This window comes from Arthrobacter sp. H35-D1, from assembly GCF_030063185.1.
Classification (GTDB): Bacteria; Actinomycetota; Actinomycetes; order Actinomycetales; family Micrococcaceae; genus Specibacter.
The window spans coordinates 154,417-246,603 of the sequence record NZ_JASISP010000002.1; the positions used below are offsets into that span (position 1 = coordinate 154,417).

A 92,187-nucleotide genomic window follows, 5' to 3' on the forward strand; every position below is an offset into this window, starting at 1 on the left:
GGGCGGGGCACTTGTGCTTAGCCCGGCGGGGGGCGTTAGTGGGTCGAGGGGCCCCCCACGCGGTCTACTTCCTCGGCTACCCCAGGACCGGGGGCGGGCGCGGCGGGGGGGTTACGGGCGTTCCCCCCCCGCCCCCCACCCCCCCCCCCCCCCATACTGTGCGTGTGGGTTTATTGTGGTAGCCATAGAGGCCCCACTACTCCGCTTTCGATTCCTAAATCTCCGCGCGCTCCAGCATCTCGGTAACCAGCGCCGCAATGGGTGAGCGTTCGGAGCGGGTCAGCGTGACATGGCCGAACAGCGGGTGCCCCTTGAGCGTCTCAACAACCGCCACCACGCCGTCGTGCCGGCCCACCCGAAGGTTGTCGCGCTGGGCGACGTCGTGGGTCAACACAATCTTGGAGCGTTGACCGATGCGGCTCATGACCGTCAGCAGCACGTTCTTCTCCAAGGACTGCGCCTCGTCCACGATGACAAATGAATCGTGGAGGGAACGGCCCCGAATGTGCGTCAGCGGCAGGACTTCGAGCATGCCGCGGTCCATGACCTCATCCATGACGTTTTGTGAGACCACCGAACCCAGGGTGTCAAAGACCGCCTGCGCCCACGGGTTCATTTTCTCCCCCTCGGAACCGGGCAGGTAGCCCAGTTCCTGCCCACCCACGGCGTACAGGGGCCGGAACACCACCACCTTGCGGTGTTCGTTGCGTTCAAGCACCGCCTCCAGTCCCGCACACAGGGCAAGTGCGCTCTTGCCGGTGCCGGCGCGTCCGCCGAGGGAGACAATGCCCACTTCCGGATCCATGAGCAGGTCCAGGGCCAGCCGCTGCTCAGCGGAGCGACCATGCAAGCCAAAAACCTCCCTGTCCCCGCGCACCAAGCGGACCTGTTGGTCGACCCCCACCCGGCCCAGCGCCGAACCGCGATTGCTGGTGATGATCAGCGACGTGTTCACCGGCAGCACCGCAGCCTCTGGAATGGGCACCGGTTCGTGGTTGTACAGCGCCGCCACTTCCTCCTCCGTGGCCGCAATTTCACCCACCCCGGTCCAGCCGGAATCCGGCATCAGTTCGTTGCGGTACTCCTCGGCAGACAATCCCAGTGCCGATGCCTTCACGCGCAGCGGCACATCCTTCGTCACAACAGTGACGTTGTGCCCCTCGTCGGCCAGGTTCCGGGCCACTGCCAAAATGCGCGCATCGTTGTCGGAGCCGCGCATCCCCGCCGGAAGCACCTCCAGCGAAACGTGGCTGAGCTCCACCAGCAGGGACCCGCCGTCGTCCCCGAGCGGCACGGGCTTGCTCAGCCCGCCGTGCTGAAGGCGGAGATCGTCGAGAAGCCGCAACGCGGTGCGGGCGAAGTAGCCCAATTCGGGGTCGTTGCGTTTTCCTTCGAGCTCGGAAATTACCACGATCGGCAAGATCACCAGATGCTCGGCAAAACGCATGATGGCCCGAGGGTCGGCCAAGAGGACGGAGGTGTCAAGCACGTAAGTGCGCAATTTTGCTCCCGTGTGCGAGCTGTGTTCCTGCTGCCCGCGGTTGCCAACCTGTGTCATGTCGACTCCAGCCTTCCGGAGCAGTGACGCGTCCGGATTCCACATCGATGCGGCGGGCTGAGTTGCCCTCCGTACTGCCAAACTACGCGGCAATCCATCCCAGCGGCAACGCCACGCCACACCAGACAGGTGAATGTTGGGCAACTGCGGGGCGAACGCGCGGTGACCTAAATATCGACCCGGGTGGCGCCGCGCCGGACGGGCCTGGCACGGAGCCAGCTGTTGAAAAACACGGCCAGCACCAGCACCCCCACGGCGATCCACAGCGCGTTGAGATCCAGCGACAGGTACGCGAACCCGCCCATGATGGAGCCACTGGTGAGCGCCATCCACAACGCGAAGTAGCGCACCCACAGCGTCTTTTGACCGCCCGTCAGCGCATTGGCAATGTGCTGGCCCATCTTCACCAGCGTGCCGGTCATGTAGGTCAGGCCAATGCTGACCTCGCCGTCGCGCTCAAAAATGACGTTCTCGGCACCCATCGCCAGCGCCATGATGGCCGGGGCCAGCCAGCCGCCAATCCCCAGATCAAACAGCACGACGGCGGACGTCAGTGCCGCTGTCACATACAGCAAAACAGCCATGCGCTTGCGCGAGCGGACCATCCTGCGCAGGATGGCCGCGCTCACCACTCCCGCCAGGAAAGCTGCAACAAGTCCAAAGGCAAGGGCAAAGCCCGTCCAGTTGCCTTCCGCCAACGCCGTTCCGCCGCGGGTGGAGTTGCCGCTCATGAAAGAGACAAAGTAGCCGCCCAAGTGGATGAACCCCACGGCGTCCACAAATCCGGCCGCGCTGGCCAGGACGGCGGCCAGCGTCATTTCAGAGCGGTGATGGCTATGCACTTGACGAGTGGGCCTAACCGCCGAAGCGGCGGCTTCGCCCGGCGTAGTCGCGCAGGGCACGCAGGAAGTCGATCTTCCTGAACGCCGGCCACAGCGCTTCGCAAAAATAGAACTCGCTGTAGGCGCTTTGCCACATGAGGAATCCGGACAGCCGCTGCTCCCCCGAAGTGCGGATGACAAGGTCGGGGTCCGGCTGGCCCCGGGTGTAGAGGAACTTGGAAATATCGTCGACGCTGAGAGTGTTGGCAACCTCGGCCATGCTGTGCCCCGCGGAGTCTTCGGCATGCAAAAGCTCGCGCACGGCGTCGACAATTTCACGGCGGCCGCCATAGCCGATGGCCATGTTGACGTGGATGCGTTCGGTGGCCGGGACGCGGGCCGTCAGCGAGGAAAGCCGTGCAGCCAAGTAGTCGGGCAGAATTTCGGGTGCACCCATGGCGTGGACGCTGATGTTGGCATCGGCGTCGAGCACGTCAAAGGTGTTGGCGATGATGCCCATGAGCTCATCGAGTTCTTCAGCCGAGCGGCTCATGTTGTCGGTGGAGAGCATGTACAACGTGACGACCTTGACGCCCAGTTCCTGGCACCAGCCGAGGAACTCAATGATCTTGTCGGCGCCCGCTTGGTGGCCTTGGCTGCTGGGTGCGTTGAACAGCCTGGCCCACCGTCGGTTGCCGTCCACCATGACGCCAATGTGCGCCGGCACGTTGCCCAGGTCAATTTCCTTGACCAGGCGCCGTTCGTAGTAGTTGTACAACAGCTTGGGCATCCGCACAGAGTCGGTAGACAGCCGCATGAGAGTGCACCGGACCTTTGCCAATAACGGCCCTGCGGCCTGCGAATGTTGCCCTGTGAATGTTGCTAGGACTAGGTTACCCGCCCGGAGCGCGATTTCAGGTCAAGGCAAGCCGTGCAGCCTGTTGCCACACGGGAAATTCCTGTGCGGCAGGATATGCTTTCCCCATGAGCGCCCTTCTCGAAACAGCGATCAAACCAACGTGGCGCGGCTGGCTCCATGCAGGAACTGCACCCCTTGTCTTGATCACCGGGATCATTTTGGTTGCGTTGGCACCAGGCGCCTTGGCCAAGATCACATGTGCCATTTACGTCGCCACTGGCGTGCTCTTGTTTGGCACAAGTGCGCTATATCACCGTGGCACCTGGTCCCCGTCTGCCACGGCGCTGCTCAGACGCCTTGACCACAGCAACATCATGCTTGTCATCGCCGGTTCCTACACACCCCTTTCAGCCTTGCTGCTGCCGGAATCCACGGCCACTCTGCTGTTGTGGATGATTTGGATTGGTGCCGTGGCAGGGGTGCTGTTCCGCGTCTTGTGGACCCATGCACCCCGGTGGTTGTACGTCCCCATCTATGTGCTGCTGGGTACCACGGCACTGTTCTTCCTGCCAGAGTTTTGGGCGGCAGGAATTGTTCCGACACTGCTCATTTGTGCCGGCGGAGCCATGTACATTGCAGGAGCCGTCATCTACGGCATCAAAAAACCCAACTTCAGCCACCGTCACTTTGGCTTCCACGAGCTGTTCCACGCACTGACTGTGGCCGGCTTTGCCACGCACTTCATCGCCGTCGTGCTGGTGGTCTTCGCATAGTGCAGGCCGCAGGCACCGGACCACGAGCGGCCAAGCAACGCGGTTCCGGCCAACGCGGTTCCGGCCAACTGCGCTAAAGCAGCTTGGCCAGCTCCCCCACTGTGGAAACCGGCATGGCGCACACCATGCCCCTGCACACGTGGGCCAGCGTCGGGAAGTTCCCTTCCACCGACGCCGCCCCCTCGGCCGGGCCGCGACCTTCCAACAATGGCACCGGCGCCCTGCCCGTGCCGTCCCACACCGCCATCACCAGGCCGGGTGACCCGGAACGCCATGCCTGGCCGACCATGGCCGCTTTCACGCCGGGCCCGCCTCCGCCATTTCCACCGCCTCCGCCAGATCCACTGCCGCCGGTGGTACCGGCCGGTCCCACGATGGCGACTTCAAGCGGTCCGGCCGCCAGGGCCAGGGCTGCACCGAGCAAACCGCCCACCGAGCGCGGCGCTCGACGCGCCAACTCCGGCACAGACGCCAAAATATTCCCTGCAATGTCCCTGTGCCGAGTCGAGCCCGTGTACGCCGCCCAGGAAATGAATGCGCCCGCCAGCAGAGCCACCGCGCTGGTGCTTGCATTGTCAAAGGGGTCGGCGAAGCGCGAGCCTTGCAACGGTCCGGGCACACCGCCGGCGCTGTGGTTGAAGACCACCCCGTCGGCAATGAAGTCCGCTTCCATCGCCTCCACCAGCTCCCCGGCCAGCTCAAACCAGCGTCGCTGCCCAGTGGCTGCGTAAAGCGTCAAGTAGCCGTTCGCACACGCTGCATAGTCCTCCAGCAGGCCCTTGATGCCGCGGGCCCGCCCGTCGTGGGACACCCTGTGCAGCTGCCCGTCCCAGTGCACGTCCTGCAGGTATTCGCCAAGTTCGACGGCGGCCGACAGGTAGGCGGGCACACCCAGCACCATGCCTGCTTCAGCCAAGGCTCCCATGAGCATGCCGTTCCAGGACGCCACCACCTTCTCATCACGGGCCGGCATGGTCCGCAACGCCCGCATCTCCAGCAGGGCCGGCTTGATCCTTGTCCACTGCCTGTGCTCCGTGGCGGACAGTGGGCGCCCCGGGTGCAGCGGTCCGCTCGGCCCGGCTGGGCCGGCTGGGGTACTCTGCCCAAGCCCCGCGGCACCGGGAATCCCCATGGCTCGGGCCACCCCGACAGCCAAGTCCAGCGCTTGCCGGTGTTGGGCGGCCGCGGATTTTCCGGCGGCGCTTTTAGCGGCAGCTGGTTCTCCAGCAGGTGGTCCTGGTTCGCGGGCAGCCGGTTCTGGTTCGCGGGCAGGTGCTTCGCTGACGGCATTTTCTGCCGCCACGGTCTTGACGGCGGCGGCCTGGATCTCCGCCGCGCTCCACTGGTAGCTGGCACCTTCGTGGTGGACGCCAGCAATAACGGTGTCCGCATCCAACGACGATGCAAAGGCTCCACCGGGAAGCCGCAGCTCCGTCATGAGCCAGCCGATCAAGACAGCGGCTGCCTCCCTGGCATCGGAAGCACCAAGCTGCGCCACACCCTCATGCGCCACGCCGGGCTGGGCCGGAACTGGCAGATCATCCGCCTGCGCTTCTGCACGGCCCTCGACGAGCCGGATCCAGTGCACCAACGATTGCAACAACCCGGCGTTGTCGTAAAGCATTTTTTCGTAGTGCGGTTCAGACCAGTCGGCCGTTACGCTGTAGCGGGAAAATCCGCCGCCGAGCTGGTCGAAAAGTGCTGAATGCACCATGGCACCCAGCGTCCGGCCTGCCAGCGCAAAAGCTTGCTCGCTTGACGCGCCGGCCCCCGAGCCAGCCTGCCGCAGGAGGAATTCAAGCCCGGGAGCGGGCGGAAATTTTGGCGCCTGGCCGAAGCCGCCGTGGATGCGGTCCTCGGCTGCAGCCGTGGCCGCACAAGCACCGGCGGCGGCAGCGTGCCAGTCCGGCCCCCGCTCAGTGCCAAGTTCGACAGTTCCACGGTCAGCGGCTCCAAGTTCAACAGCGGAGGGCGTCTCGGTGCGCACCTGCCACAATGGCTGCGCCAAAGCTTCTGCGAGGGACGCGGCCGTCCGCTCCACTTCCTCGCGGCGCTCGATCCATGCCTCATGGACCGCTTCCAACACTTGCAAAAAGGAAGGCCTGCCCGGACCGGGTGCGGGAGGGAAGTAGGTTCCGGCATAAAAGGCCCTGCCGTCGGGAGTGAGAAAGACACTCATGGGCCAGCCGCCCTGGCCGCTGAGGGCCTGGGTCGCGGCCATGTAGGCGTCGTCCACGTCCGGGCGTTCCTCGCGGTCCACCTTGATGGCGACAAATCGCTCATTCACATAGCCGGCAATGGCCGGGTCCGCAAAGGACTCCCCTGCCATGACATGGCACCAATGGCACGCGGCATACCCCACGGACAAAAATATTGGGACATCCCGTGCCACGGCTTCGGCAAAGGCAGCATCGTCAAAGGGCTGCCAGTCGAGCGGGTTTTGGGCATGCTGGCGAAGGTAAGCGCTTGGTTCACCCGCCAGCCGGTTCATTGCTGAACTACTTCTTCTCCGGCGACGCAGCCGGGCCGTCCGCCGGGGCTTCGTCGGTGCCCGGAGCCGCTTCTGCCCCTGAGTCGGGAGTGCGCGCCGGAAGGGGCTCCCCGGCGTGGTCCGGCGCAATGGGAATTCCCATGTACTCCGCATCGGGGCCGTGCGTTCCACCGCTGCGTTGCTCATTAACCTGGGCGCGGTACCGGACGCGGCGAATGCGCTTGACCATGTCGCGGATCAGGAAAACCATAATCACCACAATGCCGAAGGTCGCCACGAAGCCCAATAATCCCGGGGTGATTTGGTCTGGTGTCAGTCCCGGGCGCAAGCCCGGCTGGGTGGGGATGGCGGGGTCGGTGGCAAGCAAAATCAGTGTGTGCACAATTCGTCTTTCGTTTCATCCCCGGCCGGCAAGGTGTCGGCGGGAAACGTTCATTGTCTATCGTAGGCCAGCGAATAGGTCATGCTCGGGCATGGCGGCGGGAACACGGGATTCAATGAGTGCATAGTCTTCCCATGGCCACACTTTCCGCTGCATTTGCGGGCTGACGGAGAAGAAGAACCCGTCCGGGTCAACTTGTGTGGCGTGGGCGCGCAAGGCGTCGTTGCGGGTTTCAAAGTAGTCGCCGCAGTCAATTTGCGTGGTGGCCGAGTGTTTGCTGGCGGGCGGGGTGTGACCCTCGGTGTCCGCCTCCAACCAGGCGGCTATGCGCTGGGCATAGGGCGAGGCCAGGCCTGCCTCCTCCAACGCGTAGTGCAGGGCCCGGAAGCGGTGCGGGTTGAACGCCAGGTCGTAGTACAGCTTGGCAGGTTCCCAGGCGGGCCCGGTGTCTGGGTACAGTTCAGGGTTTCCTGCGGCTTTGAACGCTTCAACAGCAACCTTGTGCGCCATGATGTGGTCCGGGTGCGGGTAGCCGCCGTTCTCGTCATACGCAACGATGACGTGTGGCTTGAAGCGGCGCACCAGGCGCACCAACGGGGCGGCGGCAATCTCAAGCGGGGTGAGCGCAAAGCAGTGGGCCGGGAGTGCGGGCAGCGGGGTCCCCTCGGGCAGGCCCGAATCGGCGAAGCCCAGCCATTGGTGGCGGATACCGAGAATCTTGGCAGCCCTGGCCATTTCCAACCTGCGCGCCCCCGCCATGTCCCTGCCCGAATGGGCGTCGCCCACCATGGACGGGTTTTGGATGCCGCCTCGTTCACCACCGGTGCAGGTGGCCACCATGACCTCCGCACCGGACGCCACGTAGGAGGCCATCATGGCCGCGCCCTTGCTTGCTTCGTCGTCCGGATGGGCATGAACAGCTAAAAGTCGCAACGGCTCGGTTGCGGGGATCTCATTGTTGTTCACGGAAGCTACCTTCGATTCATGGGAAATTACAGGGCAAAAAACAACGGGCAAAATGAACGCTAAACTTGTCCTAGTCCAACGCCTTCTTGAGAGGGGGCGGCCAGACCGCGGCAAACCGCGGAACAGACACAAGTGGATGCAGTGACAACTTCTGATTCTCCAGCAGCTACCAGCCTAACCAATCGCTACGGCACACCCAAGCGGCGCATGCCCCAAAGGACCCGGAAAATTCTTCTGGCCGTGGCAGCCGTGCTGTCCGTGTCGTGGGTGCTCTGGGCAACCCTTGGCGGAAACACGGGAATTTCACAAAAGTTGGTCAGCTACAACGTGATTGACGGCACCATGACCACCGTGGACTTGGCTGTGACCAAGGCCCCGGACTCCACAGCCCGGTGCGCCATCAAGGCCATGAATTCCACCTATGCCGTGGTGGGTTGGAATGTGATCACCATCGGCCCCAACAGTGTGGATGAGGGTTCCGGAAACGGTCGCACCACCACCGTCCGCGGCGAACTGCGAACCGACTCCCTGGCTGTGACCGGCGTCGTTGAAAACTGCTGGATCGTAGCCCCCGCGTAACACTGCCCGTGTCATTTCCGCGGGTTCTTGGGTTTATCCGCCTTATTGACTAAACTGATTCCTATTACCATCTGCCCCGCTTGGTCAGTCATTGAATTTTCAGCGCGTGGATTGTGTTCCTTGCAAAGGTGCACAGGCCTGAGCGCCTTAAACTTTCAGTGGGTTGGCTCCAGCGGGGCCTTTGCTTTTGTACATTCGAGGAGAACTACGTGCCTACCACTAACAGTGCGCCTTCTGCATGGCTGACGCAAGAAGCCTTTGACCGCCTGCAGATTGAACTAACCCAGCTTTCAGGCCCCGGCCGTGCTGAAATTGTCAGCAAAATTGAGCAGGCCCGCCAAGAAGGCGATTTGAAGGAAAACGGCGGCTATCACGCAGCCAAGGACGAGCAGGGCAAGATCGAGGCCCGCATTCGCCAGCTCAGTGAAATGCTGCGCAACGCCCGCGTGGGCGACGCACCGGCCGACGATGGCATTGTGGAACAGGGCATGGTGATTGTTGCCAGCATTGCCGGGGACAAAACCACCTTCCTGCTCGGCAGCCGCGAGGTTGGCGCAGGCGACTTGGAAGTTTACAGCGAGCGCTCCGCACTGGGCACAGCCATCATGGGCAAGAAGATCGGCGACAAGCTGGACTATTTGGCCCCCAACGGCCGCACCATCGACGTTGAGATCATCTCCGCCAAGCCTTACGAGAACTAGTCTGCGGGCTTTGCAGCTGCCGGCTTTCCGCCGACACAAGAACGACCACCCGGATTTCCGGGTGGTCGTTCTTGTTCTTACCGGCACTTTTTACCGGCACAGGCATAAAGCCCTAATGCACAACAATCGGCTGGAAGCCTTCGGCACGCAGTGCTGTCAGCACCAGTTCGCAGTGTTCGTGGCCCTTGGTTTCAAGGTTGACTGTGATGGAGACGTCGCCCATGGAGATGGAGCCGCCCACGCGGGTGTGGTCCACGCCTGTCACATTGGCGTCATTCTCGGCAATGATGCGTGAGATCGTGGCCAGCGCGCCGGGGCGGTCGTTGAGCATTATCCGCACTGTCAGGAACCGTCCGGCAGCGGCGAGCCCCCGCTGGATGACCTTGAGCATGAGCATTGGGTCGATATTGCCCCCGGACAAGACCACAACGGTGGTGCCCGGGTTTTCAATCTTGCCTTCCATGAGGGCTGCAACACCCACGGCACCGGCCGGCTCCACCACCATCTTTGAGCGCTCCAAAAGGAAGATCAAAGCCCGTGCCAGGGAATCTTCACTAACCGTTACCACGTCGTCAACCAGCTCGCGGATGATCGAGAACGGCAACTGTCCGGGACGGCCGACGGCGATTCCATCGGCCATGGTGGACACCTTCGTCAACGGCACCAGCGCATCGGCGGCCAGCGACGGAGGGTAGGCGGCAGCATTTTCCGCCTGCACGCCAATCACCCGAATCTCGCGGCCCAACTCCTTGGCGCGCGCCTTGACGGCCACGGACACCCCGGCCAGGAGCCCGCCGCCGCCAACACCCATGATGATCGTGTCGACGTTGGGCACCTGGTCCAGGATTTCCAGTCCGATGGTGCCCTGTCCAGAGACCACGTCGACGTTGTTGAAGGGATGGACAAACACGCAGCCCGTCTCGTTGGCGTAGCGCTCGGCTTCGGCCAACGACTCGTCCACGTTGTAACCGTGCAAAATCACTTCGGCACCGTGGCCACGGGTAGCCGCCAGCTTGGGCAGCGCCACGCCCACGGGCATGTAGATGCGTGCCTTGATGCCCAGCGCCTTGGCCGCAACGGCCACACCTTGGGCATGGTTTCCGGCGGAGGCGGCGACCACGCCGCGGGATCGTTCCTCTGGCGACAACTGTGCCATGCGCACATATGCCCCCCGCACTTTAAACGAGCCTGCACGCTGCAAGTTCTCGCACTTGAAAAACACGTCGGAGCCCGTCATGCGCCCCAAAGCACGCGAACTCTCAATCGGCGTGATTGCAATAATCTCCGTCAACAACTCCCGCGCATGTTCAATATCTGCAAGGGTCACGGGGAGATCGCTCTGTGCGTTCACGGTACTTTTCTCTTTCTCTACGGAACTGAAATAAAACTATGGGTGTGCCGGCCCCTACCGGGCAGGCGGAGCGCCTTCGGACGCGGACTCCTCATCCGGCTCGCCGCCGTCGGGAATGGCCCGCGGCAGCCCGTAAATGTCAGGCAGGGCGGGGTCGTTGCGCCAATCCCTGCCGGCTACGTAGCGGATAAACGCATTCGCCACGGCCAGCAACGGAACAGCAAACAAGGCACCGAGGATCCCGGCAACACTGGAACCTGCCGCCACGGCCAGAATCACGGCCACGGGGTGCAAGGACACTGCACGGCCCATGACGAATGGTTGCAGGAGGTGGCTCTCCAGCTGCTGCACTGCCAGCACAATACCCAGCATGATCAGCGCATTGACCCAGCCGTTGGCCACCAGCGCCAAGAGCACAGCCACGGCCCCGGTCACCAGTGCGCCCACCACGGGGATGAAGGAGCCCACGAACACCAGAACACCCAGCGGCAAGGCCAAGGGCACCTGGATGATGGCGGCGCCGGCGCCGATGCCCACGGCGTCCACGGCGGCCACCAATACCTGGATGCGCACGTAGTTGCCCAGCGAATGCCAGCTTCGCCGTCCTGCACCGTCAACAGCGGGCTGGGCGCGGCGCGGGAAGAACCGTACACAGAACTCCCAGATCCTTTCGCCTTCCAGCAGAAAGAAAATCAGAATGAACAGGGTCAGCAACAGGCCGGCCGAAAAGTGGCCAAAACTGCTGCCAACGCCCAGCGCCTTGGACAGGATCAGGGTGCTGTTGCCCTGCACGGCGTCAAGTGCCTCGTTGAGGTAATCGGTCATCTGGTCGTTGCTCAAGCTCAACGGGCCCGACTGCAGCCACTCCTGGATCTTGATCAGTCCGGTGATGGCCTGCTGGCTCAGTTCGGCAAATCCGGCAACCAGTTGGCGGCCCACGAGGAACAAGCCACCCACCACCACCACAATGAGTCCCACCTCGGCAATGGCCACGTTGATCCCGTGCGGCAGGCCCAACTTGTCCAACAGCTTCACGAAGGGCGTCAGCAGCGCCGACAAAAGCGCCGCGACCATAACGGGGATGATCAAGATGCTGATGTTGCCCATGATCCACACCAACATGGCTCCCACCACGAGGATGATGGCCACCCGCCAAGCCCAGGCACCGGCTACTTCCATGCCAAAGGGCACTACTTTTGCGTCGTGCTTTGTGGAGAGGTTTGTCTCCTGCATATTGGGCGTCATAAACCAATAATTCCCTATGGAACAAAAATTAGTAAAACGGCGCGCCTGCCCAGTGTGGCGCCGTTGATCCGTGCAGCCCTCAAAAACTCGATTCGATGCCCCAATTCATGGTGTAGGACTCCCCCGCAGCCAGCCAGCGCAAACCGTCTCCGGAGTTGAAAGCGTTGGCAGGCCCTGTCATCGGCTCCATGGCAACGGCCAGCGGGCGGCCCGGAAAGTCCCGGGTGATGAAGACGTGCACGTGGCTGACGCTTCCGTCGTGCCACAAACTCACGCTGCGCCCGTCCGGGGCGGACAGCGTGTGCCGGGCCACGCCGTCGTCCGTCTGCAGGTTGGTAAAGGTGGTGTCCATCAGGGATTCCGCAACGGGCCGGCCGTGTCGAAGATCGTGGCGGCCGGAAACCTCGACGGCGCCCGTGGGAATCATGCGCTCGTCCGCCGTGAGGTAGGTGGCGGCCTTGACCTGGATGTGCAGCTGTTCCGCGGCTGTCTCGCCCAGCGTGAAGTACGGGTGGGCGCCCAGGACGAAGGGAGCCGGGCGCGCGGAGTCGTTGACAAGGGTCTGTGCGACGCGCAGCGCCCCGGTTTCGTCGAGTTCGTAGCGGACCTGGTGGCGGGCCAGGAACGGGTAGCCGTGCTGGGGGTGGATGACAGCTTCCAGCAGCACATGCGTTTCGGAGGACTCCCGTGCCGCGTAGCCGGTGTTGCGCAACAATCCGTGGATGGCGTTGTTCCGTGAAACCTCGGTAATGTCCAGCTGCTGCGCGGACCCGTCGAGAGTCCACAACCCGCCGTCCACGCGGTTGGCGAAGGGTGCCAGCGTGATTCCAGCGGCGCCGGGGGCGACGGCATCCAGCGGGTAGCTCTCCACCAACGCTGCCCCGCCCTTGTCATAATGCCGGAGACCAGCAGCCAGGGAGGCAATAATGGCGGTAGCGTCCCCGTTCCGCAAGGTGTACTGCGAGCCTGAGGCCGGCCGGATTCCTCCCTTATCTATGGGAGCCGTGTCTTTGGAAGTAGTCATGGGCACTAGGGTACCGCCAAAAGGCGGCGCAACAAGCTTGTTTTCTGCCCAATACCTGCAAAACGAGCCTTTGTAATGTAAGGTTTTGTTTGAAACTGTTTATTTTGAGACCATACGTTTAGGGGACCTCTTATGCTGGCACCAGAGCGCCAGGCGCGCATCCTCAAGGAGCTTCAACTGCACGAGGCAGTTCGAGTGGCGGACGTTGCCGCGACGCTCAATGTCAGCGAAATGACCATTCGCCGGGACATCGAAGCCCTTGACCAAAACGGACGGGCACGAAAGATCCACGGCGGCGCCATGCGACTGGCCCGGCTCAGTGCACTCGAGCCCGGTTTTCTGCTCAATGTGGACAAGGAAACTGAAGGCAAGGCCACCATCGCCCGGCAGGCATTGGCGCTTGTCCATCCGGGGATGACACTGGCGCTGACAGGCGGCACCACCACCTACCAGCTTGCCATGGTGCTGGCTGGCGAACTTGACCGGCTGCCGGGGCTGACAGTTGTCACAAATTCCCTGAAGGTCTCCGAGCTGCTGTACCGCCAACATGGCAACTCGGACCTGAAAGTCATCGTCACCGGCGGGGAGCGCACTCCCTCGGAGGCCCTGGTGGGCCCGGTGGCACGCATGGCGTTGAACCACCTGAACACCGACATCTGCTTCATGGGTGTCCACGGTTTGGACGCCCAGCGCGGGCTGACGAGTCCCAACTGGCTGGAGGCGGAAACCAACGCCGCGTTCATCGAATCCACCTCGCGCCTGGTGATCCTGGCCGACAGCACCAAGTTCCACGTTCGCTCCCTGGCCTCCATCGCAGCCCTGTCCGCTGTGGACACCATCATTACCGACGACGCGACCAGCGCGGCCACCGCCGAGTTGTTCGCGTCCCGCGTGCCCAACTTCATCAAGGCACCGGCGTTGGCGGATTCCGAGCGCACCCCCACCAGAAAGACATCATGACCATCGCCACCACCACCCTTTTGGCCGACGGCCGTGAACTCATCTACTTTGACGACGGCGCCACCGGCCACTCCCATGCGGCCCGTGACACCCGTCCGCTTGACCCGCGTTCGGAAGCGAACACCGGGGAACTGCGCTTTGATGCGCTGACAGGCGACTGGGTGGCCGTTGCCGCACACCGCCAGTCCCGCACCTACCTGCCCCCGGCCAACCAGTGCCCGCTGTGCCCCACCACGGGTGCAAACCTCTCTGAAATCCCGGACTCCGCCTATGACGTGGCGGTGTTCGAGAACCGTTTCCCGTCATTGGGCCCGGCACTTGGCCAGATCCCGGACATCCCCGAGTGGGGAACCACGGGCCGTGCATTTGGCCGCTGTGAAGTGGTGGCGTTCACTCCCGAGCACACCGGCTCCTTTGGCGGGTTGTCGGCCGAGCGGGCCCGCACCGTCATCGACGCCTGGGCGCACCGCACCGAGGCGCTCAGCGCCATGCCGGGCATCAAGCAGGTGTTCCCCTTCGAGAACCGCGGCCAGGACATTGGCGTCACCCTGCACCACCCGCACGGCCAGATTTACGCCTACTCCTACGTGCCCCCGCGCAGCCAGGTCATGGCCAATGCTGCGCGCGCGTTTTTTGACAAGCACGACGGCGGTGCCACCTTGCTGGGCGACATTGTCGCCCGGGAGTCCGAATCCGGTGAGCGCATGATCGCCCAGGGCAAGCACTTCAGCGCCTATGTTCCCTTTGCCGCGCACATGCCGTTGGAAGTCCACCTCACCCCGCACCGCCACGTGCCCGACTTTGCCGCCCTGAACGATGCAGAGCGCGACGAGCTGGCCGTGATGTACCTGGATGTCCTGCGCACGCTGGACAACCTCTACGACACCCCCACGCCCTACATTGCAGCGTGGCACCAGGCACCGATGGACACCCTCTTGCGCCCGGCAGGCCGTTTCCATCTTGAGCTGACCTCGCCGCGACGAGCAGCAGACAAGCTCAAGTTCCTGGCCGGTTCCGAGGCAGCCATGGGCGCCTTCATCAATGACACCACCCCGGAACAGGTGGCGGCCAAACTGCGCGAAACCTCCAGCACCTTGAAGTCCACCACCATGGACTCCGAACCGCTGACATCCAACGGCGTGAAAGTGGGACAGGCATGAGCGCATCCATCGACGCAGCCCAGGTGGCCCAGGCATTCGCCGACACCTTTGGCACAGCCCCCGACGGCGTCTGGTCTGCCCCGGGCCGCGTCAACCTCATCGGCGAGCACACCGACTACAACGAAGGTTTTGTGCTGCCGTTCGCCATTGACCGTGCAGCAGCGGTGGCCATCAGGCTGCGCGAGGACAACACTGCACGGCTGCACTCAAGCTACGGCGAGCAGGCAACGCTCACAGTGGACCTGAACACGCTCTCCCCCGACTCCATGGAAGGCTGGACGGCCTATCCGCTGGGCGTCGTGTGGGTTATGCGCCAGCTGGGCGTCGCCATTGGCGGCTTTGACTTGTACCTGCACTCAACGGTCCCCTCCGGTGCCGGACTGTCCTCCTCTGCCGCCATCGAGTGCGCTGTCGCCACGGCATTCAACGAGCTGGAAAATGCCGGTCTGAGCCTGCGTGAATTGGTGCTTGTGGGCCAGCGGGCCGAGAACGAGGTTGTCGGTGCCCCGACAGGCATTCTTGACCAGTCGGCGTCGTTGTTGGCCACCGACGGCCACGCCGTGTTCCTCGATTGCCGCACCCAGGAGTCCCACCTGGTGCCGCTGGACCTGGCCGCCGCCGGACTGCTCATCCTGGTGGTGGATACAAAGGTTTCCCACGCGCATGCCACGGGGGGATATTCGGCCCGTCGCGCATCGTGCGAACTGGGCGCAGAGGTGCTCGGAGTCGTCTCCTTGCGCGATTTGACCGCTGCAGACCTGCCCGAGGCCGCCGGGCTGCTGGACGAGGAAACGTACCGCAGGGTTCGCCACATTGTGCGCGAGAACCAGCGCGTGCTTGACACCGTTGCCATGCTGGACGACGGCGGACCCGGCACCATTGGCGAGCTCCTCACGGCAAGCCACGCGTCCATGCGCGACGACTTCGAGATCTCCTGCGCGGAATTGGACCTGGCGGTGGACACAGCCTTGGCCAACGGTGCGCTGGGGGCGCGCATGACAGGCGGCGGCTTTGGCGGCTCCGCCATCGCGCTGATTCCTGCTGCGGCGCTGGCGAGCGTCCGCGACGCCGTTTCGACGGCCTTTGCCGACGCCGGCTTCAGCGCCCCGGATATTTTTGCCGTCTCCCCTGCCCCGGGAGCGCGAAAGGTCAGCTAGCTGCTCCTGCTCGGCGATGACGGGGCCACCTTGCCAACTGGCAGACAAGATACGCCGTCATGGCAAGCTGGCCCCGCCTTCGGTGAGCCTGGCACTGCAAGGCGCGAGAATGCCCCGTCCCCACGGCCACGAAGGTGGCGGGAACGGGGCATTCTAGCGTGCCGGGCAACAGCTTTCGTGCCTAGCGGCCCAGGAACTCCTGGTGCTGCTGCTGGGCCTTGTCGACCTGCTCGAGGATCTCCTCGGAGTCCTTGTGCTTGTCGCGATACTTCGGCTCCATGGTCTGGATGGTGTTTTCCTCGTCCATGAGCAGCGTGTAGACCCGCTCACGCTCGGCGTCGTCGGCCGTGTAGTCCAGGTCAAGGTAGTTGTCGGCGTGGCGACGGGCGTTGTTCAGCACCGTCTGGGCCTTCCCGGACTTGCTCACCAGCGACGCGATGATGGTCACTGTCAGCACGCCAATGATCACTATGAGCGAGACGCTGGTGCTGATCTCGATGACGTTGACCGACTCGCCGTCGTTGATGAACGGCAAGTTGTTCTCGTGGAGGGCGTGCAGGATCAGCTTGGCACCGATGAAGGCCAGGATGGTGGCCAGGCCGTAGGACAGGTAGATAAGCCGGTCCAACAGGCCGTCAAGCAGGAAGTACAGCTGGCGCAGGCCCATCAGCGAGAACGCCGTGGCGGTAAAGACAATGTAGACGTTCTGGGTCAGGCCGAAGATGGCCGGAATCGAGTCCAGGGCGAAGAGCAGGTCGGTGCCACCAATGGCCACCATGACCAGCAGCATCGGGGTGAGGACTTTCTTGCCGTCAAGCATGGTGAAGAGCTTGTCGCCGTCGTACTTGTCCGAGGTGTGGAAGAGACGCTTGGCGAGCTTGATGATGAAGTTGTCTGCGTCGTCGCCCTCGCTGTCTTCTTCCTTGAGCAGGTTGCCTGCGGTGATCAACAAGATGATGCCGAAGATGTAGAACATCCACGACCAAGTATTGATGAGGGCGGCACCGGCAAAGATGAAGGCGGTGCGGGCAATCAGGGCAAAGACGATGCCGAAGAGCAGCACTTTCTGCTGGTCTTCGCGGGGCACCTTGAAGCTTGCCATGATGACAAGGAAGACGAACAGGTTGTCAACGCTCAGCGCCTTTTCGGTGATGTAGCCGGCAAAGTACTCCCCGCCCATGGTGGCGCCACCGAAGATGACCACCACCACGCCGAAGAGCAGGGCCAGGCCTACATAGATCGAGGACCAGATGGCTGCTTCACGCAAGGAGGGGATGTGCGCCTTGCGGATATGGAAGAAGTAGTCAAAGGCCAGCAGGGCAAGGATGACAACAATGGTGATGCCCCAGATCAGAGGGGATACGTTCATGGTCTGCTTTCGTTGGTTGCATGCGACAGTTATTGATTAAGGGAAATTTTGTAAGCAACGCCCGGTCCGAAGTTCGGGCCGAGCGTTGCACAAGCTGGGGCGGGGAGCGTCAGTCGTTGCCCCGCAGGATGGCCAGAAGGCGCAGGATCTCCACGTACAGCCACACCAGGGTGACAGTCAGGCCAAAGGCCGCCGTCCAGGAGTACTTGACCGGCACACCGTTCTGCACACCCTTTTCAACGGACGTGAAGTCCACGATCAGCGAGAAAGCGGCCAGGCCGATCGCAAACAGGCCAAGCACCACGCCGAAGGGGATGTTGGTGCCCGGGATATCCATGCTGCGGATGCCCCAGGGACTGTTCGTGACGTTGAAGATCATCAGGCCAAAGTTGATCAGCGAGAACAGCGCGTAACCGGACAGTGCGATGATGAAAAAACGGGTCATCTTCGGGGTGGCGCGGACCTTGGCGTTGCGGAACAACACAAGGGTCACAAGGAACACGCTGAGCGTGCCCAACACGGCCTGGACAACTATGCCGGGGTACTGGCCTTCAAGCAACTGCGAAATGCCGCCAAGAAACATGCCTTCAAAGAGGGCGTAGGCAAGAATGAGGACAGGCGAGGGTTCCTTCTTGAACGCGTTCACCAAGCCCAAGACCAGACCGATGATCACGCCCGGCCACATCAAGACAGGGACCATCCAGCCCAGCGCAGCACCAACGAGCACCAACGAGAGCGTGAAGACCGTCTTCATGATGACGTCGTCGTAGCTCATCCGCCCGGTCTGCGCCGGGCCCGCTGCCGGCTTGCTGTACAGATCCTGCAGCTGCTGGGCGGAGAACTGTGCCTGGGCGGACATGGTGTCCGCACCGCCATTGACGCGGCCGCGCCGTGCAGCAGGGGCTTCCTTAAAGTTCTTGTTCTTGGCAAAAACAGGATTGCCGCCAAGTGCCATAGTCCTGATTCCTCCGAAATAGGGGGGTGGGTAAGGTTCTCCACTCTACCAAGGGAGATGTGCGAAAAAGCATTTTTGTTCCATCTGACTGACATTGCCAGTGCTTTGCCAGCAATGTTCATCCACTGTTCACCAAGAGCACCCGATTAAGTCCCCTGGCACGGGAAATTGTCGGGTTCAATGACAGTTCGAATCATGCTTGCCGCGGGACCACGGACTTTATTTGTACCCCAGGTCGGACTCGAACCGACACTTTACAGATTTTAAGTCTGGTGCCTCTGCCATTGGGCTACTGGGGCGCGGCCGGTTTCGTGTTCCGGCTGCACACAACTTTACTGGATGGGCGGCCTGCGGAAGAAACCGGCTAGCGATGGGCGGTGAAGGGTTCTGAATAGGCAAAGTGCCCATGCGCGCCGGGGACAAAGGAATCAAGGGCCAGTGCCATGAAATGCGAACCCCACGACGGGTCCGGGGAGATGATGCCCAGCGAGTCCGCCGGCGCAAAACCAAAGCGCGGGTAGTAGTCGGTGCTGCCCAGCAGGACGATCGACGGCTCACCCAGCGTGTTCGCCGCCGCGATCGTGGCACGCATCAAGGCCGAACCGACACCTTGATTCTGATGTTCCGGCAACACGGCAATGGGGCCAAGCCCCAGGGAGCCGCTCTTGCCGATCCATGCCCGGGTGGTGATCACATGGCCCAGAAGCTCCCCCCGCGCCTCCGCCACCAGCGACAGCTCCGGCAGATACTCCCGCGCAGCAAACAACTCCCGCAACAGCTTGGCCTCTCCGGACTCCGGGAACGCAGCCTCCACGAGGGCCAGAATTTCGGGCCTGTCCTCTGCACGCTCACGCCGAATCTTCATGCGGTTAGTCTATGGCCCCTTTTCGAAAGAGCGTCTACCCCGCAGGACCGCGTCTGCCCCGCGAAACCGCGGTTGCCCAACAGCGGTTGCGCGGGGCAGGCGCTGCCACGCGGGCCCGGCGCGGTTTCGCGGGCACAAAAAAGCGGCCCTCCCCCAGTTTGGATGCAAACTGTGGGAGGGCCGCCGTCAACTGTTGACAGGAGTCAACTGCCTGAAGCAGGAACCGTCCACTTGGAACTACTTGGAAGCGACGGCTTCTTCCTTCATTTCAACCGGAGCGGCAACGGGAGCGTCGGCCGGCTTTGCAGCCGGCTTCGGCTTGGGCGTCGCAGCAGCGACGAACGTGCGCCGCGGCGCCTGCAGGTTCTCCAGCTGGGCCAGGTCGCGACCGGCAAGCATGGAGACGAACCAGTCCATGATCACGCGGAACTTGCGCTCCATGGTGGGCATGGCCAGGCCGTGGTAGCCGCGGTGTGCAATCCAGGCCGGGGCGCCCTTGAGCTGGATGCCCATGATCTTGGCGACACCCTTCCATTCGCCGAAGCCGGCAACGGCACCGAGGTTCTTGTGCTTGTAGCCCGTCAGCGGCTTGTCGAAGCGGCTCGCCCAGAGGTTCGCAGAAAGGCGCTTGGCCTGGCGCAGCGCGTGCTGGGCGTTGGGAACGCAGGTGCCGTCGGGCAGCCCGCCGGTGACATCCGGAACGGCTGCAACGTCGCCGGCGGCCCAAGCGTTTTCGATGACGCCGAATTCGCCGTTGATCTGCAGGTTCACGTTGGTGGCAACGCGGCCGCGGGGTTCCAGCGGGAAGTCCGTGGAGCGCACCATGGGGTTGGCCATGACGCCGGCGGTCCAGATGAGCGTGTCGGCGTCGAACTGCTGGGCAACAGTCTTCTCCGGCATGTTGATGAGCTTGAGGTTTTTCTCCTCGGCGTTGTCCAGCGAGGTGTTCAACAGCACCTCAATGCCGCGGCTGCGCAGGTGGTCAATAACCCACAGGGCCTGCGACTCGGTGACCTCGGGCATGATGCGGCCCATGGCCTCCACGAGCACAAAGCGCAGTTCGGACTGGTCGACGCGGTCGTTGAGCTTGACGGCGGCGCGGGCCATGTCCTCGAGCTCGGCGATGGTCTCAATGCCGGCAAACCCGCCACCGACCACAACGAACGTCAGGGCGCGCTTGCGGGTCTCGGGGTCGGACTCGGTGGAAGCCTGCTCGATGAGGGAGAGCACCTGGTTGCGCAGGGCAATTGCTTCCTCAATCGTCTTCAGGCCAATGCCGGACTCGGCCAAGCCCTTGATCGGGAAGGTGCGCGTGATGGCACCGGCAGCCATAACAACGTCATGGTAGGGCAGCTCGAACGTGGGGGCGCCGTCGACCGGGGCAATGACTGCCGTGCGGTTCGCGTGGTCGATGCTTGTCACGGAGCCCTGAATGACCTCGGTGGCCTTCAGGTGCTTGCGGTAGGAGACCACGGCGTGGCGGGCCTCGATGTTGCCACCGGCAACTTCGGGCAGGAACGGCTGGTACGTCATGTAGGGCAGGGGATCAACGAGGGTGACGATGCCACCGGACTTAGCGATCTTCTTCTGCAAGTTAAGTGCCGTGTAGAGGCCGACGTAACCGCCGCCAACTACCAGGACGCGTGGGCGTGCTGAAAACGTGGGTGTAATTGCCATACATCCATTGTACAGAAGTTTGTGAAAATATTCACTAGCCCCTGCACGACGGCGAAAAAGGGCCTGTGCGTCGCGGAAAGACGGGCTTCTTGGAGCAGGTAACGACGCTGTTCGCCCTAGTGTCGATGCCCTGCCGCAGGATTCTGTGCGGCCTCCTTGGCGGCCCGGCGACGGATGATCGCCACGTGGGTTCCGCCGGCCGCCAGAATCACCAGCAAAAGTCCTCCCGAGCCCAGCACCAAAGTCCCCGGGAGCGCATTGGAGAGTTCTTCGGCCGGGACGGCCACCGGTGCCGCCGCATCGATCAGGGTGGGGTCGGGCTGGGTAACGGAGGGCTTGCCGTGGTTCGACGGTGGAACCACAACGCCGCGGCGGTGTACATGGATCCACTCGGTGATGCTCCCCAGCGGATTTTTCTCCACGACGGGCACGTCTGCGCGCAGGGCCGCTTCGGCGTCCAGTATCCCGTAGCCGTATATGGCGTTGGGGACGCCTTCGCCCTTGGGCTTGGCCGTGGAAATGATTCGATTGATCACCTGGGCGGCGCTCATCTCCGGGTTTTCAGCGCGAATCAGCGCCGCAACGCCGGAGACGATCGGGGCGGCACCGCTTGAGCCGTCCCAGCGGGCATAGCCTCCGCCGGGCAGTCCCCCCACCAAATCCTCGGCCGGCGCGCTGACGCCGATGCTGATGCCCTGCGAAGAGGAGTCCACGCTCGCGGTGCCGTCGCGGTCAAGTCCGCCCACGGCCAGGATGCCGGGGATGGTGGCGGGGGCGCCCACTTGTTCGCTGCCTGATTTCCGGTTCCCGGCGGCGGCCACGATGACCACGTCCTTGGCCTCGGCATAGGCAAAGGCGTCGTCCCAGCTTTGCGGCCAGGACGTCGAGCTGCTGCCCAGCGACATGTTGATGACCTGCGCGCCGGCATCCACGGCCCATTTCACGGCAGCGGGGATCTGGTCGTCAATGTTCTTGCCGGACGGGTTCTCGCTGCCCAGCCAGACGGAAACGCTGAGGAGTTCGGCCTTGGGCGCCACTCCAAGGACGCCCTCCGGCCCGGTTCCCACCTTTTGCTTGGCCGGCTCCTTCGAACTTTTTTTGGAGGGGGATGGGGATGCGGAGGCGGACGGGGAGGGGCTGCTTGACTTGTGCCCTCGCCCGGCCAGCATGGTGGCCACCAAGGTGCCGTGCTCGGGTTCGGCACCAATGCCCTTGGTGCCGTCGGCATTGCCGGCGCCGGACATGTCGATTCCACCGGCCACGGCGCCCTTTAAGTCAATGTGCGACTTGTCGATGCCGCTGTCGATAATGGCGATTTTCACGCCTTCGCCCTGCGACACCTCCCACGCTTTCTCCACCCCCGACTGCGCCAACCAGTATTCCCGGTTCCGAATGTCGTCTGCCGAGGCCGCGGGGGCCGCCACCACGGCCAGCGAGCCTGCCAAGGCAAGGGTCATCAACGCGGCCGCGACTACACGCAACCGTGGGACTGGCACCATGGGGGCTCGTTTCCTAGGGGATCTCGGGTCAGCCTCGGGCAGCACCCAAGGCAATTCCGTCAAGAATATCGTGTTCGCTGCTGGTTGCCGATTCGAGCCCGCGCGCATTGGTCCGCGCCAAGCGCCGCAACACGGTGCGCCAGATCAACGCGCCCGCGCCAATGACGTCCACCCGGCCGGGGTGCATGAACCCCAGGGCGGCCCGTTCGGTGCGCGTCATGGAAAGCAATGAACTTGCCGCGGCGTCCACTTTTTCAAGCGGCACGACGGCGGCATGAATCGCCTCGCTCCGGTAGCTCGCCAACCCGAGGGCGTGGGCTGTGATGGTGGTGATGGACCCTGCCACGCCAACCACGCTGTCCACCTGATCCAACGGAAGCACTGCCGCGACGTCCGCCAGTTTTTCTTCGATGGCTGCTTCGGCGGCCTTGATTTGTTCCTCCGTGGGCGGGTCGCCTTGCAGATAGCGTTCAGTGAAGCGCACACAACCCATGTTGGTGCTGAGCGCATCCGTGACGCCGGTGGCATCGCCCATGACGAATTCGGTGCTGCCGCCACCCAGGTCAACGACAAGGACCTTGTTGTTTTCCAGCACGGGGAGAACGCTGACGGCACCGGCAAAGGACAGCGCAGCTTCCTCGGCTCCGCTGACGACTTCCGGGGAAAGGCCCAGCCTGGCCTGGATTCCTGCGACAAACACGTCCCGGTTTCCGGCGTCGCGCGTGGCGCTCGTGGCAACGAAGCGCACACGTTCCACGGCGGCATCCCGGATGAGCTCCGCGTAGTCGTCGACGGCTGCGAAGGTTCGCTCGAGTGCTTCTTCCCCCAGCATGCCCGTGACATCAACACCCTGGCCAAGCCTGACCACGCGCATCTCACGGTGCACGTCGCGCAATTGCTGCCCGCCGTCGTCGGAGGCGTCAACATCGGCTATCAGCAGTCGAATGGAATTGGTTCCGCAGTCAATGGCGGCTACGCGCATGGGAGGACCTTTCGACAGGAGCTGGGGGTCGGGAGGGCGGGTCAGCTGTTTTGCTGGTTGCTGTTTTGCTGGTTGAGGTGCTTCACGTGGCGGCTCAGGTCCTTGTTTGGCACAGGGGCCTGATTGTCCCACGCGCCGGCGCAGTGGCAGGTTTCGGCGGTCCACCACTGGGCAACGGCGGCCAGCGCCTCGTCCCCCAGCGGGTTTACGCCCGGCCCGGCAGCCAGGGAATGGCCGATCAGCACGTGCAGGCATTTCACGCGGGTGGGCATGCCGCCGGCGGATATCCCGGCGATTTCCGGAACCGGGCCGGTGCCGGCACGCTCGCCGATGGCTTCGCGGGCGCCAATGTAGCTCTCATGGGCGTGCTGGTAGGCGGCGGCCAGTTCAGGCTCGAGCGCCAAACGCTCGGTCATCTGGTTCATCAGGCCGGCCGCTTCCAACCGGGAGGCGGCAGCCGTGAGCACGGGGTGGGTCAGGTAATACGTGGTGGGGAACGGAATTCCGTTGCTGAGTCGTGGTGCCGTGGCGGCCACGAGCGGATTGCCGCAGACGCAGCGGGCCGGAATTTCCACGACGTCGCGCACGGGGCGGTTCAGCTGGCGGCTGAGGGTGTCAAGGTCCAGCTGGCTGGGGACGCGCCCGTCCGTGGTGGAGCTTTCAGTTGCGGACACGAGGGGCCTTTCATGGAACGGTTTCGATGCGCCCGGCCGCTGGCGGGCCGGGATTCTCCCCGACGGGCGGGCCGGGATTGTCCGCGACGGGCGGACGCATCATGGTCAGGCGATGGTGTTCAACCAGCCATTTTAGCCTGCCGGTGCCGTCGCCGGTTCAGCCTTCTTTGCAGGAGCCGGTTTAGCCTCTTCGACGTGAACTGCCGCCGACTTTTGCACGGCGTCCCACAGACCCGCCACCCAAGGCTCGACGGTAATTTCCGTGGCGGTCTTTGCCGTGGCGCCTTGGGCGGCGGCTGCCTTGGCAGCCTTTGCCGTGTCTTCCAGGCCAACAACTCCGTTGGCGCCATACACCCAGTATCCGGTCTCCCCCGGCATGAGCATGCTCACCCTGTTGCGGGCCTGCTGCTTGATGTAGGCGGGGTCGTCCCAGCGATTCAGTTCGGCTTCATTGGCGCCTTGCTGAACTTCCTTCGCGGCAATGTCCTGCCGAAGGGAGGAGATCTCGGCGCGTTGTTGCAAGTACGTGTGGACATTGGGCGCCAGCAGCAAGGTGACAGCCCCCATGGCCAAGCCCAGAACCAGCAGCCTTCCGGAGAAGGATCGAGCGGGCACGGGAGAGTTTCCCGCAGGATGGATCACGCCCTCCGCGGTGCCGCGCTCTGCGGGCTTGGAGGTGGTTCTGCGCTCTCGGGCCCCGTTGCGGCCTGGTTTGCCAACGGTTTTTCCTCCACCTCCCACGCTCCCGTTGGAGCCGGACGCGCTGTCCGGGGCGGCTTCCATGCCGGGTTTTGGTCCCGGAGTTGCACCTTTGTGGTGTGCTCCGCTGAGGCTGGAGGTGTATTGAGCCTTGGGTACAGGCGGCCTTCGCGTGGCCATGGTTCTCCTAGCTGCTTCTACCGATCCACATCATCCACGATGCAGCGGCCGTGCTGCGAAACTACTGTGGAAACAGCAAAGCCGCGGCAACTGGTCAAGGTGTGTGTCCACCTTATCCAGCTGCCGCGGCCAGTGCCGCTATTTAGCCCTTGAAACGCGGGAACGCGCTGCGGCCTGCGTAACGTGCGGCGTCGTCGAGCTCTTCTTCGATGCGCAGCAGCTGGTTGTACTTGGCGACGCGTTCGGAGCGGGCCGGGGCACCTGTCTTGATCTGGCCTGCGTTGGTGGCAACGCAGATGTCAGCAATGGTGGTGTCCTCGGTTTCGCCTGAGCGGTGCGAGGTGATGGTGGTGTAACCGGCGCGCTGGGCCATGGACACGGCGTCCAGGGTCTCGGTCAGCGTGCCAATCTGGTTGACCTTCACCAGCAGCGAGTTGGCGGTGCCGGACTCGATACCGCGGGCAAGACGCTCCGGGTTGGTGACGAACAGGTCGTCGCCAACAATCTGAATCTTCTCGCCAATGGCGTCTGTCAGGGTCTTCCAGCCTTCCCAGTCGTCTTCATCCAAGGGATCTTCGATGGAGACCAGCGGGTAGTCGGCCACGAGCTCGGTGTAGTAGGCGCTCATCTCGGCAGCGGTCAGGGACTTGCCTTCGAACTGGTAGGTGCCGTCCTTGAAGAACTCGGAGGAGGCAACGTCCAGGGCCAAGCCCACATCCTTGCCAGCTTCGTACCCTGCGCGCTTGATGGCTTCCAGGATCAGGTCCAAGGCTGCACGGTTGGACGGGAGGTTCGGCGCAAAGCCGCCCTCGTCGCCCAGGCCGGTGGCGAGACCCTTTTCCTGCAGCACTGACTTGAGGTTGTGGTAAACCTCAACGCCCCAGCGCAGGCCTTCGGAGAACGTGGAGGCACCCATCGGCACCACCATGAATTCCTGAATGTCCACGTCGGAGTCGGCGTGCGAGCCACCGTTGAGGATGTTCATCATCGGCACGGGAAGAACGTGGGCGTTGGGGCCGCCCAGGTAGCGGTACAGCGGGAGTCCGGCAGATTCTGCTGCAGCGCTGGCCACGGCGAGCGAGACACCCAAGATGGCGTTGGCGCCGAGCTTGGACTTGTTGGGGGTGCCGTCCAACTCCTGCATCATGGAGTCGATCAGGCGCTGGTCTGTTGCGTCCACGCCCTCAAGTTCAGGTGCGATAACTTCCAAGACAGCCTCAACTGCCTGCAAAACACCCTTGCCCTGGTAACGGCCCTTGTCGCCGTCGCGCAGTTCCGAGGCCTCAAAAGCACCCGTGGATGCGCCGGAAGGAACGCCTGCGCGGCCCATGGCGCCATCTTCAAGAAGAACCTCAACCTCTACAGTCGGGTTTCCACGGGAATCCAAAATTTCGCGTGCATGAATGGCTTCAATAAGTGCCACGTATTGCTCCTAATAGTCAGCTTTGTACGGTAGGTGTCGACCACGCTGTCGCCTCAATCGTAGCCGACGGCGTGATGAGGGGCTCATTGCTACGCCGGGCAAGCCGCGGCGCCCGCTCGTGTACCGTTTGACCATGATCCTTCCCAAGGTCAGGGACGCTCGTTTCATTGCGATCCGCCGTGGCGGAACCCTCACCGATTCGGACCACCGCCTCCTGGCTCTTTGGGCCGCCTCGTGCGCCGAGCACGTCCTTGGCCTTTTCGAGTCTGCGCGCCCCGCAGACCTTCGTCCGCGCCAGGCGATCGATCATGCCCGGGCCTGGACACGCGGCGAAGTGAAAATGATGGAGGCTCGCGCTGCGGGAGGCCATGCAATGGCCGCAGCCAAGGACCTGCGCGGGGCAGCTCGCCACGCCGCGTATGCCGCCGGCCAAGCCGGGGCGGTGGCCCACGTCGCCGCGCACGAGCTTGGCGCCGCGGCCTATGCCATCAAGGCCGCGCGTGCTTCCGTGCCGGAAAACAGGAGCGCGGCTGCAGGGCGGCTCGAGTGCCACTGGCAGCGGGAGCAACTTCCGGAAGCGATACGCGAACTTGTCCTTGACGACCAGCGGCTGCGCAACGACATCTGCGCAACGACATCTGCTGGTCGGTGTTTGAGAACTGAGCACCGGTTCCGCGTCGGGCATCGCTTCGGCATGGCCCCCTTGGGCGCGGGGCAGGACCAGCCGCCAACCCGGAGCACGAGAGCACCGAGCGACTCGACCATGGCGACATTCAACTCGGCGCCGTGCTGCGCGTCAGGGAGAGAAAAACCGGCGCCCCGGTGAAATGGTGGACGAGATCACGCGCTGTGGCCCTCCCGCTTCCGTGACGTGGGAAGCGTCCAGCGCGCGGCACCGCATTCCGGGCGCGCCTTCCACCATCGGGGAGGGAGTCACCTGGAGCATCGAAGCTGCCCCGGCGAGCGCCACCCGGTTGAGCACCCAGGCATGGGCAACGTCGCCGGGCCCCTTCGGCTGGCTCCTGCAATGGACCGTCACCCGCATGTTTCGCGGTCTCCGGAAAGATCGCAAGCGCGCGCACCAAGCTGCCGTACTTCAAGCGCACCATCGAAGGCCGGTGATGGAGACACCAAGCCTCGGCTGGCCGGTCACCGCCAACTCCACAGCGGAAATTGCCCCCATCCAACGCGATCCATCTCACAGTCCACGGGTGTATTATCGCGAATATCCACGTCGCCCAAAGGAATGTCCATGCACTTGTTGCCGCGAGAGCAGGAAAAGCTGCTGATAGTCGTCGCCGCAGACCTTGCCCGACGCAGGCAGCGGCGCGGTTTGAAACTGAACTTTCCCGAAGCCATGGCCATCATCAGCTACGAGCTGGTTGAGGGGGCCCGCGATGGCCGGACCGTCGCTGAGCTGATGAGCCACGGAACCACCATCCTGCACCTGGAAGACGTCATGGACGGCGTCGCAGAGATGATCGCCGACGTCCAAGTCGAGGCGACGTTTCCCGACGGGACCAAGCTTGTCACCGTCCACCACCCGATCCGCTAGGAGCCGGCCATGAAGCCAGGCGAATTCTTTTTGAAGGACGACCCCATCCACTGCAACACCGGACGGGCCACGGCCACTGTCGAAGTGACAAACACCGGCGACCGCCCCATCCAGGTTGGTTCCCATTATCATTTTGCCGAAACCAACAGTGCCCTGCACTTCGACAGGGAGGCCACCCATGGCTTCCGCCTGGACATTCCGGCCGGCACGGCCGTCCGGTTCGAACCCGGGGATGCAAAAACGGTGCCGCTTGTGGCGCTGGCTGGCAGGCGGGAAGTGCATGGCCTTGCCAATGGGGTCAACGGCCCGTTGGATGTGGACAGGCAGCTAAACGACGCCGGCCCCGACAGCGCAGAGGCGTCCGCATGAGCTTCGAGATGAGCAGGAAACAATACGCGGATCTGTACGGGCCAACGATTGGTGACGCCATACGCCTGGCAGATACGGGCCTTTTCCTGGAGATTGAAAAGGACTTCACCGTCTACGGCGAGGAAGTGGTGTTCGGCGGTGGGAAAGTCATCCGTGACGGCATGGGCCAGAACGGCCGGCTGGCGCGCGGCGAGGACGTTCCGGACACGGTGATCACCAACGTGATAGTGCTGGATTACACGGGCATTTACAAGGCGGACATTGCGCTGCGGGACGGTCATATCTTCCGGATCGGCAAGGCCGGCAACCCGGACATCATGGACGGCGTGGACATTGTCATCGGCACCAGCACGGAAATCATTGCCGGGGAGAGCCGGATCCTGACAGCCGGCGGCATCGACACCCACATCCATTTCATCAGCCCGGACCAGATACCCACCGCCCTGGATTCCGGCATCACCACCATGATCGGCGGCGGCACGGGCCCGGCGGCCGGAACCAAGGCCACCTCGCTCACCCCCGGTAAGTGGCACATCAGCCGCATGCTGCAGGCACTGGACGGGGTGCCGATGAACATCGGGCTGCTCGGAAAAGGCCACGCCAGCGCTCTCGAGCCACTCGCCGAACAAATCCGTGCCGGCGCCATCGGGCTGAAGGTCCACGAGGACTGGGGCGCCACCACTGCGGCCATCGACAACTCGTTGAAGGTGGCAGAGGAATACGACGTGCAAGTGGCCATCCACACCGACACGCTCAACGAATGCGGCTTTGTGGAAGACACCATCAAGGCCATCGCCGGCCGGGTGATCCACACTTTCCACACCGAGGGGGCCGGCGGCGGGCATGCACCGGACATCATCAAGATCGCAGGACTGCCCAACGTGCTCCCCGCTTCCACCAATCCGACGCTTCCATACACCCGCAACACCGCCGAAGAGCATCTTGACATGCTCATGGTTTGCCACCACCTGAACCCCGACATCCCGGAGGACGTGGCTTTCGCGGACTCCCGAATCCGGCCCGAAACCATTGCCGCCGAGGACGTGCTGCAGGACATGGGCGTCTTCTCCATCATGTCCTCCGATTCCCAGGCCATGGGCCGGGTTGGGGAGGTCATCCTCCGCACATGGCAGGTGGCGGACAAGATGAAGATGCAGCGCGGCAAGCTCGACGGCGACACTGCGGTGGGCGATAATTTCCGGCTCAAGCGCTACGTCGCCAAGTACACGATCAACCCGGCCTTGGCGCAGGGCATCGCGGACACGGTGGGCAGTGTCGAAGTAGGCAAATTCGCCGACCTTGTGCTGTGGAACCCTGCCTTCTTTGGGGTGAAGCCCGCACTTGTCATCAAGGGCGGACAAATCGTCGCTGCCGTCATGGGCGACCCCAACGGCTCCATCCCCACTCCCCAACCTCAACTCATGCGCCCCATGTTTGGAACGATGGGCAGGGCCGTGGACGAGTGCGCCATCACGTTCCTGTCCCAAGCCGCCATCGACGCCGGCGTACCGGCAGAACTGGGGTTGCGCAAGCAGATCCGGCCGGTGCACGGCATCCGAAAGCTGACAAAGGCCGATCTCAAGTTCAATGGCGAAACCCCGCACATTGAAGTGGATCCGGAAACCTACACCGTGACAGTGGACGGCATCGTGGCGACCTGCGACCCGGTGGAGGAACTGCCCATGGCACAGCGCTACTTCCTGTTCTAAGAAAGTTGTTCCAGAAAACACCGAGGAAAGTCCAACCCATGATCGTCAACTCCGTCATTGGCAACGTCCACCACATGCCGGCCGCCGGTCTTGACGGGATGCACGTTGAAAAAGTGCTGCTGTCCGGTGCGGACCTGTCCAAACGCATTCAACGGGTGTGCACCGACCACGGCACTGAGGTGGGCTTGCGCCTTCGCGCCACTGCCGGCAGCGACGGAGACCTGTGCGACGGCGACATCCTGTTCCGCGATGCCGCGACCCTGATTGTCGTAACTGTGCTGCCCACCGACGTGCTTGTCATCGCCCCACGGAGCGTCCTCCAGATGGGCAGTGTCGCGCACCAGCTGGGGAACCGCCACCTTCAGGCGCAGTTCTTCGGCATGGAGAGCGACTATGGGGCAGAGGTCATGGTGGTCCCCTACGACCACACGGTGGTCCAACTGCTGGACCACTTGGTGGTGCCCTACAGCCGGCAGGAGCGGGTCATGGCCGCGCCGTTCCGGCATGCGGAGCACACGCACTGATGGACGCTCAGCAGCCTCCACCTTCGCCGTCGTACCTGCTGCCACTGCAGCAACTATGTGATTCGGCGCTGCCCACGGGAGCGTTCAGCCATTCTTTCGGGCTGGAGACGTACCTGGCCCGCGGGATTGTCCATGACGAGAACAGTTTCGCGGCCTGGCTGCGCCACTTCATCGACCAGCAGCTGGTGTACAGCGACGGGCTCGCCATCCGGCTCACCACCGAAGCGCTGGAAGGTGCCGGACTTGCGGACGTCTGGGAATTGGACCGGCGGGTCACCGCCCAGGCGCTGCCGCTGCAGTTGCGTGGGGCAGGCATCAAAATGGGGCTGCGCATGCTGGAAATCGGCGAGGGCATCTTTCCCGCGCCGGCACTTGATGAGTACAGGACCCAGATCAAGGCCGGTCGCTGCGCTGGCCACACCGCAGTCGCTTTCGCACTGACTGCGCACGGGCTGGGAATTCCACTGGCGCAGCTGATGTCCGCCTATTTCTTTTCCACCGCCACCACGCTGACGCAGAACGCGGTCCGTGCCATCCCGCTGGGCCAAAACGCCGGCCAGCGCGTATTGCGGCTCATGCACGGCGTCGTCACCTCGGCGGTGGCAACTGCCATGACGCTTGAAGCCGAGGATCTGGGCGCCGTCGCCCCCGGGCTGGAGATCGCCCAGATGCGCCACGAGTACCAGCACGCCCGCATGTTCATGAGCTGACACATTTGCGCACTTGACCAATCGCACAAGGAGAACATCATGGAAGCGATCAAGATCGGCATCGGCGGACCCGTCGGCGCCGGCAAGACCCAGCTCGTCGAGCGCCTGACCCGCCATATGAGCGGCGAAATATCAATGGCGGCCATCACCAACGACATTTACACCATCGAGGATGCGAAGATTCTGGCGCAAACCGGGATCCTGCCGCTGGATCGGATCATCGGCATCGAGACAGGAGGCTGTCCCCATACCGCCATCAGGGAGGACACCTCCATGAACGCGGCGGCGATCACCGAACTCGTCCAGCGGCACCCGGACCTGCAAGTGGTGTTCGTGGAAAGCGGCGGCGACAACCTCTCTGCCACCTTCAGCCCGGAACTCGTCGACTTTTCCATCTACATCATCGACGTGGCCCAGGGCGAGAAGATTCCGCGGAAGGCCGGCCAGGGCATGATCAAATCAGATCTTTTCATCATTAACAAGATCGATCTTGCCCCCTATGTCGGCGCCGACCTGTCCGTGATGGAACACGATTCGAAGGAGTTCCGCGGCGACCGGCCGTTCTGCTTTACGAACCTGAAGACCGACGAGGGGCTTGACTATGTGATCGAGTGGATCCGGCACGACGTGCTCATGCTTGATTTGGAGCCGTGACGGCCATGCGGGCGGACCCTGCCGTAAAAACGCCCATGGGTGAGCTGCGTCTGGACATCGGTGTCCGCAACGGCCGCTCCCTGGCCACCGGGCAGTACCACCGCGGGGCGCTGCGGGTGCTGCGCCCGCACTACCTCGACGAGTCCGGTCAGGTTTGCTATATGGTGGTCAACCCGGGCGGCGCGTTCTTGGGCGGGGACCTCTACACCCTGGACATCACCGTGGCCGAGGATGCCCGGCTGCTGCTGACAACACAGTCGGCCACGAAGGTCTACAAGACGCCGGCCACGTTCGCCGAGCAGCGCATGACTGTGCGCCTGGGTGCACACAGCTGCCTCGAATACGTCCCGGGCCAGCTCATCGCCTATCGCGGAGCGGCATACCGGCAGTCCGCGCTGATCGAGATGGATGCGAGCGCGTCCCTCATCATGGCCGAGGTGGTCACCCCTGGATGGTCCCCGGACGGGCGCCCATTTCGTTATGAGCAGTTGCGGCTGCGCAACGAGGTTCGGTATGGCGGCCGGCTGCTGGCCATCGACAATGTGCTGCTCACTCCCCCGTCGGACGGCACTTCCGACGTCGCAGCTCTTCCCGTTGCGGACATTTCCGGGTTGGCCCTTATGGAGGGGTTCAGCCATCTTGGCTCGCTGCTGGTGGTGGATCCTCGGGTGGATGCCGTCCTCGTTGCAGAACTGCAGAAGTTGCTCCTTGAGCATGAGCCGGACACCCTCACCGGCATCTCGCAGCTGAACGGGCCCGGCTTCGTGGTCCGCGCCCTGTCCGGGAGCACCTCCCGGCTCACTTCGATGATGAACGCAGTCACGGCACTGTTGCGGGAGCGCTGGTTCAACCAGGCGCCGCTGAACTTGAGGAAGTACTGAACAGCAGGCCATGGGAGGATCGATGAGCACTGTGGAACGACGGCGGACCACGTTCATGTTTGCCACGATCGCCTTGTTGCATGTCGCGGGTTTCGCGGTCTTCATCCTCTTCGTGGTCCCCGGGCACTACAAGGGCCTGGGCATCGGCATCGCTGTCCTGGCCTACTCGCTGGGGCTGCGCCACGCCTTCGATGCCGACCACATCTCCGCCATCGACAACACCATTCGCAAGTTGATGAATGACGGCAGGCACCCGCTCAGCGTGGGATTCTGGTTCTCACTTGGCCACTCAACGATCGTGGTGGGCATCGGAGTGGGCATCGTCGTGGCGGAGAAGGCCGTCTACGGTGCGGTCTCGAACAACAACTCCGCACTGGAGCAATTCGGCGGGATCTTGGGCACCATCGCCTCCGCTTCCTTCCTGTTCCTGATTGCACTGCTGAACCTGGTGATCCTGGTCGGCATCATCAAGGTCTTCCGTGCAATGCGGCACGGCTCCTGCAACGAGACCGAACTCGAACGCCAGCTGCAAAACCGCGGGTTCATGAACCGTTTCTTCGGCCACTGGATGAACACCATCGACAAGGAATGGAAGATGTACCCGCTGGGGGTGGTCTTCGGCCTGGGTTTTGACACCGCCACCGAGGTGACGCTGCTGTCCACCACTGCACTGCTGGCCAGCCAGAGCCTGCCGTTCTACGCCATCTTGTGTTTGCCCATCCTGTTCACCGCCGGCATGACCTTACTGGACACCCTCGACGGGATCTTTATGAATTTCGCCTACTCCTGGGCGTTCTTCAACCCGGTCAGGAAGGTCTACTACAACCTGGCCATCACCGGCCTCTCCGTGGCGATCTGCTTCTTCATCGGCGGCATTGAGGTGCTGGGTCTGGCGGGGAAGGAATGGGGCGCCCTGCACGGATCCTTCTGGGACTTCATGGCCACTTTTGACCTCAACAAGGCCGGATTCGTGATCGTCGGCATCTTTGTTCTCTGCTGGGCCGCGGCACTGGCGTTCTGGAAGGTTGGCCGTGTCGAGGAAAAGTGGTCGGCCAGGCTGAAGGTGCAGCCCGCCCCCGCGGCGCCTGCCGACGGTGACGCGCCCCGCTGACAAGCCCGGTGAAGGCCGTCAGCGTGTGTCGGGCCGCCGCTGAAAGTCCAGCACGGCCAGGCGCAGGGCCCGTTCCGCGTCAAGCCCGTTCTGTTGCGCCACGCGGACGACGTCGAAGAGCACCTTTCCGAGTTCCCCTTCCGTCGCGATGTCCCCGCCTCCCATTGGCCCGGCGTCCAGCGGCCCGGCCGCCGCAGCGGGCATGGCAAGTCCCGCCCGGGCAGCCCGTTCCAAGGACTTTTGCGCCATGGCCAGCGCGGGCAGCGACCGCGGAATGCCGGCAAAGGGGCCCTGCGCGGACGGAGTGGGGCCGGGCCGGGGTTCCCGGAGCGAGGATGGATTTTCCAGTGAGGAACGAGCGGAAAATCTTACTGCGAGCGAGGGAACCCCGGCCTGGTCCCCGCCAGCATCCATCAGGGCGGCGGCGCGTTCTGCGGCCTTGACGCGTTCCCACGTTTCCTCGATCTCGGCGACTGTGGCCGGGAAAGTTTCCTGCAGGGTTCCGTCGGCATGAAAGACGTGGGGGCTGCGGCGGATCAATTTCTCGCTGAGCCCGCGGGCCACATCGTCCACGTCAAAGTGGCCGGACTCCTCGGCCAGCCGGGCGTGCAGCACCACTTGGAGCAGGATGTCTCCCAGTTCGGCGGCAATGTCGTTGCTGTGGCCGGTTTCCAGGGCTTCAATCAGCTCGTAGGACTCCTCCAGCAAATAGGTGGTCAGGGAGTCGTGTGTCAGGGCGGCCGTCCACGGGCAGTGCTCGCGCAAGGCGGCCACCACGCCAACAAGGCGGGCCATTTCATCCGTGGACGATCCGGCCCGCCTGCTGCTTTCGTTCAAGGGATCAGTCTTCAATCCCTGCATCATCCAGGTCCGACTCGGCAAAAGCTTCAAAGCCTTCGGAGTCTTCGAAGTCGTCCATTTCATCCATGGCGTCCTCGAAGTTTTCAATGATGAAGTCGGCCAGCTGTTCGCGGGCTTCCATCGGCAGGAACGTGGCGTGCACGGCGTTGAGGGTCATCTCCAGCACCGTGTCAAGGCCGTAGCCGAACGTCTCCACCAGCCGGCCAAACTCGCCCGACAGCGTTGCCCCGCTCATGAGCCGGTTGTCGGTGTTGACGGTGACGTTGAAGCCCAGCTGGTACAGCAGGTCGATGGGGTGTTCGGCCAAGGTGGTGCCAAACGCTGCGATGGCGCCGGTCTGCAAGTTCGACGACGGGCACAGCTCGAGCGGGATCTGGCGGTCGCGCACCCACTGGGCCAAATCTCCCAAGGTGAGCGTGCCGACGTCGTTCCCGTCCTCTTCCTGGACGTCAAGGTGGATGTCCTCGGCGATGCGCACGCCGTGGCCCAGGCGCAGGGCGCGGCCGTGGACCAGGGCGTCCTGGATGCTGTCAAGGCCGGCCCCCTCGCCGGCGTGGACGGTGGCGGGGAAGTTGTTCTCGGCCAGGAACGTAAACGCGTCGGCGAAGCGGGAGGGCAGGAAGCCGTCCTCGGCACCGGCAATGTCAAAGCCCACCACGCCGTTGTCGCGGTGGCGCACAGCCAACTGCGCAATCTCGTCGCCGCGTTCGGCATGGCGCATGGCAGTGACGATCTGCCCAACCTCAATGTAGCCGCCGGCCTCGTCCACCGCGTCCATGCCTTCCTCAAGGCCCAGCTGGACTGCCTCAACGGCTGCGTCCAAGTCCAGCCCGGCGGTCAGGTGCTGCTCCGGAGCCCAACGAACTTCGCCGTACACCACCCCGTCCTCGGCCAGATCCTCGACGAATTCACGGGCCACGCGGACCAGCGCATCGTGCGTCTGCATGACGGCAACGGTGTGGTCAAAGGTTTCCAGGTAGCGCTCAAGCGACCCTGAATCTGCCGAGTTCACGAACCACTCGCGCAACTCTTCGGGCTCGGTGGCCGGAAGCTGGTGCCCCACCTCCGCCGCCAGTTCGATGATGGTTTCCGGACGCAACCCGCCGTCCAGATGATCGTGCAGGGATACCTTTGGCAGCGATTTAAGGTCCACAACGGGGATGGACACGGCTGCATGCTCTGAAGTTGGGTTAGTCACAATGCCCACTCTAGGGATGTGTTCGGCGCTGCGCTAGTTGTGCCGGGTGCCCGTGGTTGCCGCCGACGCGGCCGCGCGGGCCCTGGCGTGCTCCGGGCGCGGCTCCACGAGGCGGTTTCCGGCCTCCGTTGCAGGGCCGGCCGCTGGATCTTCGCAAGCCACGCCTTGCTCGGGGGCTTCGCCTGCGTTCGCCGTGGGCGCACCCGCGGCGTCGCCGCCGCCCTGTCCCACCATGGATTCTGTGGCTGTGTCCGTTGCAGCGAGCCGTGCGGCCTCCGCCTCGGCTTGGACCTCGGCTGCGTGCCGGGCCGCCATCAGGCCGGGTTCGGGGCGCGGTGCCAGCTTGCCGCGTTTTTCCAGGAAGTGGTGGACGTATTTCATGCAGTGGTCCACCAGGAAGCCAATGGCAATGGCGAAGGCAATGGCAATGCCCACACCCAGCAGCGGATTGTCGTGGACCCATTTGCCGGCAAACGTTCCCACCGCCACCGAATACCCGGCCCAAGTCACCACCGCAATCCCGTCGAGCACCACGAAGCGGCGCCACGGAAAATGGGTGGCTCCCGCAGTGAAGTTGACGGCGATGCGGCCCACCGGGATGTACCGTGCGGTGAAAATCAGCATGGCCCCGCGTTTTTCCAGTTCCCTACTCGCCCAGGCGAACGCCCTCGCCCCGCGCGGCTTCCGCATCCATTTGAACCGTGTGGTGCCCAGCGTTTTGCCCAGGAAATAGGCAATGTTGTCCCCGGCAACGGCCCCGACGGAAGCTCCCGCGATCAACAACCAAATATTGGGCTCGCCGGACAGTGCGGAGAGGGAAGCCAAGGCCACGATGGCTGTCTCGCTGGGGAGGAACAGGAAGAAGCCGTCGATCAGGCAAAAAAGGCTGACCAAGGGGATCACCCACCATTGGGCGGCGGAGTGTTCGATCAGCACGTTGATTTGATCGATGATGTACCAAAAATCCACCCTGGCCGGTTCCTGTCCTGTGGTCGTTGTCTCCCACAAGTTTCCCACGTTCCGCCGAGCGCCGGTATCCACCTGAAGGACTAGATGCCCAAGGACGCGATGCCGTGCCCATGGCGGCGCTGCCCGGGAGGTTCCACGGCCCGCCGGCCACGGAAGGCACGCACATAGGCCACCGCGTGGCGGGCGGGAACGCCGTCACCCCTCATCAACGCTCCTGCACTTTCGGGGCTCAATTGCCGAACGCTCCACCAATGATTGTCGGAGCGTTGGCTGAAACCGCCCCAAAGGTGCAGGAGCGTCGGGGTGGCGGGGTCAGCTGATGCGGTCGATGATGAGTTTCGACGCCGGACGGGAGCCAACGGGGGCAATGGTCACGGCATCCGCCAGCGCTTCCTTGGCGCGGTCAAACTTCTCCGGGGTGTCCGTCAACAGTGTCATCAGCGGTTCCCCTGCCCGCACCAGCGCTCCCGGCTTGGCGTGCAGGCGCACACCGGCTCCGGCCTGAACCACATCTTCCTTGCGAGCCCGGCCGGCACCCAGGCGCCAGGCGGCAACGCCGACGCTCAGGGCATCCAAACCGACCAGCACGCCGTCGGCTGGCGCGTACACCACCTCGGACTCGCGGGCCACCGGAAGCGCCACATCGGGGTCCCCGCCCTGGGCGGCAATCATGCGGCGCCACACGTCCATGGCGCGGCCGTCCTTTAGTGCGGCGGCGGGGTCTGCCCCGCGGATGCCCGAGGCCTCGAGCATTTCCTGCGCAAGTTTCACGCTCAGTTCCACCACGTCGGGCGGGCCGCCGCCGGCGAGCACCTCCACGGATTCCTGGACTTCAATGGCGTTGCCGGCGCTCAGGCCCAGCGGGGTGGACATGTCCGTCAGCAACGCGACCGTGTTCACCCCCGCGTCCTTGCCCAGGGCCACCATGGTCTCGGCCAGTTCCCGCGCCATGTCGACACTCTTCATGAAGGCGCCGGAACCCACCTTCACGTCAAGGACCAGCGCACCGGTTCCTTCGGCGATCTTCTTGCTCATGATGGAGGAGGCGATCAGTGGGATCGCTTCAACGGTCCCTGTCACATCGCGCAGCGCGTACAGTTTCTTATCCGCAGGGGCCAAGCCAGCACCGGCAGCACAAATGACCGCGCCCACTTCGGAGAGCTGGCGCATCATTTGCTCATTGCTGAGATTGGCGCGCCACCCCGGAATGGCTTCCAGCTTGTCCAAGGTGCCGCCGGTGTGCCCCAGTCCCCTGCCGGAAAGCTGCGGCACGGCTGCCCCAAAAACCGCCACCAAGGGTGCCAGCGGCAAGGTGATCTTGTCCCCGACCCCGCCGGTGGAGTGCTTGTCCGTGGTGGGCATCGACGCACCTGCGGCGTTGCGCAGGCCGCTGAAGTCAAGGGTGTCCCCCGAAGCGATCATGGCTGCAGTCCACTGCGCAATTTCTGCCCGGTTCATCCCGTTGAGCAGGATGGCCATGTTCAGCGCGGCCATTTGTTCTTCAGCGATGGCACCGCGCGTGTAGGCGTCGATGGTCCAGCGGATTTGTTCTCCGCTGAGCGTGCCCTTGTCCCGCTTGATGCCGATAATATCGACGGCGTCGAAGCTGGGGCCGTCATAGCGTTTGCTGCTCATGGTGTCTCGCTCCGGGAGTTGATTTTAGTGGTTTCGGGCGCAGCAGCTCTGGCAAGGTCCCGGGGGCCAAAGGCATCCGGGAGGACCCAGTCCATCGTTTTCACCCCTGCTGAAGTCATCAGCTGTGTCTCCACCGTGCTGAATTCAAAAAGAATCTGCCGACAGCGTCCGCACGGCATGAGCACGGCACCCAGGCCATCCACACAGTAGAAATGTGTGATGAGCCCGCCGCCGTTCATCCGGGCGGCGCCGACCATGGTGCATTCGGCACACAGTGTCAGGCCGTAGCTGGCATTTTCCACGTTGCAGCCGGAGACGATGCTGCCGTCTTCCAGTCTGGCTGCGGCCCCCACGGGGAAATTTGAGTAGGGCGCATAGGCGTGGGCCAGCGCTTCGGTGGCAGCTTGGCGCAAAGGTTCCCAGTCGTCGGGCACGTGTTGATCCAATTCGTACTCCTGTTCCTACTCCTTGATGTACGGTTCGCCGTCGGCAGCCGGGGCCATGGCCTTGCCCACAAAGCCGGACACGGCCAGAATGGTCAGCGCGTAGGGCAGCATGGCCAGGAATTGGCCGTCGATCGGTGTGCCAGCCAGCGAGAGGATGCTTTGCAGGTTCCCGGCCACCCCGAAGAGCAGTGCAGCCAGCGCGGCCCCTATGGGGTTCCACCGGCCGAAGATCAACGCCGCCAAGGCAATGAACCCCAACCCGCCCGTCATGTCCTTGCTGAAACTGCTGACCGCCACCAGCGTGAAGTAGGCCCCGCCCACACCCGCCACGGCGCCGCCGGCCAGCACGTTGAGCACACGCGTGCGGTTGACATTGATGCCCACCGTGTCAGCCGCCTTGGGGTGCTCGCCCACGGCACGCACGCGCAGTCCCCACCGGGTCCGGAACAGGCCAAACCAGAGGGCCGCGACAAGGATCAGCATGAAGTAGCCAATGATCGACTGCCGAAACAGGGTGGGCCCAATAATGGGAATCTCCGAAAGCAGCGGGATGGGGATGTTGGGCAGGTGGGCAGGATTGTTGAAGATGGTGACCCCGTCCACCTTGTTCTTCATGATCTTTTCGAACAGGAACCCGGTCAGGCCGGAGACCAGTACGTTCAACACCACACCGACAATGATCTGGTTCACCACGTACTTGATGCTGAACAACGCCAACAGCACCGAGACCAGCACACCGGCCACGGCTGCAGCAATCAGGCCGGCATAGGCGTTGTGGGTGATGGAGGCAACCAGTGCCGCAGTGAAGGCCCCCGCCAGCAGCTGTCCTTCGATGGCGATGTTCACCACGCCGGCACGTTCGGACAGCACCCCGGACATGGAGCCAAACACCAGCGGCGTGGTGATCAGCATGGCGCCGGTGAAGAGTCCCACGAGCGTGATGTTCTGTGTGGTGGTGCCGCCGATGATCCACACCATCAAGCCCACCACAAACACCACAGTGAACGTCACCACCACCCAGGTGTCGATGCGACCGCGGGTCTTGGTCTGGCTGTAGGCCAAGTATGCCAGGGCTGCGCAGATCAGCGCGACCAGGATCCCCAGGGCCTTGGCGGGCAGCACCACATTGGGCAGCTGCCAGGCGTCGTTGCTGGTGGACAGACGGAATGTTGCGGTGCCGTCGGGACCGAGCACAATGAAGACAACGACGGCGAAAAGCGTCAGGACTCCGAGCAGGATCGGCATTTTCCAGCTGCGGATGGCAACGGCGTCCAGCACCTTGCCGGTGTCTGTTGGGGCGGCGATGCTCATGCTGGGACTCCTTCGCGGCGTACTTCCTTGATCCGGAACATGGAACGCACCAATGGCGGCGCGGCGATGAACAGCACAATCAAGGACTGCACCACGGCCACAATGTCAATGGACACATCGGCGTTGACAGCCATTGAGGTGCCCCCTGCCTTGAACGCACCAAACAAGAGTGCGGCGAAGAACGTGCCCCACGGCTTGGAACGCCCCAGCAGGGCAACGGTGATGGCGTCGAAGCCAATGCTGCCGGCGACGTCTGAATCCAGGATTTTTTCCGTCCCGGCCAGCTGGGTCACGCCTGCCAGGCCGGCCAGTCCACCGGAGATCAGCATGACGGTGATGTAACCGCGGGACACGAGCATGCCGGCCGTACGGGCTGCGCGCGGGTTGGCGCCAATCGCACGGTATTCGAAGCCCAGGGTTGAGCGGTTGAGCAGCCAGGACACCACAAAGACGGCGGCAACGGCCAGGATCAGGCCCGCGTGCACCCGGTAGTTGGGACCCAGCAGCAGCGGGAACATGGCACTTTCATGCATGCGCGGGCTGATGGGGTTGCTGCTGGAGGGGTCGCGCAGCTGGTTCTTGAGCAGGTACAGGACCAGCGAGATGGCGATGTAGTTGAGCATGATCGTCACGATCACCTCGTGCGCCCCGGTCTTTGCCTTCAGGAATCCTGCGATCCCGCCCCAGAGGGCCCCGCCGAGCGCGCCCGCCAGCACCACTGCCGCCAGGTGGATGCCCGGAGGCAGTTCCATCATGAAACCGACGACGCCGGCAAAGGTGGCACCCAGGATGATTTGGCCCTGCGCACCAATGTTGAAAAGGCCCACCCGGAACGCCAGCGTCACGGCCAGTCCGGACAAAATCAGCGGCGTGGCGAAAGTGAGGGTTTCAAAAATGCCCAACCGGCCCTGCCAGGTCCGGGAGCCCGGATCGTAGGTGGCCCCGCGCCACAAGGCTCCGTAGGCATCTGAAATGGCGGCCCAGATGGCACCGAAGGTGGCCCCCGGATCGCTGAAGAAGTAGCCAAAGGCGGTGACAACCCGTTCGTCGGTGACGGCGATGAGCACCCCTCCGATGACAAGGGCAACCAGCACGGCCAAAACGGAAATCATCGCGTTGCCGCTGACGATTTCCCGCATCAGCTGACTGCCGTTTGCCTCGTTGTCGGTCTTCCACGGCGCCTTCGGGCCACCGGCCCCGGCCCCGGCCTCCTTGCTGTCCAGTGCTCCCGCGGGGGGCAGGATTTCCGGCTCGCTCATGGTTCCATCCCTTCGCCGTTGGTCGTGCCCTGCTTGTTCGTGCCTTGGTTTTTCGTGCCTTGTTGGTCAATCTGTTCCCGTGCTTCCTGCACGGGCAGCCCTGCCATCATGAGCCCAAGAAGTTCGCGGCTGGAGTCTCCGGGCACAATGCCCATGAGCCGTCCGCCGAAGAGCACGGCGATGCGATCGGCCAGTTCCAGCACCTCGTCCAGCTCCGTCGAGACGATGAGCACCGGAGTTCCGGAATCCCGCTCTGCCACGATGCGCTTGTGCAGGAATTCAATGGACCCCACGTCCACGCCGCGGGTGGGCTGGGAGGCGATGAACAGTTTCAGCGTCCGGGAGAGTTCCCGGGCCAGCACCACCTTTTGCTGGTTGCCGCCGGAGAGTGTGTGTGCCGGGTCCTGGGGCGACTGGGCCCGGACATCGAACTCGGCAACCTTTTCCTCCGCATTTTTCGCGACAACGGCACGGTTCATGGTGCCGCGCTTGGAATAAGGAGCCTGCTTGTACAGGTCCAGGACCAGATTCTCGGCGATGGAAAAATCCCCCACCAGTCCGTCGTCGGAGCGGTCTTCGGGCACGAACCCCACCCCTGCATCCAGGATCCGACGGACACTCTTTCCCAGCAGTTCCTGCCCTTCCAAGGTGATGGAGCCCCGGACATGCCTGTGCAAGCCCAGCACTGCTTCGGTCAGCTCGCTCTGCCCGTTTCCCTGTACGCCGGCCACCGCCAGAATCTCGCCTTGGGAGACGCCCAGGGTGACGTTGTCGAGAAGTCTCTGGCCGGCGTCGTTCATCACCGTCAGGGCAGTGATCTTGAACGTTTCCTCTCCGGGAGTGGCCGTTTCCTTCTCCAAGGACAGGTTCACGGCGCGGCCCACCATCATGGTGGCGAGCTCCGTGGTGGGGGTGGACGGGGGCGCGGACCCCACCACCTTGCCGCGGCGGATCACGGTGATGGTGTCCGAGACGGCCTTGACCTCGCGCAACTTGTGGGAGATGAACACGATGGACGTGCCGCCTTCGCGCAACTGGCCCATGATGTCCATGAGCTCGTCGGTTTCCTGCGGCGTGAGCACGGCTGTGGGCTCGTCAAGAATCAGAATTTTGGAGTCGCGCACCAGCGCCTTGATGATCTCCACCCGTTGCTGAACACCCACCGGGAGATCGCCCACCATTGCGTCCGGGTCAACGTTGAAGCCGAACCTGGCGGAGATTTCGCGGACCTTTTTCCGCGTCTCCTCCAAATTCAGGATGCCGGCGAAGGAGGTGGATTCAGCGCCGAGTGCAACATTTTCCGCCACAGTGAACACCGGGACAAGCATGAAGTGCTGGTGGACCATCCCGATGCCAGCCGCCATGGCGTCCGCGGGGCCGGAAAAGCGCACCGGCACGTCGTCAATGAGGATCTCCCCGGACGTGGGTGCGTACAGGCCGTACAGTACATTCATCAAAGTGGATTTCCCGGCGCCGTTTTCGCCGAGCAGGCTGTGGATCTCCCCAGTCTCCACAGTCAAGTCGATGTGGTCGTTCGCCACCAGGGTGCCAAAGCTCTTGGTGATGCCCCGTAGTTCAAGTTTCAACGTTTTTAGCCCGTCTGCGGATGGTTGCCTCGCAATAGCTTCATGATGCCAGGCGGCTGCATTGCCCGTGCCGCACCACCGGATGATGCTGGTGATGCGGCACGGGCCATGTGAGGCTCGCAAAGGCGAGCCCCGGTTGACGCTTATTTCGGGCTGGACTTGGATTCGACCTTGATGGACCCGTCGATGATGCCGGCCTTGATTTCCTCAAGCTGGCTCTTGGTGTCGGCACTGACGGCCGAGTCAAGATCGTGGAACGGGGCCAGTGCGACTCCGCCGTTGTCCAAGGTTCCGACGTATGGGGTCGGGTCGAACTTGCCGTCGACATCGTCCTTGACAATGGATTCCACTGCCTGGCCCATCGTCTTGATGACCGAGGTCAGCAGGATGGACTTGTAGGTGGGGGCTGTGAGGAAGCCGTCGGAGTCAACCCAGACAAGCTTGACGTCCTTGCCGCCCTTGTTCGCGGCCAGGATGGCATCGCCGGCACCCTTGCCAAGCGGGCCGGCAACCGGCATGACCACATCGGCGCCTTCGGAGATCAAGTTGTTCGTGATCTTGGTGCCTTCCTGGATGATCTCAAACGTGTTCGCGAAGGAGCCCTGCTGCTTGGCCGAGTCCCAGCCAAGGAGTTTCACGTCCTTGCCCTGCTTTTCATTGAAGTACTTCACACCCTCGGCAAATCCGTCCATGAAGATGGTGACGGTGGGGATGTTGATGCCGCCGAAAGTGCCGACCTTGCCCGTCTTGGACACCGACGCCGCAACGTACCCTGCCATGAACGCGGCCTGGGCGGTGTCGTAAACCACCGGCTTCACGTTGTCGGCCTTGATGGTGTCGTCATCGATGATCGCGTAGTGCAGATCGGGGTTGTCCTTGGCCGCAGCGGCGGTGGCCTCGGCCAACAGGAAGCCCACGGTGACCGTCAGGTTGCAGCCGGCGCTGGCCATCTGGTTCAGGTTCGGCACAAAATCCGCAGTGCTGGCGGACTGGGCTTCCTTCATCTTGATGCCCAGATCCTTGACAGCCATTTTCATGCCCTCATAGGACGACTGGTTGAAGGACTGGTCGTCGAATCCGCCGGAGTCGGAAACTATGCAGCCCAGAAAGTCTGCGGCCGCCGCCTTTTCCGTGCCGCCACCGCCTGGTGCGGGCGGGGCTTCGCCGCAGCTGGTGAGCAGCAACGCGAGGGCGCTCACTGCCACCGTTCCGACGATGGCTCCGCGCTTGACGGTGTCCAGAAGCAGTTTCTTCACGGTTCCTCCATGTGGTGTGGGGCCGCCGTAGTGGAGGAAGGGCTCCGAAGACACGTGCGGGGCCGTCCCCCACGATTGGAACGGCATTGTTCGAATCGGTGGCGGGAACCCGCTTGCCTCGGCGCACCCCTGCATTGCGGCGCTATGCAACATACCTTAGTGCGACTTCTCTACCGGCCGGTAGTGTTCCACGGGAACCTTGGTCCATCGTTGGGGAACCGTTACATAAAAGTGATTCGCCAACCGCCGCCCTGTTGATCGACCCTATTGATCGGCCCTACTGGTGGGCCCTACTGATCGGCGGGGTCGCGCAACGTGCGCAGGGCAGCAGCGCAGAGCACGCGGATGCCGACCGAGAGTGCACGCTCGTCGACGATGTAGTCGCCTCGATGCAGGTCGTACTCCTCCCCGCCCGGGACATGGGTGCCCAGCCGCATCAAGGATCCCGGAATGCCTTGCAGGAACCAGGCGAAATCTTCCGCGCCCATGGACTGCGGCGCCAGCACCACTGTGTCCTCGCCCAGTTCGGCACGGGCCGCGGCTTCGATGACAGCTGTTTCGTGTTCGGAGTTGACCACCGGAGGCACCCCGCGGGTGTGTTCAAGGTGCACGTCCACGCCAAAGGGCGCCGCAACCTGCTGCACGACGTCGTCAAGCAGCTCCCCCGCAGCATGCCAGGCTTCACGGTCCAGGCAGCGCATGGTGCCCGCCATGACACCCTGGCCAGGGATGGCGTTCGGGGCCGAACCGGCATGAATCTGGCCCCACACAACGGAGACGCCGCTGCGGACATCCACCCGGCGGGACAGCACGGCCGGGACGCTGATGGCGATCTGTGCCAGCGCGAACACCAGGTCCTCGGTCAGGTGCGGGCGCGAGGTATGGCCGCCACGGCCGGAAAGTTCAATCTTGATGGTGTCCGAGGCACTGGTGATGGGCCCGATCCGCGTGCCAATCTTGCCCACTTCAACACGAGGGTCGCAGTGCAGCGCCATGATGCGCGGCACGCCGTCCAAGGCTCCCTGGTCGATGCAGGAAAGCGCCCCGCCGGGCATGGTTTCCTCGGCCGGCTGGAAGATGATTCTGATGCGCCCGCCCAGCGGGGTGTGTTCGTGCATTTTGGCCAGCACCAGAGCGATGCCCAGCATGGAGGCGGTGTGGAAGTCGTGGCCGCAGCCGTGGGTGACGCCGTGGTTCCGGGAGGCGAACGGCAAGCCCGTCTCCTCCACAATGGGCAGGGCATCAATGTCCCCGCGCAACGCCGTCGAAATGGGCCCCTCCCCCACATCCACGATGACTCCCGTGCCGTCGAGGCGGCGCGGGGAAAGGCCAGCCGCTACCAGGCGGTCGTAGATCTTGCCCGAGGTGCGGAACTCCTGAAACGACAGCTCCGGGTGGGCGTGGAGGTCGCGCCTGAATTCAACGACCTCTTCCAACAAGGGCTCAAGCCACGGGCCTACCAGCTCAGTCTGTTCTGTTTCCAGCGAGTAATTGCGCACACTTCAAACTCTAACCATTTCCGGCGGCTGTGACGTCATTGGTGTACGCCCATTACTCCCGGCTTGCGCCAGCGTAGTGGACCGTGCTGGGCCCACGGCCGCGAGGGACTCCGGCGCGAGCTTGCGAGCAGTGGGAGGGGCGTACTGGGCCCACGATCCCGAGGGGCCCCAACGGGGTACGCGCCAGCGGACGCCGTTGGGGAGGGATTGGGGACTAGAGAACGTCGGTGTCGCCTTGTTCCTTGAGTCCGGCGACGGCGTTTTTCACCAGTTGGGAGTGGGCGCGCGTGGTGACAAGAAGGGCGTCGGGGGTGTCCACCACCACGACGTCCTGGATGCCGATCAGCGCGATGACGCGTTTGGTGTCCGAGACCACGATCCCGGTGCTGTCCTCGGTGAAGACTCGGGCGCCTTCGCCAATGACCTTCACGTCCTTGACTTCCTTGGCGCTGCTGAGCCGGGCGATCGCGGCGAAGTCACCCACGTCGTCCCAGCTGAAGTCCGCCGGAATCACTGCCACGTCACCGGCATCGGCCGCCGGTTCCGCCACGGCATAGTCAATGGCGATCTTCGGCAAGGTGGGCCACACCCGCTTCTTCACGGCCACCCGTTCCGGAGTGTCCCAGGCCAACGCAATTTCCATCAGGCCCTCGTAGAGTTCGGGCTCATTCGCCTTCAAGTGCCGCAGCATCAATTCCACCGGCGCCACGAACATGCCCGCATTCCAGTTGTACTCACCGCTGGCAAGGTACGTTTCGGCGACTTCCCGGCTCGGCTTCTCCACGAACTTCACCACCGAATGCGCGCTCGGAGCGCCAGCCACCACCAGAGGCTCCCCGGTGCGAATGTAACCAAAACCAGTCGAGGGATGGGTGGGCTTGATGCCGATCGTGACAATCTTCCCGGTAGCTGCCGTGTAAATGGCCTCACGGACCGCGTCCTGAAACTTTTCCACCGGGCTAATGACCTGATCCGCGGCAAAGGAACCCATAATGGTGTCCGGGTCGCGCAGGAACAGAATCGCCGCCGCCAAACCAATCGCCGCACCGGAATCTTTCGGCTCGGTCTCCAACACCAGGTTCTCATCGGCAACCTCGGGAAGCTGACGGCACACCGCTTCCCGGTGCGCGTCCCCCGTCACCAACAGGACCCTGCTGCCACTGATCGGCTCCAGCCGATCATAGGTGGCACGAATCAGGGTGCTGCCGCTGCCGGTGAGGTCATGCAGGAACTTCGGCGCCGCAGCCCGCGACAACGGCCACAGCCTGGTACCCACCCCGCCCGCCGGGATCACTGCATAAAACCTGTCCATGGGGTCCGCTGCGGAGGATCCCGGAGCAGGCAAATTTTGCGTATTCATCATCTCAACCATAAGCGATCAAAGGGCACGGTTGCCCGAAGCCGTGGCCGTTTGGCAGCAAACTTTCGCCCAGGGTCGCAGTCCCGCAGCCCGCCGTCGTGCTTCCCGACGCAGCTGCTGCCCCTTATACAACAACGATTTGAGACCAAGCTGTGATTTACTGCATAGGGCAAGGAATGCCTAAGTTGAATATGCTGTTAGCTAAGCCTAAATTTAGGCTCAAGTATGAGTGCTCACGCCGTGTGCGTTTCCCCGCGTGGAACCACGCCAGCGCAACGGTGATGCAGGGAAGGTTTATTCAGTGCCGACAAAACCAGCTGGCACTCTGTACCGCGGCCGAGAAGGCATGTGGTCCTGGGTGGGACACCGGATTACCGGTGTAGTGATTTTTATATTCTTGTTGGTGCACGTCCTGGACACCTCTTTGGTGCGAGTGTCTCCGGAAGCGTACACAGCAGTTATTGGGGCGTACAAGAACCCCATCATGGGGTTGGGCGAGGCCGCCCTCGTCGCAGCAATCGTGTTCCATGCCTTTAACGGCTTGCGCATCATTGCCGTCGACTTCTGGAAAAAGGGGCCGAAGTACCAGCGCCAGATGCTGTGGGCCGTGCTCGGCTTGTGGGCAGTGACGATGATTCCGTTCCTGATCCGCCACCTCACCATTGTCTTCTCCAATTTCTTCGGAGGGAACTAGCATGAGCTCGAATTCCATCGCTGCGCCCCGCTCCAACAGCGCGCAGTCGCCCAAATACAAGCGCAACAAGGCCTCGCACTCCAGCTTTGAGATGATCGCTTGGTTGTTCATGCGTCTCTCCGGCGTGGTGCTGATCGTGTTGATCTTCGGGCACCTGTTTGTGAACCTGATGGTTGGCGAAGGCATCCACGCCATTGACTTTGGTTTCGTCGCCGGCAAGTGGTCCGACCCCTTCTGGCAGATCTGGGATCTGGCCATGTTGTGGTTGGCCATGCTGCACGGCAGCAACGGCGTGCGCACCATCATCAACGACTACGCCGAGCGCGACGGCACCCGCATGACCCTCAAGGCCGTGCTGTACGTTGCCTCGACCGTCATCATTGTTTTGGGCACCCTGGTCATCTTCACCTTTGACCCTTGCCCTCCGGGCGCCGTCATTGATCTTCCGTCCTTCTGCACCGTTCCCTGACCCACCCTCAAGGAACATGCCCTGGGGCCTTGGCTTCGGGAACGCATGAAGTGAACACCAGTTTTTAATGCAGTAAATGAGAGAAAGAGCATCCAGTATGCAGGTCCACAAATACGACGTCGTAATCGTCGGGGCCGGTGGCGCAGGAATGCGTGCCGCCATTGAATCCGGCCAGCGTGCCCACACCGCCGTCCTGACCAAGCTCTACCCCACCCGTTCGCACACCGGCGCAGCCCAGGGCGGCATGTGCGCGGCACTGGCCAATGTGGAAGAAGACAACTGGGAATGGCACACCTTTGACACGGTCAAGGGCGGCGACTATTTGGTGGACCAGGACGCTGCGGAGATCATGGCCAAGGAAGCCATCGACGCCGTCATTGACCTGGAAAAGATGGGCCTGCCTTTCAACCGCACGCCCGAGGGCCGCATTGACCAGCGCCGTTTCGGTGGCCACACCCGCGACCACGGCAAGGCGCCTGTGCGCCGCGCCTGTTATGCAGCGGACCGCACGGGCCACATGATCCTGCAGACCCTGTACCAAAACTGTGTCAAGCACAACGTTGAGTTCTACAACGAGTACTACGTTTTGGACCTGCTCACAGTGGATGAGGAAGCCACCCGCGAAGACGGCACCGTCTACCTGCAAAAGCGGATAGCCGGCGTGGTCTCCTACGACCTGGCCACCGGCGAACTGCACGTGTTCCAGGCCAAGAGCGTCATTTTGGCCACCGGCGGCGCGGGCAAGGTCTTCAAGACCACCTCCAACGCCCACACCCTGACCGGCGACGGTATGGGCATTGCGTTCCGCAAGGGCATCCCGCTGGAAGACATGGAGTTCTTCCAGTTCCACCCGACAGGCCTGGCCGGTTTGGGCATTCTGCTCTCCGAGGCCGCCCGCGGTGAGGGCGCCATCCTGCGCAACTCCGAAGGTGAGCGCTTCATGGAGCGCTACGCCCCGACTATCAAGGACTTGGCACCGCGTGACATCGTGGCCCGGTCCATGGCCAACGAAGTTCGTGAAGGCCGCGGCTGCGGACCGAACAAGGACTACGTGCTCCTTGACCTGACCCACCTGGAGCCGGCGCACATTGACGCCAAGCTGCCGGACATCACCGAATTTGCCCGCACCTACCTGGGTGTGGAGCCTTACACGGAGCCGGTCCCCGTGTTCCCCACGGCCCACTACGCCATGGGCGGTGTTCCCACGAACATCACCACCGAGGTCCTGCAGGACAACGACACCATCATCCCCGGCCTGTACGCAGCCGGTGAAGTGGCCTGCGTATCCGTCCACGGCTCCAACCGCCTGGGCACCAACTCCCTGTTGGACATCAACGTGTTTGGCAAGCGCGCCGGAGTGGCCGCCGCCGAATACGCCAAGGGCGCCGATTTCGTGGACCTGCCGGAGAACCCGGAGGCTGACACGGTGGCCCTGTTGGAGCACGTTCGCATCTCCGACGGCGGCGAAAAGGTTGCCATGATTCGCAAGGAACTGCAGGACACCATGGATGCCAACATGCAGGTGTTCCGCACGGCCACCTCCATCGACAAGGTGTTGGCCGACATCGCCTCCTTCGAGGAGCGCTACTCGCGGATCACCGTCCAGGACAAGGGCAAGCGTTTCAACCTTGACTTGCTCGAGGCCGTTGAACTGGGCTTCCTGCTGGAACTGGCCAAGGTCATGACAGTTGCCGCCCTGCACCGCCAGGAATCCCGTGGTGGACACTACCGCGAGGACTTCCCGGATCGCGACGACGAGAAGTTCATGAAACACTCCATGGCATTCAAGGATGTGGCGGTCACCACCGAAAGTTCCGCCGAGAACATCGCCGGAATCCGTCTGGAGACCAAGCCCGTTGTCGTCACGCGCTACCAGCCGATGGTAAGGAAGTACTAATGAGCAACATCGAAACTGCCGAAACCGCCCCGGAGCCGGCATCCAAGGTTGAACTTCCCGCCCACCTCGGCGGTGGCGGGGAAATCCCCACCTTCGAGGTCACCCTGCGCGTTCGCCGCTACGACCCCGAATTCTCCCAAGAGTCCAAGTGGGAAGACTTCACCATGACCATGTACGGCACCGACCGCGTGTTGGATGCCCTGCACAAGGTCAAGTGGGAGCAGGACGGTTCGCTGTCCTTTCGCCGGTCCTGTGCACACGGTGTCTGCGGTTCCGATGCCATGCGCATCAACGGCCGCAACCGCCTGGCCTGCAAGACGCTGCTGAAGGACCTTGACACGTCCAAGCCGATCCTGGTCGAGCCCATCAAGGGCCTGCCCGTGGAGAAGGACCTCATTGTGGACATGGAGCCGTTCTTCCAGTCCTTCCGCGAGGTCATGCCGTTCCTTGTCAACCGCGACCACGCCCCCACCAAGGAGCGCCTGCAGTCCGCTGAAGAGCGCGCGCGTTTTGATGACACCACCAAGTGCATCCTGTGCGCCGCGTGCACCTCTTCCTGCCCCGTGTTCTGGACCGACGGCCAGTACTTTGGCCCGGCCGCCATTGTCAACGCACACCGTTTCATCTTTGATTCGCGCGACGACGCCGGCGACATGCGCCTGGAAATCCTCAACGACAAGGAAGGCGTGTGGCGCTGCCGCACCACCTTCAACTGCACTGAAGCATGCCCCCGCGGCATCCAGGTCACCCAGGCCATCGCAGAGGTCAAGCAGGCCATCCTGTCCCGCCAGATCTAGGGTTTCAGCACAGCCCGATCAGCAAAAGCGCCGCTCCCCTTGGGGGCGGCGCTTTTGCGTTCCCAAGGCAGCATTCAAGCCTCACCCCGGAATCTGTGGTGCAGTTATTGGACCGAAACCATGGATTTTCTGTGTTTTTCGTCCAACAACTGCAGCACAGATTTGCTTGGGTCGCCAACCTCAATGGCGGGCGGGACGGGGGCGCAGATCCGCGGACCTGACAGCCCCAATCGCTGCGGAGAGCAAATACACCTGGCTGAGCAGGTAGAACCAAACAAACAAGCCCAGGATCACCGCAAAAGGAGCCAACAGTTTGTTGTTGGTGATTCCACTCAGGAGCATGGCGCTGAAGAAACGCAGCACGGTGGCGCCCGCCCCGGAAAACACGGCGGCAAGGAAAAGCACCTTGCCCCGCATGCGAACGCGGGCGGCGATGCTGAACATGATGATGGACACGGCAACGTCCAAAATAAACATCAACAGCACAGAACTTATTTGTGCCGTGGCGCTTGTCAGGAAAGTTCCCCAACCAAGGAAGTTGTTGATGGTGTCCATGGCGGCACTGCTCAGCAGGCCCAGGGCGCTTGTCAGCACCAGCGCAACGGCCAGCACGAGCAAGGTGAAAGCATCCCTGAGCTTCGACAGCACCGGATTGGTCCTGTCACGGGCCAGTCCCACCAACGACCGGATGCCCTCGCGCAAGCCGTTGATCCATCCCATGGCCGTAAACAGCAGGGCAATCAACGAGATCACCAGGGTCGCACCGAAGCTTCCTGTGCCGAGCAGCTGTTCCGGTGTGACCAAGCCCCCCTGTCCGGTGTTGATCAGGCCGGGGGTACTGTCTGCTACAAGGTCGATGACGGCATCGCGCAGCGCGTCGTTGTCCGAAGCCACGATGCCAAAAATGGCGAAACCGGCAACCAACATGGCACCGACGGAGAAGAACATCAGGTAAGCGTTGCCAGCAGCCAGCAGCGGTCCGCGGCGCCGGATATATACATTCCATACCCGCAGCGGGAACGTGGTTGCAGCCCACGCCAGGGTCCACTGCATCAAGGCGGCCGCCTGCGCCAGGAACTTTCCCTGCTTGCGCGTGTCGATGAAGGCCGCGTGTTTGGCCTCGGACCACGCTCTCAGCGCCCTGTGGTCAAGCGGACTGGGCGGAGGCTTTGCCGAGGCGGCCATGGGCCGCTTGGCGCTCACGCCGGGAGCAGCGAACCCAAGAAACTGACCGCGCACGGGCACGGACTCAGTTCTTTCGCCCTTCGCCAAGATTCAGCTCCTCTCGCAGTACCCACCCGCCGGACACTTGATCAAAAAGCCCAACGCTTCGCACCTCGAACTCCGCCTGGAACCCGGCCATTTCATTCTTGGCTCGGGACATGACGTGCTCGTCAAGGTCGTGTGCAATGGTCAAATGGGGATGAAAATCAAACGCCGGCAAGTGCTCCAGCGGCCCTGTCACCAGTTGTTCGTGCAGTGTGGTGCATGCTTGTGCCCCGGCACCCACGTTCAAGTAAATCACCGGCGAAAGTGGCTCGAACGTTCCCGTCCCGCGCAATGAGAGCATGAACGGTTCCGCCGCTGCGGCGACCTTGCGCACATGCGCAGCCGCGTCCTCCCATGAGCGGCACGCCCGCCCGGAAACCAGCGTGATGTGGGGAGGAACGACGGCGGCATCCGGCCCTGAGTAGGACACCCGCCGCGCGCTGAGTTCGGCAGCGAGTTCGGGTGGCAGCGAAATAATGACGCCCAGGTTGTACTCCTGCGGAGCGTCGGGGGCCCGTCTCCGAGCGATGCCGGGCATGGCTAGCCGACCGCGCCGAGAGGTGGCAGGAAGCCCACCTTGGCGTACACATCGGCCAGGGTGGGCGACGCGATGTCCCGGGCCTTCTGTGCACCGCGGGCCAGCAGGGAATCAAGTTCGCCCGGATCATCGAGCAGTTCAAGGGTGCGCCGGCGGATCGGTTCAAGGCGTTCCACCACGGCGTCGGCCACATCCACTTTCAGGTGCCCGTACATTTTGCCTTCGTACTCGGCCACCAGCTTGTCCATCGGCTTGTCCGTCAGGGTTGAGAGGATTTCCAACAGGTTCGTCACGCCGGGCTTGGCCGCCCGGTCGTGCGCAATGACGGTGTCAGTGTCGGTCACGGCCGACTTGATGCGCTTGGCTGTCACCTTGGGCTCGTCAAGAATGTTGATCAACCCGTTGGGGCCCGAAGCGGACTTGGACATCTTCGCCGTCGGATTTTGCAGGTCGTAAATCCTGGCGCCCTCCTTCTGGATGAAGGCCTCCGGCACCACAAACGTTTCGCCGAAGCGGTGGTTGAAGCGCGTGGCCAGGTCGCGGGCCAATTCCACGTGTTGGCGCTGGTCGTCTCCGACGGGCACGCCCTCGGGGCGGTACAACAGGATGTCCGCAGCCATCAGCACGGGGTAGGTGAAAAGTCCGACGCTGGCCATCTCGGCACCGCCCTTGGCCGACTTGTCCTTGAACTGGGTCATGCGCGAGGCTTCGCCAAAGCCGGTGATGCAGTTCAGCACCCAGGCCAGCTGGGCGTGCTCGGGCACATGCGACTGGACGAACAACGTGGACTTTTCCACGTCGATGCCGCCGGCAATGTACTGGGCGGCCGTTTTGCGGGTGCGGGCCCGCAGTTCGGCGGGATCCTGTGCCACTGTGATGGCATGCATGTCCGGGATGAAAAACAGGGTGTCGTAGTTTTCCTGGTTTTTCACCCAGTTGACCAGGGCGCCCAGGTAGTTCCCCAGGTGCAGGGAATCGCCGGAGGGCTGCATGCCCGACAGCACGCGGGGGCGTGCGGAGATTTCACTCATGTAAGCGTGGGTCCTTTAGAACTTGTAGTCAACGACCAGCGGGGCATGGTCGGAGAATCGGGTTTCGTAGGATTCGGCCCGATCCACCACCGATGTCACCGCTTTTTCCGCGAGAGCGGGCGTGGCCATGTGGTAGTCGATGCGCCAGCCGGTGTCGTTGGTGAAAGCCTGTCCGCGGTTGGACCACCACGTGTAGGGCCCGTCCACTTCGCCGGCGAGTTCGCGGGCCACGTCCTTGTAGCCGATCTCCTCGCCCAGGAACCTGTCAAAGTAGGCTCGCTCTTCGGGCAGGAAGCCCGCTCGCTTGACGTTGCCCTTCCAGTTCTTGATGTCCAACGTCGTGTGGCCCACGTTGAGATCGCCCACCACCAAGGCGTGGTCGCTTCCTGCTGCCAGTTCCGGCAGTCGGCCAATCATGGTGTCAAGGAAACGGAACTTGTCATCCTGCTTGGGGGTGCCCACCTCGCCTGAATGCACATAGGCGCTGACAACGCTCAGCGTGGTGGGTGTGCCGTCGGACGCCGTCAGTGCGTAGTCGGCTTCAACCCAGCGCCCGGTGGTGGCGAAGTAGTCGTCGCCGATGCCAACGCGGGTCGCCGTGGGCTCCAGCACGTCCTTGCGGGTGGCGATCAGCACCCCTGCCCGGCCCTTGGCTTCAGCCTCGGCATGGAGCAGGTGCCAGTCCTCGCCGAGGAAGCCCTCCACAATGGCGTCGGGCGCCCGCACTTCCTGCAGACACAGAATGTCCACGTCCCGCTCCGCCAGCCACGGACCCATGCCGTTTCTGTAGGCGGCACGAATGCCATTGACATTGACGCTTGCGATCCTCAACCGACCGTTTTGAATACCTTTGCTCACCTGATCCACCTTACCTGCAGCGGCTGGCGATTCCGTTTTCCGCGCATGCGTTTCGCTGCCTTGACTGCAGCGAAGCTGCGACAGTTGACGTAGGGCAATCAGTCTATGATGACTCCGCTGACCGGATCCTCGCCAGTTCCCTTGCCGTCCGTCTTTTGCCCGGCGGCTGCTTGGCGCTCGGCGTTCTTCTTGGCCATGGCAGCATCCATCTTGGCTTCCTGGGCTTCCCAGTTGGGGTTGATCATGCCGCGTCCGTTGGCGGCGGTAATGTCAATGGTGTCCAAGGCCCGGGCCACCATGTCCGCATCCTTGCCCAGGTATTCGCGCACCACTCCCGTCTGGACGTTGATGATTTTAAAGGAGTGGTCCAGCTTGAGTTCGCGCGCCTTCTCGGCCGAGCGCGAACCGGACTCCTGCGACACGAGGCGGGTGCCGCCGTCGGACGGGGCATTGGCACTGTTCTGTTGTGCCATCTGCGCCTGCGCCAGGTGCACCTGCCGGGCACCAAAGGCGGCGGCCTTGTGCACGCCGATGTACACCACCGTGGACAGGACCAGCCAGCCGAAGGCGATGACGGCAATAACCCAACCCAGCACCGTGCTGTTGTTGGCGGCAAACACCAGCGCCACCAAGAAAACTAGGGCCAGCACAATCGTGCCCATGCCAGTGAATTTGCCGGGTTTGGACATTTTGCCGGTTCCAAGAGAAGTCATGCATCCATTCTCTCAAATCCCGGGGCACCCCGGGACCTGCTTCCACCAAAGGCGAACGAGCCGGGGCTGGACGCCCGCCCTGCCCTACTTGGAGGGGTTCCAGGGAGCCATCGGTGCCAGCAGCGAAAGCCCCGAACGCAACAGCAGGAACCCGAGAATTCCCACCACCCACGGCAACGTCCCCGCCGAGAATTTGCCCACCTTGGCGCCGAGGCGTTGCAGGACGGCATCCAGTCTCTCGCCAAGGACCAGGCGCAGGACCAGCAGCACCAGTGCGGGAATGAGCATGACCAGGCAATAGACGCACAGGACAAGCAGCTGGGCCGAAACCGGCAACGTCGAACTTGTCAGAAAGCCAATCGCCGCCAAATAGGGCAGCATGGTGGGAAGCTCCAGCAACCCCGCCAGCAGCGCCAGCACCACAATGCCGCCGGGACTGCGCAGTGCCGTCCCCAGGCGCGCCTGCCACCGTTGCTCGCCGGGAGCCGGTGCAGGGGCAGTAGCAGCGGCAGGGGCCGTGGCACGGGCAGTATCAGGGGCAGGGGCGTCGGGGTGGCCGGAGGTGGACCCGGCCCCTGCTGCAGGAGCGGCTGCGACAGCCGCTTGCTTTGAGCGCTTCTTCCCCAAATCGGCGAGCAACGCGTACGCCAGCATGGCGCCACCACCAATGGCCATGCCCCATTGGATGGCAGGGATGCGTGTCAATGAGCCGGCCCCCAAACCACCAAGGGCCCAGCCCGCGCCGCTGAGCACAGCCGCTCCCAACAATAGGTAGAAGCCTGCCAAAACGCCCAGGAACAGCAGAATTCGCGGAGCCAACCGCTTCGCATCCGGGCGCATCAGCAGCCACAGCGGGATCAGCAGGGTCCCAATGCTTGTGCTGTCGATGAGCGCCAGGACCGTCAATTGAACGTAAATTACGATTGTCATGAACCCAGCTTGGCCATTCTGCCGGTTTTCGGCGTCGGCCATCCGGGCCATGGAGGGCTCATCCCTTAGTTGCAGATCAGGGGCACCGGCTTGCCTGCGGGCAACACCGCAGCGGAAGATGGGCCAATGGACGAACTCACGGCTCCGGCCGCAGCGACGCCGGCGTTCGGCCGCCTTCGCCGGGGATACCTGCAACTTTCAGTGCGCCGCATGGTGAACATCAAAGTGGAGGACATGGCCCTGGCCGGCGGCTATTTCGCCGCCTTCTGGTTGCTTGACGCTGTCAATCTCTCCGCCACCGGCGATCTGCGGGTGCCCGCCCTCGCCTCGGCCTGGGCCGCGCTTGCCTTGCTGGGCTGTGCCGGGGTCCTGCTCCGACGCGTCTTTCCCACGGCCATGGCCTGGATGTGTGGCCTTGCCGTCATTGGATTGGCGCTGGCTGGTCATGCCGGTGCGTTCGTGCTTGCCTTTGAGTTCTTCTTTTCACTTGTCCTCTTCGCAACACCCCGGGCATCCCAACTGTCGGCCCGCGCCGCCTGGATCTTGACAGTTGTGCTGGTGCTGGCTGCCTTTATCGTTTCCCAAAGCGCGTCCACCACCATCGCAGCGGCCCTCATTGCCGTTGTCACGCTGCTGACCCCCGTGGAGTGGGCCGGGAACCTGCGCAAGGCCAACCTCCTGGCCGACAGCGAGTCTGCCCGGGCGGATGCGCTCCAGGACGCGGCCGAGCAGCGCCTGCTCGCGGAACGCAGTGCCCACGACCTCGCCCTGGAACGCGAACGCCAGCACATGGCCCGCGAACTTCACGACGTCGTCTCCGCCCGGCTCTCCGCCATCGCCCTGCAGTCAGGCGCTGCCCTGCAGTCAGGCGCTGCCCTGCACATGTCTGCCAACCCGTCTTCAACTCTCACCGGCCCTGTTCCCCCCGGCACAATTTCCTCCGGTGCTGCGCTGCTGCACCAGATCCGGGACGAGAGTGTCGCCGGTTTGGAGGAACTCAACAGCATGATCCGGCTCCTCCACACCGGTGTTCTGGCGGAAGCGGGCGGGCAACTCAGTGACCTGCACGGATTACTCAGGCAGTACCGCAATACCGGAATGGAGCTGCGGTACTCAAATTCCTTGGACGACGCCGGGGAGTCCTTGAAGCTGCCGCTCCAGGCTGCCGTTTACCGCGTCGCTGCCGAAGCAGTGGCCAATGCTGCCAAGCACGCCCCCGGCCAGGCGGTGGACGTAGTGCTTGCTGCCGAATCCGTCTCCTGCGCCGGTCCCGGAGCACCGGAGATTTCCCCAAGCGTTGTCCTGGCCGTGTCCAATCCCCTCCCGCACACTGGACAAAAAACGTCCGCGGTCCCTGCTCCAGGCCAGGATTCCACGCAGCTCATGCCGCCAAGCAGTACCGGCACAGGCATTCCTAGCATGCATTTTCGTGCCGCCCATGCTGGCGGAACCCTCACGGCCCAGCCCGTTGCCGGCCTGTGGAAGGTGGTGCTCCGGTTGCCCATCCCTGCCCCGCAGGCAGCCACACCGCTCGCAGAAACACCGCTCGCAGACACACCGACGCAGCCTGCAGGCACCCCTGCCATCAACAGCCACGAAGAAGGTCAAGCATGAGCGTTTCCCCCGACCCCGTGACCCACGGCTTCGAGCCCAATGCGGCCAATGAGTCCATCAAACGTCGCATCACTGTCCTGTTGGTCGATGACCACGCTGCCATCAGGCTTGGCATGCGCATGGTCGTGGACACGGCCGAAGACATGGAAGTGGTGGGCGAAGCCGCTGACGGTGCCAGCGCCGTCGGCATGGCGCGGGCACTGGAGCCGGACGTTGTCCTCATGGATCTGAGAATGCCCGTGCTGGACGGTGTGGAGGCAACGAAAGTCATCTGCGCCGAAGGACTCTCGAAAGTGCTGGTGCTGACCACCTTCGACCACGATTCCTACTTGTTCGGGGCTCTGCGTGCCGGAGCGGTCGGGTTCCTGCTCAAAAGTGCCCAACCGGCAGCGATCACCGATGCGATCTGCAGTGTGGACGCCGGCCGGCAGGTCATCTCCCCGGAGGTCACGGCCCGGATCGTCGCCGCAGCCCTCACCCCCGGACACGAGACGGACCGGCATCCCAGGTCGGAGCTGGAGACCTTGACCATGCGGGAACGGGAGGTTTTTGAGGCGTTGGGGGACGGTCTGAGCAACTATTCCATCGGCAGGCAGCTGGGCATTTCGGAGGCCACGGTCAAGACGCACGTCTCGCGAGTACTGGCGAAACTGGGCTTGGAGTCGCGCGTGCAGGCGGCACTCTTTCAACACCGCCGGCAAAACTAGCACTGGCGCAGAGCTGTGGCAGCCGCGTGAAAAGTCCGCTGGGGTGTTTGTCGGTGCACGGGGGTAGCCTGAGGAGACAGCTTGCACACAACGTGTTGCACGCAGGTGTTGCTTTCATCCCGTGGATCGCACGGCCGCCGTTCTTCGCCAGCCGTGCCTCAGTGGTCAAGGAGGACCATCATGGAATTCTTGGACAACCGCCCTGTTTGCAAGGCCGAACCGCGCCCGCCACGGCATTTCCCCACGGGCATCCCTGATCAGCGGGCCCGGCTGGTGCGCCAAATGGATGCCCAATGGGTCAACGGAACTGTGCTGCGATACTGGTTCTTCGAGGGCCCCGAACCGCAAAAGCAGGCGGTCAGGGATGCCTTCTCGCACTGGAAGTCGTTGGGTCTGGGGCTGGACTTCGTGGAAGCGACCGCCCGGAGCGAAGCCGAGGTCAGGATCGCCTTTGACCAGTCGGACGGCGCCTGGTCCTACATTGGCCGCGATGTGTTGGGGATTGCCAGCACCAATCCCACCATGAACTTTGGCTGGGACCTCACTGACGACTACGGCCGCTCCACCGCCCTGCATGAGATCGGGCACACGCTGGGCATGCCGCACGAACACCAAAACCCCTTCGCCGGGATTGAGTGGGACGAGCCAAAGGTGTACAGCTACTTTGCCGGCTCCCCCAACAACTGGTCCCGGCAACAGACTTTCCACAACGTGCTGCAAAAGCTCAGCCCGCAAGAGGTCGAGGGGTCTGATTGGGACCCGGATTCGGTCATGGAGTACAGGTTCCCGGCCGGACTCATCAAGGAGCCGGCACGGTACCGGCAAGGACTGACCCCTCCAGGCGGGCTCTCCGACGACGACAAGGAATGGGCCGTCCGGTTCTATCCTGCACTGACCACGGCAGAACGGTTCCTGACGGCGTTCTGTTCGGTTCCGCTCTCGCTAAAGCCCGGCGAGCAGGCGAACTTCACCGTTGTTCCGGAGGAAACCCGTGAATACCAGCTGTCCACCTTTGGCCTGGCGGACACCGTGCTGGTGCTGTTTGAGGAGGTGGACGGCGAGTTGCGCCATCTGGCGGCCGACGACGACAGCGGGCAAGACCGCAACACCTCCTGCAAGGTGAAACTGTTCAAGGACCGCAGATATGTGGCGCGGCTGCGCTTGTACTGGGCCGGATTGTCCGGGCACACCTCGATCATGTACTGGTAATTTCCTTGCCCCACCATGCAACGGGGCGGCCGACGGCGGAACCAGAGTTCCGCCGTCGGCCACCCCGACGCGGGTGGTGCGTGCTCAAAAGCAGCAGCTAGGCTGCGGCGCGCTCGGAAGCCTCCACCACGTTGGCCAGCAGCATGGCCCGGGTCATGGGGCCCACACCTCCCGGGTTCGGGGAGATCCAGCTGGCCACCTCGGCGGCTGCAGGCTCCACGTCCCCGGTGACAACAGCTTTTCCACTGCCGTTGTCCACGCGGCTGACGCCGACGTCCAGGACAATGGCTCCGGGCAACAAGTCCGCGGCCTTGATCATGTGTGGCACGCCGGCGGCAGCAATCACCACGTCAGCCTGGCGCAGTTCAGCGGCCAGGTCCTTCGTGCCGGTGTGGGCCAGCACCACGGTGGCGTTGATGTCGCGTCGGGTGAGCAGCAGGCCCATGGGCCGGCCGATCGTCACGCCGCGGCCAACCACCAGCACGCGCTTGCCGGCCAGTGAAATTCCGTGGCGCTCCAACAACACGATGCAACCCTTGGGTGTGCACGGCAACGGGGACGTCATGGGGCGGTTCACATTGGCCACCAGGCGGCCCAGGTTCATCGGGTGCAGTCCGTCGGCATCCTTGTCCGGGTCGATGGCTTCAAGCACCACGTCCTGGTCAATGTGTCCCGGCAGGGGAAGCTGGACGATGTAGCCCGTGCAGGAGGGATCCTCGTTGAGCTGGCGGACGGCGGCCAGGACTTCATCCTGGGTGGCCGACTCCGGCAGGTCGATGCGGATGGACTTGATGCCGACCTCGGCACAGTCCTTGTGCTTTCCGCCCACGTACCACTGGGAGCCCGGATCCGAGCCGACCAGGATGGTGCCCAGGCCCGGCGTGACACCGCGGGCAGCGAGGGCTGCCACGCGTACGGTCAGTTCGGCTTTGATGGCAGCGGCGGTGGCCTTGCCATCAAGGATTTGAGCTGTGGACATTTTTACCATTCTTCCTGGCCGGGGTAGAGCGGGAAGTTGGCGGTCAGGGCCTTGACACGAGCGCTTAGTGCGTCCACGTCGGCGCCACCCTTCAGCGTCGCGGCGATGATTTCGGCAACTTCGGTGAACTCCGGGGCACCAAAGCCGCGGGTTGCCAGTGCCGGGGTGCCGATGCGCAGGCCGGAGGTGACCATCGGGGGGCGCGGGTCGAACGGGACGGCGTTGCGGTTGACGGTGATGCCAACGCTGTGCAGAAGGTCTTCGGCCTGCTGTCCGTCCAGCTTGGAGTTGCGCAGGTCAACGAGGACCAGGTGCACATCGGTGCCGCCGGTCAGCACTGACACGCCTGCTTCGGCAACATCAGGAGCGTTCAAACGCTCGGCAAGGATCTTCGCACCTTCCAACACGCGCTGCTGGCGTTCCTTGAATTCTTCGCCTGCAGCAACCTTGAAGGCCACGGCCTTCGCAGCGATGACGTGCATGAGCGGGCCGCCCTGCTGTCCCGGGAACACTGCGGAGTTGAGCTTCTTGGCCCATTCCTTCTTGGCCAGGATGACTCCCGAGCGCGGACCGGAAAGGGTCTTGTGAACCGTGGAAGTGACGACGTCGGAGTACGGCACCGGGGACGGGTGCAGACCTGCTGCAACCAAGCCCGCGAAGTGCGCCATATCCGTCCAGAGCAGTGCTCCCACTTCGTCGGCGATGGAACGGAACGCTGCGAAGTCCAGCTGGCGCGGGTAAGCGGACCAGCCGGCGATGATGACCTGGGGCTTCTCGGCGATGGCCTGAGCGCGCAGCTTGTCCATGTCGATGCGGAACGTATCGGGCTCAACTTCGTAGGCAGCGACCTCGTACAGCTTGCCGGAAAAGTTCAGCTTCATCCCGTGGGTCAGGTGGCCACCATGGGCCAAGGACAGGCCCATGATCTTATCGCCGGGCTTGATCATGGCTGCGAGCGCTGCGGCGTTGGCCTGTGCGCCGGAGTGCGGCTGGACGTTGGCGTATTCGGCGTCGAAGAGGTCCTTGACGCGCTCGATGGCCAGGTTCTCGGCCACGTCCACGTATTCGCAACCACCGTAGTAGCGGCGGCCCGGGTAGCCTTCGGCATACTTGTTGGTCAGCACCGAGCCCTGGGCTTCCAGGACGGCGCGAGGGGCGAAGTTCTCCGAGGCGATCATTTCCAGCGTGTCGCGCTGGCGGCCAAGCTCATCCTTCAGGACGGCGGCGATTTCCGGGTCAAGCTCCGAGAGCGGGGCGTTGGTCACGGACGAGGTGGTGGTAAAAGACACTACAGACTCCTGGGTGGCGGCACGAAAAAAACTCTTCTTGAAAAGATTATCGCCAATCCGTTTATGGCCGCATTCGAAGGGGACCACGCCTGCAACGTTCCTCGGGTTTTGGGTCCGTGGAATGGGTATGACGGCGGAACTCCTGCACGGCCAATGCGCGCATTGGCTTTACGTGACCTCGCGTCCCAGGCGTACGATCGTGAAGGTCTTCGCTCGTGCTGCTCCCCGGTGGTGTCCCACCTCATCGCCAGTCGCAACTCCTCCAGTGTAGTACAGGGCCCCAATTGGGCGGTAACCTTGAAAGGGTGAATGAGCTGAGTTCCCCTGCCGTGTCCGATCCGGCCGTTTCGCACGGATACGTGCTGACACTTTCCTGCGCCGACCGCCCCGGCATAGTCCACGCCGTCTCGGCGGCGCTGCTTGAGTCCGGCTGCAACATCACCGACTCCCAGCAGTACGGCAATCCCGACACCGGCACGTTTTTCATGCGGGTCGCCGTGGAAACCACGACGTCGTTCAGCCTCCTCCGCGAGCACGTTGACGCAATCGCGGGAGACTTCGAATTCAACTGGGCGCTGCACCATGCCGGGGCGCCGGTGCGCACCTTGATCATGGCTTCCAAGGCAGCCCACTGCCTGAACGACATTTTGTTTCAGCAGCGCTCAGGCACCCTGCCGGTGGACATCCCGGCGATCGTCTCCAACCACCGCGATCTTGAGCCCTTGGCCGATTTTTACGGCATCCCTTTCCACTACATCCCCGTCACAGCCGACACCAAGGCCGAGGCCGAGGGGCAACTTTTGGAGCTGGTGGCAGAGCTCGACGTCGAGCTCGTTGTCCTGGCCCGCTACATGCAGGTCCTCTCCGACGACCTGTGCAACCACTTGGCCGGCAAGGCCATCAACATCCACCATTCCTTCCTTCCCTCCTTCAAGGGCGCCAAGCCGTATCACCAGGCCCATGCCCGCGGGGTGAAGATCATCGGTGCCACGGCCCACTACGTGACGGCGGCACTGGATGAAGGTCCCATCATTGAGCAGGAAGTGATCCGCGTGGACCACGGGCACTCGGTGGAGAAGTTCGTCTCCATGGGCCGCGCCGTCGAGGCGCGCACGCTGGCCCAGGCCGTGCAATGGCATGCCGAACACCGCGTCCTGCTCGACGGACACAGAACAGTCGTCTTCGACTAAGCCCCACGTCCTCCCCACATCTGTGCTGCACTTGTTGGACCGATTTCACCCATTTCCGTGGTTTTTCGTCCAACAAGTGCAGCACAGATCCCCATGGGGCGGGCTGGCTGTGGATAGGCTGGGGGCATGAGAGAGCACACCCTTGGGAAAACCGGCCGCACCGTCTCCGCCGTCGGGCTTGGAACATGGCAGCTTGGCGCCGACTGGGGCGAGGTAAGGGAAGCTGATGCCCTTGCCGTGCTGGGCGCAGCAGCCGACTCCGGGGTGACGTTCTTCGACACCGCCGATGTCTACGGCGACGGCCGCAGCGAACAGGCCATCGGCAAGTTCCTGGGCGGCAGGGGCCCCGACCATGGCATCACCGTGGCAACCAAGATGGGCCGGCGGCTGGACCAACTCCCGGAGAATTACGTCATGGAGAACTTCCGCGCCTGGACCGACCGCTCGCGGAAGAACCTGGGCGTCGACACGCTGGACCTGCTCCAGCTGCACTGCCCGCCCACCGCCGTCGTCACAACCGACGAGGTGTATGACGCCCTTGACACGCTCGTGGCCGAAGGCGCCATCGCCAGCTACGGCCTGAGCGTTGAAACCTGCAGCCAGGCACTCGCCGCCATCGCCCGTCCCAACGTTGCCACCGTGCAAATCATCCTGAACGCGTTCCGCCTCAAGCCCCTGGACGAGGTGCTCCCCGCAGCACTGAAGGCCGGGGTCGGCATCATTGCCCGCGTCCCCCTGGCCAGCGGACTGCTCGCCGGCAAGTACACGGCCGGCACCAGCTTTGCCGGCAGCGACCACCGCAACTTCAACCGCGACGGCAGCCACTTTGACGTTGGTGAAACGTTTTCCGGCGTGGATTATGCGTCCGGGCTGCAAGCAGCTGCCGCGTTTGCAGAGCTCGCGGCTTCCATCGGCACCACCGAGGTGGGCACAACGCCTCCCACCACCGCCCAGGCCGCCGTCGCTTGGGTTTCCCAGCTCGAAGGCGTGTCGACGGTGATCCCCGGCGCTCGTTCCGCCAAGCAGGCCCAGGCCAATGCCCGGGCAGGTTCGCTGCCCGAGCTTGGAGACAGCTTCACCGACGGTGTCCGCAATATTTATGATGCGCAGTTCAGGGCAACCATCCACCCCCGCTGGTAGCCCGCCCTGAAGTTGTGCAACATCCTTCCCATCCGCTTGTTCCGTCCATCGGCTCCATCCACCCCGTCCGGCCCATCCCATGATTGGATCCGCAATGAAGCAATTGATCGCCCTTGACGGCAACACCCCCTCGGTCCACGAAAGCGCGTTTGTGGCACACACTGCGCTCCTGATCGGACAGGCCTCGATGGGCGCCGACTCCAGCGCCTTTTATGGTGTCGTGGTCCGCGCCGACACCAACCGCATTTCGGTGGGCGAGGGCACCAATCTTCAGGACAATGTGGTGCTTCACGCCGATCCCGGGTTCCCCACCCGAGTGGGCAATGGCGTCAGCGTGGGCCATGGCGCCATCATCCACGGCTGCACGGTGGAAGACGACTGCCTGATTGGGATGAGCGCCACCATCATGAACGGGGCCGTCATTGGGGCAGGCTCCCTCGTTGCGGGCGGAGCCGTGGTCCTGGAGGGTGCGAATATCCCGCCCGGCTCGCTGGTTGCCGGAGTTCCCGCCAAGGTGCGCCGCGAGCTGGACGCAGGGGAATTGGAGCATGTCCGGGAGAACGCCAAGAACTATGTTGTCCTGGCCAAGAAGCACAAGCAGCTCCAGTCCTAGCCCAACCCGCGACCGCAGCGGCGCGCGATGCGCAGTCCTGGCACTGGCACTGGCACTGGCCCAATAAATTCACTAATTCCAACAGATTCAGAACAACGCCTGCGGTTTTACAGCTTCAAAGCCGCACGAATGACAGGACAAAGCGCAGTGCCGCGGAAGTCTTCGCCGACTACGTGCCTCTTACGTTAAGGCGCGAGACTACCCATTGAGGGTTTTTGCGTTCACATCTTGACTGCAATAAAAAAGTGATGCACGCTACTACCTATGAATAAACGCCCCGGCCAGCCTGCCAGCCAGAGGCCCCGGCCAGGGTCGCAATCAGCACTGCGCCACCACAACGAACAACTCGTCATAGCCATGCTGCTCGAGCAACGCACGCTGTCCCAAGCAGAACTTGCCCGGGCCACCGGCCTGTCCACGGCCACCATTTCCAACATCGTCAAGGCACTGTGCGCCCGCGGCATGGCCACCACACGTCCCACCACAAGTTCCGGTCGACGCGCCGTGGCCGTTTCGCTGCTGGACTCCCCCGACGTTGCCGTGGGCATTGACTTTGGCCGCAGCCACGTGCGCTTGGTGCTGGCCAGTCCCGGCAACAAGCTGAAAGCCGAGCGTTTTGCGCCGCTTCCCGTGGGCCATCTGGCCGCGGACAGCATCGCGAGCGCCGCCGTCCTGCTGGAAGAAGCATTGGCAGAATCGGGGATATCCCGCAGTCGCGTGATCGGTGCGGGTGTAGGCATTCCAGGACCCATCGACCACAAAACGGGCACTGTCATTCGTGGCGCCATCCTGCCCGAATGGGTGGGCGTCAACATTGTTTCCCAACTCGAGCACGCGTTGGCGATGCCAGTCCTTGTCGACAACGACGCCAATCTGGGCGCACTGGCGCAAATCACGTGGGGCGATCACCGTTCAGCCAAGGACCTGGTGTTCCTGAAGATCGGCAGTGGCATCGGCGCCGGCTTGATCCTCAATGGCGCCCCCTACTACGGCCACACGGGAATCACGGGGGAAATCGGCCACTCGACCATCTATGACCAAGGCCTGGTGTGCCGCTGCGGAAACCGGGGCTGCCTTGAAACCGTGGCCTCAACCGCCGTCATGATTGACCTTCTGAGTCGCGGCGAACCCACACCCCTCACAGTTCCCGGCATCATCGACCGCGCCAATTCGGGCGACGCGGCCACTCTGCGCGTCATTGACGATGCCGGCATGGCTGTCGGAAAGGCGGTGGCCAATGTCGCCAATATGATCAACCCGGAAATTATTGTGGTGGGCGGACCCCTTGCCGCGTTGGGCGAAGTGTTGCTGGCCCCCATACGCCGCGGGCTGGTGCGCCATGCGGTGCCGGCCATTGGCCACGGGACGGCCGTTGTCATGTCATCACTGGGAGATCGGGCCGAGGCCCTCGGCGCACTCTCGCTGGCCCTGGGCCAAAACCCGGACTGGCAGCGTTAGCACGGCCCGGCCCCGCAGCAATTGCATCTCGATACGCCGTTACCATTCCGTTGCGTTAAATAGTTGACTGCAACTAGTGATGCAGGTAACTTTTGTTAGGTGCGAGTTTCCATCTGCACGCAGATCATCATTTTCGAACAATAATTCACGGAGGATATACATGCGACGTCGTCTATCGTTGCTTGCCGGAGTTGCAGCGCTGGGTCTGACCCTGGCGGGTTGCGGCGGCGGCGGCGACACCGCCAGCGAAAACTCAAATGCCAAGGATGCCACCGGAGACGTCGGCGTCTTCACCTGGTGGGCCGACGGCTCCGAAAAGGCCGGCCTGGATGCCCTGGTAAAAGTCTTCGGCACTGACTACCCGAACGTCAGCTTTGACAACCTTGCCGTGGCCGGTGGCGCAGGCTCGCAGGCCAAGAGTGTTTTGGCTGCCCAGCTCAAGGCCGGCAACCCGCCGGATTCCTTCCAGGCCCACGCAGGTGCCGAGTTGCAGGACTACATCGACGCCGACCAGCTCGAGGATCTCAGCAGCTTCTACAAGGACAACGACCTCACGTCGCAGTTCCCCGCGGACCTGATAGACCGCTTGACAGTTGACGGCAAGATCTACTCCGTTCCCTCCAACATCCACCGCGCCAACGTGGTTTGGGCCAACGTTGAGGTTCTGAAGAAGGCCGGCGTGGATCCGAAAAAGCCGGCTGAAGACCTCGATGGCTGGTTTGCCGACATGGACAAGATCAAGGCCTCCGGCGCGATCCCCCTGGCAGTTGCGGGTTCCTGGACCCAGGTCCAGCTGTTCGAAAACATTCTCCTCTCCAGCCTTGGCGCCGACGGCTACAACGGCCTGTGGGATGGCAAAACGGATTGGAAGAGTGCTGAAGTAACGACAGCCATCAAGGCTTACGAGAAGGCCCTCTCCTACACCAACACTGACCGCGACTCACTCAGCGACTGGGCTCCGGCCACGCAGCTGGTCCAGGACGGGGCAGCAGCCTACAACGTCATGGGCGACTGGGCGGAAGCCAAGTTTGCCCAGGACGGCAACAAGCCCGGCGTTGACTACGTCTACTTCCCGACACCGGGAACCGCAGGCGTCTTCGACTTCCTGGCCGACTCCTTCACCTTGCCCAAGGGTGCCCCCAATCCGGGCGGCGCCAAAGCGTGGCTGACGACGATCGGTTCGGCCGAAGGCCAGGCCGCGTTCAACAAGGTCAAGGGTTCCATCCCGGCCAACACCACGGCAAAGACGGACGACTTCTCCGAGTACCAGAAGAGCGCCATCAAGGACTTTAGCCAGGACACGATTGTTTCCTCGCTGGCCCACGGTGCAGCTGTTCCGGTGGCCTGGTTGAACGAGCTGAGCACCGCCGTCAACAAGTTCGGCGGCGACAGCAATATTGAAGAACTGCAGAATTCCGCTGCAGACACTGCGAAGAAGTTCGCCAAGTAATAACCGCTGTCAGGTCGGGGGCGGTCGCAACAATCACGTTGCGCCGCCCCCAACCCATGCGGTCCCGATTTTCTTCGGAAGGAGGCAAACTATGTTAAAACGCGTAAAAACATGGGGCCCCGGCGTATTGCTGCTGGCCCCCACCATCATTCTGGTGGGCGTCTTCGTCTACTGGCTCATCATTGAGAACTTCCGTGTCAGCCTGACCAACCAGCACACGGCCAAGCCCAGCAACAAGTATGTTGGCTTTGAGAACTACACAAACCTTTTGGCAGATCCAAATTTCCAGCACTCGCTGTGGAACCTGCTCATCCTGACCATCGTCTTCCTCGGCGGCACACTGATCTTCGGCTTCCTGTGGGCCTGGATCCTGGAACAGCCAGCCAAGGGCGAAGGCTTCTTCCGCTCGGTGTACCTTTTTCCCATGTCTGTCTCCTTCATCGCCTCCGGCGTTGTCTGGCGCTGGCTGCTCTCCAGCCTGCAAACAACCCAGCCCGGCGGAGAACGCACCACGGGCTTGAACCGCCTGCTCGACAGCGTTGGCCTCGGCGCACTGCAAAACGACTGGTGGTCCAACCCCACGTGGGGCATTGCCGCCATTGCCCTCCCGGCCGTCTGGCAACTTTCCGGCTACGTCATGGCCCTCTTCCTTGCCGGCTTCCGCGGCATCCCCGACGAGCTGCGCGAAGCCGCACGCATCGACGGTTGCACCGAATGGAAGCTGTACCGCCACGTGATCTTCCCGCAGCTGAGCCCGGTCATGCTCTCCGCCATCATTATTATCGGCCACATGTCCCTGAAACTCTTTGACTTGATCCGCGCCATCGTCCCGGATGCCAACACCTATGACGTGCAGGTTCCTGCAACGATGATGTGGGTCAAGTACATTGGCAGCGACTACGCCGATGCCGCCGCCATTGGAACCATTCTGCTGGTGCTCGTGGCCCTGGTCGTCATCCCCTACCTCTGGTACACCTCACGAGCGGAGAAGCGCTAATGTCCACCGCCACAGTGAAAAACAACAGGCGCCTGCGTTCAGCGCAGGACATGGCCTCGGATGCCAAGCGCACCACGAAACGCCGCATCAACCGCACCCTGAAGTATGCGCTGCTGATCTTCTTTGTCATCGTGATCCTGCTGCCCGCCTACGTTTTAGTCATCACCAGTTTCAAGGGAACAGCCGACGCCGACCCCTCACGGGCATGGTACCTTCCCGAAGTGTGGGAAACCGGAGGCTGGGTCAAGGCCTGGACCACCCTGGCCCCGTCCTTGGGACGCACCGTCATGCTCGTGGTGCCCTCGGCGCTGCTCTCGGCCTTCCTGGGCTCCATCAACGGCTACGTGCTCGCCAAGTGGAGGTTCCCCGGAGCCAACATCGTCTTCACCTTGATCCTGTTCGGCATGTTCATCCCCTACCAGGCAGTCATGATCCCGCTGACCCAGCTGGTCAGCAACCTCGGCGTGCCCCAGGGCGTCCCGTCACTGATGCTGTTGCACATTGTCTATGGCCTGCCGATTTGCACGCTGATCTTCCGCAACTACTATGCCTCCGTTCCCGATGAACTCATCGAGGCTTCCCGCATGGACGGCGCCGGAATTCTGCGCACCTACGGCTCGGTGATCTTCCCCCTTTCCGCCCCCGGCTTTGTCGTGGTGCTGATCTGGCAGTTCACCTCCGCCTGGAACGACTACCTCTTTGCCGCCTTCTTCTCCTCCGGCCGCAACGGCCCGGTGACGATCGCGCTGTCGTTCCTGGCCGGCGGCCAACTCACCGACTACGCCGCCTCCATGGCTGGTGCGCTCATCGCTTCCGTTCCCACCCTCATTGTCTACATCTTGTTGGGCAAGTACTTTGTGGGCGGTTTGATGAGCGGTTCCGTCAAGGGCTAACCCCTTGACGGAACCGCCGCCCTGAGGAAGCAGCGCACTGAAGAAGCACAGCTCAAGGCGGCTTCACTGCCCAAGGCCCCGTCCGGCGTCGTCCATCACGACGCCGGACGGGGCCTTTCGCGTCCCACCCGCCTTCCGGCGCCGGAGCCACAGTTGCGTTTCCCGGGCCACTTAGCCACCGCCGGCAACAAAGCGATACAACCCGGCGCCAATGCAGCGGGCAACGGCACTGCGCTGCCACATGCCTTTCATGCGCCCCTCTGCGCGGCACCTTTGCGGCGCACCATCTCGTTGATCCACAGTGGTGCGAAGGGTGAGGTGCAGTTCGGCGGCGTTGGGTAGTCCTTGAGTACCTCCAGGCGCTCACCAATGCCGACTGCGCGACCACGATGCTCCGGGTGCTCGATGCCGATCTGCGCCAACGTGTTGTTCATGGCCCACTGCAGCCGTTCCGGGGCGTCCTTCAGCTGCACTTCAATGGTGTCCAGCAGCTCAGTGAAGTCAAGGCCTGTCGGATTTTTCACCACCCGCTCCGCTGTCAGCGCCCATCCCGCGCTGGCGACCACTGGATCCGGGTCGGTGAACCAGCGCCGGCGCAGTGCCTCGGCATGCGGGCTCTTCTTCACCACATAGTTCACCAACCAGTCATTCACCTCGGGACTCCGCCCCTCCCGCACCATGGCGTCCAGCTGGTCCTGGCCAAAATCCTTCGGCCGGCAGACCAGCAGTGCCAGGAGCCTGGCCGCGGTATCGCCGGTGGACCAGAGTTCACAGGCCAGTTCCTGCTGCGTTTTCAGCCGCTTGGCCACCGCGCGCAACCTGCCCAGGTTCACCCCGTGGTCATCTCCGTGCCGCTCGTTGACAGCCCGGACCTTGGGGTTCTCGAGGGCGGCCAGCTCGGCCAACAGTCCATCCACGGTTTCATTCACTGCAGGCATCCGATGCTCCTGTCCATCTCCAGTGGTCATCTCTTGTGGCCAAAGCCTATCCGCACCCGTGGCGAGCCGTCATGGTCCGCGGGATGGGGATGGTTGCTGGCAGAATTGCGGCATGAGCATCCAACGTTTTGTCGGCCGGCCCGACTGGTACACCACTTTCAACCCCGAAACCCTTGCCACCACCGGCACTGCCCTGCGATGGGGCGTTGTGGCCACCGGAAACATCGCCGCCACCGTCACCGCGGACCTGGCCCTCTTGGAGGATGCCGTGCTGCAGGCCGTCAGTTCCCGCAGGGCCGGGACCGCCGCCGAATTTGCGGAAAGTTTCGGCTTTGCCAGCCACTACTACGACGGCGGACCCGACGGCACGAGTCCTGCCGGCTACCTTCAGTTGATGGCCGACCCCGCCGTGGACGTGGTGTACATTGCCACCCCGCACGCTGCGCACTACGATATCGCCAAGGCCGCCCTTGATGCAGGCAAACACGTCTTGTGTGAGAAGGCGCTGACCATCACCGCCGCCGAAGCCCGCGCCCTGATCGCCCTGGCGCGGGAACGGAAGCTGTTCCTCATGGAGGCCGTCTGGGCCAGGTTCGTGCCGGGCTTCCAGCGGGCGTTGGAGATTCTGGAATCCGGTGAGATCGGCCAGGTGAAGTGGGTGCGCGCCGACCTCGGTTTCCCGGCACCGCAGGATGATTCCGCCCGCATCTGGGCCCCTGCCGACGGCGGCGGCGCACTCCTTGACATCAGCGTGTACCCGCTGTTGTGGGCGTGGGGGACGCTGGGCCGCCCCGACTCGGTCGCCGCCACGGCCGAGTTGACGGCGCTGGGCGTGGACTCCCAAAACACCCTGACGCTCAGCTATGCCAACGGCGCCCAGGCCCAACTGATCAGCTACCTGTCCTCGCATGGGCCGCGGGTTGCCTCGGTGTCTGGCACTGAGGGGTATTTGGAGACGATCGGCTCCGTCAACAACCCCACGGGCCTGCGGATCTGCGCCGGCTGGGACAACGAACGGGTGGAAATGTTCGAGCACCCCGGCAGTGGCTACACCTACCAGCTGCGCGAAGTGACCCGTTGCATCCAAGGGGGGTTGACGGAAAGCGCCACCATGGGGCTGGATGATTCCTTGGCCATCATGGAACTCTTCGACGACGCCCGCCGCCAGATGGGCGTCAGCTACGCCAACGACTCCCGCACCGACCTGTAGCCCACCCGACGCTCCTGCACCTTTCGGGGCTTTTCCCAAGACCCTCCTGCACCTTTCGGGGCCAAACGCGAAACGCTCCTGCAGTGGACTGCAGGAGCGTTTCCGATATCAGTGCAGGACGAAAAATATCCAGCTGTGTGGAGTCACTTGACGCTGAGCGTGGCTGTTTTCGTTTCGGGAAGATTAATGCCGCCATGGTCGGCCGGAGCGGGTGTGGTGGGTCGGCGGCGGAACCTTCCGGGATCTTTGTCGGAGTAGCCCTGGAGCACGTGGTTCCATGTTTTCCAGGCTTCCTTTCAGGGCCTGTCGTGAACCTGCGAGGGTGAGAAGAAGGCAATGCCGGAGTGCTTGTCCTTGGTAGTACACCAGGGCACGTAATCGCCTAGGTGGGCCACAGCCGTCTCGACTTCCTTGCAGACGCGCGGGTAGCTGATCGCCTGCTACAACCCGCCCCCGGCAGCGCTCCGTCAACACAAATGCGAAGAACTGTTGAACGTCACCGAAGAGCGGTTGAAAACCATCCAAAAAACAGTGGCCGCGGGCCGGCTCAAAAACGCCGGGAAAACCGGGGTCAGGGTCGGGAAAACCTTGGGCCAGAACAATATGGCCAAGCACTTCGTCCTCACGATCACCGACACCACCCTGTCTTGGGAAAGGAACCCGGACACCGTTGCCAGGGAAGCGGATCTGGACGGGATCTACGTCATCCGCACCAGCGTTGACGCAGACACCATGGAAGCCCACGAAGCGGTGCGAGTCTACAAGTCGTTGGCGAATGTGGAGAAGATCTTCAAAACACTCAAATCACGGGACCTGTTCATCCGCCCGATCTACCACCACACCGGGACACGTACCCGCTCCCACGTATTCCTCTGTATGCTCGCCGGGCACCTGACCTGGCACCTACGCGCCGCCCTGGCACCACTGACGTTCACCGATGAAGACCGGCCCGTTCCTACCAAGACCTGCTGCGCCGCCTGGGCACCAGAACCAGAACCAGGAACACCATGAAAATGGCCGGCACCACCGGCACTTTCGGGCTCCTCGCCACCCCCAGACGCAAAAACAGGAAAACCCCCGCAAACCCGGGGATCTTCCTGTCTCAACTAACGTAACTTCAGGCTTGGCCGGTCGGAGCCTCCGAGCCCAACCAAGTCACCGCATCGGTGGCCAGCTGCTGTGGGCTACTGGCGATGTCGAAGACGCGTCCGGCCTCATCGACACCCAGCTCCTCGAGGGTGACCAGCTGCGAATTGAGCAGGCTGGCGGGCATGAAATGTCCGGGTCTGACCTGCATGCGCTCGCGCAGCAGTTCCGCCGTCCCGTGCAGGTGCACGAACCGGGCATCCGGTGCTACATTGCGGATCAGGTCGCGGTACGAACGCTTGAGCGCCGAACATCCGATGACCAGGGTCCGCCCCGCCGCTGCCGCCTCCCCGAGCGAGACGCCAATTTCGCGCAGCCACGGCTTCCGGTCGTCGTCGTCCAGCGGGATCCCGGCACTCATCTTCTCAATATTGGTCGCGGGGTGCAGGGCATCGCCATCGACGAAGCTTCCGTCGAGTTCGACGGCGAGCAGACCGCCGACGGTCGTCTTCCCGCAGCCTGAGACCCCCATGACGACCACGCGTTCCCCGGGCGTCGTCCTACGTGTTTCCAGTGGTTCGCCCCGCACTGCGCTCACCAGTCGTGGACCGTTCCGTCGATGAGGCGGTTGTAAGGCAGGTAGGCCTGTTGGTAGGGGAACTTTGCGGCGGCCTCGACGTCGAATTCGACGCCGATGCCTGGAGCGTCGCCAGGGTGCAGGTACCCGTCGGTGAAGGTCATGGACTGGCGGAAGACCTCGTTGGTGGCGTCGGAGTGCTGCATGTACTCCTGGATTCCGTAGTTGTGGATGGCCAGGCCCACGTGAAGCTGTGCGGCAAATCCGATCGGTGAAATGTCCGTGGGGCCATGAAAGCCGGATTTGATTTGGTACTGGGCGGCAAAGTCCATGACCTTTTTCAGCGGGGATATTCCCCCGAAGTGTGTGGAAGCTGCACGGACGTAGTCAATGAGTTGCTCCTTGATCAGGGTCTGGAAATCAAAGACCGTGTTGAAGATCTCGCCGATGGCCAGCGGCGTGGTGGTGTGCTGGCGAATCAGCCGCAGGCCCTCCTGATTTTCTGCCGGCGTGCAGTCTTCGAGCCAGAACAGGTCGTACGGTTCCAACGCCTTGCCCAGCTTGGCGGCCTGAATGGGTGTCATGCGGTGGTGGCCGTCATGCAACAACGGGATTTCCGGGCCAAACTCATTGCGCACCGCTTCAAAGACGGTGGGCAGGTGGCGCAGGTAGGCTCGCGTGTCCCAGTCCTCCTCCTGCGGGTAAGTTCCGCGCCCGGCTGGCTCGTAGTCGTAGCGTTCCCCCGATGCTTGCGCTTGGGCGGCAACACCATATACGGCCTTGATGCCGGGAATGGCGGTCTGGATCCGAATGGACTTATAGCCCAGTTCCAAGTGCTCGCGGACCGAATCAAACAGCTGCGGGATGTCAGCGCCGGAGGCGTGCCCATAGGCGCGCAGCCCGTTGCGGGATGCACCGCCGAGCAGCTGGTAGACGGGAAGGTTCGCGACCTTGCCCTTGATGTCCCACAGGGCCATGTCCACCGCGGCGATGGCCGCCATGGTGATCGGCCCACGGCGCCAGTAGGAGGAGCGGTAGAGGAACTGCCACGTGTCCTCGATGCGGTGCGGGTCCTTGCCGATGAGCAGCTGGACGACGTGGTCCTTCAGGTAGCTGGCGACGGCGAGCTCACGGCCGTTGACCGTGGCGTCGCCGATGCCGACGAAGCCCTCGTCGGTCTCCACGCGCAGGGTGACGAAGTTCCGCGAGGGGCTGGTCACGAAGACCTCGGCTTTGGTGATCTTCATGGGGTGTTTCCTTTCGGACTGACGCTGCGGTGCGCCGGGTTGGATGGTGGGTCGATTAAAGTGCCACGGAGGCGGTCGATGCCGGACACCGCATCGGGGTCCTCGGCCAGGGTGGCATCGACGACCGCGAGCAGCGCCCGGGTCTGTTCGGTGCCCGTGGCTTCGGCGGCCGTGGCGATCAGTCCGGCGGCGGGATCGTGGACGTCCTGGCCGGTGGAGAGTCGGGCGACGCTCAGGTCCATCCACGCGGCCAGCGGGCGCAGGGCGGCAGCCCCGTCTCGGCCAGCGCCGCACTCAGCCCGGTAGACGGGGACCGCGCGGGCGGCCAACTTCAGCGAGCCGTCCCGGCCGATCTGGGCCAGGTGGTGGGCGATGCGCGGGTTGGCGAATCGTTCCCGCAGGGCGGCGCGGTAGGCGGGGATGTCGAGGTGGGGATCCAGCAGGTGGTGGGCCGCTGCATTCCAGAACTCCTCGACCCAGTCCGATACCCGCCGGTCGGCGAGCGCATCGGCGATCGTGGCGTGACCGCGCAGCGCCCCGGCGTAGGCCATCAATGAGTGGGCCCCGTTGAGCAGCCAGAGCTTGCGTCGTTCATAGGGTTCGAGGTCATCGACGAACAGGGCTCCTGCTTGTTCCCAAGCGGGCCGGCCGGCCGGGAAGTCTCCGGCGAGGACCCAGGAGGCGAAGGGTTCGGCGACCACCGGAGCCACGTCGTCGTACCCGGTTGCCTCCGCCACGCCGGCACGGTCGGCGTCGGTCGTTTGCGGGGTGATCCGGTCGATAGAGCTGTCCACGAACGAGACGTTGGCTTCGATCCAGGCAGCCAGCAGCGGGTCGACCTGTTCCGCCATGCCCAGCAGGGATGCGCGGGCGGCGGCACCGTTGGCGGGCAGGTTGTCACAGGAGACGACGGCGATCGGCCAGCCGTCCGCCGCTCGACGGGCCGCCAGGCCCACCAGCAGGCGCCCGGCGGTGGTCCGCACGACGTGTCCGTCCAGCCCCTGGGCGCCGAGGGTGAAGGTCATCCCCTCCTGGTGAGCCCGCAAGGCGGCGATATCCGCGGCGACCAGCTCGTCTGCGGTGTCCAGGTGGGCCGGCGTTCCTCCGGGGCCCGCGGCCAGGCGGTATCCCGCCTCGGTCACGGTCAGGGTTACGATGGCGATGTCGGGCTGGGCCAGCAGCGTGGACAGGGCCTGCAGGTCGGCCCCGTCGTGCGCCTCCACCTCGCTAGTGATGATCGCATGGCGGTCGCCGTCGGCGGCGCGTTCGACGAGCGTGTAGAGCCCGTCCTGCTCGTTCAACTGCCGGGCGGCGTCGGGGCTGCGCCCGGTGAAGGCGGCAATGCCCCAGCCGTCGCCGGCGCGCTCGGTGTACCAAGCCTGGTGGGCACGGTGGAAAGCCCCGAGCCCTAGGTGGACGATGCGCACCCGGGGCCGGGCTCCGGTCTCGTACGTGGAGGCGTTCAGCGGTCGTTTCACGGTCCGGGCGGCGCTCACAGCTTGAACGCCCGTCGGGGTGAACCGTCGACCAGGTCGACGATGACTTCCGCCGCCCGTTCCTCGGTGAGCCTGTGTTCGGCGACCAGTCGGGCAAGGAAGGACGCTTCCGTCCGGCGGGAGGCATCATGGCGGGCGGGGATGGAGCAGAAGGCCCGGGTGTCATCGATGAACCCCGAGAAGCGGGTGAATCCGGTGGTTTCGGTCACGGCGGACCGGAAGCGCAGCATGGCGTCCGGGGCGTCGAGGAACCACCAAGGGGCGCCGACGAACACCGACGGATAGAATCCGGCCAGCGGTGCGATCTCCCGGGAGAACACGGTCTCGTCGATGGTGAACGGGATGAAGTGGAATCCCGAGGCGGTGCCGAAGTCCGTCAGCAGCGGCTGCAGTCCGGTGGAGAAGTCCACGGCAAAGGGGATGTCGTGGCCCGTATCGGGGCCGAACCGTGCCAGCGTGCCCGGATGGGTGTTGCGGTGGACACCGGCATGCATGGTCATGACCAGCCCGTCCTCCACGGCCATGGCTGCCTGCTGGTACATCATATGTGCCTCGAAGGCGAGCCCCTCGGCGAAGGTCGCCGCCCCGGCCAGCCCCTTTTCGAACAATGCGGCGGCTTCGTCGCGGCTGAGTTTGAGGGTGTCGGCGTTATGTGTGCCGTGATCCGAGGAGACCGCACCGTGCTCGACGAAGTAGCTGCGCCGGGTGGCCATCGCTGCCAGGTAGCCGTCATAGCCGGCGGCCCCTCCCCCGGCCGCCTGGATCAGGCGGTCCGCGTTGGAAGCGAAGCCGGCGACCCAGAACTTCGTATAGGCGTCGGGCCGGAAGGTTGGCAGCACGCGCGGGGCGAAGGAGGCATCGGCGGCCAACACGTCGTGGGCGGACAGATCGGCCAAGGGGTCGTCGGTGGTGGCCAGGACCTCGATTCCGAACTTGTTCATCAGGGCTCGGGGACGGAAGCGCGGGTCGTCGATCCGCTGCTGCAGCGCGTGAAAGGTCGCGTCCGCAGTTTCCTCACGGATATCCAGGTCGTCGAGGCCGAAGACCTCGACGAATTCCTGCCGGAGCCAGTACCCCGAAGCGGTTCCGTCGAACAAACGCCAGTTCCGGCAGAAGGTGCGCCAGGCCTCCTGCGGGCTGGCACCGGTGCTGCCGCCGACCCGCAGCTGGTCCAGGGGCACGCCGGATGCGTGCAGGAGCCGGGTGACGTAGTGGTCCGGGCTGATCAACAGGGCCGTCGGATCGGGGAAGGGCTCGTCGTCGGCGATGACAGCGGCGTCCACGTGCCCGTGCGGGGAGATGATGGGCAGGGTTTCCACGGCGGCGTGGAGGCGGCGGGCGATGTCTCGTACGCCCGGATCAGCCGGGAGTAGCCGATCAGGATGGTTGGCGATGGAAGAAGGCATGAGTCCATCGTGTAAGCCCGCACCACCAATGGCAACAAGTTGCCACGTGTTGCCTCATGGCCGGGGGCGGCCGGTCGAGGCCCGCACCACCAGCCGGGTCGGCAGTACCACAGGTCGCTCCGGGACCTGGACGACGCCTCGTGAAAGGACCAGCAAGTTGCGGACTGCCGCGGCGCCAAGCGCGTGCAGGGGGGCGGCCACGCTGGTGAGTGCCGGGTGGACCAGCTCCGCGACCATCGAATTATCGAACCCGGTCACGCTCACGTCTCCGGGAATGTCATAGCCAATGGACTGCGCGCGCCGCATGAAGCCGGCGGCCAGCTGGTCGTTGTACCCCACCACGGCAGTGACCCCAGTGGCCAGGACCTGCTCGGCCACGGCAGCGCCACCCTCGCGGGTGGGCGCTGGGCATTCCACCAGGGTGACCCGCATCCCCAATTCGTGCGCCCCCTCCTTGAGGCTGCGCCATCGCATCCCGTTGGCCCAGGAGGCCTCGGGGCCGGCTAGGTACGCCAAGTCGCGGTGTCCCAGTTCCCCCAAATGCTCAATCGCCCGGCGCATCCCCCGGGCGTTGTCGGTAACCACGCTGGCCACCCCACTGACCCCGCGGTTCATCACCAGGGTCGGCTTCTGCTTGGCCATGGCGCGGATGGCCGCATCCGACATCCGCGAGCTGCTCAGCACGATGCCGTCCACGATCCCAAGGACCCGTTCGATGGCTTCACGCTCGATGACGGCGGACTCCCGAGTGTGGGCCAACAGCATCGTGTACCCGTTCTTGGCGGCCTCTTCCTCCGCCCCGCGGATCATGTCGAAGAACACCGGATTGGAAATATCGGCGATGATCAGGGCTATGGTGCCATGACGCTGCCGCCCTTGGGCCATGGGGCGGCGCATGTCCACGGAGCGGTACCCCAGTTCCGCAGCCACGGTCCGAATCTTCTCGGCCGTGCCGAAACTGACCCTGCCGGGCCGTGCGAAGGCCCTCGAAACCGTCGATGCCGCGACGCCGGCCGCGCGGGCGACGTCATAGATCGTCGCTGGTTTCGGGGACTCGGGTGTCATGGGCATGTCCCCATCTTGCGCCATCGCCGGGCGCGCGCAAAAACTGGCGGCAACCCGTGGCAACTTGTTGCCATTGCCCGCGAAAAACGGAGACCATGCTTTAGTACCGTCAACGGGGCCGGTTACCGCGTATCGAATGCGGCGCGGACACCCCAAGTCCGCCGGCCAGAAAGTAGTGAACCGAATGAAAGTGAGCTTCCTGCGCCTGTGCGCCATCGGGCTTGCACTGATTCTGGCCTTGAGCGCCTGCAGTTCAGGTTTGTCTGGAACAGCTGTTACCGGCAAGACGCTGGTTCTGTCACTGAACCAGTCCGAATCCCACCCCTCCTACGTCGCACTGGCCGATTTCGGGCAACGGCTCAAGGCCGCCACCGACGGCCGCTGGGATGTGAAGGTCTACCCGAACGAAACACTGGGCGCCCAACAGGAGGTCCTGCAGCTGGTCAGCGACGGCTCCGTGGACATGGCGGTGGCCTCCGGGACGCAGTTGGAGAACCTCAACCCGCACTTCGGTGTCCTGAATCTGCCGACCACCTTCAAGAGCATCGACCACCAGATGTCGGTGATTTCCGATCCCTCGATCGTCGGCGGCCTGTTCACCTCGCTGGAGGACTCGAAAAACCTCACGGTACTCGGCGGGCTGACCCAGGGTGACCGGAACCTCTACACTCTCACCGGGCCTATCCGGGAACCGGCAGACCTGCATGGGATGAAGATCCGCGTACAGGAATCGGATATCCACATCAAGATGGTCAACGCGATGGGCGGCTCCGCCACCCCGATGTCCTACGGCGAGGTTTACACCGCGCTGCAGTCGGGCGTCCTCGACGGCGCAGAGAACAACATCGTCTCCTACGTCACCCAGCACCACAACGAGGTCGCCAAGTACGTGGCTCGCACCCGCCACCTCATCGGTCTCGACTACATGCTCATCAACTCCGATATCTATGCCGGCATGTCCGATACGGACCGCAGGATCTTCGATGCCCAATGGCAGCAGACCATGAAGGAGCACACCGCCATGTGGAAGCAGGAGACCACGAAGGCGATCCAGCAGGCTACTGATTCAGGTGCCACCTTCAACGACGTCGACCTTGCCGCCTTCGACCAGGCCCTCGCCCCCGTGGTGAAGGGCGCACTGAAGGACCCGGCCGACCACGAGTTGTTCGATGCCATCCAGGAGGCCAACAAATGATCGCGATCAAGAACAGCCTTGATGCCCTCTTGCGCTGGCTGTGCATCATACTCTTCATGGCGCTCGTGCTGGTGGTCGTCTGGCAAGTCTTCAGCCGCCAGGTGATCAGCTCCCCCGCCACCTGGACAACGTCGGTGGCCCAGTACCTGTTCGTCTGGCTGGCCCTGTTTGGCTCCGCTTGGGTCTTCTCCGAAAAAGAGCACATCGCCGTCGACTTCCTCACCCGGCTGGTGCGCATCGACAGAACCCGAGGAATGGAGGTTGCCGTCAACGTAGTCATTCTGGCCTTCGCCGCCCTAATCCTGGTCTGGGGCGGGACCCGCGGGGTGGACATTACTTGGAGCCAGAAGGTCTCCGGGCTTCCGGTGAGCGTCGGCATGATGTACCTGGCCCTGCCGATCTCCGGGATCATCATGATGCTGTACTCGCTGTTCCACATCTGGGAGGCGGCACACGGGCGCGGCCTTCCGAAGACCGACCAAGAAATTCAGGAGGCGATCTGACCATGGAAGCAGCTCTCGTTGCAGGAATCGTCCTGGTGGTCGGCATTGCCGTCCTCCTGCTGGCACGGGTCCCGATCGCCGTCGCCGTCGGCCTCTCCGCCTTCCTGGCTATCGCCGCGGTCATCGGCCCGGAGAAAGCCTCATTCGTTGCGGCCCAGCGCTTGTTCACCGGGGTGAACTCCTTCGCCCTACTGGCCATTCCGTTCTTCATCCTCGCCGGCGTGCTGATGAACAACGGGGGAATTGCCGGGCGGCTCATCGACGCGGCCAAGGTCCTTGTGGGTCGCATGCCCGGCTCCCTGGCCCAGACCAACGTCGTCGCCAACGCGCTCTTCGGATCGGTCTCCGGTGCCGCTGTGGCCTCGGCGGCAGCCGTTGGGGGCGTCATCGGACCGCGCCAAGCCAAGGAGGGCTACGACCGGAACTTCTCCGCAGCCGTCAATGTGGCCTCGGCTCCGGCGGGCATGCTGATTCCGCCGAGCAACACGCTCATTGTGTACTCGCTGGTCTCGAGCACTTCCATCGCTACGCTCTTCGTCGCCGGATACATCCCGGGGATACTGTGGGCCGCAGCCTGCATGCTGGTGGTCTGGCTCCATGTCCGTCGCCGTCCCGGCACCGGGGACCGGGAACGCATTTCGCTGCCGACCGCGCTGACCACGCTATGGCGGGCCGTCCCGTCGATCCTGATGATTGTCGTGGTCATCGGCGGTATCCTGGCCGGCTTTTTCACCCCGACAGAATCCGCGGCCATCGCCGTCGTCTATTGCCTTTTCCTCGGTTTTGCCTACCGCACCATCCGGGTGCAGGACCTGCCGCGCATCGTCCTGGATGCAACCCGCACCTCGTCCATCGTGATGCTGCTGGTCGGCGTCTCGACCATCATGGCTTGGGCCATGGCGTTCTCCGGCCTGCCTGCCGCCATCTCGGAAGCCATGCTCGGGTTGACCGACAGCCCGACCATGATCTTCATCATGATCATGGTGATCTTGCTGCTCGTGGGCACGTTCATGGATCCGACTCCGGCCATCTTGATCTTCGTCCCCATTTTCCTGCCCATCGTCACAGAATTAGGGGTCGACCCGATCCACTTCGGGATCATGATCACGTTCAACCTGTGTCTGGGCACGATCACACCCCCGGTGGGCAACGTCTTGTTCGTCGGTGCGAAGATCGCCAATCTCCGCGTGGAACCGGTGATCAAATCCCTGATTCCGTTCTTCGTGGCGCTGGTGGTCATGCTCTTCGTGGTGGCCTTCGTTCCCGAGCTTTCGCTGTGGTTGCCAAGGCTGCTGGGGCTTTCCGGCTCCTAGCAGGCGGGCGAAGCATGAAGATCCCCACGGCCGCATCCCGGCTGTGGGGTTTTTCATGTCCAGTCCAACCGGGGTTCGTCTTCGACCGGATGTCGACGCCGTTTCGCCCCGGCCCGGGGATGGCCACTAGTTTCTACACGTGTCCCTGTCGTTGTCCATTGCTGCCCCTACCGTAGCCTCACCGTTGTGGAACTGGTTGATCTGGCTGGACCGGACGTTGAAGATCGCGATCAGCATCGCCATCGGCGTGGTGTTGAACTACCTCATCCGGCGGCTCATCTGCAGGACCACCGATCACATTGCCGCCAGCGATGCGGCCGTCCTGACCAAGGAGCGTCCGAAGACCGAAAAGGACGGATAACGCTGGCTGGTGCAGGAATCGCCCATCGCTGTGGCCCGGCGGGCCCACCGGGCCCAGACCGTCGGCTCGGTCCTGCACTGGGCTTCGGCGCTCGGGCGTTGGTGAAAGACTACCTCTCGGGGATCTTCCTCGTCGCCGAGAACCAGTTCGGCATGGGCAACCACGTGGACCGTGGGGAGGTGCGGGGCGTGGGGTTGCGCATCACGCAGGTCCGTGACGTCGTCGGCAGATTGTGCCATGTGCGCAACGGCGAGATACTGCGCGTGGGCAGCTTCTCCCAGTGCTGGTCCGGGCCGTGCTGGACATCCTGGTTCCCTACGATTCAAAGATTCCCCAGGTGAACAACCTGATCCTCGCCTCCGCGCAGAAGCCGCAGCAGGACCCGCAGTGGTCCCCCGAGATCCTGGGCGATCCCGAGATCTGGGGCGTGCAGGACCAGACCGGGGAGTCCATCACCATCCTGCTCGTCTTCCGCACCCGGCCGCTGCAGCAGTGGGCGGTCGTCCGCACGATGCGCGCCCGGCTCAAGGCTGACCTCGACGCCGCCGGCGTGCGGATCCCGCTGGTCCGCAGACCACCATCCGGGCCGCGAACCCCGGGGGCTTCACGACCGCCCATGCCGGCTCCGAGCCAGCCCCGTCCACCCCGCCCGGCGAGGCGGAGACCACCAGAAGCTAGCGGGAGATTCCGAGTGGTCTAGGTTTCGGGGCCAAACCCGAAACGCTCCTGCAGTCGTTGCAGGAGCGTTGCCGATTTCAGTGCAAAAGGTGCGGGAGCGTTGGTCGGGTGGGCGGCTTCCACACACTCGACGACGGGCCCAGATCAGCCGACGCCGAGGTAGGCTTCCTTGATCGCCGGGTTGGCCAGCAGTTCCTTTCCTGTTCCGCTGTGCGTGATTTCCCCTGTTTCCAGGACAAATCCGCGGTTTGCCCTGGCAAGGGCCTGGTTGGCATTCTGTTCCACCAGCAGCACGGTGGTCCCTTGGCCGTTGATCTCGGTGATGATCTTAAAGATCTGCCGGATGAACTGCGGGGCCAGACCCATGGAGGGCTCGTCCAGCAGCAGCAGCTTGGGTCGGGACATCAAGGCGCGGCCAATGGCGAGCATCTGCTGCTCGCCACCGCTCATGGTGCCGCCAAACTGCTTTTCACGTTCCTTCAGCCGCGGGAACAGCGTGAAAACCCTTTCAAGGTCCTCCCCCACTCCACTTCTGTCCTTGCGACCATAAGTGCCCATGTCGAGGTTTTCCAGTACCGTCATGGCCGGGAAAATGCCACGCCCTTCCGGTGCCTGGGAGATGCCTTGGACCACCCTGATGTGCGCCTTCATCTTGGTGATGTCCTCGCCCATGAACTTGATGGTTCCGGTGGATGGATTCAGCAGGCCGGAGATGGTTTTCATGGTGGTGGTCTTGCCCGCCCCATTGGCGCCGATCAAGGAGACAATTTCGCCCTCTTCCACGGTGAAGGACATGTTGTGGATTGCCTGGATCCGCCCGTAGTGGACCGAGACATCTTCAAGCTCAAGCAAACTCATCGTCAGGCTCCCCTAGGTAGGCGGAAATTACGCGCGGGTCCTCACGGATGTCGTGCGGCCTGCCGTCGGCGATCTTCTTGCCAAATTCCAGCACCACAATTCTGTCCGTGACGCCCATGACAAGTTTCATGTCGTGTTCAATCAAGAGCACCGTGTAGCCGTCGTCCCGGATGGTCCGGATCAACGCCATGAGCTCTTCTTTTTCTGCAGGGTTGAAGCCGGCAGCCGGTTCATCCAGGCACAAGAGCTTGGGATCGGTGGCCAGCGCCCTGGCGATTTCCAACCGCCGTTGGCTGCCATAGGGCAGGTGCCGGGAAAGTGTGGCGGCCTGGTGCCCAATGCCAACAAAGTTCAGCAGGGCCATGCCACGGGCAATGGCGCTCTTTTCCTCCCGTATGTGCCGGGCGGAACGAACCAGCGCACCCACCACACTTGTCTTGTGCCGGGCGTCCAAACCCACCACTACATTTTCCAGCGCCGTCATCTCCGCAAAGAGGCGAATGTTCTGGAACGTTCGGGCAAGTCCCGAGCGCGTGATTTTGTGCTGCTTCATGCCGTTGAGCAGTTTGCCTTCAAGCAACACTTCCCCGCTGGTCGGCTTGTAGACACCGGTCATGGCATTGAAGCAGGTTGTTTTCCCGGCCCCGTTGGGACCGATCAACCCCAGGATCTCACCGCGCTTGATGGTGAAACTGACGTTATCCATCGCCACAAGACCACCAAATTTCATGGTCAGGTTCTTTACCTCCACGAGATCCTCACCGACCCCAACGGCAAAGTCCCGCTCAGGGGCAATGGCATCGCCCGCCTCCGCACCTAATCCACCGAGCACCACCGTGCCCGCCTGGCTCTGCGGTCCAGCTGCTTCTCCACTCATGATGTTGCCCCCTCGGCATTGGGTTCCGGCGCTGCAGGAGGCAGGCCCGATCCTGCAGTGCCGCCAGGCGCGCCCGGGTCGCCGTTTTTCCTCACTCGGGCGGAGTTTTCCTTCCTGACCGCAGCATACGCCTTGGTGCCATATGCCAACAGCCTCTGCTTGGCGGGCAACAGGCCCTGCGAACGGTAAATCATAATAAAGACCAGGGCCAAGCCGAAGATCAGGAATTTGTATTCTGCAATGGCGGTGAACCGCAGCGGGATGTAGGCGACAAGCGCCCCGCCGAGGATGGCCCCCACCTTGTTGCCCGAGCCGCCCAAGACCACTGCCGCAACAAACAAAATGGACGTCACGACGTCGAACTTCTGGTTGTTCACGAATCCGACCTGACCGCCCATGAGCGCCCCGGCCAAGCCGCCAACACCGGCCCCAAGGGCAAACGCCCAGACCTTGTACTTGAAGGTGGGCACGCCCATTGTCTCTGCAGCGTCCTCATCTTCGCGGATGGCGATCCAGGCGCGGCCCACGCGGCTGCGCTCCATGTTGCCCACGAGGAAGAGAATGATGATGAGGATCACCAGGGTCAACCAATACCAGGGGGTTCCATTGGAGTTGGCGAAAATGGGGATTCCGTCGGCACCGACTCCCGGGGGGTGGCCCACGTTCTGAAAGCCTGGTTGGCCTTTCATGGCCGGAATGATGGTGGCCAGGATTCGGACGATTTCACCGAAACCAAGCGTGACGATGGCCAGGTAATCCCCTCGCAGGCGAAGGGTGGGCAGGCCGAGCAGGACGCCGACGAACATGGAGACCGCGATGGCGACGGGAAGGGTCCAAAGGTACGGGATTTTGATGAATGCGGAGTCCGGGCTGGTCAGCATCGCCGCCGTGTAGGAACCCACGGCGAAGAAAGCGATGTAGCCCAGGTCAAGCAGCCCGGCATAGCCGATGACAATGTTGAGCCCCACGGCAACCAGCGCATAGATGGCCATGAGCTGGCAGGCCAGGGGCCAGTCGTTGCCCGGTTCCGTGGTGATGAACGGTGGGTTGACGACTGGAAGCAGGAACGCCACGATGACAATGGGGATCAGGACCAGCCATTGCTTTTGGCGCGGCATCTCCCGCCAACGATCACTCCAGGCACCAAATTTTCGGTTGGGACGCGGGGCGGCTGCGCTGGATCCCTGCGTCAGACCAGAGGATTCCATGTCAGTGCTGGCTTGATCGGACTTGGCCGTATTAAGTGGCTTGGGACCGTCGAACATGCTCATGCCTTGCTCCTTCCCAATGACGAGCCCAGGATGCCTTCTGGGCGGAACAACAGCACCAGCACCAGCACCAGGAACGCCACAACATCCGTCCATTGGGAGTTGCCCAACAGGATCTGCCCGTAGTTGCCAATCAAGCCCAGCAGGAGCCCGCCGAGCAGGGCGCCACGGACGTTGCCGATGCCTCCAAGCACGGCTGCGGCAAAGGCCTTGATGCCCAGGATGAAGCCTCCGTTGTAGACCACGCCCGAGGGGATCTTCATGACGTAGAACAGTGCGGCGGCGCCGGCCAGGACACCGCCGATGACGAAGGTAGTGATAATGATTTTTTCCTTGTTCACGCCCATCAGCGTGGCCGTGTCGGGATCCTGTGCCACGGCGCGGATGCCGCGCCCTGTCCGCGACTTGCTGATGAAGCGCTCGGTGATCACCATCATGATGACGGCGGCCGTCACGATCAAGATCTGATCCGAGTAGATGATGGTGCCGAAGACGTTGAAAATGGGTTTGGTCTGGAACATGGTCAACGCCTGCTCGGGCACCGGGCCCCGCCAGACGAAGATGAGGTATTGGATGGTAAACGATGCACCGATGGCCGTGATGAGGAAGACCAAGCGCGGTGCATTGCGTTTCCGCAGCGGTCGGTAGGCGAGCCGTTCCAGCAGGAACGCCGTGAGTGCCGATGCGACGATGGCCGCTATCAGCGCCAGCAGGAGGTTGAGGACGATTTGCCCGACGCCCAAGTTTGGCGCGGAGGGGCCAAAGCCCAAAAAGCTCAGCGTGAAGAACACGGCGTAGCAGCCCATGATGAACACTTCGGAGTGGGCAAAGTTGATGAGGTTCAGGACACCGTAAACGAGGGTGTAGCCCAGTGCCACGAGGGCGTAAATGGAGCCAAATGTCAGGCCGTCAAAGGTGGCTGACCAAAAGTTCTGCCCCAGGGCAACAAAGTCGAGGGTAATCCAGTCGTTGGCTGCGGGCACGGCTGTGAGGATGGTTGGAATCATAGGATTGTCCGTTTCTTACGGGGTGCCGGGACAGATTGTGACCGCGGCCCCTGGATCCTGCGAAGTGGGCGGGGAGGTGCGTGCATGGCAATGCTGCGGGACGGGTTCCCCCACCCCACAGCATTGCCGATATGCGGGATTACTCCCCGATGGGACCGATGGGAACGATCTTGCCGTTCTCAACCTTGTAGCCGTAGACAGTCGGGGCCTGCAGCTCGCCCTTGTCATTCCACTTGTAGTGCTTGCTCAATCCGTCGGCGTCGTAGTTATTCACCCAGTCGAGCAGCTTCGCCCGGTCCTGGTTGCCCGCGTCGATGCCGGCCAACAGGACAGTAGTGGCGTCGTAGCCCTCAATGGAGTACGTGCCCGGATCCATGTTTGTCAATGACTTGTAAGCCTTGGCAAAGTCCGGAATCAATTCACCGGGGATGCAGGGGCAGGTGAAGTACGCGTTCTTTGATGCGTCGCCTGCCTGCTTGATGAACTGGTCATCTTTGAGCCCGTCCGGTCCAACGAACGTACCGGTGTAGCCCTTGGCGACCAGCTGCTGGTCAAACGGTGCCCCTTCAGCGTAATAGCCGGAGTAGAACACCGCGTCGGCGCCGGAGTTCATGATCTTGGAGATCGTGGCCGAGAAGTCCTTCTGGCCTTGGGTGACCTTGTCGGTGCCGATCAGCGCATCTCCGAGGGCGTCGGAGGTGGTCTTGCCCAGACCGATTCCGTATTCGGAGTCGTCCTGAACAATGTAGACCTTCTTGGCACCCAGCTTGTCTGTCATGAATTTGGCTGCTGCGGGCCCCTGGACCGCGTCGTTGCCCAGGCCGCGGAAGAACGTTGTCCAGCCGTTCTCGGTCAATCCGGGGTTGGTGGCTGCAGGGGTGATGTGCACCATCTTGACCTGTTCGAAGATGTTGCCGGTTGCCTTGGACTCACCCGAGAACGGGAGCCCAACAACGCCAATGATGTTTGCTTCCTTGGTTGCCTGGGTGACAGGGCCTGTTGCCTTGTTCGGATCCCCTTCGGTGTCAAATTTCTTGAACGCCACTTGGCAGTCCGGATTCGCCTCGTTGTGTTCATTGATGGCTAGTTGGATGCCTTGGAAGATGTTGATGCCCAACTGGGCATTTGCACCGGTTTGCGCACCAATATAGGCCAAGGTTGTAGTTGAGGGACATTTGGCTTTTCCATCTCCGGCGGGCAAAACAGCGTCCTTGGGCGTGTCAACGGATGTCAGTGCCGGAATGTCAACGGCACTTTGATTGCCACCGTCGGAGGACCCTCCCCCTTCCGGGGCCGCCTGATTTGCGCACCCTCCCAGCAACATTCCAAAAGTGGCGGCCGCAGCCAGTGTGGTCATAACTCTCTTGCGGTTCATGAATCAGCCTTTCGCCATAAGCATCAATACCCGCGGAACGCCATCGTTCCACGTGATAATTGGCTTCACGTGATCTGACCCTACCCTTGAGTATGTGACGTGGAACACGTTTTATCGTAAAGATCTGATAACGGATGCTTTCCTGCCAGTTCGCAAGCTCGGCAGGGCGTGGGACAAGAAAAGAACCCGCCCTGTGAAGGACGAGTTCTTTTCTTCCCGGGCCGGATGGCCCGGCCGTGCTCGAGCCGTGGTGGTTACACCAGGCTGGCGATGGCTTTGTTCAACAGGGCCGAAGGTCGCATGATGGCGGCAACCTTCTCGGCATCCGGGTGGTAGTAGCCGCCCAGATCAACCGGGTTGCCCTGCACGCCGCCGAGTTCGGCAATGATGGCGTCTTCATTGCGGCCCAGATCTGCAGCCACTGCAGCGAAAGCGCCGGCCAGCTCGGCGTCGATGTCCTGGGCCGCCAGTTCCCGTGCCCAGAACTTGGCCAGGTGGAAGTGGCTGCCACGGTTGTCAATCTCGCCGACCTTGCGCTTCGGGGACTTGTTTTCCAGCAGGAACGTGCCTGTCGCGCGGTCGAGGGTGTCGGCCAGGATCTGTGCCCGGGCGTTGCCTTCGGTGACGGCCAGGTGTTCGAAGCTGACGGCCAGGGCCAGAAACTCGCCCAGCGAATCCCAGCGCAAGTGGTTTTCCTTGATCAGCTGCTGGACATGCTTTGGAGCTGAGCCGCCGGCACCTGTTTCAAAGAGGCCACCGCCCGCGATCAGCGGTACCACTGAGAGCATCTTGGCACTGGTTCCCAGTTCCAAGATCGGGAACAGGTCGGTGAGGTAGTCGCGCAGCACGTTGCCGGTGACGGAGATGGTGTCCTCGCCCCGGCGGATGCGCTCCAAGGTGAAGGTCGTGGCCTGTTCCGGGGACATGATCCGAATGTCAAGACCCTCGGTGTCGTGGTCCAACAGGTACTCGTTGACCTTGACGATGAGGTTGGCGTCGTGGGCGCGTGTCTCATCCAGCCAGAACACGGCTGGAGTTGCGGAGGCGCGGGCACGGGTGACGGCCAGCTTGACCCAGTCGCGGACGGGGATGTCCTTGACCTGGCAGGCGCGCCAGATGTCGCCGTCGGCCACGGTGTGCTCAATGAGCACCGAGCCCGCCGCGTTGACGATCTGCACGCTTCCGGCTTCGTTGATTTCGAAGGTCTTGTCGTGGCTGCCGTACTCTTCTGCGGCCTGGGCCATGAGTCCCACGTTGGGCACTGTGCCCATGGTGGTGGGGTCAAAGGCGCCGTGTGCGCGGCAGTCGTCAATGGTCGCTTGGTACACACCGGCATAGCTGCTGTCAGGCAGTACCGCGAGAGTGTCGTGTTCCTGGCCGTCCGCACCCCACATGTGGCCGGAGGTGCGGATCATGGCGGGCATGGAAGCGTCCACGATCACGTCGGAGGGCACGTGCAGGTTGGTGATTCCGTTGTCGGAATCAACCATCGCCAGGGCCGGTCCGTCTTCATAGCCTTGCTTGATGGCAGCTTCGACGCCCTCCCGGACGTCCTGCGGCAAGTCGCCGAGGCCGTTGAGGATGGAGGCCAGGCCGTGGCTCGGGCTCAGACCGGCAGCCGCCAACGCTTCACCGTAGTTGGCGAACAGCTCCGGGAAGTAGGCCTGGACCACGTGGCCGAAGATGATGGGGTCTGAAACCTTCATCATGGTGGCCTTCAGGTGGGCAGAGAGCAGAATGCCCTCTTCCTTGGCGCGCGCAACCTGGGCTGCGAGAAACTCATCCAGTGCTGCGGCGCGCATGACGGTTCCGTCGACGATCTCGTTGGCCAGCACCGGGAAGGAGTCCTTCCAAACGGTGGTGGTGCCATCGGCGGCGACAAACTGGATCTTGATCTTGTCATCGGCCTCGATGACAACCGACTTCTCATTGTGGCGGAAGTCGCCGTCGGCCATGGTGGCAACGTTGGTCTTGGAATCGGCAGACCAGGCACCCATGCTGTGCGGGTTGGCCTTGGCGTAGTTCTTGACCGACAGGGGTGCGCGGCGGTCGGAGTTGCCTTCACGCAGGACCGGGTTGACGGCGCTGCCCTTGATCTTGTCGTAGCGGGCGCGCACGTCCTTTTCCTCGTCCGTGGAGGGGTCGTCCGGGTAGCCCGGCAGGGCGAAACCCTGGCCCTGAAGTTCGGCGATAGCCGCCTTCAGCTGCGGGATGGACGCGCTGATGTTCGGCAGCTTGATGATGTTGGCGTCCGGGCTCTTGGCCAGGGCACCCAATTCAGCCAGGGCGTCGACGACGCGCTGTTCTTCGGTGAGGTAGTCGCCAAACACGGCGATGATGCGTCCGGACAAGGAGATGTCACGGGTTTCCACGTCCACGCCGGCCGTGGAGGCAAAGGCCTCGACAATCGGCAGGAATGAGTACGTTGCCAGCCTGGGCGCTTCGTCTGTCAGGGTGTAGATGATTTTGGCCATGGGTGAGCTGTCTCCTACGAAAATTCAGTGGATTGCGACGAATCCGGTGAGATTTCTTTCCCTACCCAACTTACCCGAGGCAGGGCGTTTGCCAGCCATCGGCGGCAATGTGGGCACACCAGGCGGTGAAGTGGGCCACTTTTACTGGTCAGCGGATGCATCGGGCCATAGCGTTGAGACATGGATCTTAAAGGAAAACTCGCAGACGCAATCAACGACCAAGTCACGCTTGAAATTCAAGCCGCAGTGGTGTACCGCCAGCTGGCCATCGAAATGGACGTCCAAGACCTGCCCGGCATCTCCGGCTGGTTCCTTGCACAGTCCGGCGAGGAACTCGAGCACGCGCAAAAGTTCACCGACCACATGACAGACCGCGATGCCCAGCCCAAAATTGGCACCATCACGGCCCCGAATGTCACCATCGGCTCGGTGCTTGAGGCGTTCGAAGCGGCCTTGGCACACGAGCAAAAGGTTTCCGAGTCCATCCGCAACCTGTACCGTCTGGCCCAGCAGGAGGGCGACATCGACTCCATCCCGCTGCTGAACTGGTTCATCTCGGAGCAGTTGGAAGAAGAAGCCTCGGTCGGGGAAATCATTGGCCGCGTTCGTTTGATCGGCGGGGACGGCAATGGCCTGCTGCGCCTTGACGCCGAGCTGGGTTCACGCAAGGAAGCCGCCGAGTAGCCTTCCCTGCGGCGTGCCATGCTGGCGGGGGCGTATGAAATTCATGCGCCTCCGCCAGTTTGGCACGCCCTCGCCGGGCGCATGGCGGCGACGTCGTTGTGGACGCCCCTAGCGCGATCCATTGGGCGGGATCGCTTGGTCGTGCGGGCGTGGATGCGGCCATTCAACAGATGCATCGGGTTTTTTGCTGCTGAAACGGCCAATCAGCAGCAGCGTCACCAACACCACCACGATGAGCGCAAATACTCCCACAGCCACCATGACCCACACAGCACCCGACATGCCCACACTCCCCAGTTGTTCCTGTACTTTCTTGAATCACTCGAGCATGTCGTGGCCGGACCAAGCTTGGCTACGTGCCCGGCCCGGGACGCAGCGACCAATACACATATTAATACATAGTGGTTAAAATACGACGTCCGGGCGGCCCCGAAAAAACCGAAAATGTACACCCAACCGACGATTTTTTAAGGACACCGACAGTTTGGTGAGCGAGCGCGCCACTATTACAAAAAAACCACCACCCCCCCCCCGAACACACCCCCGGCGCTAAACCAGTCACAGATACCCGGAACCAATTACGGCCCCCAC

The 92,187-nt window shown here is 63.2% G+C and carries 89 protein-coding genes, 1 tRNA gene and 1 riboswitch; of the genes, 38 read left to right on the top strand and 52 right to left on the bottom strand.

Annotated features, from left to right (window positions below):
- Positions 1-214: 214 nt before the first annotated feature.
- The 3 genes from phoH2 to QMG25_RS04080 form a co-directional block, all read right to left on the bottom strand.
- Positions 215-1,558: an RNA 5'-3' helicase PhoH2 gene (gene phoH2, locus QMG25_RS04070; protein WP_283457495.1), complete on the bottom strand. Its 1,344-nt coding sequence runs from the start codon at positions 1,556-1,558 to the stop codon at positions 215-217.
- A 167-nt stretch (positions 1,559-1,725) separates the two neighbouring features.
- Positions 1,726-2,400, bottom strand: coding sequence for a YoaK family protein (locus QMG25_RS04075; RefSeq protein ID WP_283457496.1), 675 nt, complete (start codon positions 2,398-2,400; stop codon positions 1,726-1,728).
- 13 nt (positions 2,401-2,413) lie between these two features.
- On the bottom strand, positions 2,414-3,169 hold the full coding sequence (locus tag QMG25_RS04080; protein WP_502866342.1) for an isoprenyl transferase: 756 nt from the start codon (positions 3,167-3,169) through the stop codon (positions 2,414-2,416).
- Positions 3,170-3,363: 194 nt separating this feature from the next.
- On the opposite strand from QMG25_RS04080, the gene trhA reads away from it, so the two are divergent.
- Positions 3,364-4,011 (top strand): PAQR family membrane homeostasis protein TrhA, encoded by a 648-nt coding sequence (gene trhA, locus QMG25_RS04085; protein ID WP_283457497.1) that lies wholly within the window; start codon positions 3,364-3,366, stop codon positions 4,009-4,011.
- Between the two features lie 73 nt (positions 4,012-4,084).
- On the opposite strand, the gene QMG25_RS04090 is transcribed toward trhA, so the two are convergent.
- From QMG25_RS04090 to mca, 3 genes are read right to left on the bottom strand one after another with little or no spacing between them, the layout of a single operon-like run.
- A complete protein-coding gene (locus QMG25_RS04090) occupies positions 4,085-6,502 on the bottom strand; it encodes a thioredoxin domain-containing protein (protein WP_283457498.1) in 2,418 nt (805 codons plus the stop codon).
- A 7-nt stretch (positions 6,503-6,509) separates the two neighbouring features.
- Positions 6,510-6,884: a hypothetical protein gene (locus QMG25_RS04095; protein ID WP_283457499.1), complete on the bottom strand. Its 375-nt coding sequence runs from the start codon at positions 6,882-6,884 to the stop codon at positions 6,510-6,512.
- A 57-nt stretch (positions 6,885-6,941) separates the two neighbouring features.
- Entirely contained in the window at positions 6,942-7,850 is a 909-nt protein-coding gene (gene mca / locus QMG25_RS04100; RefSeq protein ID WP_283457500.1) for a mycothiol conjugate amidase Mca, read from the bottom strand.
- A gap of 207 nt (positions 7,851-8,057) precedes the next feature.
- Between mca and QMG25_RS04105 the strand changes: the two genes are divergently transcribed.
- Positions 8,058-8,429: a DUF4307 domain-containing protein gene (locus tag QMG25_RS04105; protein WP_283457501.1), complete on the top strand. Its 372-nt coding sequence runs from the start codon at positions 8,058-8,060 to the stop codon at positions 8,427-8,429.
- Positions 8,430-8,638: 209 nt separating this feature from the next.
- Positions 8,639-9,130 (top strand): transcription elongation factor GreA, encoded by a 492-nt coding sequence (greA, locus tag QMG25_RS04110; RefSeq protein WP_283457502.1) that lies wholly within the window; start codon positions 8,639-8,641, stop codon positions 9,128-9,130.
- A 112-nt stretch (positions 9,131-9,242) separates the two neighbouring features.
- Here greA and ilvA read toward each other — a convergent pair whose 3' ends face one another.
- From ilvA to QMG25_RS04125, 3 genes are all read right to left on the bottom strand, one after another.
- Positions 9,243-10,481 carry a threonine ammonia-lyase gene (gene ilvA, locus QMG25_RS04115; RefSeq protein ID WP_283457504.1) on the bottom strand — a complete coding sequence of 413 codons (1,239 nt, stop codon included), beginning with the start codon at positions 10,479-10,481 and terminating at the stop codon, positions 9,243-9,245.
- Between the two features lie 54 nt (positions 10,482-10,535).
- A complete protein-coding gene (locus tag QMG25_RS04120; RefSeq protein ID WP_283457505.1) occupies positions 10,536-11,726 on the bottom strand; it encodes an AI-2E family transporter in 1,191 nt (396 codons plus the stop codon).
- Between the two features lie 79 nt (positions 11,727-11,805).
- Positions 11,806-12,750, bottom strand: a complete 945-nt coding sequence (locus QMG25_RS04125) for an aldose 1-epimerase family protein (RefSeq protein WP_283457506.1) — start codon at positions 12,748-12,750, stop codon at positions 11,806-11,808.
- A 132-nt stretch (positions 12,751-12,882) separates the two neighbouring features.
- On the opposite strand from QMG25_RS04125, the gene QMG25_RS04130 reads away from it, so the two are divergent.
- From QMG25_RS04130 to galK, 3 genes are read left to right on the top strand one after another with little or no spacing between them, the layout of a single operon-like run.
- Positions 12,883-13,710, top strand: a complete 828-nt coding sequence (locus tag QMG25_RS04130) for a DeoR/GlpR family DNA-binding transcription regulator (RefSeq protein WP_283457507.1) — start codon at positions 12,883-12,885, stop codon at positions 13,708-13,710.
- Positions 13,707-14,870 (top strand): galactose-1-phosphate uridylyltransferase, encoded by a 1,164-nt coding sequence (gene galT / locus QMG25_RS04135; protein ID WP_283457508.1) that lies wholly within the window; start codon positions 13,707-13,709, stop codon positions 14,868-14,870. The genes QMG25_RS04130 and galT overlap by 4 nt, the downstream gene beginning before the upstream one ends.
- Positions 14,867-16,027 carry a galactokinase gene (galK, locus tag QMG25_RS04140; RefSeq protein WP_283457510.1) on the top strand — a complete coding sequence of 387 codons (1,161 nt, stop codon included), beginning with the start codon at positions 14,867-14,869 and terminating at the stop codon, positions 16,025-16,027. The genes galT and galK overlap by 4 nt, the downstream gene beginning before the upstream one ends.
- Before the next feature lie 181 nt (positions 16,028-16,208).
- Here galK and QMG25_RS04145 read toward each other — a convergent pair whose 3' ends face one another.
- The 10 genes from QMG25_RS04145 to eno all read right to left on the bottom strand — a co-directional run bounded on the left by QMG25_RS04145 (position 16,209) and on the right by eno (position 26,350).
- Positions 16,209-17,396: a TerC family protein gene (locus tag QMG25_RS04145; protein ID WP_283457511.1), complete on the bottom strand. Its 1,188-nt coding sequence runs from the start codon at positions 17,394-17,396 to the stop codon at positions 16,209-16,211.
- Positions 17,397-17,505: 109 nt separating this feature from the next.
- Positions 17,506-18,351, bottom strand: a complete 846-nt coding sequence (locus tag QMG25_RS04150) for a Bax inhibitor-1/YccA family protein (protein ID WP_283457512.1) — start codon at positions 18,349-18,351, stop codon at positions 17,506-17,508.
- Positions 18,352-18,577: 226 nt separating this feature from the next.
- Positions 18,578-18,650: transfer RNA gene (locus QMG25_RS04155), tRNA-Leu, on the bottom strand.
- A gap of 65 nt (positions 18,651-18,715) precedes the next feature.
- The gene (locus QMG25_RS04160) at positions 18,716-19,216 is read right to left on the bottom strand and encodes a GNAT family N-acetyltransferase (RefSeq protein ID WP_283457513.1); all 501 of its coding nucleotides are present in this window, start codon (positions 19,214-19,216) and stop codon (positions 18,716-18,718) included.
- Between the two features lie 237 nt (positions 19,217-19,453).
- Entirely contained in the window at positions 19,454-20,893 is a 1,440-nt protein-coding gene (locus QMG25_RS04165) for an NAD(P)/FAD-dependent oxidoreductase (protein WP_283457514.1), read from the bottom strand.
- Between the two features lie 116 nt (positions 20,894-21,009).
- Positions 21,010-22,392, bottom strand: a complete 1,383-nt coding sequence (locus QMG25_RS04170) for a S8 family peptidase (protein ID WP_283457515.1) — start codon at positions 22,390-22,392, stop codon at positions 21,010-21,012.
- Between the two features lie 28 nt (positions 22,393-22,420).
- Complete coding sequence (locus tag QMG25_RS04175) at positions 22,421-23,374, bottom strand: Ppx/GppA phosphatase family protein (RefSeq protein ID WP_283457516.1); 954 nt, start codon at positions 23,372-23,374, stop codon at positions 22,421-22,423.
- Between the two features lie 41 nt (positions 23,375-23,415).
- Positions 23,416-24,048, bottom strand: coding sequence for a DUF501 domain-containing protein (locus tag QMG25_RS04180; RefSeq protein ID WP_283457517.1), 633 nt, complete (start codon positions 24,046-24,048; stop codon positions 23,416-23,418).
- Positions 24,049-24,180: 132 nt separating this feature from the next.
- On the bottom strand, positions 24,181-24,927 hold the full coding sequence (locus tag QMG25_RS04185) for an FtsB family cell division protein (RefSeq protein WP_283457518.1): 747 nt from the start codon (positions 24,925-24,927) through the stop codon (positions 24,181-24,183).
- Between the two features lie 142 nt (positions 24,928-25,069).
- Entirely contained in the window at positions 25,070-26,350 is a 1,281-nt protein-coding gene (gene eno, locus QMG25_RS04190; protein WP_283457519.1) for a phosphopyruvate hydratase, read from the bottom strand.
- 133 nt (positions 26,351-26,483) lie between these two features.
- On the opposite strand from eno, the gene QMG25_RS04195 reads away from it, so the two are divergent.
- From QMG25_RS04195 to nicT, 9 genes are all read left to right on the top strand, one after another.
- On the top strand, positions 26,484-27,176 hold the full coding sequence (locus tag QMG25_RS04195; RefSeq protein ID WP_349307107.1) for a putative immunity protein: 693 nt from the start codon (positions 26,484-26,486) through the stop codon (positions 27,174-27,176).
- Positions 27,177-27,602: 426 nt separating this feature from the next.
- Positions 27,603-27,905, top strand: coding sequence for an urease subunit gamma (locus QMG25_RS04200; RefSeq protein WP_283457520.1), 303 nt, complete (start codon positions 27,603-27,605; stop codon positions 27,903-27,905).
- A 9-nt stretch (positions 27,906-27,914) separates the two neighbouring features.
- On the top strand, positions 27,915-28,274 hold the full coding sequence (locus QMG25_RS04205) for an urease subunit beta (RefSeq protein ID WP_283457521.1): 360 nt from the start codon (positions 27,915-27,917) through the stop codon (positions 28,272-28,274).
- Positions 28,271-29,983, top strand: coding sequence for an urease subunit alpha (gene ureC / locus QMG25_RS04210; protein ID WP_283457523.1), 1,713 nt, complete (start codon positions 28,271-28,273; stop codon positions 29,981-29,983). The genes QMG25_RS04205 and ureC overlap by 4 nt, the downstream gene beginning before the upstream one ends.
- Before the next feature lie 38 nt (positions 29,984-30,021).
- The gene (gene ureE / locus QMG25_RS04215; RefSeq protein ID WP_283457525.1) at positions 30,022-30,507 is read left to right on the top strand and encodes an urease accessory protein UreE; all 486 of its coding nucleotides are present in this window, start codon (positions 30,022-30,024) and stop codon (positions 30,505-30,507) included.
- Entirely contained in the window at positions 30,507-31,217 is a 711-nt protein-coding gene (locus QMG25_RS04220; RefSeq protein WP_283457527.1) for an urease accessory protein UreF, read from the top strand. The genes ureE and QMG25_RS04220 overlap by 1 nt, the downstream gene beginning before the upstream one ends.
- 36 nt (positions 31,218-31,253) lie before the next feature.
- Positions 31,254-31,871 carry an urease accessory protein UreG gene (gene ureG, locus QMG25_RS04225; RefSeq protein ID WP_283457920.1) on the top strand — a complete coding sequence of 206 codons (618 nt, stop codon included), beginning with the start codon at positions 31,254-31,256 and terminating at the stop codon, positions 31,869-31,871.
- A gap of 5 nt (positions 31,872-31,876) precedes the next feature.
- The gene (locus QMG25_RS04230) at positions 31,877-32,752 is read left to right on the top strand and encodes an urease accessory protein UreD (protein ID WP_283457921.1); all 876 of its coding nucleotides are present in this window, start codon (positions 31,877-31,879) and stop codon (positions 32,750-32,752) included.
- Positions 32,753-32,774: 22 nt separating this feature from the next.
- Complete coding sequence (nicT, locus tag QMG25_RS04235) at positions 32,775-33,863, top strand: Nickel transporter NicT (RefSeq protein ID WP_283457529.1); 1,089 nt, start codon at positions 32,775-32,777, stop codon at positions 33,861-33,863.
- Positions 33,864-33,881: 18 nt separating this feature from the next.
- On the opposite strand, the gene QMG25_RS04240 is transcribed toward nicT, so the two are convergent.
- The 12 genes from QMG25_RS04240 to QMG25_RS04295 form a co-directional block, all read right to left on the bottom strand.
- A complete protein-coding gene (locus QMG25_RS04240; protein ID WP_502866350.1) occupies positions 33,882-34,658 on the bottom strand; it encodes a MazG nucleotide pyrophosphohydrolase domain-containing protein in 777 nt (258 codons plus the stop codon).
- Between the two features lie 46 nt (positions 34,659-34,704).
- Entirely contained in the window at positions 34,705-35,922 is a 1,218-nt protein-coding gene (locus tag QMG25_RS04245) for an adenosine deaminase (RefSeq protein WP_283457533.1), read from the bottom strand.
- A gap of 33 nt (positions 35,923-35,955) precedes the next feature.
- Positions 35,956-36,930 carry a DedA family protein gene (locus QMG25_RS04250; RefSeq protein WP_283457535.1) on the bottom strand — a complete coding sequence of 325 codons (975 nt, stop codon included), beginning with the start codon at positions 36,928-36,930 and terminating at the stop codon, positions 35,956-35,958.
- A 41-nt stretch (positions 36,931-36,971) separates the two neighbouring features.
- On the bottom strand, positions 36,972-37,097 hold the full coding sequence (locus tag QMG25_RS04255; protein WP_283457537.1) for a hypothetical protein: 126 nt from the start codon (positions 37,095-37,097) through the stop codon (positions 36,972-36,974).
- A gap of 106 nt (positions 37,098-37,203) precedes the next feature.
- Positions 37,204-38,526 carry a thymidine phosphorylase gene (locus tag QMG25_RS04260; RefSeq protein ID WP_283457539.1) on the bottom strand — a complete coding sequence of 441 codons (1,323 nt, stop codon included), beginning with the start codon at positions 38,524-38,526 and terminating at the stop codon, positions 37,204-37,206.
- The gene (locus QMG25_RS04265) at positions 38,523-38,972 is read right to left on the bottom strand and encodes a cytidine deaminase (RefSeq protein WP_283457541.1); all 450 of its coding nucleotides are present in this window, start codon (positions 38,970-38,972) and stop codon (positions 38,523-38,525) included. The genes QMG25_RS04260 and QMG25_RS04265 overlap by 4 nt, the downstream gene beginning before the upstream one ends.
- A 15-nt stretch (positions 38,973-38,987) precedes the next feature.
- Positions 38,988-40,283 carry an ABC transporter permease gene (locus tag QMG25_RS04270; protein WP_283457543.1) on the bottom strand — a complete coding sequence of 432 codons (1,296 nt, stop codon included), beginning with the start codon at positions 40,281-40,283 and terminating at the stop codon, positions 38,988-38,990.
- Positions 40,280-41,542, bottom strand: a complete 1,263-nt coding sequence (locus QMG25_RS04275; protein WP_283457545.1) for an ABC transporter permease — start codon at positions 41,540-41,542, stop codon at positions 40,280-40,282. The genes QMG25_RS04270 and QMG25_RS04275 overlap by 4 nt, the downstream gene beginning before the upstream one ends.
- Positions 41,539-43,128, bottom strand: a complete 1,590-nt coding sequence (locus QMG25_RS04280) for an ABC transporter ATP-binding protein (protein ID WP_283457547.1) — start codon at positions 43,126-43,128, stop codon at positions 41,539-41,541. The genes QMG25_RS04275 and QMG25_RS04280 overlap by 4 nt, the downstream gene beginning before the upstream one ends.
- Positions 43,129-43,271: 143 nt before the next feature.
- On the bottom strand, positions 43,272-44,384 hold the full coding sequence (locus tag QMG25_RS04285; protein ID WP_502866343.1) for a BMP family lipoprotein: 1,113 nt from the start codon (positions 44,382-44,384) through the stop codon (positions 43,272-43,274).
- 290 nt (positions 44,385-44,674) lie between these two features.
- Positions 44,675-45,883 carry an amidohydrolase gene (locus QMG25_RS04290; protein ID WP_283457548.1) on the bottom strand — a complete coding sequence of 403 codons (1,209 nt, stop codon included), beginning with the start codon at positions 45,881-45,883 and terminating at the stop codon, positions 44,675-44,677.
- Positions 45,884-46,097: 214 nt separating this feature from the next.
- The gene (locus QMG25_RS04295) at positions 46,098-47,243 is read right to left on the bottom strand and encodes a mannose-1-phosphate guanylyltransferase (protein ID WP_283457550.1); all 1,146 of its coding nucleotides are present in this window, start codon (positions 47,241-47,243) and stop codon (positions 46,098-46,100) included.
- 301 nt (positions 47,244-47,544) lie between these two features.
- Between QMG25_RS04295 and sdhC the strand changes: the two genes are divergently transcribed.
- The 4 genes from sdhC (at position 47,545) to QMG25_RS04315 (ending at position 51,100) form a co-directional block, all read left to right on the top strand.
- Positions 47,545-47,937, top strand: coding sequence for a succinate dehydrogenase, cytochrome b556 subunit (gene sdhC, locus QMG25_RS04300; protein WP_283457553.1), 393 nt, complete (start codon positions 47,545-47,547; stop codon positions 47,935-47,937).
- Between the two features lies 1 nt (position 47,938).
- The gene (locus QMG25_RS04305) at positions 47,939-48,406 is read left to right on the top strand and encodes a succinate dehydrogenase hydrophobic membrane anchor subunit (RefSeq protein ID WP_283457554.1); all 468 of its coding nucleotides are present in this window, start codon (positions 47,939-47,941) and stop codon (positions 48,404-48,406) included.
- Positions 48,407-48,503: 97 nt separating this feature from the next.
- Positions 48,504-50,303: a succinate dehydrogenase flavoprotein subunit gene (sdhA, locus tag QMG25_RS04310; protein WP_283457556.1), complete on the top strand. Its 1,800-nt coding sequence runs from the start codon at positions 48,504-48,506 to the stop codon at positions 50,301-50,303.
- Positions 50,303-51,100 carry a succinate dehydrogenase iron-sulfur subunit gene (locus QMG25_RS04315; RefSeq protein WP_283457558.1) on the top strand — a complete coding sequence of 266 codons (798 nt, stop codon included), beginning with the start codon at positions 50,303-50,305 and terminating at the stop codon, positions 51,098-51,100. The genes sdhA and QMG25_RS04315 overlap by 1 nt, the downstream gene beginning before the upstream one ends.
- A 180-nt stretch (positions 51,101-51,280) precedes the next feature.
- Here the strand turns inward: QMG25_RS04315 and QMG25_RS04320 are convergent, their stop codons facing one another.
- The 6 genes from QMG25_RS04320 to QMG25_RS04345 form a co-directional block, all read right to left on the bottom strand.
- Positions 51,281-52,372 (bottom strand): YihY/virulence factor BrkB family protein, encoded by a 1,092-nt coding sequence (locus QMG25_RS04320; protein ID WP_283457560.1) that lies wholly within the window; start codon positions 52,370-52,372, stop codon positions 51,281-51,283.
- Positions 52,350-52,907: a 2'-5' RNA ligase family protein gene (locus tag QMG25_RS04325; RefSeq protein ID WP_283457562.1), complete on the bottom strand. Its 558-nt coding sequence runs from the start codon at positions 52,905-52,907 to the stop codon at positions 52,350-52,352. Before QMG25_RS04325 ends, QMG25_RS04320 begins: the two co-directional genes overlap by 23 nt.
- 2 nt (positions 52,908-52,909) lie before the next feature.
- Positions 52,910-53,938 (bottom strand): tryptophan--tRNA ligase, encoded by a 1,029-nt coding sequence (gene trpS / locus QMG25_RS04330; protein WP_283457564.1) that lies wholly within the window; start codon positions 53,936-53,938, stop codon positions 52,910-52,912.
- A 15-nt stretch (positions 53,939-53,953) separates the two neighbouring features.
- A complete protein-coding gene (locus QMG25_RS04335; protein WP_502866344.1) occupies positions 53,954-54,796 on the bottom strand; it encodes an exodeoxyribonuclease III in 843 nt (280 codons plus the stop codon).
- 98 nt (positions 54,797-54,894) lie between these two features.
- On the bottom strand, positions 54,895-55,509 hold the full coding sequence (locus tag QMG25_RS04340) for a hypothetical protein (protein WP_283457566.1): 615 nt from the start codon (positions 55,507-55,509) through the stop codon (positions 54,895-54,897).
- A gap of 84 nt (positions 55,510-55,593) precedes the next feature.
- Positions 55,594-56,439, bottom strand: a complete 846-nt coding sequence (locus QMG25_RS04345; protein ID WP_283457568.1) for a GAP family protein — start codon at positions 56,437-56,439, stop codon at positions 55,594-55,596.
- A gap of 126 nt (positions 56,440-56,565) precedes the next feature.
- Between QMG25_RS04345 and QMG25_RS04350 the strand changes: the two genes are divergently transcribed.
- The 3 genes from QMG25_RS04350 to QMG25_RS04360 all read left to right on the top strand — a co-directional run bounded on the left by QMG25_RS04350 (position 56,566) and on the right by QMG25_RS04360 (position 59,969).
- On the top strand, positions 56,566-58,053 hold the full coding sequence (locus tag QMG25_RS04350) for a sensor histidine kinase (protein WP_283457570.1): 1,488 nt from the start codon (positions 56,566-56,568) through the stop codon (positions 58,051-58,053).
- The gene (locus tag QMG25_RS04355) at positions 58,050-58,760 is read left to right on the top strand and encodes a response regulator (RefSeq protein ID WP_283457572.1); all 711 of its coding nucleotides are present in this window, start codon (positions 58,050-58,052) and stop codon (positions 58,758-58,760) included. The genes QMG25_RS04350 and QMG25_RS04355 overlap by 4 nt, the downstream gene beginning before the upstream one ends.
- A 180-nt stretch (positions 58,761-58,940) precedes the next feature.
- On the top strand, positions 58,941-59,969 hold the full coding sequence (locus QMG25_RS04360; RefSeq protein ID WP_283457574.1) for a M12 family metallopeptidase: 1,029 nt from the start codon (positions 58,941-58,943) through the stop codon (positions 59,967-59,969).
- Between the two features lie 97 nt (positions 59,970-60,066).
- On the opposite strand, the gene QMG25_RS04365 is transcribed toward QMG25_RS04360, so the two are convergent.
- Complete coding sequence (locus QMG25_RS04365) at positions 60,067-60,948, bottom strand: bifunctional methylenetetrahydrofolate dehydrogenase/methenyltetrahydrofolate cyclohydrolase (protein ID WP_502866345.1); 882 nt, start codon at positions 60,946-60,948, stop codon at positions 60,067-60,069.
- A gap of 2 nt (positions 60,949-60,950) precedes the next feature.
- Positions 60,951-62,237: a serine hydroxymethyltransferase gene (gene glyA / locus QMG25_RS04370; RefSeq protein WP_283457580.1), complete on the bottom strand. Its 1,287-nt coding sequence runs from the start codon at positions 62,235-62,237 to the stop codon at positions 60,951-60,953.
- Positions 62,238-62,413: 176 nt separating this feature from the next.
- A riboswitch (ZMP/ZTP riboswitch) is annotated at positions 62,414-62,502 on the bottom strand.
- 40 nt (positions 62,503-62,542) lie between these two features.
- Here glyA and purU point away from each other — a divergent pair.
- The 7 genes from purU to QMG25_RS04405 all read left to right on the top strand — a co-directional run bounded on the left by purU (position 62,543) and on the right by QMG25_RS04405 (position 69,978).
- Positions 62,543-63,427: a formyltetrahydrofolate deformylase gene (gene purU, locus QMG25_RS04375; protein ID WP_502866346.1), complete on the top strand. Its 885-nt coding sequence runs from the start codon at positions 62,543-62,545 to the stop codon at positions 63,425-63,427.
- Between the two features lie 126 nt (positions 63,428-63,553).
- On the top strand, positions 63,554-64,567 hold the full coding sequence (locus QMG25_RS04380) for an aldo/keto reductase (protein WP_283457583.1): 1,014 nt from the start codon (positions 63,554-63,556) through the stop codon (positions 64,565-64,567).
- A 94-nt stretch (positions 64,568-64,661) separates the two neighbouring features.
- A complete protein-coding gene (locus QMG25_RS04385) occupies positions 64,662-65,180 on the top strand; it encodes a gamma carbonic anhydrase family protein (RefSeq protein ID WP_283457585.1) in 519 nt (172 codons plus the stop codon).
- 264 nt (positions 65,181-65,444) lie between these two features.
- Complete coding sequence (locus QMG25_RS04390) at positions 65,445-66,638, top strand: ROK family transcriptional regulator (RefSeq protein ID WP_283457587.1); 1,194 nt, start codon at positions 65,445-65,447, stop codon at positions 66,636-66,638.
- A 160-nt stretch (positions 66,639-66,798) separates the two neighbouring features.
- Positions 66,799-68,088: an ABC transporter substrate-binding protein gene (locus QMG25_RS04395; RefSeq protein WP_283457589.1), complete on the top strand. Its 1,290-nt coding sequence runs from the start codon at positions 66,799-66,801 to the stop codon at positions 68,086-68,088.
- Positions 68,089-68,179: 91 nt separating this feature from the next.
- Positions 68,180-69,085 (top strand): carbohydrate ABC transporter permease, encoded by a 906-nt coding sequence (locus QMG25_RS04400; protein WP_283457591.1) that lies wholly within the window; start codon positions 68,180-68,182, stop codon positions 69,083-69,085.
- Positions 69,085-69,978: a carbohydrate ABC transporter permease gene (locus tag QMG25_RS04405; protein ID WP_502866347.1), complete on the top strand. Its 894-nt coding sequence runs from the start codon at positions 69,085-69,087 to the stop codon at positions 69,976-69,978. The genes QMG25_RS04400 and QMG25_RS04405 overlap by 1 nt, the downstream gene beginning before the upstream one ends.
- Positions 69,979-70,226: 248 nt before the next feature.
- On the opposite strand, the gene QMG25_RS04410 is transcribed toward QMG25_RS04405, so the two are convergent.
- Positions 70,227-70,916: a DNA alkylation repair protein gene (locus QMG25_RS04410; RefSeq protein ID WP_283457595.1), complete on the bottom strand. Its 690-nt coding sequence runs from the start codon at positions 70,914-70,916 to the stop codon at positions 70,227-70,229.
- A 112-nt stretch (positions 70,917-71,028) separates the two neighbouring features.
- On the opposite strand from QMG25_RS04410, the gene QMG25_RS04415 reads away from it, so the two are divergent.
- Positions 71,029-72,126: a Gfo/Idh/MocA family protein gene (locus tag QMG25_RS04415; protein ID WP_502866348.1), complete on the top strand. Its 1,098-nt coding sequence runs from the start codon at positions 71,029-71,031 to the stop codon at positions 72,124-72,126.
- A 432-nt stretch (positions 72,127-72,558) separates the two neighbouring features.
- Complete coding sequence (locus tag QMG25_RS04420; protein ID WP_502866351.1) at positions 72,559-73,137, top strand: IS1634 family transposase; 579 nt, start codon at positions 72,559-72,561, stop codon at positions 73,135-73,137.
- Positions 73,138-73,243: 106 nt separating this feature from the next.
- Here the strand turns inward: QMG25_RS04420 and QMG25_RS04425 are convergent, their stop codons facing one another.
- Genes QMG25_RS04425 through QMG25_RS04445 form a run of 5 tightly spaced genes read right to left on the bottom strand, consistent with a single transcriptional unit; the run spans position 73,244 to position 79,009 of the window.
- A complete protein-coding gene (locus QMG25_RS04425; protein ID WP_283457599.1) occupies positions 73,244-73,810 on the bottom strand; it encodes a gluconokinase in 567 nt (188 codons plus the stop codon).
- A complete protein-coding gene (gene manD, locus QMG25_RS04430; protein ID WP_283457601.1) occupies positions 73,807-75,036 on the bottom strand; it encodes a D-mannonate dehydratase ManD in 1,230 nt (409 codons plus the stop codon). The genes QMG25_RS04425 and manD overlap by 4 nt, the downstream gene beginning before the upstream one ends.
- Positions 75,033-76,532 carry a mannitol dehydrogenase family protein gene (locus QMG25_RS04435; protein ID WP_283457603.1) on the bottom strand — a complete coding sequence of 500 codons (1,500 nt, stop codon included), beginning with the start codon at positions 76,530-76,532 and terminating at the stop codon, positions 75,033-75,035. The genes manD and QMG25_RS04435 overlap by 4 nt, the downstream gene beginning before the upstream one ends.
- Entirely contained in the window at positions 76,529-77,938 is a 1,410-nt protein-coding gene (uxaC, locus tag QMG25_RS04440; RefSeq protein WP_283457605.1) for a glucuronate isomerase, read from the bottom strand. The genes QMG25_RS04435 and uxaC overlap by 4 nt, the downstream gene beginning before the upstream one ends.
- Before the next feature lie 54 nt (positions 77,939-77,992).
- The gene (locus QMG25_RS04445; RefSeq protein WP_283457608.1) at positions 77,993-79,009 is read right to left on the bottom strand and encodes a LacI family DNA-binding transcriptional regulator; all 1,017 of its coding nucleotides are present in this window, start codon (positions 79,007-79,009) and stop codon (positions 77,993-77,995) included.
- A gap of 178 nt (positions 79,010-79,187) precedes the next feature.
- Between QMG25_RS04445 and QMG25_RS04450 the strand changes: the two genes are divergently transcribed.
- The 6 genes from QMG25_RS04450 (at position 79,188) to QMG25_RS04475 (ending at position 83,075) form a co-directional block, all read left to right on the top strand.
- Positions 79,188-80,198, top strand: coding sequence for a TRAP transporter substrate-binding protein (locus QMG25_RS04450; RefSeq protein ID WP_283457610.1), 1,011 nt, complete (start codon positions 79,188-79,190; stop codon positions 80,196-80,198).
- Entirely contained in the window at positions 80,195-80,701 is a 507-nt protein-coding gene (locus tag QMG25_RS04455) for a TRAP transporter small permease (RefSeq protein WP_283457612.1), read from the top strand. Before QMG25_RS04450 ends, QMG25_RS04455 begins: the two co-directional genes overlap by 4 nt.
- Positions 80,702-80,703: 2 nt before the next feature.
- Positions 80,704-82,014, top strand: coding sequence for a TRAP transporter large permease (locus QMG25_RS04460; protein WP_283457614.1), 1,311 nt, complete (start codon positions 80,704-80,706; stop codon positions 82,012-82,014).
- A gap of 139 nt (positions 82,015-82,153) precedes the next feature.
- Positions 82,154-82,375, top strand: a complete 222-nt coding sequence (locus QMG25_RS04465; RefSeq protein WP_283457616.1) for a hypothetical protein — start codon at positions 82,154-82,156, stop codon at positions 82,373-82,375.
- A 152-nt stretch (positions 82,376-82,527) separates the two neighbouring features.
- On the top strand, positions 82,528-82,716 hold the full coding sequence (locus QMG25_RS04470; RefSeq protein ID WP_349307110.1) for a hypothetical protein: 189 nt from the start codon (positions 82,528-82,530) through the stop codon (positions 82,714-82,716).
- Complete coding sequence (locus QMG25_RS04475; RefSeq protein WP_283457933.1) at positions 82,656-83,075, top strand: hypothetical protein; 420 nt, start codon at positions 82,656-82,658, stop codon at positions 83,073-83,075. The genes QMG25_RS04470 and QMG25_RS04475 overlap by 61 nt, the downstream gene beginning before the upstream one ends.
- 122 nt (positions 83,076-83,197) lie before the next feature.
- On the opposite strand, the gene QMG25_RS04480 is transcribed toward QMG25_RS04475, so the two are convergent.
- The 6 genes from QMG25_RS04480 to QMG25_RS04505 form a co-directional block, all read right to left on the bottom strand.
- The gene (locus QMG25_RS04480) at positions 83,198-83,911 is read right to left on the bottom strand and encodes an ABC transporter ATP-binding protein (protein ID WP_283457618.1); all 714 of its coding nucleotides are present in this window, start codon (positions 83,909-83,911) and stop codon (positions 83,198-83,200) included.
- Positions 83,898-84,788: an ABC transporter ATP-binding protein gene (locus QMG25_RS04485; RefSeq protein WP_283457621.1), complete on the bottom strand. Its 891-nt coding sequence runs from the start codon at positions 84,786-84,788 to the stop codon at positions 83,898-83,900. The genes QMG25_RS04480 and QMG25_RS04485 overlap by 14 nt, the downstream gene beginning before the upstream one ends.
- Positions 84,785-86,059 carry a branched-chain amino acid ABC transporter permease gene (locus QMG25_RS04490; RefSeq protein WP_283457623.1) on the bottom strand — a complete coding sequence of 425 codons (1,275 nt, stop codon included), beginning with the start codon at positions 86,057-86,059 and terminating at the stop codon, positions 84,785-84,787. The genes QMG25_RS04485 and QMG25_RS04490 overlap by 4 nt, the downstream gene beginning before the upstream one ends.
- On the bottom strand, positions 86,056-87,063 hold the full coding sequence (locus QMG25_RS04495) for a branched-chain amino acid ABC transporter permease (protein ID WP_283457625.1): 1,008 nt from the start codon (positions 87,061-87,063) through the stop codon (positions 86,056-86,058). Before QMG25_RS04495 ends, QMG25_RS04490 begins: the two co-directional genes overlap by 4 nt.
- Before the next feature lie 139 nt (positions 87,064-87,202).
- Complete coding sequence (locus tag QMG25_RS04500; RefSeq protein WP_283457627.1) at positions 87,203-88,438, bottom strand: branched-chain amino acid ABC transporter substrate-binding protein; 1,236 nt, start codon at positions 88,436-88,438, stop codon at positions 87,203-87,205.
- Between the two features lie 254 nt (positions 88,439-88,692).
- Positions 88,693-90,912, bottom strand: coding sequence for an NADP-dependent isocitrate dehydrogenase (locus tag QMG25_RS04505; RefSeq protein WP_283457630.1), 2,220 nt, complete (start codon positions 90,910-90,912; stop codon positions 88,693-88,695).
- A gap of 180 nt (positions 90,913-91,092) precedes the next feature.
- Between QMG25_RS04505 and QMG25_RS04510 the strand changes: the two genes are divergently transcribed.
- A complete protein-coding gene (locus QMG25_RS04510; RefSeq protein WP_283457633.1) occupies positions 91,093-91,596 on the top strand; it encodes a ferritin in 504 nt (167 codons plus the stop codon).
- 108 nt (positions 91,597-91,704) lie between these two features.
- On the opposite strand, the gene QMG25_RS04515 is transcribed toward QMG25_RS04510, so the two are convergent.
- Positions 91,705-91,878, bottom strand: coding sequence for a hypothetical protein (locus QMG25_RS04515; protein WP_283457634.1), 174 nt, complete (start codon positions 91,876-91,878; stop codon positions 91,705-91,707).
- Between the last annotated feature and the right edge of the window lie 309 nt (positions 91,879-92,187).

Coding starts and splice junctions, on each gene's coding strand:
- QMG25_RS04495 (WP_283457625.1), bottom strand. CDS start 87,063: ATGATTCCAACCATCCTCACAGCCGTGCCCGCAGCCAACGACTGGATT.
- QMG25_RS04260 (WP_283457539.1), bottom strand. CDS start 38,526: ATGAGCAGCAAACGCTATGACGGCCCCAGCTTCGACGCCGTCGATATT.
- QMG25_RS04505 (WP_283457630.1), bottom strand. CDS start 90,912: ATGGCCAAAATCATCTACACCCTGACAGACGAAGCGCCCAGGCTGGCA.
- uxaC (WP_283457605.1), bottom strand. CDS start 77,938: ATGCCTTCTTCCATCGCCAACCATCCTGATCGGCTACTCCCGGCTGAT.
- QMG25_RS04485 (WP_283457621.1), bottom strand. CDS start 84,788: ATGAGTGGAGAAGCAGCTGGACCGCAGAGCCAGGCGGGCACGGTGGTG.
- QMG25_RS04120 (WP_283457505.1), bottom strand. CDS start 11,726: ATGACGCCCAATATGCAGGAGACAAACCTCTCCACAAAGCACGACGCA.
- QMG25_RS04165 (WP_283457514.1), bottom strand. CDS start 20,893: ATGGCAATTACACCCACGTTTTCAGCACGCCCACGCGTCCTGGTAGTT.
- QMG25_RS04315 (WP_283457558.1), top strand. CDS start 50,303: ATGAGCAACATCGAAACTGCCGAAACCGCCCCGGAGCCGGCATCCAAG.
- QMG25_RS04255 (WP_283457537.1), bottom strand. CDS start 37,097: ATGAGGGGTGACGGCGTTCCCGCCCGCCACGCGGTGGCCTATGTGCGT.
- trhA (WP_283457497.1), top strand. CDS start 3,364: ATGAGCGCCCTTCTCGAAACAGCGATCAAACCAACGTGGCGCGGCTGG.
- QMG25_RS04150 (WP_283457512.1), bottom strand. CDS start 18,351: ATGGCACTTGGCGGCAATCCTGTTTTTGCCAAGAACAAGAACTTTAAG.
- QMG25_RS04105 (WP_283457501.1), top strand. CDS start 8,058: ATGCCCCAAAGGACCCGGAAAATTCTTCTGGCCGTGGCAGCCGTGCTG.
- QMG25_RS04305 (WP_283457554.1), top strand. CDS start 47,939: ATGAGCTCGAATTCCATCGCTGCGCCCCGCTCCAACAGCGCGCAGTCG.
- QMG25_RS04295 (WP_283457550.1), bottom strand. CDS start 47,243: ATGAATACGCAAAATTTGCCTGCTCCGGGATCCTCCGCAGCGGACCCC.
- QMG25_RS04385 (WP_283457585.1), top strand. CDS start 64,662: ATGAAGCAATTGATCGCCCTTGACGGCAACACCCCCTCGGTCCACGAA.
- QMG25_RS04090 (WP_283457498.1), bottom strand. CDS start 6,502: ATGAACCGGCTGGCGGGTGAACCAAGCGCTTACCTTCGCCAGCATGCC.
- QMG25_RS04175 (WP_283457516.1), bottom strand. CDS start 23,374: ATGCGCGTAGCCGCCATTGACTGCGGAACCAATTCCATTCGACTGCTG.
- ureE (WP_283457525.1), top strand. CDS start 30,022: ATGATCGTCAACTCCGTCATTGGCAACGTCCACCACATGCCGGCCGCC.
- QMG25_RS04145 (WP_283457511.1), bottom strand. CDS start 17,396: ATGAACGTATCCCCTCTGATCTGGGGCATCACCATTGTTGTCATCCTT.
- nicT (WP_283457529.1), top strand. CDS start 32,775: ATGAGCACTGTGGAACGACGGCGGACCACGTTCATGTTTGCCACGATC.
- QMG25_RS04405 (WP_502866347.1), top strand. CDS start 69,085: ATGTCCACCGCCACAGTGAAAAACAACAGGCGCCTGCGTTCAGCGCAG.
- QMG25_RS04170 (WP_283457515.1), bottom strand. CDS start 22,392: ATGGTGCCAGTCCCACGGTTGCGTGTAGTCGCGGCCGCGTTGATGACC.
- QMG25_RS04415 (WP_502866348.1), top strand. CDS start 71,029: ATGAGCATCCAACGTTTTGTCGGCCGGCCCGACTGGTACACCACTTTC.
- galT (WP_283457508.1), top strand. CDS start 13,707: ATGACCATCGCCACCACCACCCTTTTGGCCGACGGCCGTGAACTCATC.
- QMG25_RS04340 (WP_283457566.1), bottom strand. CDS start 55,509: ATGACTTCTCTTGGAACCGGCAAAATGTCCAAACCCGGCAAATTCACT.
- QMG25_RS04220 (WP_283457527.1), top strand. CDS start 30,507: ATGGACGCTCAGCAGCCTCCACCTTCGCCGTCGTACCTGCTGCCACTG.
- QMG25_RS04410 (WP_283457595.1), bottom strand. CDS start 70,916: ATGCCTGCAGTGAATGAAACCGTGGATGGACTGTTGGCCGAGCTGGCC.
- QMG25_RS04270 (WP_283457543.1), bottom strand. CDS start 40,283: ATGAGCATCGCCGCCCCAACAGACACCGGCAAGGTGCTGGACGCCGTT.
- QMG25_RS04345 (WP_283457568.1), bottom strand. CDS start 56,439: ATGACAATCGTAATTTACGTTCAATTGACGGTCCTGGCGCTCATCGAC.
- QMG25_RS04470 (WP_349307110.1), top strand. CDS start 82,528: ATGGGCAACCACGTGGACCGTGGGGAGGTGCGGGGCGTGGGGTTGCGC.
- galK (WP_283457510.1), top strand. CDS start 14,867: ATGAGCGCATCCATCGACGCAGCCCAGGTGGCCCAGGCATTCGCCGAC.
- QMG25_RS04230 (WP_283457921.1), top strand. CDS start 31,877: ATGCGGGCGGACCCTGCCGTAAAAACGCCCATGGGTGAGCTGCGTCTG.
- QMG25_RS04365 (WP_502866345.1), bottom strand. CDS start 60,948: ATGTCCACAGCTCAAATCCTTGATGGCAAGGCCACCGCCGCTGCCATC.
- QMG25_RS04390 (WP_283457587.1), top strand. CDS start 65,445: ATGAATAAACGCCCCGGCCAGCCTGCCAGCCAGAGGCCCCGGCCAGGG.
- QMG25_RS04125 (WP_283457506.1), bottom strand. CDS start 12,750: ATGACTACTTCCAAAGACACGGCTCCCATAGATAAGGGAGGAATCCGG.
- QMG25_RS04480 (WP_283457618.1), bottom strand. CDS start 83,911: ATGAGTTTGCTTGAGCTTGAAGATGTCTCGGTCCACTACGGGCGGATC.
- QMG25_RS04195 (WP_349307107.1), top strand. CDS start 26,484: ATGATCCTTCCCAAGGTCAGGGACGCTCGTTTCATTGCGATCCGCCGT.
- QMG25_RS04185 (WP_283457518.1), bottom strand. CDS start 24,927: ATGGCCACGCGAAGGCCGCCTGTACCCAAGGCTCAATACACCTCCAGC.
- QMG25_RS04350 (WP_283457570.1), top strand. CDS start 56,566: ATGGACGAACTCACGGCTCCGGCCGCAGCGACGCCGGCGTTCGGCCGC.
- ureC (WP_283457523.1), top strand. CDS start 28,271: ATGAGCTTCGAGATGAGCAGGAAACAATACGCGGATCTGTACGGGCCA.
- QMG25_RS04130 (WP_283457507.1), top strand. CDS start 12,883: ATGCTGGCACCAGAGCGCCAGGCGCGCATCCTCAAGGAGCTTCAACTG.
- QMG25_RS04395 (WP_283457589.1), top strand. CDS start 66,799: ATGCGACGTCGTCTATCGTTGCTTGCCGGAGTTGCAGCGCTGGGTCTG.
- QMG25_RS04160 (WP_283457513.1), bottom strand. CDS start 19,216: ATGAAGATTCGGCGTGAGCGTGCAGAGGACAGGCCCGAAATTCTGGCC.
- QMG25_RS04515 (WP_283457634.1), bottom strand. CDS start 91,878: ATGTCGGGTGCTGTGTGGGTCATGGTGGCTGTGGGAGTATTTGCGCTC.
- QMG25_RS04455 (WP_283457612.1), top strand. CDS start 80,195: ATGATCGCGATCAAGAACAGCCTTGATGCCCTCTTGCGCTGGCTGTGC.
- QMG25_RS04445 (WP_283457608.1), bottom strand. CDS start 79,009: ATGCCCATGACACCCGAGTCCCCGAAACCAGCGACGATCTATGACGTC.
- QMG25_RS04380 (WP_283457583.1), top strand. CDS start 63,554: ATGAGAGAGCACACCCTTGGGAAAACCGGCCGCACCGTCTCCGCCGTC.
- QMG25_RS04460 (WP_283457614.1), top strand. CDS start 80,704: ATGGAAGCAGCTCTCGTTGCAGGAATCGTCCTGGTGGTCGGCATTGCC.
- QMG25_RS04205 (WP_283457521.1), top strand. CDS start 27,915: ATGAAGCCAGGCGAATTCTTTTTGAAGGACGACCCCATCCACTGCAAC.
- QMG25_RS04490 (WP_283457623.1), bottom strand. CDS start 86,059: ATGAGCATGTTCGACGGTCCCAAGCCACTTAATACGGCCAAGTCCGAT.
- manD (WP_283457601.1), bottom strand. CDS start 75,036: ATGAAGATCACCAAAGCCGAGGTCTTCGTGACCAGCCCCTCGCGGAAC.
- QMG25_RS04450 (WP_283457610.1), top strand. CDS start 79,188: ATGAAAGTGAGCTTCCTGCGCCTGTGCGCCATCGGGCTTGCACTGATT.
- QMG25_RS04080 (WP_502866342.1), bottom strand. CDS start 3,169: ATGCCCAAGCTGTTGTACAACTACTACGAACGGCGCCTGGTCAAGGAA.
- QMG25_RS04200 (WP_283457520.1), top strand. CDS start 27,603: ATGCACTTGTTGCCGCGAGAGCAGGAAAAGCTGCTGATAGTCGTCGCC.
- QMG25_RS04240 (WP_502866350.1), bottom strand. CDS start 34,658: ATGGCCCGCCTTGTTGGCGTGGTGGCCGCCTTGCGCGAGCACTGCCCG.
- QMG25_RS04400 (WP_283457591.1), top strand. CDS start 68,180: ATGTTAAAACGCGTAAAAACATGGGGCCCCGGCGTATTGCTGCTGGCC.
- QMG25_RS04275 (WP_283457545.1), bottom strand. CDS start 41,542: ATGAGCGAGCCGGAAATCCTGCCCCCCGCGGGAGCACTGGACAGCAAG.
- QMG25_RS04355 (WP_283457572.1), top strand. CDS start 58,050: ATGAGCGTTTCCCCCGACCCCGTGACCCACGGCTTCGAGCCCAATGCG.
- trpS (WP_283457564.1), bottom strand. CDS start 53,938: ATGAGTGAAATCTCCGCACGCCCCCGCGTGCTGTCGGGCATGCAGCCC.
- QMG25_RS04510 (WP_283457633.1), top strand. CDS start 91,093: ATGGATCTTAAAGGAAAACTCGCAGACGCAATCAACGACCAAGTCACG.
- QMG25_RS04360 (WP_283457574.1), top strand. CDS start 58,941: ATGGAATTCTTGGACAACCGCCCTGTTTGCAAGGCCGAACCGCGCCCG.
- sdhA (WP_283457556.1), top strand. CDS start 48,504: ATGCAGGTCCACAAATACGACGTCGTAATCGTCGGGGCCGGTGGCGCA.
- QMG25_RS04500 (WP_283457627.1), bottom strand. CDS start 88,438: ATGAACCGCAAGAGAGTTATGACCACACTGGCTGCGGCCGCCACTTTT.
- QMG25_RS04325 (WP_283457562.1), bottom strand. CDS start 52,907: ATGCCCGGCATCGCTCGGAGACGGGCCCCCGACGCTCCGCAGGAGTAC.
- phoH2 (WP_283457495.1), bottom strand. CDS start 1,558: ATGACACAGGTTGGCAACCGCGGGCAGCAGGAACACAGCTCGCACACG.